Source organism: Microbacterium sp. AISO3, assembly GCF_002204305.1.
Taxonomy (GTDB): Bacteria; Actinomycetota; Actinomycetes; order Actinomycetales; family Microbacteriaceae; genus Microbacterium; species Microbacterium arborescens.
In genome coordinates this window covers 329695-442857 of sequence record NZ_NHRF01000002.1, presented here as the reverse complement: position 1 = coordinate 442857, position 113163 = coordinate 329695, and the positions used below count along the sequence as shown (strand labels likewise).

107 protein-coding genes, 2 tRNA genes, 1 pseudogene and 1 riboswitch (2 of these 111 cut by a window edge) are annotated in these 113163 nt (G+C 70.1%); of the genes and pseudogenes, 66 read left to right on the top strand and 44 right to left on the bottom strand.

Annotated elements, in window-relative coordinates; genetic code table 11:
• On the top strand, positions 1–404 hold the final stretch of the coding sequence (locus CBF90_RS04900) for an ABC transporter substrate-binding protein (protein ID WP_023950327.1). The gene continues 514 nt to the left of window position 1, outside the view; the window shows 404 of its 918 coding nt (coding positions 515–918); its start codon lies beyond the left edge, outside the window; its stop codon occupies positions 402–404.
• Between the two features lie 57 nt (positions 405–461).
• Here the strand turns inward: CBF90_RS04900 and CBF90_RS04895 are convergent, their stop codons facing one another.
• The gene (locus CBF90_RS04895) at positions 462–2285 is read right to left on the bottom strand and encodes an ABC-F family ATP-binding cassette domain-containing protein (RefSeq protein WP_088380028.1); all 1824 of its coding nucleotides are present in this window, start codon (positions 2283–2285) and stop codon (positions 462–464) included.
• 59 nt (positions 2286–2344) lie between these two features.
• On the bottom strand, positions 2345–2863 hold the full coding sequence (locus CBF90_RS04890) for a MarR family winged helix-turn-helix transcriptional regulator (protein ID WP_023950331.1): 519 nt from the start codon (positions 2861–2863) through the stop codon (positions 2345–2347).
• Between the two features lie 98 nt (positions 2864–2961).
• Between CBF90_RS04890 and CBF90_RS04885 the strand changes: the two genes are divergently transcribed.
• From CBF90_RS04885 to CBF90_RS04855, 7 genes are all read left to right on the top strand, one after another.
• Positions 2962–3033, top strand: a tRNA-Gln gene (locus CBF90_RS04885).
• A 1-nt stretch (position 3034) separates the two neighbouring features.
• Positions 3035–4507 carry a bifunctional UDP-N-acetylglucosamine diphosphorylase/glucosamine-1-phosphate N-acetyltransferase GlmU gene (gene glmU, locus CBF90_RS04880; RefSeq protein WP_023950333.1) on the top strand — a complete coding sequence of 491 codons (1473 nt, stop codon included), beginning with the start codon at positions 3035–3037 and terminating at the stop codon, positions 4505–4507.
• Positions 4482–5516: a ribose-phosphate diphosphokinase gene (locus CBF90_RS04875; protein WP_023950335.1), complete on the top strand. Its 1035-nt coding sequence runs from the start codon at positions 4482–4484 to the stop codon at positions 5514–5516. Before glmU ends, CBF90_RS04875 begins: the two co-directional genes overlap by 26 nt.
• A 127-nt stretch (positions 5517–5643) precedes the next feature.
• Positions 5644–8349 (top strand): HAD-IC family P-type ATPase, encoded by a 2706-nt coding sequence (locus CBF90_RS04870; RefSeq protein ID WP_088380027.1) that lies wholly within the window; start codon positions 5644–5646, stop codon positions 8347–8349.
• 88 nt (positions 8350–8437) lie between these two features.
• A complete protein-coding gene (locus tag CBF90_RS04865; RefSeq protein WP_088380026.1) occupies positions 8438–8932 on the top strand; it encodes an FMN-binding protein in 495 nt (164 codons plus the stop codon).
• Positions 8929–9801: an FAD:protein FMN transferase gene (locus tag CBF90_RS04860; protein WP_088380025.1), complete on the top strand. Its 873-nt coding sequence runs from the start codon at positions 8929–8931 to the stop codon at positions 9799–9801. Before CBF90_RS04865 ends, CBF90_RS04860 begins: the two co-directional genes overlap by 4 nt.
• Positions 9798–11345 carry an FAD-dependent oxidoreductase gene (locus CBF90_RS04855; protein ID WP_088380024.1) on the top strand — a complete coding sequence of 516 codons (1548 nt, stop codon included), beginning with the start codon at positions 9798–9800 and terminating at the stop codon, positions 11343–11345. The genes CBF90_RS04860 and CBF90_RS04855 overlap by 4 nt, the downstream gene beginning before the upstream one ends.
• A gap of 107 nt (positions 11346–11452) precedes the next feature.
• Here CBF90_RS04855 and CBF90_RS04850 read toward each other — a convergent pair whose 3' ends face one another.
• The 4 genes from CBF90_RS04850 to CBF90_RS04835 all read right to left on the bottom strand — a co-directional run bounded on the left by CBF90_RS04850 (position 11453) and on the right by CBF90_RS04835 (position 15728).
• A complete protein-coding gene (locus tag CBF90_RS04850) occupies positions 11453–12841 on the bottom strand; it encodes an HNH endonuclease signature motif containing protein (protein WP_088380023.1) in 1389 nt (462 codons plus the stop codon).
• 96 nt (positions 12842–12937) lie between these two features.
• Complete coding sequence (locus tag CBF90_RS04845; protein ID WP_088380022.1) at positions 12938–13357, bottom strand: hypothetical protein; 420 nt, start codon at positions 13355–13357, stop codon at positions 12938–12940.
• On the bottom strand, positions 13354–14916 hold the full coding sequence (locus CBF90_RS04840; RefSeq protein WP_088380067.1) for a cell wall metabolism sensor histidine kinase WalK: 1563 nt from the start codon (positions 14914–14916) through the stop codon (positions 13354–13356). The genes CBF90_RS04845 and CBF90_RS04840 overlap by 4 nt, the downstream gene beginning before the upstream one ends.
• Positions 14917–14996: 80 nt before the next feature.
• Positions 14997–15728: a response regulator transcription factor gene (locus CBF90_RS04835; RefSeq protein ID WP_023950351.1), complete on the bottom strand. Its 732-nt coding sequence runs from the start codon at positions 15726–15728 to the stop codon at positions 14997–14999.
• Positions 15729–15816: 88 nt separating this feature from the next.
• Here CBF90_RS04835 and CBF90_RS04830 point away from each other — a divergent pair, with 88 nt between their 5' ends.
• Positions 15817–16830: a magnesium and cobalt transport protein CorA gene (locus tag CBF90_RS04830; protein WP_088380066.1), complete on the top strand. Its 1014-nt coding sequence runs from the start codon at positions 15817–15819 to the stop codon at positions 16828–16830.
• A gap of 78 nt (positions 16831–16908) precedes the next feature.
• Here the strand turns inward: CBF90_RS04830 and gndA are convergent, their stop codons facing one another.
• Positions 16909–18501, bottom strand: a complete 1593-nt coding sequence (gene gndA, locus CBF90_RS04825; protein WP_064956472.1) for an NADP-dependent phosphogluconate dehydrogenase — start codon at positions 18499–18501, stop codon at positions 16909–16911.
• Between the two features lie 68 nt (positions 18502–18569).
• Entirely contained in the window at positions 18570–19232 is a 663-nt protein-coding gene (gene eda / locus CBF90_RS04820) for a bifunctional 4-hydroxy-2-oxoglutarate aldolase/2-dehydro-3-deoxy-phosphogluconate aldolase (protein ID WP_088380021.1), read from the bottom strand.
• Positions 19233–19328: 96 nt separating this feature from the next.
• Between eda and CBF90_RS04815 the strand changes: the two genes are divergently transcribed.
• Both CBF90_RS04815 and CBF90_RS04810 read left to right on the top strand, forming a co-directional pair.
• Positions 19329–20771: a gluconokinase gene (locus CBF90_RS04815; RefSeq protein WP_064956474.1), complete on the top strand. Its 1443-nt coding sequence runs from the start codon at positions 19329–19331 to the stop codon at positions 20769–20771.
• On the top strand, positions 20768–21736 hold the full coding sequence (locus tag CBF90_RS04810) for a phosphoglycerate dehydrogenase (RefSeq protein ID WP_088380020.1): 969 nt from the start codon (positions 20768–20770) through the stop codon (positions 21734–21736). The genes CBF90_RS04815 and CBF90_RS04810 overlap by 4 nt, the downstream gene beginning before the upstream one ends.
• Here the strand turns inward: CBF90_RS04810 and CBF90_RS04805 are convergent.
• Positions 21711–22406, bottom strand: a complete 696-nt coding sequence (locus tag CBF90_RS04805) for a FadR/GntR family transcriptional regulator (RefSeq protein WP_088380019.1) — start codon at positions 22404–22406, stop codon at positions 21711–21713. The genes CBF90_RS04810 and CBF90_RS04805 overlap by 26 nt on opposite strands.
• A gap of 163 nt (positions 22407–22569) precedes the next feature.
• Here CBF90_RS04805 and CBF90_RS04800 point away from each other — a divergent pair, with 163 nt between their 5' ends.
• Genes CBF90_RS04800 through CBF90_RS04790 form a run of 3 tightly spaced genes read left to right on the top strand, consistent with a single transcriptional unit; the run spans position 22570 to position 25782 of the window.
• The gene (locus CBF90_RS04800) at positions 22570–23958 is read left to right on the top strand and encodes a GntP family permease (RefSeq protein ID WP_088380018.1); all 1389 of its coding nucleotides are present in this window, start codon (positions 22570–22572) and stop codon (positions 23956–23958) included.
• Positions 23959–23985: 27 nt separating this feature from the next.
• Positions 23986–24753, top strand: a complete 768-nt coding sequence (locus CBF90_RS04795) for a glucose 1-dehydrogenase (protein WP_023950366.1) — start codon at positions 23986–23988, stop codon at positions 24751–24753.
• 15 nt (positions 24754–24768) lie between these two features.
• Positions 24769–25782 carry a zinc-binding dehydrogenase gene (locus CBF90_RS04790; protein ID WP_088380017.1) on the top strand — a complete coding sequence of 338 codons (1014 nt, stop codon included), beginning with the start codon at positions 24769–24771 and terminating at the stop codon, positions 25780–25782.
• A 91-nt stretch (positions 25783–25873) separates the two neighbouring features.
• On the opposite strand, the gene CBF90_RS18875 is transcribed toward CBF90_RS04790, so the two are convergent.
• Positions 25874–25996, bottom strand: coding sequence for a hypothetical protein (locus CBF90_RS18875; RefSeq protein WP_023950368.1), 123 nt, complete (start codon positions 25994–25996; stop codon positions 25874–25876).
• Between the two features lie 213 nt (positions 25997–26209).
• On the opposite strand from CBF90_RS18875, the gene CBF90_RS04785 reads away from it, so the two are divergent.
• The 3 genes from CBF90_RS04785 to mfd all read left to right on the top strand — a co-directional run bounded on the left by CBF90_RS04785 (position 26210) and on the right by mfd (position 31150).
• Positions 26210–26848 (top strand): 50S ribosomal protein L25/general stress protein Ctc, encoded by a 639-nt coding sequence (locus CBF90_RS04785; RefSeq protein ID WP_023950369.1) that lies wholly within the window; start codon positions 26210–26212, stop codon positions 26846–26848.
• Positions 26849–26913: 65 nt separating this feature from the next.
• Complete coding sequence (gene pth / locus CBF90_RS04780; protein ID WP_023950370.1) at positions 26914–27495, top strand: aminoacyl-tRNA hydrolase; 582 nt, start codon at positions 26914–26916, stop codon at positions 27493–27495.
• Positions 27496–27553: 58 nt separating this feature from the next.
• Positions 27554–31150 (top strand): transcription-repair coupling factor, encoded by a 3597-nt coding sequence (gene mfd, locus CBF90_RS04775; protein WP_172407786.1) that lies wholly within the window; start codon positions 27554–27556, stop codon positions 31148–31150.
• Between the two features lie 15 nt (positions 31151–31165).
• Here the strand turns inward: mfd and CBF90_RS04770 are convergent, their stop codons facing one another.
• The 3 genes from CBF90_RS04770 to CBF90_RS04760 form a co-directional block, all read right to left on the bottom strand.
• Entirely contained in the window at positions 31166–32557 is a 1392-nt protein-coding gene (locus CBF90_RS04770) for a basic amino acid/polyamine antiporter (protein ID WP_071919351.1), read from the bottom strand.
• Positions 32558–32678: 121 nt separating this feature from the next.
• Positions 32679–34034, bottom strand: a complete 1356-nt coding sequence (gene gdhA, locus CBF90_RS04765; protein WP_088380015.1) for an NADP-specific glutamate dehydrogenase — start codon at positions 34032–34034, stop codon at positions 32679–32681.
• A 128-nt stretch (positions 34035–34162) separates the two neighbouring features.
• Positions 34163–36835 carry a phosphoenolpyruvate carboxylase gene (locus CBF90_RS04760; protein WP_088380014.1) on the bottom strand — a complete coding sequence of 891 codons (2673 nt, stop codon included), beginning with the start codon at positions 36833–36835 and terminating at the stop codon, positions 34163–34165.
• A gap of 116 nt (positions 36836–36951) precedes the next feature.
• Between CBF90_RS04760 and CBF90_RS04755 the strand changes: the two genes are divergently transcribed.
• From CBF90_RS04755 to CBF90_RS04700, 12 genes and pseudogenes are all read left to right on the top strand, one after another.
• Positions 36952–37611: a MazG family protein gene (locus tag CBF90_RS04755; RefSeq protein WP_242435586.1), complete on the top strand. Its 660-nt coding sequence runs from the start codon at positions 36952–36954 to the stop codon at positions 37609–37611.
• A 31-nt stretch (positions 37612–37642) separates the two neighbouring features.
• Positions 37643–38899 (top strand): histidine--tRNA ligase, encoded by a 1257-nt coding sequence (gene hisS, locus CBF90_RS04750; protein WP_242435590.1) that lies wholly within the window; start codon positions 37643–37645, stop codon positions 38897–38899.
• Between the two features lie 62 nt (positions 38900–38961).
• Positions 38962–39213, top strand: a complete 252-nt coding sequence (locus tag CBF90_RS04745) for a hypothetical protein (protein WP_071918021.1) — start codon at positions 38962–38964, stop codon at positions 39211–39213.
• Positions 39210–39797, top strand: a complete 588-nt coding sequence (locus CBF90_RS04740) for a hypothetical protein (RefSeq protein WP_237049175.1) — start codon at positions 39210–39212, stop codon at positions 39795–39797. The genes CBF90_RS04745 and CBF90_RS04740 overlap by 4 nt, the downstream gene beginning before the upstream one ends.
• Positions 39798–39872: 75 nt before the next feature.
• Positions 39873–40616: pseudogene (locus CBF90_RS18755) on the top strand (SGNH/GDSL hydrolase family protein); the annotation flags it as partial.
• Positions 40617–40712: 96 nt separating this feature from the next.
• Positions 40713–41390 (top strand): O-methyltransferase, encoded by a 678-nt coding sequence (locus tag CBF90_RS04730; protein ID WP_084670435.1) that lies wholly within the window; start codon positions 40713–40715, stop codon positions 41388–41390.
• Positions 41391–41488: 98 nt separating this feature from the next.
• Positions 41489–42769: a phosphopyruvate hydratase gene (gene eno / locus CBF90_RS04725; protein ID WP_023950384.1), complete on the top strand. Its 1281-nt coding sequence runs from the start codon at positions 41489–41491 to the stop codon at positions 42767–42769.
• Positions 42770–42800: 31 nt separating this feature from the next.
• A complete protein-coding gene (locus tag CBF90_RS04720) occupies positions 42801–43271 on the top strand; it encodes a septum formation initiator family protein (RefSeq protein ID WP_237049176.1) in 471 nt (156 codons plus the stop codon).
• Positions 43272–43375: 104 nt separating this feature from the next.
• Complete coding sequence (locus tag CBF90_RS04715) at positions 43376–43846, top strand: DUF501 domain-containing protein (protein WP_081731800.1); 471 nt, start codon at positions 43376–43378, stop codon at positions 43844–43846.
• A complete protein-coding gene (locus tag CBF90_RS04710) occupies positions 43843–45108 on the top strand; it encodes a S8 family serine peptidase (protein ID WP_242435585.1) in 1266 nt (421 codons plus the stop codon). Before CBF90_RS04715 ends, CBF90_RS04710 begins: the two co-directional genes overlap by 4 nt.
• A gap of 43 nt (positions 45109–45151) precedes the next feature.
• Positions 45152–46588: an NAD(P)/FAD-dependent oxidoreductase gene (locus CBF90_RS04705; RefSeq protein ID WP_036304558.1), complete on the top strand. Its 1437-nt coding sequence runs from the start codon at positions 45152–45154 to the stop codon at positions 46586–46588.
• 252 nt (positions 46589–46840) lie between these two features.
• A tRNA-Leu gene (locus CBF90_RS04700) sits at positions 46841–46913 on the top strand.
• Here the strand turns inward: CBF90_RS04700 and CBF90_RS04695 are convergent.
• Entirely contained in the window at positions 46873–47781 is a 909-nt protein-coding gene (locus CBF90_RS04695) for an EamA family transporter (protein WP_197690560.1), read from the bottom strand. The two genes, CBF90_RS04700 and CBF90_RS04695, sit on opposite strands and share 41 nt — an antisense overlap.
• A gap of 41 nt (positions 47782–47822) precedes the next feature.
• Here CBF90_RS04695 and CBF90_RS04690 point away from each other — a divergent pair, with 41 nt between their 5' ends.
• The 4 genes from CBF90_RS04690 to ilvA all read left to right on the top strand — a co-directional run bounded on the left by CBF90_RS04690 (position 47823) and on the right by ilvA (position 51416).
• The gene (locus CBF90_RS04690; RefSeq protein WP_088380011.1) at positions 47823–48302 is read left to right on the top strand and encodes a MarR family winged helix-turn-helix transcriptional regulator; all 480 of its coding nucleotides are present in this window, start codon (positions 47823–47825) and stop codon (positions 48300–48302) included.
• 78 nt (positions 48303–48380) lie between these two features.
• On the top strand, positions 48381–48947 hold the full coding sequence (locus CBF90_RS04685; protein WP_023950398.1) for a LemA family protein: 567 nt from the start codon (positions 48381–48383) through the stop codon (positions 48945–48947).
• Positions 48948–49011: 64 nt separating this feature from the next.
• Complete coding sequence (locus CBF90_RS04680) at positions 49012–50193, top strand: AI-2E family transporter (protein ID WP_064956485.1); 1182 nt, start codon at positions 49012–49014, stop codon at positions 50191–50193.
• Positions 50190–51416 (top strand): threonine ammonia-lyase, encoded by a 1227-nt coding sequence (ilvA, locus tag CBF90_RS04675; protein WP_064956486.1) that lies wholly within the window; start codon positions 50190–50192, stop codon positions 51414–51416. Before CBF90_RS04680 ends, ilvA begins: the two co-directional genes overlap by 4 nt.
• A 25-nt stretch (positions 51417–51441) precedes the next feature.
• Here ilvA and greA read toward each other — a convergent pair whose 3' ends face one another.
• Both greA and CBF90_RS04665 read right to left on the bottom strand, forming a co-directional pair.
• Entirely contained in the window at positions 51442–51933 is a 492-nt protein-coding gene (greA, locus tag CBF90_RS04670; RefSeq protein WP_023950404.1) for a transcription elongation factor GreA, read from the bottom strand.
• An 84-nt stretch (positions 51934–52017) separates the two neighbouring features.
• Positions 52018–52413, bottom strand: a complete 396-nt coding sequence (locus CBF90_RS04665) for a DUF4307 domain-containing protein (protein ID WP_071918024.1) — start codon at positions 52411–52413, stop codon at positions 52018–52020.
• Positions 52414–52493: 80 nt separating this feature from the next.
• On the opposite strand from CBF90_RS04665, the gene CBF90_RS04660 reads away from it, so the two are divergent.
• The gene (locus tag CBF90_RS04660; RefSeq protein ID WP_023950407.1) at positions 52494–52739 is read left to right on the top strand and encodes a hypothetical protein; all 246 of its coding nucleotides are present in this window, start codon (positions 52494–52496) and stop codon (positions 52737–52739) included.
• A gap of 15 nt (positions 52740–52754) precedes the next feature.
• Here the strand turns inward: CBF90_RS04660 and CBF90_RS04655 are convergent, their stop codons facing one another.
• On the bottom strand, positions 52755–53447 hold the full coding sequence (locus CBF90_RS04655) for a hemolysin III family protein (RefSeq protein WP_023950408.1): 693 nt from the start codon (positions 53445–53447) through the stop codon (positions 52755–52757).
• Between the two features lie 96 nt (positions 53448–53543).
• Between CBF90_RS04655 and CBF90_RS04650 the strand changes: the two genes are divergently transcribed.
• The gene (locus CBF90_RS04650) at positions 53544–54320 is read left to right on the top strand and encodes an isoprenyl transferase (protein ID WP_023950409.1); all 777 of its coding nucleotides are present in this window, start codon (positions 53544–53546) and stop codon (positions 54318–54320) included.
• Positions 54321–54548: 228 nt separating this feature from the next.
• Entirely contained in the window at positions 54549–55868 is a 1320-nt protein-coding gene (locus tag CBF90_RS04645) for a PhoH family protein (RefSeq protein WP_052007714.1), read from the top strand.
• Between the two features lie 39 nt (positions 55869–55907).
• On the opposite strand, the gene CBF90_RS04640 is transcribed toward CBF90_RS04645, so the two are convergent.
• The 7 genes from CBF90_RS04640 to xseA are packed head-to-tail and all read right to left on the bottom strand — an operon-like array spanning position 55908 to position 61836.
• Entirely contained in the window at positions 55908–56561 is a 654-nt protein-coding gene (locus CBF90_RS04640) for a response regulator transcription factor (protein WP_088380010.1), read from the bottom strand.
• A complete protein-coding gene (locus tag CBF90_RS04635) occupies positions 56558–57532 on the bottom strand; it encodes a cell wall metabolism sensor histidine kinase WalK (RefSeq protein ID WP_023950412.1) in 975 nt (324 codons plus the stop codon). Before CBF90_RS04635 ends, CBF90_RS04640 begins: the two co-directional genes overlap by 4 nt.
• A gap of 10 nt (positions 57533–57542) precedes the next feature.
• Positions 57543–58937, bottom strand: coding sequence for an aspartate ammonia-lyase (locus CBF90_RS04630; protein ID WP_023950414.1), 1395 nt, complete (start codon positions 58935–58937; stop codon positions 57543–57545).
• Between the two features lie 29 nt (positions 58938–58966).
• Positions 58967–59644 carry a carbonic anhydrase gene (locus tag CBF90_RS04625; protein ID WP_036304560.1) on the bottom strand — a complete coding sequence of 226 codons (678 nt, stop codon included), beginning with the start codon at positions 59642–59644 and terminating at the stop codon, positions 58967–58969.
• Positions 59641–60282, bottom strand: coding sequence for a DUF4245 family protein (locus CBF90_RS04620; RefSeq protein ID WP_023950418.1), 642 nt, complete (start codon positions 60280–60282; stop codon positions 59641–59643). The genes CBF90_RS04625 and CBF90_RS04620 overlap by 4 nt, the downstream gene beginning before the upstream one ends.
• On the bottom strand, positions 60282–60515 hold the full coding sequence (locus CBF90_RS04615) for an exodeoxyribonuclease VII small subunit (RefSeq protein ID WP_023950420.1): 234 nt from the start codon (positions 60513–60515) through the stop codon (positions 60282–60284). The genes CBF90_RS04620 and CBF90_RS04615 overlap by 1 nt, the downstream gene beginning before the upstream one ends.
• Before the next feature lie 10 nt (positions 60516–60525).
• Positions 60526–61836 (bottom strand): exodeoxyribonuclease VII large subunit, encoded by a 1311-nt coding sequence (gene xseA / locus CBF90_RS04610; protein WP_088380009.1) that lies wholly within the window; start codon positions 61834–61836, stop codon positions 60526–60528.
• Positions 61837–61894: 58 nt separating this feature from the next.
• Between xseA and CBF90_RS04605 the strand changes: the two genes are divergently transcribed.
• Together CBF90_RS04605 and CBF90_RS04600 are read left to right on the top strand one after the other, a co-directional pair.
• Entirely contained in the window at positions 61895–62956 is a 1062-nt protein-coding gene (locus CBF90_RS04605; RefSeq protein ID WP_081731715.1) for a 4-hydroxy-3-methylbut-2-enyl diphosphate reductase, read from the top strand.
• Positions 62953–63534, top strand: a complete 582-nt coding sequence (locus CBF90_RS04600; protein ID WP_064956491.1) for a DUF6264 family protein — start codon at positions 62953–62955, stop codon at positions 63532–63534. The genes CBF90_RS04605 and CBF90_RS04600 overlap by 4 nt, the downstream gene beginning before the upstream one ends.
• 72 nt (positions 63535–63606) lie before the next feature.
• On the opposite strand, the gene fbaA is transcribed toward CBF90_RS04600, so the two are convergent.
• The gene (gene fbaA, locus CBF90_RS04595) at positions 63607–64635 is read right to left on the bottom strand and encodes a class II fructose-bisphosphate aldolase (protein ID WP_064956492.1); all 1029 of its coding nucleotides are present in this window, start codon (positions 64633–64635) and stop codon (positions 63607–63609) included.
• 211 nt (positions 64636–64846) lie between these two features.
• Between fbaA and glpX the strand changes: the two genes are divergently transcribed.
• Positions 64847–65836 carry a class II fructose-bisphosphatase gene (gene glpX, locus CBF90_RS04590; RefSeq protein WP_036304839.1) on the top strand — a complete coding sequence of 330 codons (990 nt, stop codon included), beginning with the start codon at positions 64847–64849 and terminating at the stop codon, positions 65834–65836.
• A gap of 131 nt (positions 65837–65967) precedes the next feature.
• A complete protein-coding gene (locus tag CBF90_RS04585; protein ID WP_023950432.1) occupies positions 65968–66150 on the top strand; it encodes a hypothetical protein in 183 nt (60 codons plus the stop codon).
• Positions 66151–66189: 39 nt separating this feature from the next.
• Here the strand turns inward: CBF90_RS04585 and rmuC are convergent, their stop codons facing one another.
• Entirely contained in the window at positions 66190–67437 is a 1248-nt protein-coding gene (rmuC, locus tag CBF90_RS04580) for a DNA recombination protein RmuC (RefSeq protein WP_064956494.1), read from the bottom strand.
• Between the two features lie 98 nt (positions 67438–67535).
• Here rmuC and CBF90_RS04575 point away from each other — a divergent pair, with 98 nt between their 5' ends.
• Entirely contained in the window at positions 67536–68198 is a 663-nt protein-coding gene (locus tag CBF90_RS04575) for a DUF6226 family protein (protein ID WP_088380008.1), read from the top strand.
• A 257-nt stretch (positions 68199–68455) separates the two neighbouring features.
• Here CBF90_RS04575 and CBF90_RS04570 read toward each other — a convergent pair whose 3' ends face one another.
• Both CBF90_RS04570 and CBF90_RS04565 read right to left on the bottom strand, forming a co-directional pair.
• Positions 68456–69895 carry an HNH endonuclease signature motif containing protein gene (locus tag CBF90_RS04570; protein ID WP_242435583.1) on the bottom strand — a complete coding sequence of 480 codons (1440 nt, stop codon included), beginning with the start codon at positions 69893–69895 and terminating at the stop codon, positions 68456–68458.
• Between the two features lie 73 nt (positions 69896–69968).
• The gene (locus tag CBF90_RS04565; protein ID WP_023950440.1) at positions 69969–70565 is read right to left on the bottom strand and encodes an exonuclease domain-containing protein; all 597 of its coding nucleotides are present in this window, start codon (positions 70563–70565) and stop codon (positions 69969–69971) included.
• Positions 70566–70674: 109 nt separating this feature from the next.
• Between CBF90_RS04565 and ychF the strand changes: the two genes are divergently transcribed.
• From ychF to CBF90_RS04555, 3 genes are all read left to right on the top strand, one after another.
• Positions 70675–71748 carry a redox-regulated ATPase YchF gene (gene ychF / locus CBF90_RS04560; protein WP_064956497.1) on the top strand — a complete coding sequence of 358 codons (1074 nt, stop codon included), beginning with the start codon at positions 70675–70677 and terminating at the stop codon, positions 71746–71748.
• Between the two features lie 63 nt (positions 71749–71811).
• Entirely contained in the window at positions 71812–72012 is a 201-nt protein-coding gene (locus CBF90_RS18175; protein ID WP_141097129.1) for a hypothetical protein, read from the top strand.
• Between the two features lie 126 nt (positions 72013–72138).
• Positions 72139–72678, top strand: a complete 540-nt coding sequence (locus tag CBF90_RS04555) for a Dps family protein (RefSeq protein ID WP_023950448.1) — start codon at positions 72139–72141, stop codon at positions 72676–72678.
• Between the two features lie 108 nt (positions 72679–72786).
• On the opposite strand, the gene CBF90_RS04550 is transcribed toward CBF90_RS04555, so the two are convergent.
• Together CBF90_RS04550 and CBF90_RS04545 are read right to left on the bottom strand one after the other, a co-directional pair.
• Positions 72787–73827: a zinc-dependent alcohol dehydrogenase family protein gene (locus CBF90_RS04550; RefSeq protein ID WP_088380006.1), complete on the bottom strand. Its 1041-nt coding sequence runs from the start codon at positions 73825–73827 to the stop codon at positions 72787–72789.
• A 66-nt stretch (positions 73828–73893) separates the two neighbouring features.
• Positions 73894–74253, bottom strand: coding sequence for a hypothetical protein (locus CBF90_RS04545; RefSeq protein WP_088380005.1), 360 nt, complete (start codon positions 74251–74253; stop codon positions 73894–73896).
• Between the two features lie 190 nt (positions 74254–74443).
• Between CBF90_RS04545 and CBF90_RS04540 the strand changes: the two genes are divergently transcribed.
• Positions 74444–74704: a hypothetical protein gene (locus CBF90_RS04540; RefSeq protein WP_064956499.1), complete on the top strand. Its 261-nt coding sequence runs from the start codon at positions 74444–74446 to the stop codon at positions 74702–74704.
• Between the two features lie 27 nt (positions 74705–74731).
• Here CBF90_RS04540 and CBF90_RS04535 read toward each other — a convergent pair whose 3' ends face one another.
• Both CBF90_RS04535 and CBF90_RS04530 read right to left on the bottom strand, forming a co-directional pair.
• A complete protein-coding gene (locus tag CBF90_RS04535) occupies positions 74732–75091 on the bottom strand; it encodes a hypothetical protein (RefSeq protein WP_242435582.1) in 360 nt (119 codons plus the stop codon).
• 4 nt (positions 75092–75095) lie between these two features.
• Positions 75096–75491, bottom strand: a complete 396-nt coding sequence (locus CBF90_RS04530) for a hypothetical protein (RefSeq protein ID WP_064956500.1) — start codon at positions 75489–75491, stop codon at positions 75096–75098.
• Positions 75492–75658: 167 nt separating this feature from the next.
• Between CBF90_RS04530 and CBF90_RS04525 the strand changes: the two genes are divergently transcribed.
• Positions 75659–76573, top strand: a complete 915-nt coding sequence (locus CBF90_RS04525) for an alcohol dehydrogenase catalytic domain-containing protein (RefSeq protein WP_088380004.1) — start codon at positions 75659–75661, stop codon at positions 76571–76573.
• A 47-nt stretch (positions 76574–76620) separates the two neighbouring features.
• On the opposite strand, the gene CBF90_RS04520 is transcribed toward CBF90_RS04525, so the two are convergent.
• A complete protein-coding gene (locus CBF90_RS04520) occupies positions 76621–77169 on the bottom strand; it encodes a type 1 glutamine amidotransferase domain-containing protein (RefSeq protein WP_088380003.1) in 549 nt (182 codons plus the stop codon).
• Positions 77170–77258: 89 nt separating this feature from the next.
• Between CBF90_RS04520 and CBF90_RS18870 the strand changes: the two genes are divergently transcribed.
• On the top strand, positions 77259–77384 hold the full coding sequence (locus CBF90_RS18870; protein ID WP_256977771.1) for a hypothetical protein: 126 nt from the start codon (positions 77259–77261) through the stop codon (positions 77382–77384).
• Between the two features lie 87 nt (positions 77385–77471).
• On the opposite strand, the gene CBF90_RS04515 is transcribed toward CBF90_RS18870, so the two are convergent.
• The 7 genes from CBF90_RS04515 to CBF90_RS04485 all read right to left on the bottom strand — a co-directional run bounded on the left by CBF90_RS04515 (position 77472) and on the right by CBF90_RS04485 (position 85655).
• On the bottom strand, positions 77472–78980 hold the full coding sequence (locus CBF90_RS04515; RefSeq protein ID WP_023950464.1) for a DHA2 family efflux MFS transporter permease subunit: 1509 nt from the start codon (positions 78978–78980) through the stop codon (positions 77472–77474).
• Positions 78981–79124: 144 nt separating this feature from the next.
• Positions 79125–80081 (bottom strand): glycosyltransferase family 2 protein, encoded by a 957-nt coding sequence (locus CBF90_RS04510; protein WP_088380002.1) that lies wholly within the window; start codon positions 80079–80081, stop codon positions 79125–79127.
• Entirely contained in the window at positions 80078–81208 is a 1131-nt protein-coding gene (locus tag CBF90_RS04505) for a cysteine desulfurase family protein (RefSeq protein ID WP_064956503.1), read from the bottom strand. The genes CBF90_RS04510 and CBF90_RS04505 overlap by 4 nt, the downstream gene beginning before the upstream one ends.
• Positions 81208–82065 (bottom strand): carboxylating nicotinate-nucleotide diphosphorylase, encoded by an 858-nt coding sequence (gene nadC / locus CBF90_RS04500; RefSeq protein WP_088380060.1) that lies wholly within the window; start codon positions 82063–82065, stop codon positions 81208–81210. Before nadC ends, CBF90_RS04505 begins: the two co-directional genes overlap by 1 nt.
• Complete coding sequence (gene nadB / locus CBF90_RS04495) at positions 82065–83639, bottom strand: L-aspartate oxidase (protein ID WP_277921428.1); 1575 nt, start codon at positions 83637–83639, stop codon at positions 82065–82067. The genes nadC and nadB overlap by 1 nt, the downstream gene beginning before the upstream one ends.
• Positions 83636–84949, bottom strand: a complete 1314-nt coding sequence (nadA, locus tag CBF90_RS04490) for a quinolinate synthase NadA (RefSeq protein WP_088380001.1) — start codon at positions 84947–84949, stop codon at positions 83636–83638. Before nadA ends, nadB begins: the two co-directional genes overlap by 4 nt.
• A 10-nt stretch (positions 84950–84959) precedes the next feature.
• Positions 84960–85655 (bottom strand): NUDIX domain-containing protein, encoded by a 696-nt coding sequence (locus tag CBF90_RS04485; protein ID WP_036304565.1) that lies wholly within the window; start codon positions 85653–85655, stop codon positions 84960–84962.
• Between the two features lie 109 nt (positions 85656–85764).
• Between CBF90_RS04485 and CBF90_RS04480 the strand changes: the two genes are divergently transcribed.
• The 4 genes from CBF90_RS04480 to gcvP all read left to right on the top strand — a co-directional run bounded on the left by CBF90_RS04480 (position 85765) and on the right by gcvP (position 91613).
• Complete coding sequence (locus CBF90_RS04480; protein ID WP_088380000.1) at positions 85765–86937, top strand: MarP family serine protease; 1173 nt, start codon at positions 85765–85767, stop codon at positions 86935–86937.
• A 78-nt stretch (positions 86938–87015) separates the two neighbouring features.
• Positions 87016–87107: riboswitch (glycine riboswitch) on the top strand.
• Between the two features lie 140 nt (positions 87108–87247).
• On the top strand, positions 87248–88360 hold the full coding sequence (gcvT, locus tag CBF90_RS04475; protein WP_088379999.1) for a glycine cleavage system aminomethyltransferase GcvT: 1113 nt from the start codon (positions 87248–87250) through the stop codon (positions 88358–88360).
• Positions 88357–88740: a glycine cleavage system protein GcvH gene (gene gcvH, locus CBF90_RS04470; protein WP_023950482.1), complete on the top strand. Its 384-nt coding sequence runs from the start codon at positions 88357–88359 to the stop codon at positions 88738–88740. The genes gcvT and gcvH overlap by 4 nt, the downstream gene beginning before the upstream one ends.
• Entirely contained in the window at positions 88737–91613 is a 2877-nt protein-coding gene (gene gcvP, locus CBF90_RS04465) for an aminomethyl-transferring glycine dehydrogenase (protein WP_088379998.1), read from the top strand. The genes gcvH and gcvP overlap by 4 nt, the downstream gene beginning before the upstream one ends.
• Before the next feature lie 98 nt (positions 91614–91711).
• Here gcvP and CBF90_RS04460 read toward each other — a convergent pair whose 3' ends face one another.
• Genes CBF90_RS04460 through CBF90_RS04445 form a run of 4 tightly spaced genes read right to left on the bottom strand, consistent with a single transcriptional unit; the run spans position 91712 to position 95579 of the window.
• On the bottom strand, positions 91712–92458 hold the full coding sequence (locus CBF90_RS04460) for a CPBP family intramembrane glutamic endopeptidase (protein WP_237049178.1): 747 nt from the start codon (positions 92456–92458) through the stop codon (positions 91712–91714).
• A 48-nt stretch (positions 92459–92506) separates the two neighbouring features.
• Positions 92507–93055 carry an Lrp/AsnC family transcriptional regulator gene (locus CBF90_RS04455; protein WP_023950488.1) on the bottom strand — a complete coding sequence of 183 codons (549 nt, stop codon included), beginning with the start codon at positions 93053–93055 and terminating at the stop codon, positions 92507–92509.
• Positions 93052–94416 carry a M20/M25/M40 family metallo-hydrolase gene (locus CBF90_RS04450; protein WP_088379997.1) on the bottom strand — a complete coding sequence of 455 codons (1365 nt, stop codon included), beginning with the start codon at positions 94414–94416 and terminating at the stop codon, positions 93052–93054. Before CBF90_RS04450 ends, CBF90_RS04455 begins: the two co-directional genes overlap by 4 nt.
• Positions 94417–94418: 2 nt before the next feature.
• Positions 94419–95579 (bottom strand): Xaa-Pro peptidase family protein, encoded by a 1161-nt coding sequence (locus CBF90_RS04445; protein ID WP_023950492.1) that lies wholly within the window; start codon positions 95577–95579, stop codon positions 94419–94421.
• A 374-nt stretch (positions 95580–95953) separates the two neighbouring features.
• Between CBF90_RS04445 and CBF90_RS04440 the strand changes: the two genes are divergently transcribed.
• The 15 genes from CBF90_RS04440 to dapC all read left to right on the top strand — a co-directional run.
• Positions 95954–97564 (top strand): ABC transporter substrate-binding protein, encoded by a 1611-nt coding sequence (locus CBF90_RS04440; RefSeq protein WP_023950494.1) that lies wholly within the window; start codon positions 95954–95956, stop codon positions 97562–97564.
• A gap of 117 nt (positions 97565–97681) precedes the next feature.
• Positions 97682–98611, top strand: coding sequence for an ABC transporter permease (locus tag CBF90_RS04435; protein WP_023950495.1), 930 nt, complete (start codon positions 97682–97684; stop codon positions 98609–98611).
• The gene (locus CBF90_RS04430) at positions 98601–99551 is read left to right on the top strand and encodes an ABC transporter permease (protein ID WP_023950496.1); all 951 of its coding nucleotides are present in this window, start codon (positions 98601–98603) and stop codon (positions 99549–99551) included. Before CBF90_RS04435 ends, CBF90_RS04430 begins: the two co-directional genes overlap by 11 nt.
• Positions 99548–101272, top strand: a complete 1725-nt coding sequence (locus CBF90_RS04425) for an ABC transporter ATP-binding protein (RefSeq protein ID WP_071918046.1) — start codon at positions 99548–99550, stop codon at positions 101270–101272. Before CBF90_RS04430 ends, CBF90_RS04425 begins: the two co-directional genes overlap by 4 nt.
• Positions 101273–101283: 11 nt before the next feature.
• On the top strand, positions 101284–101838 hold the full coding sequence (locus CBF90_RS04420) for a PH domain-containing protein (RefSeq protein ID WP_064956510.1): 555 nt from the start codon (positions 101284–101286) through the stop codon (positions 101836–101838).
• 260 nt (positions 101839–102098) lie between these two features.
• Positions 102099–103823: an ABC transporter substrate-binding protein gene (locus CBF90_RS04415; RefSeq protein WP_023950501.1), complete on the top strand. Its 1725-nt coding sequence runs from the start codon at positions 102099–102101 to the stop codon at positions 103821–103823.
• A 112-nt stretch (positions 103824–103935) separates the two neighbouring features.
• A complete protein-coding gene (locus CBF90_RS04410) occupies positions 103936–105456 on the top strand; it encodes an ABC transporter permease (protein WP_023950503.1) in 1521 nt (506 codons plus the stop codon).
• Positions 105453–106496 carry an ABC transporter permease gene (locus tag CBF90_RS04405; protein ID WP_064956512.1) on the top strand — a complete coding sequence of 348 codons (1044 nt, stop codon included), beginning with the start codon at positions 105453–105455 and terminating at the stop codon, positions 106494–106496. Before CBF90_RS04410 ends, CBF90_RS04405 begins: the two co-directional genes overlap by 4 nt.
• Positions 106493–108148 carry an ABC transporter ATP-binding protein gene (locus tag CBF90_RS04400; protein WP_023950505.1) on the top strand — a complete coding sequence of 552 codons (1656 nt, stop codon included), beginning with the start codon at positions 106493–106495 and terminating at the stop codon, positions 108146–108148. Before CBF90_RS04405 ends, CBF90_RS04400 begins: the two co-directional genes overlap by 4 nt.
• 109 nt (positions 108149–108257) lie before the next feature.
• Positions 108258–110171, top strand: a complete 1914-nt coding sequence (gene typA / locus CBF90_RS04395) for a translational GTPase TypA (protein ID WP_023950506.1) — start codon at positions 108258–108260, stop codon at positions 110169–110171.
• A gap of 106 nt (positions 110172–110277) precedes the next feature.
• On the top strand, positions 110278–111003 hold the full coding sequence (locus tag CBF90_RS04390) for an AzlC family ABC transporter permease (RefSeq protein WP_023950507.1): 726 nt from the start codon (positions 110278–110280) through the stop codon (positions 111001–111003).
• Positions 111000–111314, top strand: a complete 315-nt coding sequence (locus CBF90_RS04385; RefSeq protein WP_088379996.1) for an AzlD domain-containing protein — start codon at positions 111000–111002, stop codon at positions 111312–111314. The genes CBF90_RS04390 and CBF90_RS04385 overlap by 4 nt, the downstream gene beginning before the upstream one ends.
• Before the next feature lie 9 nt (positions 111315–111323).
• Entirely contained in the window at positions 111324–111725 is a 402-nt protein-coding gene (locus CBF90_RS04380) for a histidinol dehydrogenase (protein ID WP_088379995.1), read from the top strand.
• A gap of 9 nt (positions 111726–111734) precedes the next feature.
• Positions 111735–112061: a ferredoxin gene (gene fdxA, locus CBF90_RS04375; RefSeq protein ID WP_023950512.1), complete on the top strand. Its 327-nt coding sequence runs from the start codon at positions 111735–111737 to the stop codon at positions 112059–112061.
• A protein-coding gene (gene dapC, locus CBF90_RS04370; protein ID WP_088379994.1) for a succinyldiaminopimelate transaminase crosses the window boundary here: on the top strand, positions 112058–113163 show its 5' portion. The gene runs 1 nt beyond the window's last position; the window shows 1106 of its 1107 coding nt (coding positions 1–1106); its start codon is at positions 112058–112060; the stop codon is cut by the window's right edge — 2 of its three bases fall inside, at positions 113162–113163. The genes fdxA and dapC overlap by 4 nt, the downstream gene beginning before the upstream one ends.

Here is a 113163-nt window from a genome sequence, read left to right as displayed (position 1 = left end):
CGCTCACCCTCGGCGGTCCTGCCGAGCTCGAGCAGCGTCCCTACGGCCCGACGGGTCTCGCCGACACCTACGGCATCGAGGTCGGCTTCCAGGCCACCGGCGAGACGACGGTCGACGACCTCGTCGCAGGCACGGTCAACGTCGCGAACGTCTTCACGGCCGACCCGCGCATCCAGACCGACGACCTCGTCGTGCTCGAAGACCCCGAGGGCCTCTTCCTCGCCTCCAATGTCGTCCCGGTCGTGAACAAGGACCTCGCGGGCGAGGTCGAGGACACCATCAACGCCGTCAGTGCGAAGCTCACCCCCGAGGCCCTGGTCGCCCTGAACGTCCAGAGCACGGTCGACAAGCTCGAGCCGGCCGCGATCGCGAAGAAGTTCCTCGAGGACAACGGACTCGTCTGATCCCGCACGAAGCCCCCGGTGCGCATCGCGCCGGGGGCTTCGTCGTGCGGTGCGCAATCAGCCGTCGATGGCCTCGCCGAGCTCGAGCCAGCGCTCCTCGAGCGTGGCCGTCTCGGTGACGAGCTCGTCGCGTCGTCGCTGCAGCCCCATGATCCGCTCGAAGTCGTCGTGTGCATCGGCGAGCTGCGCATCGACGGCCGCGATCTCGCCCTGGATCTTCTCCAGTCGGCGATCGATGGCGGAGATCTCCTTCTCGGCGGCGCGGCGCTCGGCTCCGCTCAGCGTCGGAGCCGCCGGGCTCGTCGATCCTGTGCCCGAACCCGAGGAGGGGGCCGAGGTCGCAGCGTTCGCGCCGGTGCGCTCAGGCTGCTCGCGCCGCAGACGGAGGTACTCGTCGACGCCGCCGGGAAGGTGCCGCAGCCGTCCGCCGAGGATGGCGTACTGCTGGTCGGTCACGCGCTCGAGGAAGTACCGGTCGTGAGAGACGACGATGAGCGTGCCCGCCCACGAGTCGAGGAGGTCTTCGATCGCCGCGAGCATGTCGGTGTCGAGGTCGTTGGTCGGCTCGTCGAGGATCAGCACATTGGGCTGGTCGAGCAGGATGAGCAGCAGCTGCAGACGCCGCTTCTGTCCGCCCGAGAGGTCTCTGACGGGCGTCGACAGCTGCGCCGAGCTGAAGCCCATCCGCTCCAGCAGCTGCCCCGGCGTCAGCTCCTGCGCCTTCGACCCCGATCCGACCGTGTAGCTGGTGCGGAGGTTCGAGATGACGACGCGGACGGGCTCGTCGAGATGCTCGTCGAGCTCGCTCATGCGCTGCGAGAGGGTCGCCACCTTGACGGTCTTGCCGTGCTTGACGCGTCCCGCGGTCGGCTCGACGGTGCCGGAGATGAGCCCCAGGAGGGTCGATTTGCCGGCGCCGTTCACGCCGAGGATGCCGGTGCGCTCGCCCGGCGCGATGCGCCACTCGATCTTCTCGAGCACGACCCGGTCGCCGTAGCTGACACCGGCGTCGAGGACGTCGACGACATCCTTGCCCAGTCGCGACACCGCGAGCGACTGCAGCGCGACCCGATCGCGGATCTCGGGGACGTCGGCGATCAGCTCGTTCGCGGCGTCGATGCGGAACTTCGGCTTCGACGTGCGGGCGGGGGCGCCGCGGCGCAGCCAGGCCAGTTCCTTTCGGGCGAGGTTCTGCCGCCGGGCCTCGATGGCGGCTGCCTGCCGGTCGCGCTCGACCCGCTGCAGGATGTACGCCGCGTAGCCGCCCTCGAACGGTTCGACGATCCGGTCGTGGACCTCCCACGTCGCGGTGCAGATCTCGTCGAGGAACCAGCGGTCGTGCGTCACGACCAGGAGCGCACCGGAACCCGCCGACCACCGGCGCTTGAGGTGCTCTGCGAGCCACGAGATGCCCTCGACGTCGAGGTGATTCGTCGGCTCGTCCAGGAAGATGACGTCGTGATCGCCCGCGAGGAGCGCGGCGAGGGAGACCCGGCGACGCTGACCGCCCGAGAGACCACGGATCGGGCCCTCCCAGTCGAGATCGCCGAGAAGCCCCGCGATGACGTCGCGCACCCGGGCGTCGCCCGCCCACTCGTGATCGGCCAGGTCACCGACGACGGCGTCGCGCACCCGGAGGTCGTCGTCGAGGTCGTCGGCCTGCGCCAGGACCCCCACGCGGATGCCGCCGCGGACGGTCACCCGGCCGGAGTCGGGCTCGACGAGCCCCGCGAGCATGCGCAGAAGGCTCGACTTGCCGTCGCCGTTGCGGCCCACGATGCCGATGCGGTCGCCCTCGTCGACACCGAGGGAGACCCCGTCGAACACCACTTTGGTCGGATACTCGAGGCGAAGGCCCTCGGCTCCCAGAAGATGCGCCATATTGCTTCCAGGCTAGGCCACCGCTGCCGGGCGCACGCTGTCAGCGAGGCTCGGACACCTCAGGCGGACGGTGGCGGGGGAGTGCCGTCGAAGCCCAGCGACAGTTTGCGCAGGAGTGAGGCGAGGCGGTCGCGGTCGCTCTTCGACAGACCGGCCAGGAGCACCGCCTCCGCGTCGACGAGGCGCGTGATCGCGGCATCCACGCGGATGCGTCCGTCATCGGTCAGGGTGACCAGGACGCTGCGCCCGTCACCCGGGTCGGACTCGCGCCGCACGAGCCGGCGGGCGACGAGCCGGTCGATGCGATTGGTCATCGTGCCGCTCGAGACCAGGGTCTGCTGGAGGAGCTGCTTAGGGCTCAGCTGGTAGGGCTCGCCGGCGCGGCGGAGGGCCGACAGGACGTCCCATTCCCAGGGCTCGAGATCACTGCGGCGGAAGGCTTCGCGACGCGCGCGGTCGAGATGGCGCGACAGTCGATCGACGCGCGAGAGCACTTCGAGCGGCGAGAAGTCCAGGTCGGGACGCTGCAGCGACCACGCACCGACGATGCGGTCCACCTCGTCGGTCTCGTGTGCCATGGCCCCATTATCGCGAACCGGGCGCGCGACACAGGCGCCGCGGAGACGGGGCGCCGTGCGCTCTGGCAGACTTGTCGGGCTGCACCTCGGTGCGGCGGTCCGCCGTGGTGTAATGGCAGCACGACAGCCTTTGGAGCTGTGAGGTCTAGGTTCGAGTCCTGGCGGCGGAGCATGAGCGACACCCAACTCGATCCCCGTCTCGCCGTCGTGATCCTCGCCGCGGGCCAGGGGACGCGGATGAAGTCGTCCCTCCCGAAGGTGCTGCATCGCATCGGGGGCCGTCCGCTCGTCGGTCATGTGCTCGACACGGCCCGCGACCTCGCCCCCGCCCATGTGCTCGTCGTCGTCCGCCACGAGCGCGACCGCGTCGCGGAGGCCGTGCTCGGCGTCTCTCCCGAGGTCGTCGTCGTCGACCAGGACGAGATCCCCGGCACGGGACGGGCTGTCGAGGTCGCGCTCGACCAGCTCCCGGAGTTCGCGGGCGACGTGCTGGTGCTCAGCGCCGACGTGCCTCTCCTCGACGACGGCACGCTCCGCGACCTGCTGCGCACGCACCGCTCGACCGGCGCCGCGGCCACGATGCTGAGCGCACGGTTGTCCGACCCCACCGGCTACGGCCGCGTCATCCGCGATACCGCCGGCGGCGTCGACCGGATCGTCGAGCACAAGGACGCGACGGACGCCGAGCGAGCCGTCGACGAGGTCAACGCCGGGGTCTACGCGTTCCAGGCGGGGCCGCTGCGCGAACGTCTCGGCCGGATCAGCACGGCCAACGTCCAGGCCGAGAAGTACCTCACCGATGTCGTGGGGATGCTGCGCGCCGACGCCCTCGCCGTCGCCGCACAGCCGGTGGTCGACCCGACCCTCATCGTCGGCGTCAACGACCGCGTGCAGCTGGCCGAGGCCGGACGCCTCCTGAACGCGCGCACGGTGCGCCGCTGGCAGCTCGAAGGGGTCACCGTGCAGGACCCCGCCACGACGTGGATCGACGTCACGGCTACGCTCGCCCCCGATGTCACCGTCCTGCCGAACACGCACATCCTGCGGGCCACCGCGATCGCGGAGGGTGCCACGGTCGGCCCCGACACGACACTGACCGACTGCGAGGTCGGCGCGGGCGCCTCGGTCACCCGGAGCGACGCGACGCTCGCCGTCATCGGGGCGGGGGCGACCGTGGGGCCCTTCTCGTACATCCGGCCGGGCACGCAGCTGGGAGAGCGCGGCAAGATCGGCACGTTCGTCGAGACGAAGAATGCCGTCATCGGCGAGGGCAGCAAGGTTCCGCACCTGTCGTACGTCGGCGACGCCGAGATCGGTCGCGGCGTGAACCTGGGCGCGGGCGCGATCACCGCGAACTACGACGACCTGGCCAAGCACCGCACCGTCATCGGCGACGAGGTCCACGCCGGCTCGCACAACGTCTTCGTCGCGCCCGTTAAGATCGGTGAGGGCGCCAAGACCGGCGCCGGAGCGGTCATCCGCAAGGACGTGCCGGCCGGTGCTCTCGCGCTCAGCGTCGCCCCCCAGCGCAATGTCGCAGGGTGGGTCGAGAAGAACAGACCCGGTACTGCAGCCGCCGCAGCAGCGGCACGCGTGCGGTCTTCACAGGAAGCGGACGATGGCTCGCAAGAAGAACACGGTTGACCTCGACGTCTCGCGGGGTATCGCCCCGGGACTGGTCGCCAAGACCAAGAAGCGTCTCGTCGTGGCATCCGGTGGCTCGCACCCCGCGCTGTCGGCCGATGTAGCCACCCAGCTCGGCACGGAGCTCGTTCCCACCGAGCACCGCACGTTCGCGTCGGGCGAGATCCTCACCCGCTTCGAGGTGTCGATCCGCGGCTGTGACTTCTTCCTCGTCCAGTCGTTCGGTCCGCCGGTCAACGAATGGCTGATGGAGACGCTCATCATGCTGGATGCGGCGAAGCGCGCATCCGCGAAGCGCATCACCGTCGTCGCGCCCTACTACCCGTATTCGCGTCAGGACAAGAAGGGCCGCGGACGCGAGCCCATCAGCGCCCGCCTCGTCGCGGACCTGTTCAAGACCGCCGGCGCCGACCGCGTGATGAGCGTCGATCTGCACGCCGCGCAGATCCAGGGCTTCTTCGACGGCCCCGTCGACCACCTGTTCGCCAAGCCGGTCCTGCTCGAGCACTTCGAGCGCACGCTCAGCCCGGAAGACCGCGACAAGCTCACCGTCGTGTCACCCGACACCGGTCGCGTTCGCGTCGCGGACACGTGGTCCGACAGCCTCGGCGCCCCGCTGGCCATCATCCACAAGCGTCGCGACCCGAACGTCGCCAACCAGGTCACCGTCAACGAGATCGTCGGCGACGTGCGCGGACGTGTCTGCCTGCTGGTCGACGACATGATCGACACCGGCGGCACCATCGTCAAGGCCGCGCAGGCCCTGAAGAACAACGGCGCCGAGCGGGTCATCGTCGCGGCCACGCACGCGGTCTTCAGCCACCCGGCGGTCGAGCGACTCCAGGACGCCGCGATCGACGAGGTCGTCGTCACCGACACGATCCCGCTCGGTGAAGACAAGCGGTTCCCCGGCCTCACCATCCTCCCGATCGCCCCGCTTCTGGCGCGCGCGATCAAGGAGGTCTTCGAGGACGGATCGGTCACCAGCATGTTCGACGGCGCCGCCTGACTCGACCTGACCCCGGCAGGGTGACCCCGGCGCTGCATCGAGCGTCGGGCTCGGGACGGGGCCGCACCGGGATGTTCTCCGGCGGCCTCCGGTGTACCGCAAAGCCGCACGCCGTAGGATCGGCCCCATGGCTGCCCCTGTCTCCGAGGCGGATCTCGAGTCGCCTCGCTCGTACGCCCGTCCCGTCGACGAGGTCGCCGCGGCTCTCAGAACCAGCGCCGACGGCCTGAGCTCGGATGAAGCGGGGCGGCGCCTCGACGCGGTGGGGCCGAACGTCCTTCCCGAGGCCAAGCGCACGCCCGCGTGGCTGCGGTTCCTCTCGCACTTCAACGACACGCTGATCTACATCCTGCTGGCCGCCGCCGCGATCAAGGCGGTCATGGCGGACTGGCTCGACGTGTGGGTCATCCTCGCCGTCGCCATCATCAACGCGGTGATCGGGTATGCCCAGGAGGGGCGCGCCGAGAAGGCTCTCGCGGGCATCCGCGGCATGCTGTCGTCGGATGCGAGCGTGCGCCGAGACGGCTCGTGGCGGAGTGTGCCCGCCGCCGAGCTCGTGCCCGGCGATGTCGTGCGCCTGTCACCGGGCGACAAGGTTCCGGCCGACCTCCGGCTCGTCCAGGCGAGCCAGCTGCGCATCGACGAGGCGGCGCTGACCGGCGAGTCGGTACCGGCGTCGAAGCATACCGATCCGGTCGACGCGGATGCCGGCGTCGGCGACCGGGCGTCGATGGCGTTCTCCGGCACGATCGTGTCGGCGGGACAGGCCCGCGGAATCGTCACGGGCACGGGCGCTCGTACCGAGATCGGCAAGATCCAGGAGCTCGTCGGGGGCGCCGGAGCCCTGACGACGCCTCTCACGAAGCAGCTGGACGCGTTCGGGCGGGTCCTGACCCTCGTCATCCTCGGGATGGCGGCCGCCATGATGCTCATCGGCCGATTCGTGCACGGGATGCCGTTCGGCGAGCTCGTCTCGGCCACGATCGGTTTCGCGGTGGCGGCGATCCCGGAAGGGCTGCCGGCGCTCGTGACGATCACTCTGGCGATCGGTGTCCAGCAGATGGCCCGGCGTCGCGCCATCACGCGGAAGCTTCCCGCTGTCGAGACGCTGGGCTCGGTGACGACCGTCTGTTCCGACAAGACGGGCACGCTGACGAAGAACGAGATGACGGTGCGGCGGATCGTCACCCCGGTCGCGCGCTACGACGTCTCGGGGCTGGGCTACGAACCGGCGGGCGAGATCGAGCGGACCGATGGGGACGGGCGTTCCGGCGGTGATCTGTCGGCCGTCCTCGCCGTAGCGGACCTCTGCAACGACGCGAACGTCGTCTCGGATGACGACGGTTGGAAGCTCGTCGGTGAGCCGACCGAGGGTGCGCTGCGCGTCGTCGCGATGAAGGGCGGACACGACGGTGAGGCAGAAGGCGTCCGGCGCGTGGACGTGCTCCCGTTCGACTCGGAGAACAAGTTCATGGCGACCCTGAACGAGGGCGCCGACGGGTCGCGCGCTCTCCTCGTCAAGGGCGCGCCCGACCGGCTGCTCGACCGCTCGACGCGCCAGCGCGGGGCCGCGGGGCCGGAGGAACTCGACCGCGAGTTCTGGGATGCGGTCATCGCCGAGCTGAGCGCCGAGGGCCTGCGCGTGCTCGCCGCCGCGCGCAAGCCGTCGCGCCTCGACGAGGTCGGGATCGACGACGTCGACGAGCTGGAGTTCCTCGGCCTCTGGGGCATCCTCGACCCCCCGCGCCCCGAGGCCGTCGAGGCGATCGCCGACTGCCACCGGGCCGGCATCCGCGTGAAGATGATCACGGGCGACCATGCGGGAACGGCCGTCGCGATCAGCCGTGAGATGGGGCTGGTGTCGGATGACGAACCCCGCGTGCTCACCGGCGGCGAGCTCGAGTCGCTCAGCCAGGAGAAGCTGAAGGATGTCGTCCGCGACGTCGACGTCTACGCGCGGACGAGTCCCGAGCACAAGATCCGTATCGTCCGAGCGCTCCAGTCGCACGGCGAGGTGGTCGCGATGACCGGTGATGGCGTCAACGACGCCCCCGCGCTCACCCGCGCGAACGTGGGAGTCGCGATGGGGATCAAGGGCACCGAGGCGACGAAAGAAGCCGCCGAGATCGTGCTCGCTGACGACAACTTCGCCACCATCCGTTCCGCGATCCGCGAGGGGCGCCGGATCTACGACAACCTGCGCAAGTCGATCGTGTTCCTGCTGCCCACCAACGGGGCCCAGTCGCTCGTGATCCTCGTCGCCGTCGTCTTCGGGTTGGCGCTGCCGTTGTCTCCCGTGCAGGTGCTGTGGGTGAACATGGTCACGGCGGTGACGCTCTCGCTCGCCCTCGCGTACGAGCCGGCCGAGCCGGGGATCATGTCGCGACCGCCCCGGTCGAGCGGCGGGTCGATCATCTCGCTGCGCGAACTTCTGTTCGTCCTCATCGTGTCGGTGATGATCGGGGGAGCGACGCTCGCGGCGTTCGCGATCGTTCGAGCAACGGGCGCCGAGCTGGATGTCGCCCGGACGGTCTCGGTCTCCGTACTTGCGCTCGGCCAGCTGGCGTTCCTGTTGAACTGCCGGTTCTTGCGCCGTTCGAGCCTGACCCGGGATGTCCTGCGCGGCAACCGGGTGATCTGGTGGTCGGCTGCAGCCCTCGTCGGCTTGCAGCTCATCTACACGTACGTGCCGTTCATGAACGCGCTGTTCGAATCGCGGCCGCTCTCGGCGCAGGCCTGGCTGCTTCCGCTGGGGTTCGCCGTGGCGATCTTCTTCGCGGTCGAAGGGCTGAAAGCGCTGTGGCGCGCGCCGGAACTCGATGCAAACGCATAGGAACGACAGAGGGGAGCCATGGCGACGGGCCGCTAGCGTGAGATCAGCCCACCTCCCCCCGGAGGGGCACGACACAGGAGGACCCATCATGATCCGCGCCACTGCCGTACCCCGTTCGCTCCGCGTGACCGCCGCCGCGGCGTCCGTCGCCGGCCTCGCGCTCCTCGCCGGCTGCGCGGGTCAAGCCGAAGGCGAGCAGCCCGCATCAGGCACGGCGCCCTCCGCCGACGCGACGACCGGAACCGGTTCGAGCAGCTCGAGCGGTTCGTCGGGGACGACCGGCGGCACTTACACCGACGGCACGTACACGGCCGAAGGGACCTATCAGACCCCCGAGGGCCCCGAGACGATCACCGTGACGCTCACGGTCGAATCCGATGCCGTGACCGCGGTCGAGGTCACCGGTGAGCCGACCCGTCGCGAGAGCAAGCAGTACCAGTCGCAGTTCATCGGCGGCATCTCGGATGCCGTCGTCGGCAAGAGCCTCGACGACGTGAAGGTCGACCGCGTGGCGGGCTCGTCGCTCACGAGCGGTGGTTTCAACGCGGCGGTCGAGGAGATCCGCACCGACGCGGCAGCATGATCGTCGCGACTGCCGGCTTCGGGCGGTGGGAGTTCGGCGCCATCGGAACCGCGTGGTGCGTCGACAGCGAGGTGCCGCTGCGTGACGGCGATCGGTCAGCGGTGATGTCGCTCGTGGAGTCGTTCGACCGGGACTGGTCGAGATTCCGCACGGACTCGACCGTGAGCCGGCTGGCGTCGGGCGGATCGGTCGCGGCGCCTCCCGACGCCGCGGCCATGCTGGCGCTGTACGGCGACCTGGCCGACGCCACGGACGGCGCGGTGAACCCGCTCGTCGGTGACGCACTCGCCCGGCGCGGTTACGACGGCTCGTACTCCCTCCGCGATCGCGGGGCGATGGCCGCGCCGGACCTGTGGCGCGATGTCGTCGAGCTGGCGGACGATCGACTCACGCTTCATAGCCCGGCGACGATCGATGTGGGCGCGGTGGGCAAGGGTCGCCTCGTCGATCTCGTGATGTCGGAGTTGCGGCGGCGCACGGCCGGCTGGCTCGTCGTCGATGCGAGCGGCGACCTCGCGATCGACGGGGTGCAGCAGCGTGTCGCGCTCGAGCACCCGTATGACGGGTCCCGGGCCGTCGGAGTCTGGACGCTTGACGCCGGGGCGCTGTGCGCCTCCGCGACCAACCGTCGAGCGTGGGGCGATGGTCTGCATCACGTTCTCGACGCGCGCACGGGCGAACCGGTTCGGGAGTACGCGGCGACGTGGGCGGTCGCTTCGGACGCCATGACGGCGGATGCCGTCGCCACAGCCCTCTTCTTCGACGGCGGCCCTCGCTTCGCGGAGCGCAGTGAGGCCTCGTGGGTGCGGATGCGCACCGACGGTTCCGTCGAATGGTCACCCCACTGCGAAGCGGAGTTGTTCGTATGACATCCCTGACGGCCCTTCGAAACCGAGCCGTCGGCGCGCTCGGACGCGTGTCGATGTACCGATTCGTCCTCATGGCCCTCTCCCTGCTCGCGGTCATCGCCTTCGTGCTGACCGTCGCCGGTCAGATCGCGGGCGATCCGCTGGCTCTCCCGGTGTCGCTCGTCGTCCTGGCCGCCGCGATCATCGTGGTGGATGCTGTAGCGCAGCGGCTGCTCGGCCGAACGTGGCGCATCGAATCGGCGGTCATCACCGCGCTCATCCTGCTGTTCGTGTTGCGTCCGACGCTCGATCCGGCGGGGATCGCGGGGCTCGCGGTCGCCGGGGTGGTCGCCTCCGCATCGAAGTACCTGCTGGCCTGGCGTGGGCGACACATCTTCAATCCCGCCGCGGCCGGAGCAACGGTGCTCACTGTGCTCAGCATCCCGTTCCCCGACCTGGGCGCGTCGGCTTGGTGGGTGGGGTCGCCCGTTCTCGCGGTGCCCGTCATCCTTCTCGGCGGTCTTGTGCTCGTGCGCACGGAGAAGGTGCGGGTGGTCGCGGTCTTCCTGGTCGTCGCGGTCGCTGTCGCGCTCGTGCGGACGTTCGTGCAGTACGCCCAGGTCTCGCTCCCCGTCGATGCGACCGTCATCGGGCAGGTGCTGTGGTCGTCGCCGTTCCTCTTCCTCGGTGCGTTCATGCTGTCTGAGCCGCTGACCCTTCCGCCGCGTCGGAAGCAGCAGTACGCGGTCGCTGCGCTGGTGGGCGCGCTGGCGGGCTGGCCGATCCTCATCGGTGACGTCAGTCTCGGACAGGAGCGCGCGCTGCTCATCGGCAACCTGCTCGCGTTCTTCTTCGCCTACCGCGCCGCGGTGCGCCTGACGTTCGTCGAACGCACAGCGCTGACCCCCTCCGTGCGGGAGCTGACGTTCCGCGCTCATCGCGGCTTCCGATTCCGTCCCGGACAGTACCTCGAGCTCGAGGTGCCGCACCGTCGCCCCGATGCGCGGGGGACGCGGCGCGAATTCTCGATCGTTTCGGCGCCCGCGGAGCTGCCGGAGGTGCGGATCGCCATCCGCGAGGGGTCGCAGTCGAGCTACAAGAAGGCGCTCGCGCTGGTCGAGCCCGGTCGCGATCTTCCCGTCACCGGCGTGTGGGGCGATTTCGTGCTCCCCGCACGGACCGATGCCAAGGTGTTGCTCGTCGCGGCCGGTATCGGGGTGACGCCCTTCGTCTCGCAGTTGCGCGAGATGCGTCTGGCGGGGGAGCGGCGAGATGTGGTCATGGTCTATGTGGCGTCGGACGCCGAGGAACTGGCCTTCCGCGACGACATCATCGCTGCGGGCATCCCGGTGATGGTGGTGACGCGGGATGAGCCGCGGAATCTTCCCGACCACTGGACGTGGACCGGCGGGGCGCGGCTGACCGCGGCATCCCTCGCCACGCTCGTGCCGGATCTCAGCGAACGGCACGCCTTCATCTCCGGGCCGCCTCGACTCATCGCCGACCTCGCTCCCGCCCTCTCGAGGGCGCGATCGCTCACCACCGACGCGTTCGCCGGGTATTAGTCTGGCGGTCGGCCTGGATCGGACGTGCGGCTGGGCGCTCGTCGATTCCGTCAGCACGGTTCGGTTTCCGTCCCTCTTCGCGGCCCGCATCCAGATCGCTCGATTCCTCAGAACGGTGTCGGTTCATCGGGCGGAGGTGGCCCGCCGGCTCCGTCCACCGGTGGCGGGTTCGCGGTTTCGCTGGTGAAGCAGACTGCCGGTATGGGGACGTCTTCGCGGTAGACCCGCCCGAGGGGTGAGGTCCATTCGAGGACCCCGCCGCCGACCTGCCGGACTTCCCACGTGGTGAATTGCTTCACGGAGTGGTGTCGTTGGCAGAGGTGGGCGAGGTTGAAGATGTGGGTGTGCCCACCCAGGGCGTGATCGATGGTGTGGTCGATCTCGCAGCGAGTCGCGGCCCTGCGGCATCCCGGGAACCGGCAGTGCTGATCCCGGGCCATCAGCAGTTTCTTCATCGATGCGGTGGGCCGGTAGGTGTCGATCTCGACCGGCGTCCGGGTGACGGGGTCGATGAAGAGCCGGTCCCACTCGCTGACCTGCCTGGCGAGCTGTCGCGCCGTGTCGGAGTCGATCAGCCCGGCGCCCACAGCTTCGGCGGGGTTCTCGTCACGCCCCGTCAGCGTCTCGGCGGTGACAGCGACCTGCACCCGGGCTCGGATCGCGCCGAGTCCACCGGCCCGGTCGGTGCCGTAGAACGGATCCACCACGGGCGCGCCTCCGAGGACGAGGTCGCCGAGGATGTCGGCCCGCAGCTGGTCCATCGTCCGGGTATCAGCCGCCTCGTCTGCGCTCGCGGCATCCGGCCCAGCAGCCGCCCCAGCGCCCACCCCCGCGCCCGCGACCCGGGCGTCCTTCACGGACTGTCCCATCTGCATGAGCCGGTCGAGCATCCCTACTGCGATCACGGTCGGGACTGTCGCGGTGACATCCGACATCCCGTCCGCGCCGTGTGAGACCCGCACGCACCGTCCTGCCGTGGCGTCGCGGTGCCGGTCGGTGAACGTGCGCTCGTGCAGCCTCTCAGCCAGGGCCCGCAGGGCCGGTTTCACCCGGGTCGCGATGTCACGCTCGCACACCGCGATCGCGGCGATCTCGAACTCGCCCCGCACCTCGTCGGGCAGCCCGGTTCCCGCTTTCACGACCACGTCGACGTGGTCGCGGGTGATCCGCCGCCCCTCCCACGCCGCGAACACGGCCGGGTACTCGTCGACGATCGTCAGCGCATGATCGATGTCGGCCTGCAGGCGCCGGTCGGTCCGCCGGGCCAGGCCCGCCGCTTCGGCCGCGACCGACCGCAGCTCCATGTCCGACGCCAGCCCCCGCACACCATCACGGTGCGCCTCACGCAACGCCGACCGGCCCAGCTCGGCCAGAGCCCGCACCGACGCGACCTCCGCGTCATGCACCACCGCGAGCGCCTCGCCGTACGCCGCGATCGCGGGACCGTGCGGCGAGACCACGCCGCCGTCCGGACCACCACCGCCGTTCGCTGCCATGTTCCCATTGTGGCAGCAGGGGCAGACGATGTATTAGAACAAAGCTTCTGTACGCGGGACCGACCAAGCATCGCCCCCCGGGAGGAACAGACGACCTCAGCCGTTTGCCCGACCGCGTCGGGCGATCTCAGAACGCTGGTGTTCGACGGCGCGTGCGATGTCGTCCACCGCGCGCCACAGCGCCGTCAATACATCCGTCGGTGACGGGTGGGCATCCCCACGGAGACGGCGCTTGAGGAGACCCTTCGCTTCAGCGCGTTCGATGTCGGCGGGAAGCTCGAAGGCGAGAACGTCGAAGTCGCGCTCCGCGTATCCATCGACGGTCGCGCGCACTCTTCCCAGCTGCGCATCGTCGCTCTCGAGGTGCAGGTGAGTGCGAAGCACGGGGTCGTACGGTGTCGCACCGACGTAGGTGATGTCGCCCGTCGCCCCGTCGACCCAGACATAGATCCATGAGCCGGACGGCTGCACGCGCCCGTGGCGCACCGCGACGACCCGCGGCTGGCGGAGCGTCATGTTGTGTCCTCGGCTCCGCCCGCGTGCTCAGGCGCGATCGGGCCCGGCCCGGCACCCGCCCCGGCGCCCGGCCCGGCACCCGACCCCGTCCCGGCATCCGACTCCGCGTCGGTCTCCGCGATCGTACCCGCCGATCCGGGATCGGCCGGTCGCGCCGTCAGCCGCAGCTCGAACGTGGTCGATCCGGGTTCGCTCTGCACCGTGAGCGAGCCGCCGTGCGCCGCGACGATGGCGCGGGCGATCGAGAGGCCGAGGCCCGTGCCACCCGTCTGCCGCGCTCGCGAGCTGTCGCCTCGCGAGAAGCGCTCGAAGATCTCGTCGACGACGGCGGGGTCGATCCCCGGGCCGTCATCGTGCACCGACAGGATCGCCGTTCCGTCGGCGACGCGCACCGCGGTGGTGACGGTCGTCCCGGCGGGAGTATGGACGCGGGCATTGGCCAAGAGGTTCGCGACCACCTGCGTGATGCGGGTCGCGTCCGCCGCGACGACGACCGGTTCGTCGCCGACGTCCAGCCGCCACTCGTGGTCCTGTCCCGCTGCGCGCGCATCGGCCACGGCGTCGATGGCGAGTGCGGTCAGGTCGACGGTTCCGTAGACCAGCTCCTGCCCTTCGTCGAGACGTGCGAGGAGCAGCAGGTCTTCGACGAGGCTCGTCATGCGCAGCGACTGCGCCTGAATGCGCTCGAGAGCGGCGGTCGTGGTCTCCTCGACTCCGGGCACGCCCTGGCGCATCGCTCGGAGCGAGAGCTCCGAGTACCCGCGGATCGAGGCGAGCGGGGTGCGCAGCTCGTGGCTCGCGTCCGCGACGAACGACCGCATGCGCTCCTCGTTGCGCTGTCGTGCGACGAGGGACTCATCGACGTGGTCGAGCAGCGTGTTGAGGGCAGCGCCGACGCGGCCGATCTCGTCGTGGTCGTCGGTCTCCTCCGCGGGAACCCGCTCGGTGATCGAGACGGCGCCCTGCGACAGGGGGAGCGATGCCACCCGGGTCGCGGTGTCGGCGACGACGCGCAGCGGCCGCAGCGAACGCTGGATGACGACCGCGATCGCTGCGCTGAGCAGCAGCAGGCCCCCGATCGTGACGATCGCGATCGTCGTGACGACGGTCGCCACGCTCTTGTCGACCTGGGCGAGCGGAAGGGCACCCAGCCCCGTGATGTCGCCCGCTTCGAATGAAACGACGCGGAACGCGCCGAGATCACCGATCTCGATCGTGGCGGGAAGGGCGCTGAGGTCTGTCGAGGCCAGATCGTTCACCTCGGCGGCGGTGAGGCTGCGCACTCCCTCCTCGCCGTCGAAGGTCGCGCCGGTGACCGGACCGCGCGGATCCTGCACGAGAAGCGTGTAGCCGTAGGGGAGTCCCGGTGTGCCCGCGATCGTCTCTTCCGCCGACCGCGCTCGCACGACGTAGCCGCTGCTGTCGAACAGCTTGAGGCTGCGGGTGAGCGACTCGGTGTTCGTGTCGACGGTGGAGACCAGAACGGTCCCGATGGTGGTGGCGAGTCCGACCGCGCTCGCGATCAGCGTCAACGCGACGACGCTGACCACCGTCAGCATGAGCCGCGTCTGCAACGTCCAGCGCTTGCGGGGCTGCCTATCGGTGCGCCCGCGCGCGCCGGCGCCATGCGGGGAGGGCGTCACTGCGGAGCTTTGATCATGTAGCCCACACCCCGGACGGTGTGGATGAGCGGCTCGCGACCGGCGTCGATCTTCTTGCGCAGGTACGAGATGTACAGCTCGACGACCGAGGAGCGGCCGCCGAAGTCGTAGTTCCAGACGCGATCGAGGATCTGCGCCTTCGACACCACGCGCCGCTGGTTGCGCATGAGGTAGCGCAGGAGCTCGAACTCGGTGGCGGTGAGCTCGATGCTCGTCCCGGCGCGCTCGATCTCGTGCGAGTCCTCGTTGAGCGTCAGGTCGCCGACGCGCAGCACGGGGTCGGCGCCGCCGGCGGTCGCGGTTCCGGCGCGCCGCATGAGGCCCCGCAGCCGCGCGACGACCTCCTCGAGGCTGAAGGGCTTCGTGACGTAGTCGTCGCCGCCCGCCGTAAGCCCCGCGACGCGGTCGCCCACGGAATCCTTCGCGGTGAGGAACAGCACGGGAACATCGTCACCCGACTGGCGGAGGCGCTGCAGCACCGACATCCCGTCGAGGTCGGGCATCATGATGTCGAGCACCATCGCGTCGGGTTCGAACTCCCGCGCCATCGCGAGGGCCTCGAAACCGGATGCCGCCGAGCGGACCTCCCACCCTTCCATCTTGAGCGCCATCGAGAGCAGATCGGTGAGCATCTGCTCGTCGTCGACGACGAGGACGCGCAGCGGAGAGCCGTCGGGACGCTGCAGGGTGGCGGGTGCTGGGGTGGTCATGATGCCATTGTGAGGCGTTCTCTATGGAGAAGCTATGGGCGACGCTATGTCTGAGCTGTGAGCATCCGAGGTGGCATACGGTGACCTCATGACGAACGTTGAGACCGTGGTCTACGTCGACGGTGCGGTGGCGGGTGACGGTCTCCCGCCGGGAGAAGCGGCCGCGCTCGCACGAGAGCGGGGCGGGTTCGCGTGGATCGCGCTGATCGACGTCGACGCCGCGCAGATCGAGAGCCGCGCGGACGAACTCGGCCTGCCCCCGATCGCCGTCAAGGAAGCCCTCCGGCCGCACCAGCGGTCGATCTTCGAGCGCACCGGGGATCACGCGTTCGTGGTGCTGCAGCCCGCGCACTACGACGACGCGTCCGAGACGGTCCGGTGCGATGAGATCGACGTCTTCCTCGCACCTCACCTCATCGTGACCGTCACGCGGTCGGATCGCATCGACCTCAGCGAACTCCGCGGCCGTCTCGACGGCCACCGCGACCTGCTCCGCCGCGGCCCGGCATCCGTCATGTGGGTGCTCGCGGAACTCGTCACGACCGGGTACCGCGCGGTGCTCGACGGCGTCGAGAACGACATCGACGAGATCGAGGACCAGCTGTTCGGCGACGACCCCGGAGTGTCGCGGCGCATCTTCGACCTGCAGCGGGAGGTGATCGACCTCGCTCACGCCACGACGCCCCTGCCGGACGTCCTGACGCGGCTCGGGACGACCCTCACGGACGCCGCCGCGGGCGCTGAACCGGCCGGGTGGGACGATGTCCGGGGCCGTGCGCAGTACGTGGCCGAGCGCGTGCAGTCGATGCGCCACACGCTCGACGATGCGTTGACGATCCACGCGACGCTCGTCAATCAGCGGCTGGACGAGAAGATGGCCGACCTCACCGTCGTGCAGGTGCGCCAGAACGAACAGGTCAAGAAGATCTCGTCGTGGGCGGCGATCGGGTTCGCCCCGACGTTCGTCGCCAGCGTCTACGGCATGAACTTCAGATTCATGCCCGAGCTCGCACAGCCGTGGGGCTACCCGATGGCGCTCGGGCTGATGGTGCTCCTCAGCGCCGGCCTCTACGGGATCTTCAAGCGCAACGACTGGCTCTGACGTCCCCTCGTCGCGAACAGCGAAGGCCCCGCCGAGCGGAGATGCTCGGCGGGGCCTTCGTCGACCCAGGAGTCGGGGTCAGTGCGTGTCTTCGGCCTCGACCTCGGAGCGGTCGCCCGACCACAGCGTGTGGAAGGTGCCGTCCTTGTCGATGCGCTTGTAGGTGTGCGCACCGAAGAAGTCGCGCTGGCCCTGGATGAGGGCCGCGGGCAGGCGCTCCGCACGCAGGCCGTCGTAGTACGACAGCGACGAGCTGAAGGCGGGAGCGGGGATGCCGGCGCCGGCAGCGGCCTGCACGACGTGACGCCAGGCGTCCTGAGCGCGGCCGAGCGCCTCGACGAAGTACGGCGCGGTCAGGAGGACGGGCAGCTCGTCGCCCGTCGCGTACGCATCGGCGATGCGGTTGAGGAACTGCGCGCGGATGATGCAGCCACCGCGCCAGATCTTCGACACCGCACCGAGGTCGATGTTCCAGCCGTACTGCGCGGCACCGGCACGGATCTCGTCGAAGCCCTGCGAGTACGCGACGATCTTCGAGGCGTAGAGCGCGAGACGCACCTGCTCGATGAAGGCATCGGGGTCCTCGACGGTGAACGACGCGTCGTCGGGCCCGGGCAGCGAGCCCGAGACGTCGCGCTGCTCGCGGTGGCTCGAGAGCGAACGCGCGAACACGGCCTCCGCGATGCCCGAGACGGGAACACCGAGGTCGAGCGCCGTCTGCACGGTCCACGCACCGGTTCCCTTGGCGCCGGCCTGGTCGACGATCACGTCGACGAGCGGCTGGCCGGTGGCGGCATCCGTCTGGCGCAGCACCTCGGCGGTGATCTCGATCAGGTACGACTCGAGCTCGCCGCGGTTCCACTCGGCGAAGATGTCGGCGATCTCGGCGGGCGACTTGCCCGTGCCGCGGCGGATGAGGTCGTAGGCCTCGGCGATGAGCTGCATGTCGGCGTACTCGATGCCGTTGTGCACCATCTTCACGAAGTGGCCGGCGCCGTCGTGGCCGACGTGCGTCACGCATGGCTCGCCCTCGGCGACCGCAGCGATCGACTTCAGGATCGGGCCGAGCGTCACCCACGACTCGTCGGGGCCGCCGGGCATGAGGGACGGGCCCAGGAGGGCGCCCTCCTCGCCGCCGGAGACTCCCATGCCGACGAAGTTGAAGCCGGCCTCGCGGACAGCCTTCTCTCGGCGAATGGTGTCGGTGAACAGAGAGTTGCCGCCGTCGACGATGATGTCGCCCGGCTCGAACACCCGCATCAGCTCGTCGATGACGGCGTCGGTGGGGCGACCGGCCTTGACCATGATGATCGCGGTGCGCGGCTTCTGCAGGTTGGCCGCGAACTCCTCGTACGAGAAGGCGGGGATGAAGCCCGCCTCGGGGTGCGCCTCGATGAGCTCGTCGGTCTTCGACCGCGACCGGTTGAACACGGCGACGGTGTTGCCCTCGCGGCTGGCGAGGTTACGGGCGAGGTTCGAGCCCATGACGGCGAGTCCGACCACGCCGATGTTGGCGGCGCCGGAACCGGCCTCCGCGGGAGCAGCGCTCTCGTCGGGGGTCGGGCGGTCGACCTCCTCGGGACGCGGAGCGCCCTCGTGAGCAGTGGCCGCTTCGTGCGGCGCCTGATCCTGATCGGTCGAGGGTCCTGTCGGTGAGGGGGTCGACGCCATGCGTAGCTCCAGGTTCGCGTGCGGGTGGAATGGCAGGGACTGCGAGAGAGCCCGGCTCTCTCGCCACTTTATCCGTTCGGCAGACCGGCCGGAGCGGCTTGCGACGAGGCCGCGACGCGTGCGACGGCGTCGGATGTCGCCCGCACGATGGGCGCCGCGTCACGTGCCTCGACGGCGTCGCGCGGCAGCATCCACGAACCGCCGACGGCCATCACCCGGGGGTGGGCGAGGTAGGAGTCGAGGTTCGTGGCGTCGATGCCCCCGGTGGGCACGAAGCGCACGTCGCCGAAGGGGGCCGCGAGGGCGCGGAGGGCGGGGAGGCCGCCGGAGGTCTCGGCGGGGAAGAACTTCACGGTCGTGATGCCGGCGGCCAGCGCCGCCATGATCTCCGAGGCGCTGATGGCTCCGGGGGTGAGGGGAACCCCGCGCTCCGCGGCGCGATCGGCGACCGCCGGGTGGAAGCCTGGGGAGACGAGGAAGCGCGCTCCCGCGTCGACGGCGGTATCGACCTGCGCGGGCGACACGATCGTGCCGGCACCGACGAGGATGTCACCCCGTGCCGCGATCGCCGCGATCGCGTCGGGTGCTGCGGCGGTGCGGAAGGTGATCTCGGCCACCGCGAGCCCGCCTTCGGCGAGGGCATCGACGATGAAGGAACCCTCGGCGACGGAATCGGCCACGACGACCGGAACGAGTCGGTACCGGGCGATCTGATCGAGAACAGCGGCCATGATGTTTCTCCTCGGGGTGTTCATCTTCGACCGAATGATCATATCATTGGGTCTCGGCGACGCTGCTGCCCGCCGGACACCCGACGATGGGCCCTCATGAAGATCCTCGCTCTCGAAGCCAGCACCACCTCGGCGAAGACCATGCTCTTCGACACGGACACCGGCGCGGTCGCCGTCCGCAGCCGGAGGTTCGAAGTCGACGGACCCGATTCCGCGGTCCGGGACGCCGATGCGATCTACATCCAGCTCATGGCCCTCGGTCGCGAGGCCGCGGCCGGCCAGCGGATCGACCTCATCGTCCTGAGCGGCACGTGGCACGGCCTGACCCTCCGCTCCGACGACCTCTCGGCAGTGACCCCGGTGATGGAGTGGCCCTACACCGGGGCGCAGGATCTCAGCGCCGCGTTGCGCGCGGACGACGACTTCACGTGGTGGTTCTACGAACGCACCGGTTGCATGGTCAACGCCATCTACCCCGTGTTCAAGCTCCAGCACCTCCGCTCGCAGGGGCTCGACATCGACGGACTCCTCGCCCTCGACCAGGCGAGCCTCATCTTCGCCCGGATGACGGGTGAGGTCTGGACGAACGATTCCCTGGCCTCCGGCAGCGGGCTGCTCTCGGCCACCGATGCCACATGGGACCGCGAGGTCATCGACCGGTTCGACCTCGGCCGGGTGCGGCTGCCCGAGCTGCACGAGACGACGGCGACAGCGCCGCTGTCGGCCGAGGCGGCGGTGCTCCTGGGGCTCGCGGCGGGCACCCCGGTGCTGACACCCGGTCCGGACGGGGGTCTCAACCAGGTCGGCGACCTCGCGACCGAACCGGGGGAGATGACCTTCTCGATGGGGACGAGCGGCGCGCTCCGGGTCGCCTCGCGCCACCCGGCGTTCTCACCCACCCTCAGCACCTGGTCGTACCGCTCGCCCCTCGGAGCGCTCAGCGGCGCCGCCACCTCGGGATGCGGCAACTGCGTCGACTGGGCGCGCGATCGCCTCTTCGGCGCGTCGACGGACTACCTCGACATCGAGCCGTCGCTGTCGACCGACCGTGTCGACCTCCCGGTCTTCCTGCCTTTCCTGTTCGGCGAGCGGAGCCCCGGCTGGCAGGACCAGCGTCGCGGCGGCTTCGTCGATCTCGCGCCGGCGCACTCGCGTGTGGACATGTACCAGTCGGTGCTCGAGGGCATCGTCTATTCGCTCTACCACTGCTACAAGGAGCTCACGGCGCTCGGCGGCACTCCACGACGGATCATCCTCTCGGGCGGCGTCCTCTCCTCGCCGTTCTGGACGCAGCTGACCGCCGACGTCTTCGGGGTCGAGATGCAGGTCTCGGCGCAGCAGCACACCTCGATCGTCGGTGCGGTGCGGATGGGGATGCTCGCGAGCGGGCTCGACCTGCGGCATCCGGCCTTCGACGACGTGGAGGTGCGCACGATCGCACCCCGGACGGAGTACCGCGACCGCTACGACGAGGGCTTCGCCCGCTACCTCGACCAGTATCAGCGGACGGTGCCCGGGTCGCAGGGAGCGGCGCGATGAAGGTCCTCGTGACGCCGACCTCGCTGTGTCGTGATCCGCAGGGCGCGTCGCTCCGCAGGCTCCGCGACGCGGTCGGCGAGGTCGTCCTCAATCCCCACGGACGCCCGCTCACCGCGGCCGAGCTCGTCCCGCTCGTCGCTGACGTCGACGGCATCATCGCCGGCCTCGACGAATACGACGAGGCCGTCCTCGCCGCCGCGCCCCGGTTGCGCGTCCTCGCGCGGTACGGCGTGGGCGTGGACCGGGTGGACCTGGATGCCGCGGCGGCGCGGGGGGTCATCGTGACGCGAACCCCCGGTGCCAATGCGATCGCCGTCGCCGAGCTCGCGATCGGTCTCGTGCTCGCCGCGGCGCGGGGCATCCCCCGGCTCGACGAAGCGGTGCGAGCGGGGGAGTGGCCGCGCCTCGAGGGCAAGGAGCTCACGGGCGGCACCGCGGGGGTCGTCGGGTTCGGGGCGATCGGCCGCCTGGTCGCCGAGCGTGCGCGGGGTCTCGGGATGACGGCGATCGCCTACGACCCGATGCTGCCCGACGAGGCGTTCGCGCAGGCCGGGGTCGAGCGGGTCGAGATCGACGAGCTGTGCCGCCGCAGCGACGTCGTCAGCCTCCACGTCCCGCTGCTTCCCGAGACCCGTCATCTGCTCGACGAGCGCCGGCTGGGGCTGCTGCCGCCGGGAGCGATCGTCATCAACACCGCTCGCGGCGGCCTGCTCGACGAGGCCGCGGCGCGCCGTGCGCTCGACGAGGGGCGCCTTCATGGCGTCGCGGTCGATGTCTACGAGACCGAGCCGCCCTCCAGCTCGCCGCTCGTCGGGCATCCGGGCGTGGTGGCGACACCGCATGCGGGAGGCCACACCGGCGGCGCCGTGCAGCGGATGACGGATCAGTCGATCGATGCGCTCGTCACGGCGCTCCGCGGCGGCCGGCCCGACGGGCTGGTCACACCAGCGCCCGCACCTCGCTGAGCACGGCGTCGACGTAGCCGCGGGTGTGGCGCTCGGCTCCTTCGGCATCGCCGCGCGCGATCGCCGCGGCCGTCTGCACGTGGTTGTCCAGGGCCTCTTCGTAGGGGACCGCGGGCGTGAGACCCACATCGGAACGCCCCGCGATGACGGCGGCGATCGCGGCCTTGTTCGCGGCGAGCATGAGGTTGCCGCTCATGTCGAGGATGAGGTCGTGGAACTGGATATCGACCTCGAGGTACTCCGGCGAGGCGCCGCGCCCGCTGTGGCCGAGCTCTTCGAGGCGTGCCGCGAGCCGCAGCAGCTCGGACCGCTGGACGTCGGTGCCGCGCTGCGCGGCCAGGCGCGCCGCGATCGGCTCGACCGCCGAGCGCAGCTCGTTGACCACGACGATCTGATGATCGCGCCGGGGAGAGGCGAGCTGCCAGCCGATGAGGCGGGTGTCGAGCGCGCTCCACTCGCTCGTCGGCGTCACGGTCAGGCCGACCCGGCGGCGGGACGAGAGCATGCCCATGGCCTCGAGGACCCGGACCGCTTCGCGCACGACCGTCCGGGAAACGCCGAACTCGGCTTCGAGATCGGCGAGGGTGCACACCGATCCCGGTGCGAGCTCACCCGATGCGATACGCAGCCCGAGAGCGTCGAGCACGGATCCGTGGGATGCCTGCGCCATGACGCCTCCGAAAAATACGATCAGTGGTTGTAAAAGATACGATCATTGTGCGAGGATCGCTCTGCTCCGCTGCCGTGGCACGGGGCAGCTCGAATACTAACGCGGGACGATCCGCGGGGCTCGGCCCCCGGTCGTCCGCTTCCCGACATCAACGGAGATACCGATGGAAGACTGGACCCAGACCCTGGGTGCCGGACCGCTGCTGCTCATCGCAGTCGGCGCGATCGCCCTGATCCTGTTCCTGATCATCGTCTGCAAGGTGCACGCCTTCCTGACGCTGATCATCGTGTCGCTGCTCACCGCGTTCGTCGCGCAGGTGCCGGTCTCAGCGATCGCGAAGACCCTGACCGACGGCTTCGGCGGAACACTCGCCGGCGTCGCGCTCCTCGTCGCCCTCGGTGCGATGCTCGGCAGGCTCATCGAGCACTCCGGCGGCGCCAAGGCGCTCGCCGACAAGTTCGTCGAGGTCTTCGGCGAGAAGCGAGCGCCCTTCGCGCTCGGCATCGCCTCGCTCATCCTCGGCTTCCCGATGTTCTTCGACGCGGGCCTGGTGATGATGCTCCCGATCATCTTCGCGATCGCCCGCCGCGTCTCGAAGGCGAACGTCCTGCTCTTCGGCATCCCCGCCGCCGCGGCGTTCTCCGTCATGCACGTCTTCCTGCCGCCGCACCCCGGCCCCGTCACGGCGACCGAGGCGTACGGAGCCAACCTCGGTCTCGTCCTGCTCCTCGGCCTCGTCATCGTCTTCCCCGTCTGGTACGTCTCCGGTTACCTCTGGGGCAAGTTCATCGCCGCACGCATCCCGCTGCCGGTGCCCGTGCTCTTCGGAGAGAAGGACGACGACCAGCCGGCGAACCCGCCGCGTCCGCGCACCGTGATCCTCCTGCTGCTCCTGCCGATGCTCCTCATCTTCATGAACACGGGGCTCACGACCCTCGCCTCTGCCGGTGCCGTGTCGACGGACGACCTGTGGGTCCAGGTCCTGGTGCTCCTCGGCAACTCCTTCGTGGCGCTGCTCATCACCGTCCTGGTCGCGACGTTCGTCCTCGGCACGCGTCGGGGCGAGAACGGCACGGCACTCGAGAAGGTCGTCGACTCGGCCCTCGGCCCGGTGTCGTCCGTCATCCTCATCACCGGCGCCGGTGGCATGTTCGGTGGCGTGCTGCGCGCCTCGGGCATCGGTGACGCGCTCGCCGACACGCTGTCCGACCTCGGGCTCCCGGTCATCGTCGCGGCATACGTCATCGCGGTGATCATCCGTCTCGCGCAGGGCTCGGCCACCGTCGCCCTCGTGACCGCCGCAGGCCTCGCGGCTCCCGCAGTGGCCGCGGGCGACTTCAACCCGCTCCAGGTGGCCGCGATCGTCCTGGCCACCGCGGCCGGCTCCGTGTTCGCCGGACACGTCAACGATTCCGGCTTCTGGCTCGTGGGGCGCCTCATGGGCATGGACGTCAAGACGACGCTCAAGACCTGGACCGTGCAGCAGACGATCGAGTCGGTCCTGGCGTTCGTGCTCGTGCTCGGCGTCTTCGGCCTCGCGTCGCTGATCTGATCCGCCCTCTTGACGACAGGAGATCCGATGTCTTCTCTGTTCGATGTGACCGGCCGCGTCGCCCTCGTGACGGGCTCGTCGCGCGGGCTCGGGCGATCCCTCGCGCTCGCCCTCGCCCGGGAGGGCGCACGTGTCGTCGTCCACGGCCGTGATGCCGAGGCGGTCGAGCGCACGCGGCGGGAGGTCGCTGAAGCCGGTTCGCCGGAACCGGTGGCGGCGGTCTTCGACGTCACGGATGCCGCTGCCGTCGAGGCGGGGGTCGCGGCGATCATCGCCGAGGTCGGAGTGCCCGACATCCTCGTGAACAACGCGGGGATCCAGCGGCGCGCGCCGTTCACGGAGTTCCCCGTGGCCGACTGGGACGAGATCGTCGCGGCGAACCTCAACGGCGTCTTCTACGTCGCACGGTTCGTCGCCCCCGGCATGGTGGAGCGCGGATCGGGCAAGATCGTCAACATCGCCTCGGTGCAGTCGGCGCTCGCGCGCCAGACGATCGCGCCCTACTCCGCGACCAAGGGCGCTGTGGCGCAGCTGACGAAGGGGATGGCGGCCGACCTCGCCCGGCACAACGTGCAGGTCAACGCACTGTCGCCCGGGTACTTCGCGACGGAGATGAACCGGGCGCTCGTCGACGACGCCGACTTCAGCGCGTGGCTCGCGCAGCGCACGCCGGCGCAGCGGTGGGGCGACTTCAGCGAGCTCGACGGAGCCCTGCTCTTCCTCTGCTCGGACGCCTCGAGCTTCGTGTCGGGACAGAACATCTTCGTCGACGGCGGCATGACCGCCGTCGTCTGACCCGGAAGGACGGTCATGCGCGCAGCACACATCCACGGCAAGCAGCACATCGAGATCTCGGAGGTCGCCGAGCCCGAACCCCGTGACGGGGAGGTGCGGATCCGCGTCGACTACGTGGGCATCTGCGGGTCGGACCTGCACTACTACTACGAGGGCGCGAACGGGGCGTTCGTCGTGCGGGAGCCTCTCATCCCCGGGCACGAGCTGAGCGGCCGCATCGATCTCGACCCCACGGGGCAGTGGCAGCCCGGCACGCCGGTGACGCTTCACCCCGCCACCTTCGGGCGGAAGGTCGAGGCGATCGCCGACGACCCGCACCTCTGGCCCGGCGGAGCATATCTGGGCAGCGCCTCGACGACTCCGCACACCCAGGGCGCCCTCGCCGAGCTCATCGTCGCCGATCGGTCCATGGTGCGACCCCTCCCGCCGACGCTGCCGGTCCGTCGCGCCGTGCTGGCCGAGCCGCTCGCCGTCGCCCTGCACGGGCTGAGCAAAGCAGGCGACGTCGCGGGTGCACGGGTCCTCGTGACCGGTGCCGGGCCGATCGGACTGCTCGCAGTGGCAGCGGCGACCGCCGCCGGGGCGGCGGAGGTGCACGCCACCGACGTGCTGGCCGGACCCCTCGACCGTGCGAGCCGACTCGGCGCGACCCGAACGTTCGACGTCACTACGGAGCAGCCTCCCGCTGACGCCTATGACATCGTGCTGGAGTGCTCGGGTGTCGCGGTCTCGGTGTCTGCGGCGCTGCGCGCGGCGCGGCCGGCCGGGCGCGTCGTGCAGGTGGGAATGGTCCCGAACGAGCCGCGACCGATCAACCTGGCGCCCTTCATCTCCAAGGAAGTCGTCTACGTCGGCACCTTCCGTTTCAAGGACGAGATCGACGAGGCGGTCCGGCTCCTCGACGAGCGCCCCGAGATCGAGCAGGTCATCACCCACGTCGTCGACGCCGATGGCATCGTCGAGGCGTTCGCGACGGCCAAGGACTCGGAGGCCTCCGGCAAGGTCGTCGTCGCGGTCTGGCCCGCCTGAGCTCGACGCGAAAGCGCGAGGCGCGGCCCCTCACCGGGTGGCGCGCCTCGCGCTTCGTCGATCGGGGCGTCGCGTCGACGCCCGGGTCTGGTCAGCCCTTGCGGTAGCCCTGTCGTCCCATCGCGAACAGCGCGAGGCTGACCGAGACGATGGAGCCGAGCGTCATCGCACCGATGACCCACAAAAGCACGTGTGAGAACCAGCCGTAATCCATTTTTCCTCCGGGCGTAGACGACGTCTCAACCACCCTACCCAGCGCTGGTAGAGTGGGGGTGTACTTCGGCGAGGGATGCCGCGTGCCCGCTGTGCGGGAACCGGGATCCGTGATCGACGAGGGTGTGTGCAGGACGTTTCCTCTCCACGCGCTCGCGTTCGCGTCGAACCCGCATACCGCTGAGCCGGGCCTCGGGCCCACAAGGAGAAACGCATGTCCACGGAGACCGACACCAAGGTCGTTGCAGAGACGCGCACCAACTTCGGCAAGGGCTTCGCCCGCCGTCTGCGTGCCGCCGGTCAGATCCCCGCCGTCATCTACGGCCACGGCACCGACCCCGTCCACGTCGCCCTGCCGGGCCACCAGATGCTGCTGCTCGTCCGCCGCGCCAACGCCGTCATCGAGCTGTCGATCGACGGCAAGGAGCAGCTGGTGCTCGTCAAGGACGTCCAGCGCGACCCCGTGCGCCAGATCATCGAGCACATCGACCTCCTCGTCGTGAAGAAGGGCGAGAAGGTCCAGGTCGACGTTCCCGTCGTCGTCACCGGCGAGCCGTTCTCGGGCACCATCGCGACGCAGGACGCGTCGTCGATCACGCTCGAGGTCGAGGCGACCCACATCCCGACCAACGTCGAGGTCGACGTCGAGGGCCTCGAGGACGGCGCCCGCATCACGGCCGCCGACCTGACGCTGCCTCGCGGCGCCGCTCTGATCACCGACCCCGAGACGCTCGTCGTCGCCGTGTCGGTCCCCGCATCGACGCTGGCCGCCGCCGACGAGATCGAGGCCGCCGACGAGGCGACCGCCGCCGAGCAGGCCGACGAGGCCGAGGGCGACGAGAAGTCCGAGTAAGACTCATCCACGCGGAGCCCGTTCTCACCTCGTGAGGACGGGCTCCGTCGTTCGAAAGGCGCGCCATGGCGGACACCTGGCTCATCATCGGTCTCGGCAACCCCGGGCCGCGTTACGAGGCGACTCGGCACAACATCGGCCAGATGGTCATCGACGAACTTGCGAGCCGGCGCGGTGAGACCCTGCGATCGCACAAGGCCAACGCCTGGGCAGCCGAGTCGTGGCTGCGCCCCGGAGCCGCCAAGATGGTGCTCGCCAAGCCGAAGACGTTCATGAACGTCTCGGGTGGCCCGGCCGCCGCGCTGGCCTCCTTCTACGGCGTCGACCCCGGCCGCGTCATCGTGGTCCACGACGAGCTCGACATTCCCTTCGACACCATCAAGCTCAAGACGGGTGGCGGCCACGGTGGACACAACGGCGTCCGTGACATCGCCAAAGCCCTCGGCACTCCCGACTTCGCCCGCGTCCGTGTCGGGATCGGACGTCCCCCGGGCGCGCAGGATCCGGCGGACTGGGTCCTCGACCCGTTCTCGTCGGCCGAACGGAAGACCCTCGGCATCCTCGTGTCGGATGCCGCTGACGCGGTCGAGACGGTCGTGGGCGAGGGGCTCCTCGCCGCGCAGCAGCGCTTCCACGCGCCGCGCTGAGCCCGCCGCGCAGTCCGACCCGGGCGCCCGTGTCGGCGGCCGGCGGTAGGCTTCTGTGGTGACAGTTCCCGGGATCGTGCGCGCCCTTTCGCAGGCTGACTCCTTCCGGGAGGCGGTGACATCCGGAGCCGTCGGCAGTCTCGACTACTCGCTGGTCGACGGGCTCGACGCCCCCCTCCTCGCGGCTCTGCTCGAGCAGCGCCGCCGCGACGGTCGACCCGCTGTCGTGCTCGCCGTCGCTCCCACCGGTCGCCGCGCCGAGACCCTCGGTGCCGCGCTGCAGTGCCTCGTCCCCGAGGCCGAGATCGTGCACTTCCCCGCCTGGGAGACCCTGCCGCACGAGCGGCTGAGCCCGAGCCCCGAGACCGTCGGACGCCGTCTCGCCGTGCTTCGCCGTGCGGCCGCGCACGACGGCAGCGCACCGCTGGTCATCACGGCCTCCGTCCGCGCGGCCCTGCAGCCGCTCGCGGCCGGTCTGACCGACGCCGACCCGGTGTCGCTGTCGGTCGGAGCGCGGGGGAGCGACCTCGAACAGGTGGTCCGGCGCCTCGTCGAACTCGCCTATCACCGGGTCGACATGGTCTCCCGTCGCGGCGAGTTCGCAGTTCGCGGCGGCATCCTCGATGTCTTTCCGGCCGCGGCCGACCACCCGCTGCGCATCGACTTCTTCGGCGACGAGGTCGATCAGATCCGCGCGTTCTCCATCGCCGACCAGCGATCACTGCCCGGCGAGGTCGGCGAGGCCGTGCTCCTGCCGGCGCGTGAGCTGCTGCTGACGCCGGCCGTCCGCGAGCGCGCTGCGGCGATGGCCCCGACCTTCCCGAGTCTGACGGGCATGCTCGAGAAGATGTCGCAGGGCATCCCCGTCGAGGGGATGGAGTCGCTGCTGCCCGCGCTCGCAGAGGGCATCGTGCCGCTCGTCGACTATCTGCCCCGCGGCTCGGCGATCGCTCTCGTCGACCCCGAGCGCTCGCGCACGCGGGCGCGCACCCTCGGTGAGACCAACCGCGAATTCCTCGAAGCGGCCTGGAGCGCGGCGACCGCCGGGGCTGACAGCCCCGTCGATCTCGGCGCTGGCGACTTCCTGACCCTCCCCGCTTTGCGCGACGCGATGCGCGAGCGCTCCGGGGTGTGGTGGACCCTCAGCGCCTTCGACTCGGGAGCAGCGGATGCCGCCGGCGAGGGGCTGACCGAGACCGGCGACGACCTGCGTGTCGACGGCAGCGCGGTGCCCTCGTTCCAGGGCAACGTCGACGGTGCCACCGCCCACATCGGCGACCTGCTGGCGCGCGGCTGGCGCGTCGTCGTCTGCGCCTCGGGTCCCGGGCTCGTCGACCGGGCCCGCGACGTGATGGCCGAGCGCGGGATCGCCGCCCGCACGAGCGATGGCGTCGCCGAGCTCTCCGACGAGGCCGTCGCGGTCTGCGTCGTGGCATCGCTCGAGCGCGGTTTCGAGTCGGCCGAGGCGAAGCTCGCCGTCCTCACCGAGAGCGAGTTCTACGGCCGCACGATCGGCAGCGACGGCCGAGTGGTGAAGAAGCTCGCGACGCGGCGACGCAACGTCGTCGACCCGTTGCAGCTGAAGCCCGGCGACGTCGTCGTGCACTCGACCCACGGCATCGGCAAGTTCGTCGAGCTCGTTCAGCGCGAGGTGTCGAGTGGCGGCCGCAACGCGGTGAAGACGCAGCGCGAGTACCTCGTGCTCGAGTACGCGCCCGCCAAACGCGGCTATCCCGGTGACAAGCTCTTCGTGCCGACCGATCAGCTCGACCAGCTCTCGCGCTACGTCGGCGGCGAGGCGCCGGTGCTGTCGAAGATGGGCGGCAGCGACTGGGCGGCCGCGAAGGGCAAGGCGCGCAAGGCCGTCCGTGACATCGCCGTCGAGCTCGTCAAGCTGTACTCGGCCCGCATGGCGTCGAAGGGTCACGCGTTCGGGCCCGACACCCCGTGGCAGCGCGAGCTCGAAGAGGCGTTCCCCTTCGCGGAGACGCCCGACCAGCTGCAGACGATCGACGAGATCAAGGCCGACATGGAGAAGCCGATCCCGATGGATCGCCTGCTCTCGGGCGACGTCGGTTTCGGCAAGACCGAGGTCGCCGTCCGCGCCGCGTTCAAGGCGATTCAGGAGGGGAAGCAGGTCGCGATGCTGGTCCCGACCACGCTTCTCGCGAAGCAGCATCTCGAGACGTTCACCGAGCGCTTCGCCGGATTCCCGGTGAAGGTGCGCCCCCTGTCGCGGTTCCAGACCGCGAAGCAGGCCCGCGAGACGGTCGACGGGCTCGCCGACGGCACCGTCGACATGGTCATCGGCACCCACCGCATCCTGACCGAGAAGGTCGCCTTCAAGGATCTCGGGCTCCTCATCATCGACGAGGAGCAGCGTTTCGGCGTCGAACACAAGGACTCACTGAAGAAGCTGAAGACCGGCGTCGACATCCTCGCGATGAGCGCGACGCCGATCCCGCGCACGCTCGAGATGGCGGTGACCGGCATCCGCGAGATGTCGACCCTGGCGACCCCGCCCGAGGAGCGGCATCCGATCCTCACCTACGTCGGACCGCGCAGTGACAAGCAGATCGCGGCCGCCATCCGGCGCGAGCTGCTGCGCGAGGGCCAGGTGTTCTTCGTGCACAACCGGGTGCAGTCGATCCAGCGGGTCGCGGCGCAGCTCGGTGAGCTGGTGCCCGAGGCGCGCATCGCCGTCGCGCACGGCCAGATGGGGGAGCACCAGCTCGAGCAGGTCGTGGACGACTTCTGGGAGCGGCGTGCCGACGTCCTCGTCTCGACGACGATCGTCGAGACGGGGCTCGACATCTCCAACGCGAACACCATCATCATCGACCGTGCCGACAAGTACGGGCTGAGCCAGCTGCACCAGCTGCGCGGCCGGGTCGGGCGCGCGCGCGAGCGCGCGTACGCGTACTTCCTCTACGACGAGAACAAGCCCCTCAGCGAGACGGCCGCCGACCGCCTCGAGACGATCGCCGTCAACAACGACCTCGGCTCGGGCATGCAGGTCGCGCTGAAGGACCTCGAGCTGCGCGGCGCGGGCAATCTGCTGGGCGCCGAGCAGGCCGGCCACATCGCCGGGGTCGGGTTCGACCTCTATCTGCGGATGATCGGCGAGGCCGTCTCGACGTTCCGGGGCGAGGAGGTCGACGGGCCGGCCGAGCTGCGGCTCGAGCTGCCCGTGGCCGCGCGCATTCCCGAGGACTACATCGACAGCGAGCGCCTGCGCCTCGAGGCGTATCAGAAGCTCTCGGCGGCGGCAGCCGTCAGCGCCAAGGACGATGCGATCGACCTCGTGGTCGAAGAGCTCACCGACCGGTACGGGCGCCCGCCGGCCGAGGTGGAGGGTCTGCTCGCGGTCGCCCGGCTGCGCCGCCGCGCAGCCCAGGCCGGGCTGACGGACGTCGTTGCGATGGGACCGAATCTTCGGGTCGCGCCGGCCCGGCTGCCCGAGTCGATGCGCATCCGGCTGCAGAGGCTGTACCCCAAGGCCAAACTGCTCGCCGGCGGCGAAGCCCTCGTGGTCCCGCTGCCGACCGCCGGCGGTGCCGCGCTCGGCGATGCCGACCTCATCGCGTGGACGGGTCAGCTGCTCGACCAGCTCTTCCCGGTCGCCACGACGGCAGCGTCGCCCGCCGCATCCTGAGGTTTGCGCGGCGGGTCAGATGCTGATCTGGCCCGTTGCCAGCAGCACGACGGCGCTCACCGCGCCCAGGACGGCGGCGGCGAACACCAGCCACTCCACTCTCGTGAAGACACGCGCACCCGCCTTCCTGCGCGCCACGGCGAACAGCGCGGTCCCGGGCACGATGATCAACAGCGACAGCAGAAGGTAGTGCGCGCCCGCCGCGATCAGGAGGAAGAGGGTGTAACCGGTCGCGATGACGGCGACGATCAGGTCGCGTGACCGTGCGCGGTCGCCCGGGCCGTACGTCTCGCCGGTGAGAGTGAGCTTGAGGGCGTAACCGGCCGAGAGGACGAAGGGGATCAGCACGAGCGCGCTCGTCAGATCGAGCGCCACCGAGAAGGCGTTCTCGGCGAACAGGACGACGACCAGCAGCACCTGCACGAGCGTCGTCGACAGCATGAGCGCACCCACCGGGGTGTCCTGGGCGTTGGTGCGCGAGAGGAACCGCGGCAAGTCTCCGGACCGCGAGGCCTCGAGCAGCACCTCGGCGGCCATGAGCGTCCACGAGAGGTACGCGCCGAGCACCGCCACGATGAGCGAGACACCGATGAACACCGCACCGGCCGGGCCCACGATCGTCTCCAGGACTCCGCCCAGCGACGGCTCGGGGAGCGAGGCGATCTGTTCGCGTGGCAGCACGCCGAACGAGACGATGGTCACCGAGGCGAAGACCGCGAGCACGCTGAGGAAGCCGAGGAGTGTCGCGCGCCCCACGTCACGGCGCGAGCGGGCGTGACGAGAGTTGACGCTCGCCCCCTCGAGGCCGATGAAGACGAAGACGGTGACGAGCATCGTGGCGCGGATCTGGTCCCACAGCGGCGCTCCCGACGGGCCCGCCCAGTTGGCGGCGAACACCGCGGGATCGAAGACCGTCGCGCAGAGCACGACGAACACCACGATCGGGAGCGTCTTGGCGATGCTGACGACGCGGTTCACCGCGGCCGCGGAGCGGACGCCCCGCCGGATGAGGATGAAGAACAGCCAGAGCCCCGCCGACGACACGGCGACGGCAGCGACGGTGTCGCCGGCTCCGAGCGCCGGGAACACCGCGCCCAGGGTCGAAGTGATGAACACCCAGTAGAAGACGTTGCCCGCGCACGCGCTGGCCCAATATCCGAACGCGGAGAAGTATCCGAGGTACCTCCCGAAACCGGCGCGTGCGTAGCTGTAGACGCCCGCGTCGAGGTCCGGCCTGCGGTTGGCGAGCAGCTGGAACGCGAAGGCGAGGGCGAGCATCCCGCCTCCCGCGACCGCCCACGCGACGAGCGTCCCGGCGACACCGGTCTCGGCGGCGAAGCCGGCGGGAAGGGAGAAGACCCCCGCGCCCACCATCGAGCCGATGACGAACGTCGAGAGGGTGAGCATCGACACGGTCGCGGGTCGGGTTCCCGGACGCGTGACACCAGACTCCGTGGGGGAGGAGGGATCGGAAGGCACGGGGTGAAAGCCTAACCCGGCTCGCGCTCCACCCGGCTCCCGGCCGGCGTCAGATGACTCCCTGCGCGAGCATCGCGCGCGCGACGCGCTCGAAACCGGCCGCGTTCGCCCCGACGACGTAGTCGCCCGGACGTCCGTAGCGCTCGGAGGCGGCGAAGGCCGCGTCGTGGACGTTCTTCATGATCTCGCGCAGCTTGTTCTCGCTGTCGGCGAAGCCCCAGCGCTGGCGCGACGCGTTCTGGCTCATCTCGAGCGCGGAGGTCGCGACGCCACCCGCGTTCGCCGCCTTGCCGGGGCCGAACAGCACCCCGGCGGCGCGGAACGCGTCGACCGCCTCTGGAGTCGAGGGCATGTTGGCGCCTTCGACCACGACGCGTACGCCGCCGGCGACGAGAGCGCGCGCGTCGTCGCCGTCGAGCTCGTTCTGCGTCGCGGACGGAATGGCGACGTCGACCGCGGTGCGCCACGGACGGCCACCCTCGACGTACGTCGCGCCCGGCCGGTGATCCAGGTACGCCGAGATGCGGCGGCGGTCGATCTCCTTGACCTGTTTGAGTATGGCGAGGTCGATCCCGTCTTCGTCGACGATCGTGCCGGACGAGTCGGATGCCGTGACCGGCGTCGCACCGAGCTGGTACGCCTTCTCGATGGCGTATGTCGCCACGTTGCCCGAACCCGATACGGCGACGCGCTTGCCGTCGAGCGAGTCGCCCTCGACGGCGAGCATCTCCTGCGCGAAGAAGACCGCGCCGTAGCCCGTCGCCTCGGTGCGGACCTCGGCGCCGCCCCACTGCACACCCTTGCCGGTGAACATGCCCGACTCGTGACGGTTCGTGATCTTGCGGTACTGCCCGAAGAGGTAGCCGATCTCACGCGCGCCCACGCCGATGTCGCCGGCGGGAACGTCGGTGTGCTCACCGAGATGGCGGTACAGCTCGTTCATGAACGACTGGCAGAAGCGCATGATCTCGGCATCCGACCGGCCGTGCGGGTCGAAGTCGCTGCCGCCCTTGGCGCCGCCGATCCCCTGACCGGTGAGCGCGTTCTTGAAGATCTGCTCGAAGCCGAGGAACTTCACGATCGACAGGTTCACCGTCGGGTGGAACCGCAGTCCGCCCTTGTACGGGCCGAGCACCGAGGAGAACTGCACACGGTAGCCGCGGTTGACCCGGACGGTGCCGGCGTCGTCGAGCCACGGCACGCGGAACATGATCTGCCGCTCGGGCTCGACCAGCCGCTCGAGGATGCCGTCGCGCGCGAGCTCGGGCTGCGCCTCGACGACCGGTGCGATCGCCTCGAGCACCTCGTGGACGGCCTGTTGGAACTCGGGCTCGTGCGGATTGCGCTGCAGGACGGTGGCGAACACCGACTGGACGGATGAGGGCAGGGGAGCGTGTTCGGTCATGGTGGAGCTTTCTGGCCGAGCGGGCGGGACCCGATTCACGCTAGCGGGCGCAGCGGCGCCTGCCCGGCCATATGACGATCGGGACGATGACGAGCGTCGGTCGGTGACCGCGATCACCGACCGACGCGTCATCCGGTGTTCTGCAGACCCGCCGCTACGCCGTTGACGGTGAGCAGCAGCAGGCGCTGCCACTCGGGCGGGGTCGGTGCGTCATGTTCGGTGGAGCGGAGCACCCGCAGCGCGCGCAGCTGCAGCAGCGACAGGGCATCCACGTAGGGGCTGCGCATCTTCACCGCGCGCTGCAGCACGGGCTTGTTGGCGAGCAGACCGTCACCGCCGGCGATGCGCACGACCCAGTCGCGGGTGAGCAGCATCTCGTCGACGACGAGCTGCGCGAGGTCGTCGCGGTCGGCCAGCGCGAGGTGACGACGCGCCATGCGCGGGTCGGCCTTCGCGAGGCTCATCGCCACGTTGTCGATGACCGTCCGCAGGAGCGGCCACTGCTCGTACGCCTCGCGCAGCAGGGCTTCGTCGCCGACCGCCTCGAGCGCGGTCCCGAGGCCGAACCAGCCCGCGAGGTTGATGCGCGCCTGCGTCCAGGCGAAGACCCACGGGATCGCGCGGAGGTCTTCGAGCGACTCGACGGACAGCCCCCGGCGCGCCGGGCGCGAGCCCAGGGCGAGGAGTCCGATCTCCTCCATCGGCGTGACGGCGGCGAACCACGGGGCGAAGCCCGGTGCCTTCACGAGCGAGAAGAAGCGCTCGCGCGAGGCGGCATCCATCGTCGCCGCGACGTCGGCGTACCGCTCCGCGGCGCGGCTGTTGCGCTCTTCGATCGATGGCGCCGACGCCAGCAGGATCGCCGCGGCGACCTGGTCGATGTGGCGCAGGGCGATGTCGGGGTCGCCGTAGCGGGCGAAGATGACCTCGCCCTGCTCGGTGAGCTTGAACCGGCCGTCGACGGAGTGCGGGGGCTGCGCGAGGATCGCAGAGTTCGCGGGGCCGCCTCCGCGGCCGAGCGCGCCGCCGCGCCCGTGGAACAGGGTCAGTTCGATCTGCTGCTCCTGCGCCCAGGCCGCGATGCGTGCCTGGGCCTCATAGAGAGCGAGGTTGGCCGCGACGGGTCCGACGTCCTTCGACGAGTCGGAGTAGCCGAGCATGACCTCCAGCCGCCGGCCGGTCGCGTCCAGGCGGGCGGCGAACGCCGGGTGGTCGACGATCTCCGCGAGGATCCCGGGCGCCGCCTGCAGATCGGCGAAGGTCTCGAACAGGGGGATGACGTCGAGCACGGGGGGCGTGCCGTCGGGGCCGACGGCCTGGCGCGCGAGGGCGTGCACGTTCGCGAGGTCGTCCGCCGACTGCGTGAACGACACGATGTATCGGCCGGCCGCTCGCGGACCGAAGCGCTTCTGCACCTGCGAGATGGTGCGGAAGACCTCCAGCACCTCGACCGCGAGATCGCTCAGGTCGCCGCCGGCCTCGCACTCGGCGAGCACCTTGGCGTGGACGGCGGAGTGCTGGCGGACCTCGAGCTCGGCGAGGTGGAAGCCGAAGGTCTCGACGGCCCAGATCAGCTGTTGCAGCGCGCCGAACGCCTGACGCTTGGCCCCGGCCTCGTCGAGCGAGCTCTGCACGACGCGCAGGTCGGCGAGGAACTCCTCGGGGTCGCTGTAGGCGAGATCAGCGTTGCGCGCCCGGGTCGCGCGGATGCGCCGTGTGAGCAGCATCATGACGCGCTTGTGGTGCTCGCCGGGTGCACGCTTGACGGCGTCGGCCGCGCCTTCGTCGTCGGATGCCGCCAGGCGATCCCAGAGAGCCCGCAGTGCGCTGCTCGGCGGGGTGGTCTCTCCCGACATCGTCAGCCCGCGGCCGACGCGCTCGGTGCTGCGCTCGAGTCCGAGCAGGACGTGCTCGGCAGCGATGCCCGCCGCCTTCTTCGTGACCGACGCGGTGACGAAGGGGTTGCCGTCGCGGTCGCCTCCGACCCACGTGCCGAGGCGAACGAACGGCGCGACGACCGGGGGCCGGCTGCCGGCGACCTCGCCCTGCAGCGCGTCGTCGAGGCGGCGGTATACCAGGGGGATCGTCGTGTAGAGCGTGTCGTCGAACACCGCCATGACGGCCCGCACCTCGTCGGTCGGCGTCGGCTTCTCCGCGCGCAGCGGCGAAGTGCGCCACAGGGTGTCGATCTCCTCGAGCATGCGCCGATGTGCGCGGCGGTGCTCGGCGCCTCCGGCAGCAGAGTTCTCGAGCGTCTCGAGCAGGGTCACCAGTCGTCGAATGCTCTGCGACACCGCGCGCCGCCGCGCCTCGGTCGGGTGAGCGGTGAAGACGGGGTGGAAACGCAGCTCGCGCAGACGCCGAGCGGCTTCGTCCTCGCCGACCTCGCTCGAGAGCTGGGCGTAAGCGGCGGGGATCGAGTCGCTCGCGCTGTCCTGGTCGGAGACGCCGGCGCGCTCGCGCAGGAGCCGGACGCGCTGGTGCTCCTCAGCGAGGTTGACGAGGTGGAAGTAGACCGTGAACGCGCGCGCGACCTCGTCGGCGCGGTCGACGCTGAACGATTCGGCGATCGCGGCAGCCCGTTCGAACGCCTCCGGGGAGTCGTCGGTGTAGGCCTGGATGGTGGCGCCCCGCAGCCGTTCGACGTCGTCGAAGAGACCGGGGGAGCCGCTCTCTCGCAGCACCTGTCCCAGCATCGAACCGAGCATGCGCACGTCGGAGCGCATCGCCTCGGGAATCTCCTGCTCGGCCTCGTATCGGCCGACGAGATCGATCGCTTCGGTTCGGGTCAGCTCGCGCATGCCTCCCAAATTACTGGCACCCGCGGGGTCTGATTGACACGGTCGTCGTACACATGCCGCTCGGCCCCGCTGTGTTACGCCGGACTACCCTGGGACTCCCCGTCCGAAGGAGCCCGATGTCCGATCCGCTGCGCGCTGCCGCCGACACGATGCGCGCCGTCCGCGACCGATGCGTGTGGACGGCGCAGATCTCCCATCGCGACCTCGTCCCGTACCTGATCGAGGAGTCGGCGGAGGTCGTGGATGCCGTCGAGGCCGGTACCGCTGCGGATCTTCGCGAAGAGCTGGGCGACCTCCTCTGGCAGGTGCTGTTCCATGCCGAGATCGCGTCGCGCTCGGCATCCGACCCCTTCGACATCGACGACGTCGCCCGGGGCCTCACCGAGAAGATGGTGCGGCGGCATCCGCATGTCTTCGGCGACGAGACGGCGGAGACGCCGGAGCAGGTGCTCGTGCTGTGGAACGCGGCGAAGGCGGCCGAGAAGCGAACCCGCACGAGCGTGCTCGACGGCGTGTCCGTCCACATGCCGACGCTCGCTCTCGCGCAGAAGATGCTCGCCAAATCGGCTCCTGTCCTGTCGGCGGCGCTGCCGCTCCCCGCGGAGCCGCCCGCCGACGAGGCCGAGCTCGGCGAGGCGTTGCTCGGCCTCGTCGCGCACGCCCGCGCCCAGGGATGGGATGCCGAACGCGCGCTTCGCGAACGGCTGCGCATCCTCGACGCCGACATCCGCGCGGCCGAAGGCGCCGGTGACTCCGCCGCCGACCTGGAAGGATAGGACGGTGCCCACCGTGAACCCGCCGCGCGGCATGCGCGACTTCCTTCCCGCCGACAAAGCCCGCCGCGAGCGCGTTCTCGCCGTCGTCCGCGAGCGCTATCGCGCGCACGGCTTCGACGAGATCGAGACGCCGGTCATGGAGGAGTACGGACGTCTCCACGCCGGCATCGGCGGCGACAACGAGAAGCTCGCCTACAACGTCCTCGCGCGCGGACTCGACGCCGACGGCATCCGCGCCGCGGCCGACGACCCGGCCGCGCTGACGGACCTGGGGCTCCGCTACGACCTGACGGTGCCGCTCGCCCGCTTCTACGCCTCGCACCGTGCGGAGCTGCCGACGGTGTTCCGTGCGATCCAGATCGCGCCGGTGTGGCGCGCGGAGCGGCCGCAGAAGGGCCGTTACCGGCAGTTCGTGCAGTGCGACATCGACATCATCGGCGACGCGACCCCGCGGGCGGAGGCTGAGTTGATGGCGGCGAGCCTCGACGCGCTCGACGCGCTCGGACTAACCGGAGCCTCGGTCCGCGTCAACGACCGGCGCGTGCTCGACGAGATGCTCGCGACGTTCGGTTTCGCCGAGGCCGAGCGCCCGGGCGTGCTCATCACGATCGACAAGCTCGACAAGCTCGGCACCGACGGCGTCGTCGCCGAGCTGCGCGAGCGCGGCGCGACACCGGCCGCCGCTGATGCGTTCGAGGCGTTCCTTCGACGTCCGCAGGCGGATGCCGCGGGGTTCGACGCCGACGGCATCCGCTCGCGACTGCCCGAGGGCGTGGGCGACGACGTCATCGCCCACCTCGTCGGCATCGGTGAGGCCGTGCGCGCGGCGCGCGGCGGCTCGGCCGAGGTGCCGCTGGTCTTCGACCCGTTCCTCGTGCGCGGCATGGGCTACTACACCGGCACGATCTTCGAGCTCGCGCACCCGTCGGTGTCGTACTCGCTCGGCGGGGGCGGTCGCTACGACGGCATGATCGGCCGGTTCCTCGGCTCGGACGTGCCGGCCGTGGGCTTCTCGCTGGGATTCGAACGGCTCGTCGACCTGCTCGGCGCGTCCGCGGGCGATGATCGCACCGGCATCGTCCTCGTCCACGATCGTGACGTGCCGCTTCCCGAGCTCCTCGCCGCGAAGTCGCACCTGGTCGAGACCGGCTCCCGGGTGCGGCTCGAGCAGCGCCCGAAGAACCTCAAGGCGCTCCTGGAGCGCGCCGCCGCCGACGGCTACGCCTCGTTCGTCACGCTGCGCGCGGGGGAGGATGTCCGCTCGGCCGAGCCGCGCTCCATCGACTGACGATGATACTCCTCGTCAACGGGAGGTTGACGTTCTTCGATGTGTCAACCTAGTGTTGACGCATGGAAGAGCGCACCTCACGTCGGCAGATCATCCGGTTCCGATGGGCGGCGGCCGTGGCCGCCATCGCGGGATCCGTCCTCGCGATCCTGGCCATCGGGTTCGACTTCTCGGGCTTCTGGGGTGGCTTCGTGCTGGGCACAGGGGTCGGGTCGATCGTGCTCGCCGCCTACCTCTCGGGCCTCGTCACGGGGATGAGCCGCGCTCTGTCGGCTCCGACGTGGCTCCCCGCTCGCGAGACCGGGTCGGTGTGAGCCCTCACCGCGTCAGCGCTCCCGTCGGCGGTGCCAGCACCGCTCCAGCTGGCATCGACAGCATCGGCGACGACATCGGTCGCATCGTCCTCGATGCCGCAGGGGTGCAGGAGGCGGAGGGACTCGACGCCGAGGGGCACGTGCAGCTCATCGCCGCCAGCGCCGCGGCCGAGCGGGCGGCGCGCACACTTCTGCATCGGTCGGTCGTGGCGGCGCGCGCCGGCGGAGCCAGCTGGTCGCGCATCGGTGCGGAGCTCGGGATGTCGCGTCAGGCTGCGCAGCAACGCTTCGGAGCTGATCCGTCGGCGGGGGAGGAGTCGGCGGAGGAGCGATGGCTCGGACCCGTCACCGCGTTCGACGAGCTGCCCGAACTCGAGGCGGCGGGGCGGCAGGGGTGGCGGACCGTGGGAGCCGGGATGCTCGCGCACCGGATGCGACGCACCGACACCCAATGGGAGCATCGCCGCATCCTGTGGCGGGTGTCGCTGGATCGGGAGCGTCAGGACGGCTGGGAGGTCGGCTGCCGGGCGTTCCCCTGGATCTACCTGGTGCGGGATCTCGGCATCCCACCCGTCGCCGACTGACCCTCCGCGGGCCCGTTCGCGTGAGCGTCGGACGGTCTTCCGCGTTCGTTCACCCGGCGGTGTTGTGCTGGCGCCATGACCACACCTGCGGTGCGCATCGCCGCTGCCGTCGGCGGTGCCGTTCTCTCGGCCGGGGCCGTCGCGCTCACCTCGCGCGTCGTCCTCACCCGGCAGGCCGCGCTCGCGCGGGAGCGGATCGGCAAGCCCCTGGGCGAGCTCGCACTCGACGCGGACCGGCTGTGGCGCCGCTCCTACGCCGGCGAGCCGGTGCGTCTGGTGATGCTCGGCGATTCGCTCGCCGCGGGGCTCGGGGCGGAGCGTCGGAAGGACACCCTCGGCGGACGGCTCGCCCGGGGACTGGCGAAGCGGGCGCGCCGCCCCGTGCGGCTTCGCACGGGCGCCGTCGTGGGCGCGGAGTCGGCGACGCTGCCGGACCAGATCGCAGCGCTCGGCGACGATGCCGCCGCAGACGTCGCCGTCATCGTCGTCGGAGGCAACGATGTGACGCACCGGATCCCGCCCGGCGACGCCGCCCGCAGCCTCGCCGACGCGGTCGAGGCGCTCCGCTCCCGAGGATGCGCCGTCGTCGTCGGCACCTGCCCCGACCTCGGCGCCCTCCGTCCGGTTCCGCAGCCGCTGCGGAGCTTCGCATCGCGGGCGTCGCGGGCGCTCGCCGACGCGCAGGAGACGGCGGCGCGGGCAGCCGGTGCACGGGTCGTCTCACTCCGACGCGCCGTGGGGCCGGTGTTCGTCGACCGCCCGGACGAGATGTTCTCCCTGGACCGGTTCCACCCCAGCGCCCTCGGTTACCGGCGCACCGCCGACGCGCTGCTCCCGGCCGTGTTCGCGGCCCTCGACGACGCGACGGCGGCGCGGATGCTGGCGCGCGCGGACGTCGTGCGGTTGGCTGAGAGCATGACGACCGACCCCACTCCCGATAGCTGGAGACGCACCGACGCGTACCTGACGGCCACCCTCGTGACACCCGATCCGGATCTGGATGCCGCTCTTGCGGACCAGCGTGCGGCGGGACTCCCCGCGATCGAGGTCTCGCCGCTCAGCGCCAAGCTCCTGCAGCTGCTCATCCGGATCGGTGGCGTACGGCGGGTTCTCGAGATCGGCACGCTCGGCGGGTTCTCCACCATCGCGATGGCCCGCGCCCTGCCGGGGGACGGGCGGCTGCTGACGATCGAGGCGGAGCCGCGCAACGCCGAGGTCGCCCGCACCAGCATCGCGCGGGCCGGGGTCGACGACCGCGTCGAGGTGCGGGTCGGTCGAGGCGCCGACGTGCTCCCGGACGTCGACGAGGAGTTCGACCTGGTCTTCATCGACGCCGACAAGGAGTCCAACACGATCTACCTCGATCACGCGGCGCGATTGACCCGCCCCGGTGCGATCGTCGTCGTCGACAACGTCGTGCGCGCGGGACGTGTCAGCGATCCCGCGACGGAGGACGAGCAGGTGGCGGGCACCCGGCGAGGACTCGAGATGCTCGCCCGTGATCCGCGTTTCGACGCGACCGCGCTGCAGACCCTCGATCTCAAGGGCTGGGACGGCGTCGCGATCGCGCTGCGGGTCGACCCCGCGTCATAGTCCCGGCAGGCCCGGTGGCGGCGGCCCCGGTCATCACTAGACTCAGAGTGGACCGACGACGCTCCACGACTCACCCTCCACAAGCAAGGAGTACCCCTGTGGCACTGATCGAGGCTGTAGGCGCACGCGAGATTCTGGATTCGCGTGGCAACCCGACCGTTGAAGTGGAGGTGCTCCTCGACGACGGCATCGTCCAGCGTGCGGCCGTCCCCTCCGGCGCATCCACCGGCGCGTTCGAGGCGTACGAGCTCCGCGACGGCGACAAGAGCCGCTACGGCGGCAAGGGCGTGCTCAAGGCCGTCACGGCCGTCATCGACGAGCTCGGCCCCGCCATCGAGGGCGTCGACGCGAGCGAGCAGCGCATCATCGACGAGATCCTCATCGAGACCGACGGCACCGAGAACAAGTCGCGCACGGGCGCGAACGCCATCCTCGGCGTCTCGCTCGCCGTTGCGAAGGCCGCGGCCGACTCGGCAGACCTGCCGCTGTTCCGCTACCTCGGCGGACCGAACGCGCACGTCCTGCCCGTCCCGCTGTTCAACGTCATCAACGGTGGCGAGCACGCCGACAACGGCATCGACATGCAGGAGTTCTTCCTCGCGCCGATCGGCGCAGAGACCTTCAGCGAGTCGCTGCGCTGGGGCACCGAGGTCTACCACGTCCTCAAGGGCGAGCTGAAGGCCGCCGGCTACGCCACCGGCCTCGGCGACGAAGGCGGTTTCGCGCCCGACCTGCCCAGCAACCGCGAGGGCCTCGAGTTCCTCGTCAAGGCGATCGAGAAGGCCGGTTTCAAGCCCGGCTCCGAGATCGCCCTGGGTCTCGACGTTGCGGCGACGGAGTTCTTCAACGACGGCGTCTACCGCCTCGACAACAAGGACTGGAACGCCGAGCAGCTGACGGACTACTACGTGCAGCTCGTCAACGACTTCCCGATCGTCACGATCGAGGACGCCCTCGCCGAGGACGACTGGGACAACTGGACCGCCCTCACCGAGAAGCTCGGCGACAAGGTGCAGCTGGTCGGCGACGACCTGTTCGTCACCAACCCGGCGCGTCTGGCCGACGGCATCCGCCGCAAGGCCGCCAACTCGCTCCTGGTGAAGGTCAACCAGATCGGCACGCTGTCCGAGACGCTCGACGCGATCGCGGTCGCGCACCGCGCCGGCTACACCACGATGCTGTCGCACCGCTCGGGTGAGACCGAGGACACGACCATCGCCGACCTGTCGGTGGCGGTCAACGCCGGTCAGATCAAGAGCGGCGCGCCCGCGCGCTCGGAGCGTGTGGCGAAGTACAATCAGCTTCTGCGCATCGAGGAGGAGCTGGGTGACGCCGCGGAGTTCATCGGCCGCGCTGCGTTCCCGCGATTCCAGGGCTGATCAGCGCTGAAACGTGACGAGAGGGGGAGCCGTGGTCAAGACGACGGCTCCCTCTTCTCGTTCCCGGCGGCGTGTCGACGTCCGCGAGTGGATGGGCGGCATCCGGGTGTCGGGCTTCGCCTTCATCATGCTCGGGCTCGTCGTTCTCGCGGCCTGCGTGCTGGTCCCGTCGGTCAGCACGTACCTCGACCAGCGCGCGCAGATCGCCGCGCTGGAGGAATCGGTGCGCGTCGGTCAGGACGAGGTCGACGCTCTCTCCGCCGAGCGCGAGCAGTGGCGCGATCCGGCGTTCATCATGACGCAGGCGCGCGAGCGGCTCTATTACGTTCGTCCCGGCGAAGTCGTCTACCTCATCGACGACGATCTCCCGGCATCCGCGGTGCCCGATGATCCGGCGGCAGTCTCGAGCGACGTCGAACGTACCCGCACCGACTGGATGTCGCAGTTCGTGCGCTCGGTCGTGACCAGCGGATCCGCGCGTACGGCCGCCACCGCCCCGTGAGCACCGGTGCCGTGCCGCCCCAGGAGTCAGCCGGCGGCGGACGGTAGCCTGTCAGGGTGACTGCTCCCGCTCTGACGCCCGCGACCGACGCCGACCTCGAGGTCATGCGCGAGCAGCTGGGACGCCCGATGCGCGGCGTGGTGGGGATCGCGGCGCGGTGCGTGTGCGGCAATCCGACGGTCGTGTCGACCGAGCCGCGGCTGCCCGACGGCACGCCGTTCCCGACGTTCTACTACCTCACCCACCCCGGTGCCACCGCCGCGATGTCGGCGCTCGAGGCGACCCATGTCATGCGGGAGCTCTCCGACCTGCTGGCCGACGATTCCGACGTCGCCGCGGCCTATCAGCGCGCCCACGAGCAGTACCTCGCCGACCGCGCCGCGTACGGGGAGGTCGAAGAGATCGCTGGCATCTCGGCCGGGGGCATGCCGACGCGCGTCAAGTGCCTGCACGCCGTCGCCGCCCACGCCCTCGCGGCAGGGCCCGGGGTCAACCCCATCGGCGACCTCGCGCTCGAGCGATCCACCTGGTCGCCCGAGCGGTGCAGCTGCGCGAACCCCCGGGTGGCCGCGTGACCCGGCGCGTCGGGCGATTCCTGCGCGCGACGGTCGTCGGCGTGCTCGTCGTCACCGCGGCGACGGCGGGGGCGGTGGCGCCTCCGACCGACCCGGCGCGCCAGGCGGAGTATTGGCTCGACGACTACGGCATCCGCACGGCGTGGCAGACCACACGCGGTGCGGGTACGACGATCGCGGTCATCGATACCGGCATCGGACGTGGGCCGGCCGAATTCGAGGGGGCGGTCAGCGCGGGAGCGGACTTCTCGGGCTCGGGCAGCGCCGACGGCCGCACTCCGGTGGGAGGCGACGACCGCGACCACGGCAGCTGGGTCGCCTCGCTGGCGGCATCCCGCGGCACGGGTCCCGACGCCGGGATGATCGGGGTGGCACCCGAAGCGAAGCTGCTCTCGCTGTCGATCGGATTCGGCGGCGCCTCCGACATCCCGTTCGCCAGGCAGGTCGCCGACGCCATGACGTGGGCCGTCGACCAGGGCGCCGACGTCATCAACCTCTCCTTCACGACGAACCTGCTCGAATGGGACCCGTCGTGGGACACGGCATTCCAGTACGCGTACGACCACGACGTCGTGGTCGTCGTCGCCGCCGGCAACCGGGGGACCGGCACCGACCGCGTCGGGGCGCCGGCGACGATCCCGGGTGTTCTCACCGTCGGCGGTGTCGACCGCGGCGGAGTCGCGAGCCAGGAGGCGTCGACGCAGGGCATCACGATCGGCATCTCGGCGCCGAGCGAGGGCCTGCTCGGGGTGTCCGCCGACGGCCGGATCGTGGTGTGGGACGGAACCAGCGGGGCAGCCCCGATCGTCGCGGGCGTCGCGGCGCTGGTGCGCTCGGCGCACCCCGGGCTCGACTCGAACAACGTCATCAACCGCATCATCAAGACGGCCCGCGCGGTGCCCGGCGTCTCGGCGAAGCCCGACCCGCTCTACGGATACGGGCTGCTGGATGCCGCGGCCGCGGTGACCGCCGCCGTTCCGGCCGTGTCGGAGAACCCGATGGGCGATCTCGCGGAATGGGTGCGCATCTACCGCCGGGCGGAGCAGGCGCCCGCACCGCAGCCCACGACCTCGCCGATCGCGCTTCCGGAGCTCCCTGCCGCGGACCCTCCGTCTGAAGCCGGTTCGCCGCTGCTGCCGAGCATGAATACGCTGCTGTACGGGACCGTCCCGCTCGTGGGTGCGACCATGGCCGCTATACTGGTGGCGCTCGGCGTCACTGCTGCTGTCCGGCGCATCCGATCGGCCCGCGCGTCGCGCTAGCCGAGCCCCCGATCAAGGAGTTCTTCCGAACGTGTCCACATCTGTGCCCCAGATCCTCGTCGTCGGTGGCGGCTACGCCGGCTTCTACACTGCGTGGAAGCTCGAGAAGCACCTCCGTAAGGGTGAGGCCGAGGTCACCATCGTCGACCCGCTGCCGTACATGACCTACCAGCCGTTCCTCCCCGAGGTGGCCGCCGGTGAGATCGAGGGCCGCCACGTCGTCGTGGGTCTCCGCCGTCACCTCAAGCGGACGAACGTCGTCAACGCCAAGGTCACGAAGATCGACCACGCGAACAAGGTCGCCACGATCACGCCCGCTGAGGGCGAGCCGTGGGAGCACCGTTACGACCAGATCGTCGTGACCGCCGGCGCCGTCTCGCGCACCTTCCCGATCCCGGGCATCGCCGACAACGCGATCGGCCTGAAGACGGTCGAAGAGGCCATGGCGATCCGCGACCGCATCCTCACCAACTTCGACCGCGCGGCGAACCTGCCGGCCGGTCCCGAGCGTGACCGTCTGCTGACGGTCGTCGTCGTCGGCGGCGGCTTCGCGGGCATCGAGGTCTTCGCCGAGCTGCGTGCGATGGCGTCGTCGCTGCTGAAGAGCTACCCCCAGCTGCGCTTCGAGGACACGCACTTCCACCTCATCGAGGCCATGGGCCGCATCATGCCGGAGGTCTCGCTCGAGACGAGCCAGTGGGTGCTGAAGGACCTCGCGAAGAAGGGTGCCAACGTGCACCTCGACACGCAGGTTCAGGGCGCCGAGGGCGGCAATGTCGCCCTGTCGACCGGCGAGGTCATCCCGACCGACGTCATCATCTGGACCGCCGGTGTGATGGCTAACCCGACCGTCGTCCGCGGCAGCGACCTGCCTGTCGAGGAGCGCGGCCGCATCCGCACGCGCGCCGACCTCCGCGTGGGCACGCCCGAGGAGATCGTCGAGGGCGCCTGGGCCGCCGGCGACATCTCGGCCGTTCCCGACCTGAGCGGCGGCGGTGTCGGCGGGTACTGCGTTCCCAACGCGCAGCACGCGGTCCGTCAGGCGAAGCTGCTCGCGAAGAACCTCGTCGCGGTGCTCCGTGGTGAGACGCCGCGCGAGTACTTCCACAAGAACCTCGGTGCCGTCGCAGGTCTCGGCCTCGGCAACGGCGTGTTCCAGTCGGGCAAGATCGCGATCAAGGGCTTCTTCGCCTGGGTCGCGCACCGCGGCTACCACGGCCTCGCGATGCCCTCGTGGGAGCGCAAGTGGCGCGTCGTCGGCGACTGGTGGATGAACTTCTGGCTCGGTCGCGACAACGTGGCGCTCCAGGGCACGCTCACCCCGCGCGCCGCGTTCGAGGAGTTCGCCGCGCGTCCGCGCCCCGCGCAGCCGGCCGCGGAGAACCCGCAGCCGCCGATCGACCCCAAGAGCGTGGCGAAGGACGAGGGCGCCGCAGCGGTGGCCCCGGCCGAGAAGGACAACAAGGTCAACGCGAGCTGACACCCAGCTGCCATGAGGCCCCCGCACCGCACGGTGACGGGGGCCTCATCGTTTCTGCTCAGGGGCCGGCTGCGGGTTGGGTTGGCAGGTTGCGCCCCTTCGCGGGTTGTGAGTGGGCGTGTGCTGCCAGGTGAGGGGGTGGTGTGGGGCCGGCTGCGGGTTGGGTTGGCAGGTTGCGCCCCTTCGCGGGTTGTGAGTGGGCGCGAGCTTTCAGGCGAGGGGGGTGGCGCGGGGCCGGTAACGTGGGGGCGGGCCCCCGTAGCCCAATGGCAGAGGCAGGCGACTTAAAATCGCTTCAGTGTGGGTTCGAGTCCCACCGGGGGTACGGGCGTCGCTTTCGGGCGCGGCTGCGCCACAGCGGCGGTGACCGATGCGAGCACCGCCACCAAGCCGACGGCTTGCAGCGCGCTCAGGGTCTCTCCCGCGACGATCAGCCCGAGCAGCACGGCCACGACGGGGCTCAGCAGTCCGACGAAGGCGGGCAGGCGCGTCGGCAGCGATCGGACGCCCCGGAACCACAGCACGTAGGCGAGGGCGGTGCCGATGAGCGTGAGGTATGCGTAGGCGCCCAGCTCGCTCACCGAGGGGAGCGCGTCCGGGAGCGGCTCGACGAGAAACGTGAGCATCGCGAGCATGAGCCCGCCGGTCACCAGCTGCCACGCCGTCATCGCGAGGGGCGGCTGGCCGGAGCCCCAGCGCTTGGTCAGCACCGTCCCGACAGCCATCGAGACGGCCCCGCCCAGCGCCGCCGCGATGCCGACCGGGTCGAGGTCGGCGCCGCCCGGCGCCACGATGAGCCCGACGCCGACGACCCCGGCGGCGCCTGCGACGACCGTGACGACGGTGAGGCGCTCCGACAGCATCCGCCACCCGAGCACCGCCACGAGGAGCGGCTGGATGCCGCCGACGACGGCGGCGACACCTCCAGGAAGCCGGTCGGCGGCGACGAAGAGGCACCCGAAGAACGCGGTGAAGTTCAGGGTGCCGAGAACCCAGGAACGCCACCACCACGATCCGGTGGGCAGCCGCCGGGCGGCGAGGAGCAGGATCAGTCCCGCCGGCAGGGCGCGCACCGTCGCGATCAGCAGGGGATGCCCCGGCGGGAGGAACGTCGTCGTGGTGAGGTATGTGGTTCCCCAGACGACGGGGGCGATGGCGGTCAGGGCGACGAGAACGACACGATTGCTAAGCACTTAGCCACTATAGCGAAGCGCTTAGCGACTAGGATCGCGGGATGGACCATGTGGATCGGATCCTCGAACAATGGGCGCGCGAGAAGCCCGGCCTCGACGTGAGCCCGATGGCTGTCATCGGGCGACTCGGGCGGGCCGCCGCATCCGTCGACGCGCGGCTCGCCGCGACCTTCGCGAGCCACGGCATCGACGCCGCGACCTTCGACGTCCTCGCGACCTTGACCCGGCAGGGGGCGCCCTATGAGCTGACGCCGGCCGCACTCGCCGCGGATGCCATGATCACCTCCAGTGCTGTCGCACAGCGGCTGAACCGACTCGAGGGCCTCGGCTACGTCAGCCGCCATCCCGACCCCGCGGACGGCCGTGGCAAGATCGTCCGGCTGACCGCGCACGGTCGCGCCGTCGTCGAACGCGTGCTCCCGGACCATCTGGAGACCGAGCGTGCGGCGCTCGCGCCGCTCTCGGACGACGAGCAGGCGCAGCTCGCCGAGCTGCTCTCCCGACTCGCCCCCGGTGGGTAAGACCTGCGAGTTCCGCCGCGCGGCGGATTCGGCCCGAGGCGCGCTGGTTAGACTGGTCGCAGAGAGAGGGGACATGCAATGGAGTGGCTGATCCCGGTCATCGTCGTCGTCGCGCTGCTTGCCATCGTCGGCATCTATCTGTGGGCGACGTACAACTCGCTCGTGGCGCTGAACGTCCGTGTCGACGAGGCGTGGAGCGACATCACGGTGCAGTTGAAGCGCCGCGCCGACCTCCTCCCCAACCTCATCGACACGGTTCGTGGCTATGCCGCTCACGAGAAGGCGGTGTTCGAGAACGTCACCCGTGCGCGCGCGGAGATCCTGTCGGCGAGCGGACCCGCCGAGGCGGGCGTGGCGGAAGGCCACGTGCAGCAGGCTCTGAAGTCGCTCTTCGCGGTCGCGGAGGCGTACCCCCAGCTACAGGCCAGTCAGAACTTCCTCCAGCTGCAGCAGGCGCTCGTCGACACCGAAGACAAGATCCAGGCCTCTCGCCGCTTCTACAACGGCGGCGTGCGCGAGCTGAACACGAAGATCAAGGTGTTCCCCAACAACCTGTTCGCCCGCAGCCTCGGATTCACCGAGCGCGAGTTCTTCGAGGTAGAGAACGGGGCGGCGATCGCCGAGCCCCCGCGCGTCCAGTTCTGAGCACCCGCTCTGAGACGGCTCCGGGCGGTCGGGCGGGCGCGCCCCGGAGTCTTAGACTGACGGGATGAGCGACGACAAGGTCGGGCGGTCGTTCCTCGACGCCCTGCGCAACCGGACCGTTGCGACCGAGACGTCGACGAGCATTCCTCGCGGCCTGCGTCTGGCGACGGCGTACTCGTGGCGGCTGCTCGTGGTCGCGGCCGCCGCCGGCGTGGCCATCTGGATCATCATCCAGTTGAAGCTGCTCGTCATCCCGCTGCTCATCGCCATCCTCATCGCCGCCCTCCTGTGGCCCGGACTGCTCTGGATGCTCGAGCACCGTGTGCCGCGCTGGGCAGCGATCGTGCTGAGCGTGCTCGCGACGATCGCCGTGATCTCGGGTCTGCTCTGGCTCGCGATCTGGCAGATCAGCCGGCAGTGGGCGTCCGTGCAGGCGCGCACGGTCGAAGCGGTCGGTCAGCTCCGCCAGTACCTCATCGACGGACCGCTCCATCTCACCTCGACGGAGATCGACGGCCTGTTGAAGCAGGGCTGGGGCTTTCTCGAGCAGCAGGCCTCGCTCCTGTGGTCGGGCGCCCTCGCGATCGGATCCACCGTGGGTCATGTGGCCACCGGCGCGCTCTTGGTGCTGTTCATCCTGCTGTGCATCCTCGCTGACGGCGGTCGCATCTGGCGCTGGGTCGTCCGCCTCTTCCCGCGTCAGGCGCGGCCCGCGGTCGACGGCGCGGGTCGCACCGGATGGCGCACGGTCGTGACCTACGCCCGCACGCAGCTGCTCGTCGCGACGATCGACGCGACGGGCATCGGCCTGGGCGCGCTGTTCCTCGGCGTGCCGCTGGCCGCTCCCATCGCGGTGCTGGTGTTCCTCGGAGCGTTCATCCCGTTCGTCGGCGCCGTTGTCACGGGAGCTCTCGCCGTCTTCCTCGCGCTCGTCTACAACGGCCCCTGGATCGCCCTGTGGATGCTCGTGATCGTGCTCGGTGTGCAGCAGCTCGAGGGGCACATCCTGCAGCCGTTGCTGATGGGGTCGGCTGTGAAGGTCCATCCGCTCGCCGTCGTCATCGTCGTCGCCGGCGGAGCGATGATCGCGGGCATCCCGGGCGCGCTGTTCGCCGTGCCGCTGGCCGCATTCGTCAACGTCGTCGTGCTCTACATTTCGCGACGATCGTGGGAGACCGGGGTCGCGCCGCGACCCGATGAGATGATCTGGAGCACTGTGCCCCGAGACCGGAGGAAGAACGCATGACCGGACCCACTCCGGCCGATCTCGACGCCGCGGCAGCCGTGCTCGACGGCGTCGTCACCCGCACGCCGATGGAGTACTCCGAGCACCTCTCGGATCTCCTGGGCGTGCCCGTGCACCTGAAGCTCGAGAACCTGCAGCGCACCGGGTCGTTCAAGATCCGCGGCGCGACCTACCGCCTCTCCCGGCTGACCGCGGAGGAGCGCGCTCGCGGTGTGGTCGCGGCCTCGGCCGGCAACCACGCGCAGGGCGTCGCGCTCGCAGCGCAGAAGCTCGGCATCCCGGCGACGATCTTCATGCCGCTCGGGGTTCCCGTTCCCAAGCTTCTCGCTACTCGCGGCTATGGCGCGGACGTCGTGCTCGAGGGAGCGACGGTCGAGACGCCGCTCCGCCTGGCGGCGGAGTTCGCGGAGCGGACGGGTGCGGTGCTCATCCATCCGTTCGACCACCCCGACGTCATCACGGGACAGGGGACGCTCGGGCTCGAGCTCGTCGACCAGGTGCCCGACATCGAGACGCTTCTGGTTCCCATCGGGGGAGGCGGGCTCATCGCCGGTGTCGCGGCCGCCGTGAAGGGCCGCGCGGCGGCCGAGGGGCGACGGGTGCGCGTGATCGGCGTTCAGGCCGAGAACGCCGCCGCCTATCCCTCGTCGCTGGCGGCGGGGATGCCGCTGGCGGTCGAGACGACGCCGACCATCGCCGACGGCATCGCGGTCGCGCGTCCCGGTGACGAGACGTTCGCGGTGATCCGCGAGCTCGTCGACGAGGTCGTGACCGTCTCGGACGACGACATCGCCCGCGCGCTCCTGGTGCTCCTCGAGCGTGCGAAGCAGGTCGTCGAGCCGGCGGGCGCCGTCGGCGTCGCCGCGATCCTCGCGGGCAAGGTCACGTCGTCGGGACCGACGGTCGCGGTCCTCTCCGGCGGGAACATCGACCCCCTGCTGCTGCAGCGGGTGGTGTCACACGGACTCGCGGCATCCGGACGCTACATGACGCTGCAGATCCCGCTGCCCGACCGTCCCGGCCAGCTCGCACGCGTCTCGGAGCTGTTGTCGGTCGCGGGGGCGAACGTGATCGAGGTGCTGCACACCCGCCACGGGCAGGGGCTGCAGATCAGCGAGGTCATCCTCCAGCTCAGCGTCGAGACGCGGGGCGAGGAGCATCGCGCTCAGGTCATCTCGATCCTCGAGGATGCCGGCTTCGCGCCGAAGGTCGTCGCCGATTGACGAACGACGGCGCGAAGCCGAGAGGTCACTGACCCGAGTAGGTCTCGACCTTGACGATCTCGACGGAGATCTCGCGTCCGTTGGGCGCGGTGTAGGAGGTCTTGTCGCCCTCCTTGAGGCCGAGGATCGCCTCGCCGAGCGGTGAGGCCTCGCTGTAGACGTCGAGCTCGGAGCCGGCGGCGATCTCGCGGCTGCCGAGCAGGAAGACCTCCTCGCCGCCCGCGACGAGCGCGGTGACGACGGTCCCCGACAGCACCGTGCCGTCGGACTCGGGGGCCTCGCCGACGGTGGCGTCCTTGAGCAGCTGCTGGAGCGTGCGGATGCGCGCCTCCTGCTTGCCCTGCTCGTCCTTGGCGGCGTGGTAGCCGCCGTTCTCCTTCAGGTCGCCTTCCTCGCGAGCTGCCTCGATGCGCTTGGCGATCTCTTCGCGGCCCGTCGTCGAGAGGTGTTCGAGCTCCGCGACGAGACGGTCGTAGGCGTCCTGCGTGAGGAAGGTGACGGGAGCGTCGTTCGACATGTGATCTCCTTGGACTGGCGCGGCGCACAGCCGCCTATGGCGAACGCCCCGGCATCCGACCGGGGCGCACAAGAAATGCCTAGACTACGGGATCCAGCAGGAGGTCACCAAACCATTCGTCGCGAGGGCGACGGTGGGGATGGTCTCGGTGAAAGCTCGCGAGACGCCGTCCGCCGCGGGGTATTCCACGACGCGCCAGCCGACCACGCCGTGCTCGGTGTCCTGCGCCTCGAGCGCACAGGCGAGCGGCTTGTCGCGCGCGCCGCTGACTTGGAACGAGACGACGACGGAATGCTCGTCGATCACCTCGAACCCGGTGGCGTCGGTGTCGACGGAGGTGATGGCCCCGCTGACCGTCGTCCACGCCACGAGTCCGAGGATGCCCGCGCCGAGGACGCCCGCGACGGCGATCAGGATGCGGCGGGAACGCTTCTCGCGCGTCCGACCGTAGCGCTGGTCGAGCTTGAGCTGCGTCGTCATGGTGGCGGTCTCCGAGGGGGTTCTGACGGGATTAGGCTGGTGTTTCCAGGCTAAGCGCTTCTCGCGCAGATCGAGGAACCATGAACTCCCTCCTGTGGCTCACATCGGCGGCGACTCCGATCCCCGAGATCACGGTCGACCCCACGTCGGTCACCCCCGGTCCGTGGGGCTTCGGAGCGATCGTGATCCTGACGATCGCGGTGGTGCTCCTGCTGCTCGACATGCTGCGACGGGTCCGGCGCGGCCGGTACCGCGCCGAGGTGCGCGAGCAGCTCGACGAGGAGGATGCCGCCGCTCGCGGCGAGCAGGACGCCGACACCCGCTGACCCCGGGCGCCGGCCTCAACCCGCGTGGTATGCGGGCTGGAGCGCGATGAGCAGGCACGCCGTCCAGTGGCAGAGGAACGCCAGGACCGTGCACACGTGGAAGATCTCGTGGAATCCGAAGTGTCCCGGCCAGGGGTTCGGCTTCTTCAGCGCGTAGACCACGGCGCCGCCGCTGTAGAGCAGACCACCGACGATCACGAGGATCATCATGGCGGCGTTGGCCTGGAACAGCGGCACGATGTACATCACGGCGGCCCAGCCCAGTGCGAGGTACAGCGCGACGTAGAGCCAGCGCGGCGCGTGTATCCAGAACACGCGGAAGAATATCCCCGCGATCGCGCCTCCCCACACCAGTGAAAGCAGCAGCACGGTCTGCTCGGTGGGAAGCGCCAGCACCGCCAACGGCGTGTAGGTTCCGGCGATCAGAAGCAGGATGTTCGCGTGGTCGATCCGCTTGAGGATCGCCTTGGTGCGCGGTTTCCAGTCGAAGCGGTGATAGAGCGCCGAGTTGCCGAACAGAAGCAGCGAGGTGGTCATGAACACGGCGCTCGCCCACTTGGCCGGCGCGCCCTGTGCGAGGACGATCAGAACGATGCCGGCGGCGATCGCCACGGGGAAGGTTCCGGCGTGGATCCAGCCCCGCCACGACGGGCGCAGCTCGATCTGAGCGCTCGCAGCAGCGGCGTCCAACAGGGGGAGCTGGGGCATCTCGACGCCCTCATCGGGTGCGGGTCGGGTCACATTACGAGAGTACGCGCCGCCATATGCCAGCGTTCACATGAGGGCGGGGAGTAACGTAGGGGAGTGGCTGCGAACCGCGGACGAGGACCCCTCTATCGCCTGTATGCGTCCCGGCTGCGCCGGCACCTGACGCCGGAGACCGTTCCGCATCACGTCGCCATGATGATCGACGGCAATCGCCGGTGGGCGCGCCAGGCGGGCTACCCGACTCCTGCGGAGGGGCACCGCGCCGGGGCGGCGAAGATGTACGAGTTCCTGCGGTGGTGCGACGAGCTCGGCATCCGCGTCGTGTCGCTCTACCTGCTCTCCCACGACAACCTCGCCAAGCGCGACTCGCGTGAACTCGCCGACCTGCTCGAGATCATCGCGGAGCTGGCCGAGACGCTCTCGAGCGAGCCGGGCTGGCGCGTGCAGCACGTGGGCCGTGCGGCGCAGCTGCCCGAGGACCTCGCCCGCGTTCTCGCCAAGGCCGAGGACCGCACCCGGGACAACACCGGTCTGCACGTCAACCTGGCGGTGGGATACGGCGGGCGGGGCGAGATCGTCGACGCCGTGCGCAGCATCATCACGAGCCACCACGAGCGGGGCGGATCGATGGAGGAGCTCGCGGAGAGTCTGACGCCCGAGCAGATCGGCGAGCACCTCTACACCGGTGGGCAGGCCGACCCCGATCTCGTCATCCGCACATCGGGTGAACAACGCCTGAGCGACTTCCTGCTGTGGCAGTCGGCCCACAGCGAGTTCTACTTCGTCGAGGCGCTCGGTCCGGACCTTCGCGAAGTGGACTTCCTGCGCGCAATCCGCGACTTCGCGACGCGCGACCGCCGCTTCGGCGGCTGACGCGCCTGGTCCGCAACGCAGAGTTCACCGTCGCGAAATGTTCGCGGGCGTGTCGCGCTGGTGGCGCGCAGGTCGGCCGCCGTACTGTCGTCGCAACGGGCACGGCGCCCGTTCGAGTCGGCCTTCTCACGACTCGTGACCCCTGGTCGACTCGTGTGAATCGGGTGAGACACCCGAGGCGGGGAGTGGGTTGTGGCCGCACGAGCAACAGAGCAGCAGCGTCGCGTCATCCACGGCGGAGGTGAGGAGCTCGACCAGGAGCTGCGCACCTACGTGCTGGACACGTCGGTCCTGCTGAGCGATCCGCGAGCGTTGTTCCGCTTCGCCGAGCATTCGGTGGTCGTCCCCGTCGTGGTCGTCACCGAACTCGAGGGAAAGCGGCACGATCCCGAGATCGGGTACTTCGCGCGCCAGGCGCTGCGTCACCTCGACGACCTGCGGGTCGAGCACGGCCGTCTCGACTTCCCGGTGCCGGTCGGTGAAGGCGGCACATTGCGCGTCGAGCTGACGAACACCGACCCCTCTGTGCTTCCGGCGGGGATGCGGCTGGGCGACAGCGACACCCGCATCCTCGCCGTCGCCATGCACCTCGCTCAGGAGGGTCAGCCCGTCACGGTGGTGTCGAAGGACCTGCCCATGCGCGTCAAGGCGGCCTCGCTCGGCATCAGCGCCGAGGAGTATCTCGCCGAGCAGGCCGTGGACTCCGGATGGACCGGGATCGCCGGCATCGATCTCTCCGGTGACGAGATGAGCGACCTCTACGAGAGCGAGGTCGCCACGAGCGACGAGGTGCGCGGGGTGCCCGTGAACACCGGACTCGTGATCCACTCCGAGCGCGGCTCCGCGCTCGGGCGGGTGACGGGCCCGGGCTCGTTCCGCCTCGTACGGGGCGACCGCGACGTCTTCGGGCTGCACGGACGTTCGGCCGAGCAGCGGATCGCGATAGACCTCCTGCTCGACCCCGAGGTCGGCATCGTCTCGCTCGGCGGCCGAGCCGGGACCGGCAAGTCAGCCCTCGCGCTGTGCGCGGCCCTGGAATCGGTGCTCGAGCGGCAGCAGCAGCGCAAGATCATCGTGTTCCGCCCCCTCTTCGCCGTCGGCGGGCAGGAGCTCGGGTATCTTCCCGGCGACGCCCAGGAGAAGATGAATCCCTGGGGCCAGGCCATCTTCGACACGCTCGGGTCGGTCGTCTCCGCGAACGTCGTCGAGGAGATCATCGCGCGCGGGCTGCTCGAGGTGCTGCCGCTCACCCACATCCGGGGCCGCTCGCTCCACGACGCGTTCGTCATCGTCGACGAGGCCCAGTCGCTCGAGCGCAACGTGCTGCTGACGGTGCTGAGCCGCATCGGTCAGAACTCGCGTGTCGTGCTCACCCACGATGTCGGGCAGCGCGACAACCTGCGGGTGGGACGCCACGACGGCATCGCCTCGGTCATCGAGACGCTCAAGGGACACGACCTGTTCGGGCACGTGACGCTCATGCGGTCGGAGCGTTCGGCGATCGCTGCGCTCGTGACCGATCTTCTCGAGGCGGGGGAACTCAGCTAGTCCCGGATGGGGCCGGCCTCGGGAAGACCGGGGCCGGCCTCACTCCCAGCGGTAGCCCTCGCCGCGCACCGTCACGATGCGCGATGCGCCGACCTTGCCGCGCAGATAGCGAACGTACACGTCGACGACGTTGGAGCCCGGGTCGAAGTCGAGCTCCCAGACGCGGCTGAGCAGCGTCTCGCGGCTGAGGACCTCCCCGGCATGGCGGAGGAACTGCTCCGCGAGGGCGAACTCGCGCGCCGACAGGTCGATGTCCCGACCATCGACCGTCGCGCGGCGGGTCAGCATGTCGAGACTGACCCCGTCGCGGGTGATGACGGTGGCCGGGCCCGCGCTCTCGCGCAGTCGCGAACGCACACGAGCGAGGAGCTCGGCGACCACGAACGGCTTCGGCACGTAGTCGCTCGCACCGGCATCCAGCCCCTCGACCGTGTCGTTCGTGCCGCTGCGCGCGGTCAGCATGATGACGGGTACCGCCGAGCCCGACGCCCGGATGCGGCGCAGCACGTCGAAGCCATCGATGCCGGGGAGCCCCACGTCGAGGATGATCAGGTCGACCTGCTCCGCCTCGAACAGCTCGAGCGCCGTCTCGCCGTCCTCGGCGACGAGGGATTCGAGCCCGTCGGTGCGCAGCGCGCGCTCGAGGAGGGCGATGATGTGGGGCTCGTCGTCGACGAGCAGGATGCGGGTCATCCGATCTCCTTGCGCTGCAGGACGACTTCTCCCGCCCTCACCGGCGCCGGAAGACGCAGGCTCGAACGGAGCGGAATCGTGATGGTGAAGGTCGCGCCGCCGCCGGCGGTGTCGGTGACGGCGCAGGATCCGCCGTGGCCCTTGGCGATCGCGTCGACGATCGCGAGGCCGAGCCCCGAGCCGCCCGCCGATCGGCGACGGCCGCCGCGGTCGAACCGGCGGAAGATGCGGTGGCGAGCCGCCGGCGGGATGCCCGGGCCGTGGTCGCGCACCCAGAGGTGGAAGGCTCCGGCGTAGACGCCGCTGCCGAGCTCGATGGCCGTGCCGGCCGGGGTGTGCTTCGCGGCGTTGTCGGCAAGCTGAAGCCACGCCTGCAGCAGGCGGTCGGCGTCGCCGTGGATGATGCCGCGCTGCGTGGCCTCCACCGCCCATTCGTGGCCGGGGATGACGGTGACGAGGTCGACCACCCGCTGAGTGAGGCCCTCGATGTCGACCTCGTCCATGGCGAAACGCTCTCCCTCGACCGAGGCGAGCAGGTCGATGTCGCCGATGAGGCGCGTCATCCGGTCGAGCTCGCCGATCGCGATCTCGCGCACGGTGTCGACATCCGCGGGGTCGGTCGCGTCGACGAGCTCGAGGTGCCCCCGCACGATGGCGATCGGCGTCTTGAGCTCGTGGCGCACGTCGTCGAGCAGCCGTCGCTGCGACTCGACCGCCGCATCGAAGGCGTCCTGCGCCGCCGCCTCGCGCGGCGGGGTGGCCAGGAGAGGCCAGCCCACGAGCCACAACGTGACGAGGGTGCCGACGCCGACGGCGGCGAACACGAGGACCGCTGCCCAGGGGAGCTCTGCTCCGAGCAGGAGGAAGACCAGCAGCGAACCGATCGCGGCGACGACGAAGCCGGCGCACACGATCACCAGGACGATCCCCAGGATGCGTGCGCGCCGGGCCTCCGACCGCGACGGGTTCACCCTCCGATTATCAACCAGGGTGCGTCATCGACAGCAGGTCGAGCTTCTCGTCGAGCTGCGCCTCGGTCAGCTCGCCCCGCTCGACGTAGCCCAGGTCGAGCACGGCCTCGCGAACCGTGATGCCCTTGGCGACGGAGTGCTTGGCGATCTTCGCGGCAGCCTCGTATCCGATGAGCTTGTTCAGCGGGGTGACGATCGACGGCGACATGCCGGCGAACGCGGCGGCACGCTCGACGTTCGCCTCCAGGCCGGCCACCGTCTTGTCGGCCAGTACGCGCACGGCGTTCGAGAGAAGGCGGATCGACTCGAGCAGCGCGGTGCCCATCACCGGGATGGCGACGTTCAGCTCGAACGAGCCGGATGCTCCGGCCCACGCGACCGTGGCGTCGTTTCCGATCACCCGGGCGGAGACCATCAGCACAGCCTCGGGCACGACGGGGTTGACCTTGCCGGGCATGATCGACGACCCGGGCTGCAGGTCGGGGATGTGGAGCTCGCCGAGGCCGGTGTTCGGGCCCGAGCCCATCCAGCGGATGTCGTTGTTGATCTTCGTCAGCGACACGGCGATGGTGCGCAGTGCGCCGGACGCCTCGACGAGGCCGTCTCGGTTGGCCTGGGCCTCGAAGTGGTCCTTCGCCTCGGTGATCGGCAGTTCGGTCTCGGCCGCCAGCAGCTCGATGACCTTCTGCGGGAAGCCGAGGGGCGTGTTGATGCCCGTCCCGACGGCGGTGCCGCCGAGGGGGACCTCGCCGACGCGCGGCAGCACGGCCTGGACGCGCTCGATGCCGAGCCGCATCTGGCGCGCGTAGCCGCCGAACTCCTGACCGAGGGTCACCGGCGTGGCATCCATGAGGTGGGTGCGACCGGACTTCACGACGTCCTTCCACTCCTCGGCCTTCGTCTCGAAGGCGACCGCGAGGTGGTCGAGGGAGGGGATGAGGTCGTCGATGAGCGCCTGGGTCACGGCGATGTGCACCGAGGTGGGGAAGACGTCGTTGGAGGACTGCGACGCGTTGACGTGGTCGTTCGGGTGCACCGTGCTGCCGAGCGCGCGGGTCGCGAGGGTGGCCAGCACTTCGTTCATGTTCATGTTCGACGAGGTGCCGGAACCGGTCTGGTACGTGTCGACGGGGAAGTGCGCGTCGTAGCGGCCCGTGACGACCTCATCCGCTGCTCCGGCGATCGCGTCCGCGATGGCGGGGTCGAGCGTGCCGAGCTCCTTGTTGGCGAGCGCCGCGGCCTTCTTGATCCGTGCGAGAGCGGCGATCTGGCTCGACTCGAGCCCCGAGCCCGAGATCGGGAAGTTCTCGACCGCGCGCTGGGTCTGCGCGGCGTAGAGGGCGTCCTTCGGGACGCGGACCTCTCCCATGGTGTCGTGCTCGATGCGGTACTCGATGTCGGTCACGTCGTTGTTCCTCTCTCGGTGTGATGTCGTCAGGATGCGGCGTCGTCGTGGACGTCGCCGAGGATGATGGAGGCTTCGGCGGCGCCCTCGCCGAGGCGGTAGTTCGCTCCGATGATCGCCAGTCGCCCCTCGGCGACGGCCGTGCTGATGAGCTCGGACGCGTGGAGGAGCTGGCCGACGGTGTCGCGCAGGTGCTCGCGACCCACGACCTCGGGGTCGACGGTCTCGGGCGTCACGCCGGCGTCGGCTCCGGCTCGCAGGACGCGGCGCACGGCGGGCACGATGGGGGAGATCTGACGCCAGATGAGCGGCGGCAACGGGGGAGCGTCGATGCCGGTGCTGTCGATCGCGGCACGCACCGCGCCGCAGGCGTCGTGGGCGAGGACGACGATCAGCGGCACGTTCAACACCGCGACGGCGTACTCGAGGCTGCCGACGACGGAGTCGGAGATGACCTGGCCGGCGTTGCGGATCACGAAGAGGTCGCCGAGGCCCTCGTCGAAGATGATCTCGGCCGCGAGGCGCGAGTCGGAGCAGCCGAAGAGCGCGGCGCGCGGAGTCTGCGAGCCGGCGATCTCGTGGCGTCGCTCGACGTCCTGCCGGGGGTGACGCGGGGCGCCCTCGACGAATCGGATGTTGCCCGCGCGCATCTCGTCCCAGGCCTCCTGGGGCGTGGGGGATGCCGGAGCGGCCGCGGTCGACGTCATGGTGTCTCCTCCTGCAGTTCGACGATCTGGGTCGCGAGGCCGCGCGCAGCGGTGCGGACGGTCTCGGCGTCGATGGCCCCGCCGCCGTAGACGAGGATGGTGTCGGCTCCCGCCTGCGTCGTCAGGGCGTAGGAGATATTCCCGGCGCGCGCAGGGTCGGGGATCTCGAAGACCTCCCACGACACACCGTCGATGGTCTCGGTCGAGGTCGTGCGCGCGCCGCTGATCTGCCGCGATGCCCAGCCGGCGTCGGCGTCGAACGCCTGCTGCACGTTGACGTACCCGCTGGCGGGCGCGTAGACGATCTCCCAGGTCTGGACGTCGTCGCCGGCGAGCTCCGCCTTGTTCACGCGCCACGACTCGGGGACCTCGGGAGCCACGAGCTCGCGGCCGATGCCCGAGCCGACGTCGGCCGCGACCGCAGCGACGTCGATGCCGGGCTGCTCGGGGACCGAGCCGCGCGGCACCGCGAAGACGATCACCGCCACGACGGCGACCGTGACGATGAGCGCCGCGAGCAGGTTCCGGACGTTCTGGCTCGAGCGGTAGACCTGTGACGACGCGGCCTTCCGCGCCGCTGTCTCGTCGGGTGTCTCGGGCCGCCCCAGCTCGGCGACGACGCGAGGCCCCTTGGCCATCACGCGTCGTCCGCGCGCGTGGCGCGCGCTTCGTCGAGCCGGCGTTTGGCGCCGAGCAGCCATTCCTCGCACCGAGCTGCGAGCTGCTCGCCGCGCGTCCACAGGGCGAGCGACTGCTCGAGGGTCGGCGCCCCCTGTTCGAGCTCGGCCACGACGCGGACCAGCTCGTCGCGCGCCTGTTCGAAGCTGAGGGTCTCGACGTCGGCGGAGAGCCCTTCGGCCGGCGGAGTCATGTCAGCCATTCTAGGACGGGTCCGCCGGTGAGCCCGCCGCCTCCGCTGGCGCGGCCCCATCGTCGACGACGCCCTCGGACCGCGCCGCGAAAGCGCCGCGACCGACGGTGACGGTGACGTGCACGCCCGCCGGGGCCTGCGCCGCGTCGCGGATGATGACTCCCTCGTCGAGATGGGCGATCGCGTAGCCGCGGTCGAGGGTCGCTCCCGGGGAGAGCGCGCGCAGAGTCGCGCGGAGACGGGACACCTCGTGTCCCGCGGCGTCCATGCGGCGCGTCACGACGTCGCGACCGCGCGCCGTGAGGACGTGGAGTTCGTGCGCACGGGTCGTCATGAGCGATTCCGGATTGCGCAGCACCGGCCGCGATCGCAGCTGCTCGAGCTGCGCGAGATCGTGCGAGACGCGCTGGGTCAGTCGCGTGCGGGCGCGGCTGCGCAGCTGCTCGACGAGCGCGCGCTGCTCCGCGACGTCGGGCACGACCCGCTTGGCGGCGTCCGTCGGCGTCGAGGCGCGAAGATCGGCGACGTCGTCGAGGAGCGGATGGTCGTTCTCGTGTCCGATCGCCGAGACCACGGGGGTGGTCGCCGCGGCCACGGCGCGCAGCAGCCGCTCGTCGCTGAAGCCGAGGAGCGTCTGCGGGTCGCCGCCGCCGCGCGCGATGACGATCACGTCGACTTCGGGGTCGGCGTCGAGGGTGCGCAGCGCCGCGATGGTCTCGGGCACGCACCGGTCGCCCTGCACCGCCGCGTGGACGGTGCGGAAGGAGACATGGGGCCAGCGCAGCTCGGCGTTGCGGTGCACGTCGCGCTCGGCGTCGCTGCGCTCACCCGTGATCAGTCCGATCGTGTGAGGGAGGAACGGCAGGGTCCTTTTGCGCGAAGGGTCGAACAGCCCTTCCGACCGCAGCTTCGCGCGCAGACGCTCGAGCTGGACGAGCTGATCGCCGAGGCCGGTCGGGCGCATGGCCGACACGGTGAAGGAGAAGTCGCCGGACTTCACGAAGTAGTCGCTCTTGACGCACGCGACGACGCGATCGCCGACCTGGGGGCTCGCGCCGAGCCGCTGCAGCGTGCTCGACCAGAGGCGGAACGACAGCGCGGCATCCGCCTCGGCATCCTTCAAACGGCCGAAGACATGACCGCCGCGGAGGTTCCACGACGTGATCTCGCCCTCGACCCACACGGCGTTCCATCGCTGCACGAAGTCGCGGATGGTCTCGTTGAGCCGCGAGATCGAGGTCGGCGTCTGCGGTGAGGAGTCGCGGGGGTGGACGGCATCCGGCGGCGGCGTCTGATCGGGCGCGGTCTCGAACGACGGCATGGGGCTCCTCACGGCCGGTTCCGAGCGGCCGACAGGATGCGCCTCGTAGAATCGAGGAGTGAGCACTCCCGCCGTCCGGCTGCCCGTTCCCCGCGTGCCGGGGCGTCACGGCCGTCTCCAGGATATCCCTGTGGGCGCCGCCAAGCGGGTGCTCCTCGCGGCCCCGCGCGGCTACTGCGCCGGGGTGGACCGTGCCGTCGTCGCCGTCGAGAAGGCGCTCGAGCGCTTCGGCGCTCCCGTCTACGTGCGCAAGCAGATCGTGCACAACATCCATGTTGTGCGCGAGCTCGAGGAGCGGGGAGCGGTCTTCGTCGACGAGGTCGACGCCGTGCCGGAGGGGGCCCACGTCGTCTTCAGTGCTCACGGCGTGTCGCCCGCCGTCGTCTCGGCGGCCTCCGAGCGGAGCCTCCAGGCGATCGACGCGACGTGCCCGCTGGTGACCAAGGTGCATCGTGAGGCCGTGCGGTTCGCGCGCGACGACCGCGAGATCCTGCTGATCGGCCATGAGGGGCATGAGGAGGTCGAAGGGACCGCGGGCGAGGCGCCCGAGCACATCACGATCGTGACGTCGCCCGAGCACGCCGACACCGTCGAGGTGCGCGATCCGTCGCGGGTCGTGTGGCTGTCGCAGACGACGCTGTCGGTCGACGAGACGATGGAGACCGTTCGGCGCCTGCGCGTCCGGTTCCCCGAGCTGCAGGATCCGCCGTCGGACGACATCTGCTACGCGACCCAGAACCGGCAGGTTGCGATCAAGAAGATCGCGGCCGAGACCGACCTCGTGATCGTCGTGGGGTCGGCGAACTCCTCCAACAGTGTGCGGCTCGTGGAGGTCGCGCTCGAATACGGCGCTCGTGCCGCGTACCGCGTCGACTACGCCGACGAGATCCGCCAGGAGTGGCTCGACGGCGTCCGCACGGTCGGGGTCACGAGCGGCGCGTCGGTGCCCGAGGTGCTCGTGCAGCAGGTGCTCGCGAGCCTCGCGGACGCCGGGTACGCCGACGTCGACGAGGTCCGGACCGCGGAGGAAGACCTGATGTTCTCACTGCCGAAGGAACTGCGGACGGATGCAGCCGGCACGCAGGACGCCCGCGCACGCGGCGGACGGGGCCGGTCGTGAGCGAGCAGGAACGTCCGCGACCGCAGTACGGCGAGTACGCCACCCCCGAGGAGCAGCGCGCCCGCATCGCGGCACTGGGCGGAGAAGCACCGCACCCCGATGTGGTCGAGACGGCGCAGGTGCCGGCCCGCTCAGCGGCATCCCGCCCGCACGAGTCCGCGCGACAGCAGCTTCCCTCGCCGCGGCCGACCACGTCGGCGGCGCGCCCCACGCGGCTCGCCGACCGCATCATCACGGTGGCCCTGCTCGCTTACGGCCTGGTGACGGTGCTCGGCGCCATCCCGCAGCTGGTCGACTTCACGGGCTTCGCGCAGACGTGGATGGATATGGCGGGCATCGAGGGGACGCTCGCCGACCCCGCGGGCGGGCGAGCCTGGGGCATCGCGGCCGCTGTCGTCTACGGAGCCGGGTGGCTGCTGACGGCGGCGCTGTCGTGGTGGTCGCTGTCGCTGCGCCGGCTGTCATGGTGGATCCCGCTCGTCGGCGCGATCGTCACCTTCGTCATCGTGAGCCTGCTGCTGGCGGCTCCGCTGCTGTCGGACCCGGGCGTGATCGACGGGTTCTCGACCGGACGCTGACGCACGCCCCAGAACGACGGAACGGCGCCCCGCGGACGAATCCGCGGGGCGCCGTTGCGTGTGGTGGAGCCGTCAGCTCTGGGACTGGCCGAAGGAACCGAGCTGCTTGGTGGCCTCGACGACGCGAGCGGCCATCGCCGACTCGGCCTTCTTGCCCCAGGCGCGTGGGTCGTAGGCCTTCTTGTTGCCGACCTCGCCGTCGACCTTCAGGACGCCGTCGTAGTTCTGGAACATGAACCCGGCGACCGAGCGCGTGAAGGCGTACTGGGTGTCGGTGTCGATGTTCATCTTCACGACACCGTTCGCGACGGCGAGGGCGATCTCCTCGTCGGTCGAGCCGCTGCCGCCGTGGAAGACGAGGTCGAGCGGCTTCTCGCCCGTGCCGAACTTCGAGGCGATGCCGGCCTGGATCTCGCCGAGCAGCTCGGGCTTGAGCTTGACGTTGCCCGGCTTGTAGACGCCGTGGACGTTGCCGAACGTGAGGGCGGCGATCCAGCGCCCCTGGTCACCGAGGCCGAGGGCCTCGACGACCTGGGAGACGTCACCGGTCGTCGTGTAGAGGGCGTCGTTCGAGCCCTCGTGCTGCACGCCGTCCTCCTCGCCGCCGACGACGCCGATCTCGACCTCGAGGATCGCGCGGATCGCCTTGATGCGGGGCAGGAGCTCCTTGGCGATCTCGATGTTCTCGGCGAGCGGCACGGCCGAGCCGTCCCACATGTGCGACTGGAAGATCGGCTGGCCGCCGTCGGCGACGGCTTCCTCGGATGCCGCGATGAGCGGCAGCAGGAAGTCGTCCAGGGCCGGCTTCGGGCAGTGGTCGGTGTGGAGCGCGACCGTGATGGGGTAGTTCTTGGCGACTTCGTGCGCGAACTTCGCGAAGGCGAGCGCGCCGGTGGCGCGGCCCTTGACGGTGTGTCCGGCGAAGTAGTCGGCGCCACCGGTCGTGACCTGGATGATGCCGTCGGAGCCGGCCTCGGTCAGACCCTGGAGGACGGCGTTGATGGACTGCGAGCTGGCAGCGTTGATGGCGGGGTAGGCGAAACCACCGGCCTTCGCGCGATCCAGCATCTCTGCGTACTGTTCGGGGGTGGCGATGGGCATGAAAGCTCCTCAGATCGGCGGTGTTACCGAGCCCACTTTATCGAAGGCGGCTGTCGCCGTCCGCGGCGCGGCCGGAGAAACGATGCGCCGTGTTTGCGGAGCGCGCGCCAGACGGCTCGGCCTACCGATCTGTTAAGAATCCCGATTCCTTCGTCGCGGCACGGATGAAAACGAGCCGTCGTCACGCAGTGGCCGACCTATGCTGTGCCCCATGGTGAGTTTGACCGCCGACATGAGTCCGCTGCATCCCGATCGAAACCTCGCGCTCGAGCTCGTGCGCGCGACCGAGGCAGCGGCGATCCGTTCGGTGCCGTTCATCGGCCGCGGGCAGAAGGAGCTCGCCGATGGGGCGGCGGTCGATGCGATGCGCGCGTTCCTCACCACCGTGAACTTCGACGGCGTGATCGTCATAGGTGAGGGCGAGAAGGATGCCGCTCCCATGCTGTTCAACGGCGAGAAGGTCGGCACGGGTCGCGGACCGCAGGCCGACATCGCCGTCGACCCGATCGACGGGACCACTCTCACCGCGGAGGGACGGAACAACGCGCTCTCCGTCATCGCGGTGGCTGACCGGGGCGCGATGCTCGATGCCTCGTCGGTGTTCTACATGGACAAGCTCGTCACCGGCCCGGCGGGTGTCGGCGTCGTCGACATCCGGCTGCCGATCGCCGAGAACATCCGGCGACTCGCGAAGGCTCTCGGAAAGCCGGTCGATGAGCTGGTGGTCTCGGTCCTCAATCGCCCGCGTCACGCCCAGCTGATCCAGGAGATCCGAGATGCCGGCGCGGGTACGCGACTCATGAGCGATGGTGACGTCGCGGGCGGGATCAACGCGGCGCGGCACAACGCGCGCACCGACATGTGCGTGGGCATCGGGGGCAGCCCGGAGGGCATCGTCACGGCATGCGCGATCAAGGCCCTCGGCGGCCACATCCAGGGGCGGCTCTGGGCCCGCGACGACGACGAGAAGCAGCGTGGCATCGACGCGGGGCTCAGCCTCGACGGCCATGTGTATGAAGCGGACGACCTGGTGCGGGGCAAGAACACGATCTTCGTCGCGACGGGCGTGACCAACGGTGAGCTCGTCGGGGGTGTTCGGCGGGAGGGCGATTACGTCTACACCGAGAGCGTCGTGCTGCGCGGCGCTTCGGGGACGCTGCGTCGGATCACCTCGGAGCACCTCACCTCGAAGTGGCTCTGACACGGGGCGGGTAACTATCACGACACGACTGCGTGTCAACCACTGATGCTCCCAGCGAGGCTCTGTCACAATGGGCAGCGGTATCAACGGCGATGACCACCCTCATGTCAGCACCCGGGAGAACCATGTCGATGACAGCAAACAACCCGCCGACCGGTCAGGTCGCGGTGACGATCGACCCCGCGCGACGTCCGGACGTTCTGCTGCGCCGGCGCCACCCGGAGGGGCACCAGATGAGCGCCTGGTGGATGATCGGCGCCTTCGTCGCGGTCTCCGTCGCCGTCGTCGGCCTCGTCAACATGTTCCCGGCCTGACCCGCGAGCCCCCGCTCTTTCACACCCTCTACGGCGGCGTCACAGCCGCTCACGAAGCTCCCCGACGTCCGCGCTGAGCAGCTCGGGGGCTGTCGTCATCCTCGTCGATGCCTCGATCGGACTCGGCGCACTCGTCGCCTCGAGCCGTGTCTCGTCGATTCCCGGGAACTTCCGCGCCGTCACGAGCACCCTGCTCTCGAGCGTGCCCACGAACTTGTTGTAGGACTCGACCGTTCGCTCGATTGCTCGCCGCAGGTCGTTCGCGTGTGACGCGAGGCCGCCGAGCCGCTGGTACAGCTCGTTGCCGAGGTCGAACAGGCGCCGGGCCTCGTCGGAGACATCCTGCTGAGTCCACGTGTACGCCACCGTCTTGAGCACAGCCCACAGGTTCACCGGCGAGGCGAGGGCGACGCGCCGGCTGAACGCGTAGTCGAGCAGCGCCGGGTCTTCGTCGAGAGCCGCGGCGAGGAGCGATTCGCTGGGGATGAAGCAGACCACGAACTCGGGACTCGAGCTGAGACCCTGCCAGTAGGCCTTCTTCGCGAGCGCATCGACGTGGGCGCGGACCGCCTTGACGTGCGCCGTCAGCAGCGTCTTGCGACGCCGGGCCTCCTCACCCTGGGCGGTGACGGGGATCGCGCTCGCCTCGAGGTAGGAGTCGAGCGGCACCTTCGCATCGACCGCGAGCGCCTTGTCGCCGGGGAGGCGCACGACCAGGTCGGGGCGTCCGGCTCCGCTGTCGGAGGAGATGCTGGACTGCAGTTCGAAGTCGACGTAGCGCGTGAGCCCGGCGGACTCGACGATGCGTCGGAGCTGCGTCTCGCCCCAGACCCCGCGTGCGGCGCTCGACCGCAGGGCGCCGGCGAGCGATTCCGTCGTCGATCGGAGCGCCTCGTCGGTCTCGCGCCCGAGCCGCAGCTGCTCTGCGACCGAGCCGAACTGCTCGCTGCGTTCGCGCTCAAGCAGCTCGACCTTCGCCTGCATCGCCTGCAGCGACTCCTGGACCGGGGCGAGCGCACGCAGCACGGCCTGCTCGCGGCGTTCGCGTTCGTCGCGAGCGGCCTGATCGAGCCGAGCCTGCGTGCCGAGCTCGCGCTGCAGCTCGCGCTGTCGTTCCAGTTGCTCGGCGTGGGCGTCGCGCTCGGCCTCCGCGACCGCAGCGCGCGCTTCGAGCCGAGCGCGGTCGGCTGCTCCGTCGCGTGAGGCGCGAGCGGAGCCAGCGAACCAGCCGGCCGCGGCGGCGATCGCGGCGACGACGATGAGGATGAAGACGAGAGCGGCGTCCATGTGTCCAGGATGCCGGGTGCCTCCGACATCGCCCGGAGGCGGGTTGCGCGGCGCGGCGCGCGCGGGCCGGAAGCGCCCCGGTGAGCGAGGATGTCGGTATGAACGGCTACGTGCGCCCGACCGTCGACGCGCCGGTGTTCCGCGATGCCGACGGCGCGGTCATCGAGTACGGCAGACGCTGGCCGGGATCGCCTCCAGAAGAGACCTATTCGGTCGACACGCATCCGGAGCGCTTCGCGCCGCTGCACGCTGTCGCCGACGCTCTCATCTCGTACCTCCGCGAGACCTTCGAGGTCGACGTCGAGGAGGGTATTGACGTTGCCTCGGATCTGAACAGACCGAGCTCCTTCGCTGTGCTTCGCGCGGTGCGCCTGCGTCCCGCCGACCCGCGGTGCGCATCGGTGACTTTCGTGTTCGATGCGTATCCGGGACTCTCGGTGCACTCGGGACTGCTGTATGACGCTCACTACCCGCATTGCGGGTGCGACGCATGCGACGAGGATTGGCGGTCTATCGCAGACGAACTCGAGGAGCAGGTCTTCGCGGTCGTGACGGGGAACTTCCGCGAGGCCATCGTGCCCGGTGCCGAGCTTCCGGTGGAGCACGCGTTCAGATTCCCCGAGGGCGGCCGATCCGGCCAGTCGCGCGGGGAGGACTTTCCGGTGGAGCGGCTCTCGCGCGCCTCGGAGGTGCTCCGCGCGGTTGCGGACGGGTGGGCACCGTGGCCGCGCGCGCAGGCGTCGCGGGGTGATGGCGCATAGTCCCGCACCCCGCAGCCCGCGCGCGGCGCTGACACGGAGCCACCAATCGGCCGCGCTGAGCCGGCGACCAGCGCCGACCGAACGCTGGATTCATCAGAACCGTGGCAGCCGGGGTCGGGTCGGTCTGCGCGCGCTGAATCGGGGACCGGTACCGGCGAAGCGGCGAGCCGGGTACGCGAGTACACGAGTAAGCGCAGGCTGAACCCGCGGCCGTGCACGCCGAACCCACGACCAGCGCCAATCGAACGGCGAACTCGTCAGAACGGTGGGAGCCCCGGTCCGGGTGGGTCTGTGGTCGTGAAGGCGACGAGGGGCGGTGGTGCGTCTTCCCGGTAGATCCGTCCGATGGGTGAGGTCCAGACGAGCCGCCCGCCCGGAAGCTGTCGGACTCGCCAGCGGGTGTGGTGTTTGACGTCGTGGTGTCTCTTGCAAAGGTTGGCGAGGTTGCACACGTGCGTCGCACCGCCGTCGGAGGCAGCGATTGTGTGGTCGAGCTCGCAGCGGATCGCCGGTTGCCGGCATCCGGGGAATCGGCAGTGCCGGTCGCGGGCCCGCAGCAGTCGCACCATGGCGGCGGTCGGCCGGTAGCTGTCGCACTCGAGGACGGTTCCGGTGACCGGGTGGGTGAGCAACCGGTCCCAGGAGGTCGCGTTTCCGGCGAGTTCGCGTGCAGTGTTCGCGTCGATGGGGGAGCGGCCCGCGAGGTCGGCCGGCCCGTCGTCTTGTCCCATGAGCGTGAGCGCGGATACGGCGACCTGCACGTGCGCGCGGATGGCTCCGAGGGTTCCGTCGCCGTCGCCGGTCGCGGTGGGGTCGAGGGCGGGTGTGCCGGCGAGGAGGAGGTCGCTGAGCACGTCGGCGCGGACCTGGTCGATCGTTCGGGCATCGTCGATGAACGACGACCCGTCGCGGGTGGTCGTGTTGGCGTCGGGCGTGCCACCGTCGGCGTCGGCTCGCGCGTCGGCTCGAGCGTCGAGCGCGTCGGCTCGAGCGCCAGCCGCGCTGGCGTCAACGCCCGCCGCGTCGGCCTGCTGCCGCACGTTGATGATCTCCCGTGCCTGCCGGGTCAGCCGATCGACGATGCCATCCGCGATCACGGTCGGCAGGGTCGCGATGAGATCGGACATCCCATCCGAGGTGGCCTGCACTCGCACGCACCGCCCCGCGACGGCCTCCTCGTGCCGCTCGGTGAACGTCCGCGGGTGCATCCGTTCCGCGATCATCCGCAACGCGTCCCGCACCCGGTTCGGGGTCTCGCCCTCGCACCGCTCGATCGCGACGCGTTCGAACTCTGCCCGCTCCTCCGCGGGTACCAGGCACCCGACCTCCTGGATGACCCGCACGTGCCCCCGGACTATGCGTCCGGCTTCCCAGGCCCCCATCGTCACCGGGTAGTTCTCCTCCAGATCTCGTGCCTCATCGATCCGCCGCTGCAGGGTTCGGTCGGTCGCCACGAACACCCCAGCCAGCTCGGCGGCGATCCCGCGAAGCGCCATCTCTCGCGCCTTGATCTTTTCCGATGCGCCGGTGGCCTGCTTCTCGGCCAGCGCACCAGCCGCCGCGAGCACCCGAACCTCACGAATCTGCACCGCCCGCGCGGCATCCGAAACCCCCTCGGCATCCGCGACCAGCTGAGCGAGGACGTCGACGTCACCGTCGCTGCCCATCCCGCTGACGACTCCGCGATTCGAATGCATGTTCGAATCATGTCACGGGCCTCCGACATCGCGCCGGAACCTTCCACAGGCCCGCGAACGACCAGCGACTCCGTCAGGCCGGGCTGAGCAGCGAAGCCCCGATCGGCTCGTGCTCGGGCACGCGCACCCCCAGAAGCATCGCGAGTTCGACGAGATCGTGCGCGCCGGCCCGACGAGCCGCGTCGATGGTGATGTGTGCGCACGCGAGTGCGTCCGCCAGGGCGTCGTGGTGCGCGAAGTCGAGGAACCCGACAGCAGCGGCCACGAGCGGCAGCCGGTAGGAATCGAGCTGGTACGTCTTTCGTGCCAGCTGCACGCTGCACACCGAGCGGATCGCGGGGAGTGCGGCATCCGTCGCCTCGCAGGCTCGACGCAGCACCGCCATGTCGAAACCCGCGTTGTGGGCGACGAGCACGTCGTCACCGATGAAGTCGAGAAGGCGGGGGAGCTGCGCGACCCAACCGGGGGCATGCTCCACCGCGTCGGCGGTGATCCCGTGGATGGACACGTTGATGTCGAAGAAGCGGTCGTGGCCGGAGGGCGGCCGGATCAGCCAGCCGTCGGATGCGACGACCTCGCCGTCGCGGACGCGGACGAGTCCGACCGAGCACGCGGATGCACTGGAGGAGTTCGCCGTCTCGAAGTCGATCGCGGTGAAGTCCAGTGCCACGGCACAAGCGTCACCCGCGTTCGGAGCGCGGGAAGGGAGGCGCGCCGCCGAGCCGGGCGATCCGGATCGGTCGGAGGCGATGCCGGCGGGCCACGTAGACTGGATGCCCGTGGCTCTCACCATCGGAATCGTAGGACTGCCCAACGTCGGCAAGTCGACCCTCTTCAACGCCCTGACCAAGAATCAGGTTCTCGCGGCTAACTACCCGTTCGCGACGATCGAGCCGAACGTCGGCGTGGTGAACCTCCCCGACCCGCGCCTGAAGGTGCTGGCCGAGATCTTCCACTCCGAGCGCATCCTTCCCGCCGCGGTGTCGTTCGTCGACATCGCCGGCATCGTGCGCGGTGCGTCGGAGGGTGAGGGGCTGGGCAACCAGTTCCTCGCGAACATCCGCGAGGCCGACGCGATCGCGCAGGTCGTCCGCGGCTTCGCCGACGACGACGTCGTGCACGTCGAGGGTGCCGTGAACCCGCAGAACGACATGGAGACGATCAACGCCGAGCTGCAGCTCGCCGATCTCCAGACCCTCGAGAAGGCGATCACCCGCTACGAGAAGGAGGTTCGCGGCAAGAAGCTCGACCCCTCCGTGCTCGAGGCCGCAAAGGCTGCGCAGGACGCCCTGCAGCGTGGCGAGTTGCTCTCGGGATCGAGCATCGACCTCGCGCCCATCAAGGAGCTCGGTCTGCTGACGGCCAAGCCCTTCATCTTCGTCTTCAACGTCGACGAGGCCGTTCTCACCGATGACGCGCGCAAGGCGGAACTCGCCGCTCTCGTCGCGCCCGCGCAGGCGGTGTTCCTCGACGCGAAGATCGAGTCGGAGCTCATCGACCTCGACCCCGAGGAAGCCGCCGAGCTGCTCGCGTCGACCGGTCAGGACGAGTCGGGCCTCGACCAGCTCGCGCGCATCGGGTTCGACACGCTGGGCCTGCAGACCTACCTCACCGCGGGCCCGAAGGAAGCGCGCGCCTGGACGATCGGCAAGGGCTGGAAGGCCCCGCAGGCCGCCGGCGTGATCCACACCGACTTCGAGAAGGGCTTCATCAAGGCCGAGGTCATCTCGTTCGAGGACCTCGTCGCGACCGGCTCGGTCGCCGAGGCTCGCGCGAAGGGCAAGGCGCGCCTGGAGGGCAAGGACTACGTCATGCAGGACGGCGACGTCGTGGAGTTCCGCTTCAACGTTTAGGCCGTACTCCCGGATCGGAAAACATCTGTAGCGGTTCGACCTAGGGGCTGAGAGCATCGGCCCATGAACCGATGGCCGCGCCGACCACTCGTCATGCTGATCGTCGCCCTCGCGCTGTGGGGCGTTTCGATGCCTTTCGCGTTCGTTGCGGACGGAGGCTGGCGAATCGCGGGGTTCATCGTCTTCGTGTCGAGCATGATCTCGAGCTTCGTCTTGATCGTGCGACAGCAGATGCGGCAGAGCGAGGCCGATTCCGACACCTGACGGACGACAACGCGGTGCAGACCAACCCCACCCCGTTACCAGCCCCCGCACGTTCCATCAACCGGTGGGCACCGCGCTGCGACCCTGCCTAGCGTGGATGTCATCTCGACTCGAGGAGGCAACACTATGGCCACGAACACCACCACCACGCGTAACAAGCGCCGCGCCGCCGGCGCCGGTCTGACGAACGAGCAGAACGCCGAGAGCGGCTTCCGCGCTTCGCAGAAGCTCAGCGAGAACACCCAGAAGGTGCTCGTCGACCTCATCGAGCTGTCGCTTCAGGGCAAGCAGGCGCACTGGAACGTCGTCGGACGCAACTTCCGCGACACCCACCTGCAGCTCGACGAGATCATCGATGCCGCGCGCGAGTTCGCCGACACGGTCGCCGAGCGCATGCGTGCGCTCCACGCCCTGCCGGACGGCCGCAGCGACACTGTCGCCGAGACGACGACGCTGCCGGAGTTCCCGCAGGGCGAGATCGACACCGCCGAGGTCATCGACCTCATCACCGAGCGCCTGGAGGCGACGATCGGAACCTGCCGCGACGTGCACGACGAGGTCGACGAGGAAGACCCCACGACCGCCGACATCCTGCACTCGATCCTCGAGCGCCTCGAGCAGCTCGCCTGGATGGTCAGCGCCGAGAACCGCAAGCCGCAGGGCTGACAGAGCCCCAGGGTCGGCCAAGCGCCGAGCCGCGGCCGGGGAGACCCGCCCCGAAGACCCCGCCCCATGACCACCGCGTCCGGGCGGGGTCTTCGCGTCTCCCGCAGTTCAGACCAGCCGCGGGTCGATCATCGTCATGCCCGCGGCGGGCGCACTGTCCATTTCGGGCAGCAATCGGGCACCTTCCTCCAGCCCGACCACCCGCTGCACGAGGTCCTGCGGGCGCAGGCTGCCGTCGCCGATCAGCGCCATCATCCCGGGGTAGTCCACCGCCGCCATGCCGTGACTCCCGAGCAGGTCGAGTTCCCACGCGATGACGCGGGCCAGGGGAGCGGCGCTACGACCGGATGCCGAGGGCAGCAGCCCGATCTGCACGTGACGCCCTCGGCGACGAAGGCTCAGAATCGCATCGGATGCGGTCTGCTCGCTGCCCACCGCATCGACCGAGACGTGGCTGCCCCCGCCCGTCAGCTCGTGGACGATCGCCGGCACGTCGCGCCCGTCGGCGGCGACGACGTGCTCCGCCCCGACCTCGGAGGCGGTCTGCAAAGCGGCGTCCGAGCGGTCGACCGCGATGACGCGCGCGCCCAAAGCCCGCGCGATCATCACCGCGCTGAGACCGACGCCGCCTGCGCCGACGATGGTGATCCACTCGCCGCCGCTCAGGGCTGCGCGGGCGATCAACGCGCGGTAGGCCGTAGCGAAGCGGCATCCGAGCGCCGCCGCAGCTTCGAACGAGACGCCGTCGGGGATGCCGACGAGGTTGACGTCGGCGGCCGGCACGATAACCCGCTCGGCGAACGAGCCGGCGTAGGTGAAACCGGGCTGCTGCTGGTGGGGGCAGACCTGAGCATCGCCGCGGGAGCACCACTCGCATCGACCGCAGCCGATGACGAACGGCGTCGTGACGCGATCACCCACCAGCCAGCCCTCGACGTCGGAACCGACCTCGGAGATGACGCCCGAGAACTCGTGTCCCGGGGTATGCGGCAGGGCGATGTCGTCATGACCTGCCCAGGCGTGCCAGTCGCTTCGACAAAGCCCGGTGGCGCGCACCGACACCACCACGCCATCGGCGGGGACGTTCGGATCGGCCACCTCGCGAACCGTCACCGGCCCGCGGATGCTGTCCATGACCATCGCTCGCACGATCGGCCACGCTACGCCATCGAGCGCGCCCGCGCCGCACGGTCGGCGGCAGTGTGACGCGAAAGGTCAGGCGTCGCGGAATCCCTCGAGGTCGGGGTCCCACTGGGCGGGAGGCTCGTCGTCGACGGCGTAGAGGTGGGCGCCCTCCGCCCGCCGGGGGTAGCTCTCGTGCGCGCGCAGATCGTCCGCGCCCTCGGAGAAGTCCGGTTCATCGGCGTCCCACTCGACGGGGGCGGACAGCACGTCGTTGCCGACGCCGATCACGAGTTCGGCCTCATCGACGCGGCCGCTCGGCTCGAGCACGATCGGAATCCGCACGGCCTCCGCACGGCCGTAATTGGCCACGGCGGCGGTGAGCTCGACCAGTGCCTCCGCAACGTCATCCGTCGTGATCACCGTGTCGCCCGCGTACGTGATTCGTCTCATGGCAACACTGTGTCGGGTAACCGCATCCGGCACCTCGCACTTGCGCGGACGGTGATCATCGGATACTGCCCGAGTCGGCCGGGATCATCGCACGATGCTCTCGGCTGGTCAACGCGCCTGACGCGATCTGCGGCGCTGCCTACCGTGGTCGGGAGCGTCGAGTCGACGCGCCGACAGCGAGGGAGACGTGATGAGCCAGCAGGACCCGGCGACCGACCAGGAACCGCTCTCCGAGCCGGAGGCCGTCCGCAAAGACATGCGCTACAGCCCGGCGAGCGACACCGAGACCCGCGAGAAGCAGGACGAGGCGCCGACCAGCCCCGATGAGGACGTCGACGACGACCTCGTGCGGGCTCGTCCCGGCACGGGTGGTCCTGACGACGTCGGGGACGTCGACGTGCCGGCCGAGGACCTCAACCTGCCCTGGCGAGACGACGAGGCGAGCGCCTGAGGGCTCACCGCTCCGCCGCGCGGGCGGTCAGTTCCACCCGACGGTATTGAACCACTGCGCCCGCGCCTCGCCCTCGGCGGCATCCGTCGTTCCGCGGAAGGCATCGTGACGTTCCAGACGACCGTCGGTCAGCTCGACGAATCCGGTGCACACGGGGCACATGCCGCGCCCGAAGGGAAACCCGTCGGGCAACGAGGGTGCCGCCTCCGCGGGCTCGCCGCTGCCGGCGCACAGTGGCGGATCTGCTTGAGCGTCCGACCACATCTGCGACGTGCCCAGGCGATTGTGCAGGCCGGCGTGTCCCCGCGGACGCGTGCAGAGCGCCGACCCGCGGCGGGACCGGCACCACAGTGCGGTCGGGTAGTCCGCGGCGGCCGGCGCGTTCACCCGATCAGATCCGGATGCCGCAGATGCCGCACTCGCCCGCGGCGGACACCTCGACGAAGCAGTCCGGGCACATCGCCCGCACGACATCCGAGGGAGCCGGCGCCTTCGGGGCGCGCGGAGCGGCCGTGCGGGGAGCGGCTCGCCGGGCCGGCGCGGTGCGCGCGGCGACGGCGGGCTGCTTGCGTTCGGGCACGTGGGCTTCGCAGTAGAACCGGACGAAGCCGCCGTGGTTGGTCGGGTGACGGTGCTTGACCGCCCACAGGTGGTCGCGGTCGTGCGCGCCGGCATCAGCGGGACACGCGGCGCATCGCGCGGGATCACCCGGCATGACGTCGGCGACGCGGTAGGGCGTCTCGTAGGTGAGGCGATCGCGCCAGTCGGCCGAGTCGACGATTCTCATGGTGGTCCTCTCCGGCACTCGCGCGCCGGATTCCAGCGTACCCGCGGCCCCGGGGAGGCGGTCCGCCCACCATCCGGTGAACATTCGCGGAACGGGGTGCGCCGCCGCGTCCGCCAGACGGTGGCCTTTGCGACAGTGAGGGGGTCACCACCGGCGAGAGGGCGCGAATGGAACTGGCGACCCGAGCACCGATGGACGTCCTGCTGCGTCCTGCTGCGCTGGCCCGCGCCTGGATGGGGCCTGGGCGCGATCCTGAGACGATCGCCGTCCCCGGCGTGGTGCTGGGACCGGGAGATGTGCTGGTGCGCATCGACCTCGTCACGATCACCGAGGACGACCTCGCCATCACCGACGGTGACGAGCAGTGCCCGGTTCCCACGGTTCTCGGTCGTGAGTTCGTCGGCAGGATCGCCGCGCTCGGCGGCACCGTCGCGGCGGTGGATGGCATTCCACTCGAGCTCGGGGAGCGCGTCGTGAGCGCCGTGGGCCCGCACGAGCGCATCGGCGCGCACCGCGAGCTCGTGGGCGGCTTCGCGACCCATGTGCATCTCGTCGAGGGCACGCCGATCGCCCGCGTGGGCGAAGCGCTCCCGGCCTGCATCCTGGCGCCCGTTCCCGGCGCGGGCGCGCGGGCGGCCGCGATCATGCGACGTCTGGAAGAGGCCGCCGATCCGGAGGATCTCCTCGTGACGGTCGCGGGCACGGGCGCCGATCCACTCGTGCTCGCGGCGATGATCGCCGCGAGCGGTGGCCGGCCACGGGTGGCTTCAGCCGATCCTCGGGTCCGGGCCCGGGCCGAGCGCTTCGGGGCCGCGCTGGCGCCCGAGCACATCCTCGAAACGGACCTGAGCGCACGCTTCATGGCCGCAAGCCCCGACCCCCGGGAGCTCGTCGTGCGGGGCGGGGCGCCCACGCCGGCCGATCTCGTGGCGGCGGTCGCGTTCATGCGTGCTCCGGGCACCCGGCGCTACCCGTTCGCCGACCTCGTGTCGGCGCCGCTTCCCTTCGCCCGGCTCGACGAGGCGATCGACCTCGCCCGCGCGGGCCGTCACCTCCGTGTGGCGATCGCCCCCGGAGCATGAGCTCGCGAGGGCGATCGGATGCGGCGTCGGCGGTCGGGACGGATGGCTCAGGCGGTCTGCCCGGAGTGCTCGCCCTCTTCGATCTCTTCGACGACCTTCGCGTTGAAGGCGGGCAGGTCGTCGGGCGTCCGGCTCGAGACGAGGCCCTGGTCGACCACGACCTCCTCGTCGACCCAGGTCGCGCCGGCGTTGACGAGATCGGTGCGCAGACTCGGGAAACTCGTCAGCGTGCGTCCCGAGAGGACGTCGGCCTCGGCGAGGATCCATGCCGCGTGGCAGATGGCGGCGACGGGCTTGTGCTGCTCGAAGAACGCGCGCGTGAAGTCGACGGCGTTCGCGTCGAGTCGGAGGTTGTCGGCGTTGACGACGCCGCCGGGGAGGACGAGCGCGTCGTATTCATCGGCCTCGGCGTCGGACGTGACCACGTCGACCTTCTGGGAGTGACCGTTCTTGCCGGTGATCTCGCCAGATTCCGGAGCGACGAGGACGACGGTGGCGCCGGCGTCGGAGACGGCCTGCCACGGCGAGGTCAGCTCGCTGTCCTCGAAGCCGTCGGTTGCCAGGAATGCGATCTTCTTGCCATCGAGAGTGCTCATGGATCCGACGGTACGCTCGGCCGGGGGACGCTGCGACGCGCTTGACAGCCTCAGCGACGCATGGTCCCCTGCGGGGTTACGATGGCGATATGTCCACCGCATCCACGCCTCAGCCTCAGACCCTGCAGCCGGTTCCCGATGAGAAGAACCTGCTGATCACCGCCAACGACGACGCAGGCTCGTGCTGCGGCGGGGGATGCTGCTCGACCTCCTGAACGTCGCTTCGAGGCGATGACGAAGCCGCCGGTGCGTGATGCACCCGGCGGCTTCGTCGTTCGCGTTCGGCGACGCCGGACGGCGGCTCAGTGCGGGGCGGGTGCGCCCTCGGGGCTGTCGGCCGGCTTGCGGATGAGAAGGGCTCCGATGATCAGCGGCGACGCGATGATCGCGGCCACGAGGAAGGCGGCACGTGCGCCCTCGGCGCCCGCGGCCGTCGTCCCGGGTTCGAGCGCTCCCGCCTCCGCGGCGGACATGACGGTGATGAGCAGTGCGATGCCCGCGGCTCCTGCGACCTGCTGCACCGTGGAGACGATCGCACTGCCGTACGAGTAGAACCGGGGCTGCAGCGAACCGAGGGATGCGGTGAAGAGCGGGGTGAACGACATCGCCAGGCCCAGCGAGAGTGTGGTCTGCAGCGCCAGCAGCAGCCACACCGACGTGTTCTCGGTGAGGGTCGTGAAGCTCCACAGGATGCCGGTCACGATGACGGCGCCGGGGATGAGGAGCACGCGCGTGCCCCAGCGGTCGTAGACGCGCCCGATGAACGGGCCGGCGATGCCCATCGCGAGCGATCCCGGGAGGACGAGGAGCCCGGACTCGAGCGCGGAGAGCCCGAGCACGTTCTGCATGTACAGCGGCAGCAGCGTGATGGCGCCGAAGAAGGCCATCGACATGACGGCCAGCTGAGCGACCGACAGCGAGAAGTTCGTGGAACGGAACACGCGCAGGTCGAGCAGCGCGTCATCGCTGCGCTGGAGGGCGATCTGCCGCCAGACGAAGGCGCCGAGGGCTATCACGCCGACCGACAGAGCGATGATGAGCGGCAGGTTCGACGCCGGGACCGCGGCCTCGGCATCGCCGCCGCCGTGTCCCGCGGCGCCGATCTGGCTGAGCCCGAACACGAGCCCGCCGAAGCCGAAGGCCGACAGAACGACGGAGAGGACGTCGAGGGGCGCGCGTCGGGTCTCGCCGAGGTTGTGGATCCAGCGGACCCCGATCGCGAGGGAGACGAGCGCGATGGGAAGGACGACGCCGAAGATCCACCGCCAGCTGAGGGTATCGAGGAGGAATCCGGAGAGGGTGGGCCCGATCGCCGGGGCGAGCGACATGACGATGCTCACCCGTCCCATCATCCGGCCGCGGGCGTGCGGCGGTACGACGGTCATCAGCGTCGTCATGAGCAGGGGCATCATGATCGCCGTGCCCGAGGCCTGCACCACGCGCGCGACCAGCAGGAATCCGAAGCCGGGAGCGAGCACGGCGATGAGCGTTCCCGTCGAGAACAGGGTCATCGCCGCGGTGAAGACGGCGCGGGTGGTCAGTCGTTGCAGCAGGAAGCCGGTGATCGGGATGACGACGGCCATCGTCAGCATGAACGCGGTCGTGAGCCATTGCGCCGCCACGGCCGTGATCCGGAAGTCGGCGATGAGATGGGGGATCGCGACGCCCATCGTCGTCTCGTTGAGGATCGCGACGAAGGCTGCGACGAGCAGGAGCCAGATGACCCGGTTCGCCTCGGCCGAGACGACGGTCGGCGCACCCGGGTGCGCGGTGGGCGTGGATGCTGTGGTGGACGACGGCGCGACGGCCATGGGCAACTCCTCGGTCGGAAGATCGGTCGTCACCCGAGGGCGGACTCCGCAGGGCCAACGCCCCGACGGGTCGATTATTCCCGGGGGTGCGGACACGGCGCCAGCGTTCGCCCCGGGGCGATCAGCGCGGACGCGCATGATGGATCACCAGAGACGGGCGATGTCCCAGAGGTCCGTCGTCGCCGGGTCGCTCGGGCGGTGGCCCGGCGCCCGCTCGCGGAAGTCACGGACCAGCTCGCCCACCCGGCGGCGGTACTCGGGATCGGGGTGGGTCGCGGCGATGCGCACGAGCGGCGGGACGTCCATGTCGAGCACGAGGCGCACGCGGGCCGCGGCGGCGTCGCGGGCATCGGCGGAGTCGAGGACGGCGAGGCCCGATCGCAGCGCCTCGAGATAGTCGGTCAGCACCGGCAGTTGCGCGCGGTGCTGGGTGATCGACGATCCGTCGGCGCGTTCGCGCCAGTGCACGACGACGTCGGGGATCACGTCGAAGGCGCGGGCGCGCGTGTACATCTGCTGCGCCACCAGCTGGTCCTCGTACAGCCGGTTCTCGGGGAAGCGCAGGCGGTGACGACGCCAGAACTCGATGCGGCTCGCTTTGGACCACGCGACGATGTTGCCCGAGGCCTCCGGATGGTCCGCGAGGGTGACCCCCATGCGTGCCGGCTGCGTGGATGCCGCGACCCAGGGCTGCACGGGGCCCGGTACGTAGCCCTCGTCGGTCGGTCGCAGCCGGACGTACGCGCCGGCGACGAAGTCGGAGCCCGATGCGTCGAGCGTGCTGACCCACCGCTGGAGCGCCGAGGCGGTCAGGACGTCGTCGGCGTCGAGGAAGGCGACAAACGGAGTGTCGACGAGATCGAGCCCGGCGTTCCTCGCGGCCCCCAGGCCGACGGGACGGTCGTGTGCACGCACACGGAACCGCTCGTCGGATGCCGCCGCCGCGGCGAAGATGTCGCCGGTCGCGTCGCGCGAACCGTCGTCGATCAGGATCGCGGTCCACTCGACGAGGGTCTGGGCTCGAAGCGACTCCAGGGCCTCCTCGGCATAGGGGGCGACGTCGCGGCCGGGGACGATGACGGTGACGACGGGCGGGCTCACGACCCCGATCGTACTGCCGAGACGGCGTCGGCCACGGCTCCGGCGAGCGCCGACGCATCGGGCGGCGCTGTGCGATCGAAGCTGAATCTGACCGCGGTGCGGGCGTCGTCGGGGTGCATGCCCATCGCGGTCAGGACGTGCGAGGGCTCGTCGCTGCCCGCGGCGCAGGCCGACCCGCTGCTCGTGACGATCCCGCGCCGTTCCAGCTCGAGGAGCACGGCCTCGCCCGAGGTCGCGGCGAACGTGAAGGAGGCGAGGCCGGGAAGCCTCCGATCCGGGTCGCCGGTGACGCGCGCGCCGGAGACGGTGTCGAGCACGCGAGCCGTGAACGCGTCGCGCGCGGCGGTGGCACGCGCAACGGCGTCGTGGCGCTCGCGCTCGGCGAGTTCGAGCGCGACGGCGAGCCCGACCGCCCCCGCGACGTTCTGCGTGCCGGAGCGCCGGCCGCGCTCCTGACCTCCGCCGTGCAGCACGGGTTCGAGCGGAAGCCGGCCGCGCACGCCGAGGACACCGATGCCCTGGGGTGCGCCGATCTTGTGCCCCGCGATGGAGAGGGCCGAGGCGCCGGTGCCGGAGAGCGGCAGCCAGCCGGCGGCCTGGACGGCATCCACGTGCAGCGGCACCGACGGGAGGGCTCGTGCGATCTCGGCGACATCCTGGACGGTGCCGACCTCGTTGTTGGCATAGCCGACGCTCACGACGGCGGTGTCGTCGCGCACGGCCCGCGCGACGGCATCCGGGGTCACGCGCCCTGCGGCGTCGACGGGAAGGACGTCGACCTCGTATCCGTGGATCCGCTCGAGATGACGGCAGACGGCGAGCACCGAGTCGTGCTCCACCGCGGTCGTGACGATGTGGCCGGGGGTGCGGCCTCGGGCCCCGAGCGCGATGCCGGCGATCGCGAGGTTGTTCGCCTCCGTGCCGCCGGAGGTGAAGACGATGTCACCCGCGCGCATGCCGAGCACTGTCGCGGTGCGGCGGCGGGCGTCCTCGAGCGCTCCAGCTACGTCCTCGCCGACCGTGTGGACGCTCGAGGGATTGCCGAATCGTCCCGTGAGGAACGGGGCCATCGCCTCGAGCACTTCACGGCGCACCGGACCGCCCGCGGCGTGATCGAGGTACAGCATCAGTGCGCGTCGACGATGAGATCGAGGCCGAGGTCGAGGGCGGGTGCGGAATGCGTGAGCGCTCCGACCGAGATGATGTCGACACCGGTCTCGGCGATCGCGTGCACGCTCTCGAGGGAGACCCCGCCCGACGCCTCGACGCTCGCGCGACCGCCGACGAGCGCGACACCGCGGCGCAGGTCATCGAGCGAGAAGTTGTCGAGCATGATCGTGTCGACGCCCGCCGCGAGCACGGGCTCGATCTGGTCGACCCGATCGACCTCCACCTCGACGTGGGTGGTGTGGGGAAGTCGAGCCATCGCCCGCTGCAGCGCTTCGGTCAGTCCGGTGCCGTCGGCGGTGATGACGCCGAGGTGGTTGTCCTTGAGCATGACGGCATCCGAGAGGGAGAACCGGTGGTTGTGGCCGCCGCCGTCCCGGACGGCCTGCCGCTCGAGCGCGCGGAGCCCCGGAGTGGTCTTGCGCGTGTCGGTGATCCGCGCCCGGGTGCCCGCGACCGCGTCGACATAGCGGCGTGTGAGCGTGGCGATCCCGGACATCCGCTGGGCGAGGTTCAGGCCCACCCGTTCGGCGGTCAGCACCGCGCGAGCCGGCCCGCGCACCGTCGCCAGCGTGTCGCCGGGGCGGATGCGCGCACCGTCGGGAACGTCGATGACGACCTCGCACCCCGGGTCGGTGAGTGCGAAGGCGGCCGCGAACACCGACACACCGCTGAGGACGCCGTCGACGCGGGAGACGAGCGCGGCTGTCGCGCGTGCGGAGGCGGGGATGAACGAGCTGCTGGTGAGATCGCCCCAGGGGGCGTCCTCGTCGAGGGCGGGGCCGACGACGGAGGCGATCTGACGGGCGGTGAGCATCATGCGACCTTCTCGGGCAGGACGGCGGACGTGAGGGCGGTGTCGACGAACGGGGCGGCAGATGCGTCGTCGCGACGGTGGTGGGCGCCGAGCGACCGAGGCCGTCCGAGAGCGGCCGCGGTGAGCGCGCGGGCCACCAGCAGCAGGTTGGCGTCCTCGTGCTCGCGGCGCGAGCGGGGTGGCGCTGCGGCTTGCGTCCACGCGTCGAGAGCGCCGAGCGCGAGGCCGAGTCCGGCGGCATCGCGCTGCAGGCCGACGTGCTCCCACATCAGCGTCTGCAGTGCCTCGCGGCTGAACGGTTCGCTCGTCGGGGTCCGCCGGGGGACCGCCGACGCGGCCGCCGGCGTTCGAGTCGACTGCGCACCGCCCGGCCAGACGGGAGCCGTCCGTCGCGCGGCACCGGTGATCGCGTCGGCCGCGCGCGTGCCGAACACGACGGCCTCGAGCAGCGAGTTCGACGCCAGCCGATTGGCTCCGTGCACGCCGGTGCGCGCGACCTCGCCGACCGCGAACAGGCCGTCGAGGTCGGTCCGGCCGTCGAGATCCGTCGCGACGCCGCCCATCAGGTAATGCGCGGCCGGAGTGACGGGAACCGGATGCCGCGCCCAGTCCCACCCGCGCGCTCGTACGGCCGCATCGATCGTCGGGAAGCGGGCCGCCAGGAAGGCCGCCGTCGCCGACGGCGTCTCGCGGAGCCTGGTGGCATCGAGCAGCACCGGCCGCCCCTCCTGACGGGCCATCGCGCTCGCGATCGCGCGCGCCACGACGTCTCGTGGAGCGAGCTCCGCGTCGGGATGCGCCTCGACGCAGAAGCGGTGCCCGCGCTCGTCGACGAGGACGGCGCCCTCGCCGCGCACGGCTTCGGACACCAGCGTCCCGTCCGTCAGTGCGGTGGGGTGGAACTGCACGAACTCCAGGTCCGCGACGGTCGCTCCGGCGCGTAGGGCGAGGGCGACCCCGTCGGCCGTCGCGACGGCTGGATTGGTCGTATGCGCGTACAGCTGGCCCGCCCCGCCGGTGGCGAGGACCACCGCATCCGCCGTCAGCGTGTCGGTGCGTTCACCCGAGAGGACACGCACCCCGCGCACCGCCCCGTCCTCGACCACGAGGTCGGTGACGAACGAATCGGTGCGGATGTCGACGGGTGCTGCGTTCAGCGCCCGGTTCAGCGCCCGCTGGATCGCGTCGCCGGTTGCGTCGCCGCCGGCGTGCAGGATGCGCGGAACCCGGTGGGCTCCCTCGAGTCCGAGGCGCAGCGCTCCGCTGTCGTCGCGATCGAACGCGACCCCGATCGCCTCGAGCGCCCCGACGGCGTCCGGACCCGCGGACGCGAGCACGCGCACGGCGTCGCGCTCGCCGAGGCCCGCCCCGGCGCGCAGAGTGTCGTCGACGTGGGCGAGCACGGAGTCGCCCACGGCGGTCACCGCGGCGATGCCGCCTTGCGCGTAGGCGGTGCTTCCCTCGCCGAGGGACCCCTTCGTGACCAGTACGACCTCGCAGCCGGTGCCGGCCGCTCGCAGGGCGCACATCCCGCCGGCGAGGCCCGAGCCCACGACGACGACCCGGCGGGTCACGGCCGAGCCGCCAGCATCCGTTCGAGCGCGGCGCGCGCGGGAACCGCGACGTCGTCGGAGACCTGGATGCGGTTGGGCGTCCGCCCCGCGCGCAGCTCGTCGAGGACCCACGCGAGGTAGCCGGGATGGATCCGGTACATCGTCGAGCACGGGCACACCACGGGGTCGAGGCAGAAGATGCGGTGCTGCGGGTACTGCGCGGCGAGCCGCTGGACCAGGTTGATCTCGGTGCCGACCGCGAAGACCGAGGGCTCGGTCGCGCCGTCGATCGCGCGGCGGATGTACTCCGTCGAGCCCGCCTCGTCTGCGGCGTCCACGACCGGCATCGGGCACTCGGGGTGGACGATGACGCGGACGCCGGGGTGTTCGGCGCGGGCGCGCTCGATCTGATCGACGGTGAAGCGGCGGTGGACCGAGCAGAACCCGTGCCAGAGGATGACCCGTGCGTCTCGCACGGACGCTTCGTCGTTGCCTCCGAGCGGCCGCCGAGGGTTCCACATCGGCATCCGGTCGAGGGCGACCCCCATCGCCTTCGCCGTGTTGCGGCCCAGGTGCTGGTCGGGGAAGAAGAGGACGCGCCGCCCCCGGGCGAATGCCCACTCGAGCACCGCGCGCGCGTTCGATGAGGTGCACACGATGCCGCCGTTGCGGCCGACGAAGCCCTTGATGGCCGCGGACGAGTTCATGTACGTGACCGGGATCACCGGAAGCAGTCCCTCGGCATCGGGCTCGTCGAGGGCGCCGTAGATCTCCGCGAGCTGCTCCCAGCACTCCTCGACCTCGTCGATCGAGGCCATGTCGGCCATCGAGCACCCCGCGGCGAGGTTCGGCAGGATGACGGCCTGCTCGCGCTGCGACAGGAGATCGGCGGTCTCCGCCATGAAATGCACCCCGCAGAAGACGATGGCCTCCGCTTCGGGGTGAGCCTTCGCGGCCTCCGCGAGCTGGAACGAGTCGCCCACGTAGTCGGCATGCCGAACCACCTCCTCCCGCTGGTAGAAGTGCCCCAGCACGACGACGCGGTCGCCGAGGGCGGCCTTCGCGTCGGCGATCCGGTCGTGCAGCTCGGCCTCGTCGGCAGTCCGGTAGTACTCGGGGAGCTCGCCCTGGCGCGGCGCTCCCGCCGGGATGACGTCGCCCATCGACGATCCCGGGCCGTACCCGGGCCGCGTGTCGAAGCTCCAGGGTCCCGCGGCGAGATCGGTGGTGCACGTCTGGGCGGTCGACGCCCCGGCGACGATCGCCTGGATGCCGTGGTCGACACTCGGGTCGATGGGTCGCGGCGACAGTGTGAGCGGAGATGTGGTCATGCGCGTTCCTTCATCGGGGGAGCGGGCCGCGGTCGGCGAGCTCGACATCGTGGTTGTAGCGGTACAGGCGGGCGGGCCGGTGGCTGCCGGTGCGGAACTCGCGTGTCGGGATGAGGGTGCCCGACCCCTCGACCTGACGGCGGAAGTTGGCCGGGTCGAGACGCTTACCGCCGATGGCCTCGTAGACCTCGCGAAGCTCGGCGAGGGTGAACAGATCGGGGAGCAGCCCGTGCGCGATACGGCTGTAACCCACCTTGTTGCGCAGCCGCCACAGCGCGTACTCGATGATGCTGCGGTGGTCGAACGCCAGCTCCGGCAGGTCGGCCGTGTCGAACCAGGCGACGTTCTCGTCCTCGGGAAGCGGTGTCGACGCGACGTCTTCGCGCACGAGCGCCCAATAGACGATCGACACGACCCGCGAGGGGGAGCGTCCGACGTCGCCGAAGACGTAGAGCTGCTCGAGATAACTCGGGGTCAGCGCCGTCGTCTCGGCGAGGGTCCGGGATGCCGCGGCCTCGAGGTTCTCCGACACGTCGAGCCATCCGCCGGGAAGAGCCCACTGCCCGGCGTGGGGGTCGCGCGTGCGGCGAACGAGGGGGAGGACGACGGACGGGAGATCCTCGCCACCGTGTCGGAGGCTGAAGATGACCGTCGACACGGCGACTCGGATGTCGTCGTGGGCGGCCTCGCCGTTACTTCGTGTCATTGTGACCCTAACTGTACGCAACGATCTTATAGTCATGGCGACACGAACGGCAAACCGGGGGACTCACAGCGGGAGCACGTACGCTGTCAGCCGTTCCCGAGGAGGTCCTGTGCTGCTGGTCGACGTCATCGTCGTGATCCTCCTCGTCGGCTTCTTCGCCATCGGCGTCACGCGAGGCCTCGTCGCGATCGCGGGATCGCTCGCCGGGCTCGTGATCGGCTCGCTCCTCGCCGTCTGGGCCGTTCCCCTCATCGCGCCCGGTGTCGCCGACTGGGAGTACCGATCGCTCGTGCTCGCGGTGTGCGCCATCGCGATCATCGTCCTGTGCACCGCGCTCGGCACGGCGATCGGGGCCGCCCTGCGCCGCGGGGTCGACCGGGCCAAGCTTCGTGTCCTCGACCGCATCCTCGGGGCCGGTGGTGCGACGATCGCGGGCGGTCTCGTCCTCCTGCTCGGCGCCGGCGCGGTCACGGCGAGCGGCATGCCGCTCGTCGCCACAGCCGTGGCCTCGTCGCGCGTGCTCTCCTTCATCGACGGCCTCACCCCCGACCCGGTCGACACCGCGCTCGCCGAGGTGCGCGGGTTCGTCATCGACGAGGGGATCCCGCGCATCGGCGAGCTGCTGCGCCCCGAGGTGGAGCCGACCGCCCCCGCGGTCGCGCTCGACGACCCCGAGCTGCAGCGTGCCGCGGCATCCGTCGCCCGCATCAGCGGCACCGCCTACGCCTGCGGCGTGTCGATGACCGGTTCGGGCTTCGTCGCCGCCGACGACCTCATCGTGACCAACGCGCACGTCGTGGCGGGCGTCGACACGCCCGTCGTCGAGCTCCCCGGCCGCGACGCGCGCGAGGGGCGCATCGTCTACTTCGACCCGGTAGACGATCTCGCCGTCATCGCCGTGTCCGATCTGGGGGCGACACCGCTGCCGGTCGTCCCGCCGGTCGCGGCCGGCGCAGCCGTCGCCGTCCAGGGCTATCCGCTCGGTGGCCCGTTCACGAGCGGTGCCGCCTTCGTTCTGTCGGTCGGCTCGGCGCCGGTCCCCGACATCTACGACCAGTCGAGCACGCCCCGCGAGATCTACGCGCTCGATGCCGATGTCAGGCCCGGCAACTCAGGCGGGCCGCTGCTGACCGACGCCGGTGACGTGGCCGGAGTCGTGTTCGCGCGCGGTGCGGATGACGAGCGACGCGGATACGCGATGACGACGACGGAGTTGCTGCCCGTGCTCGCGGGCGTCTCGGCGGATGCTCCCGCCGTGCGCGCCGGGAGCTGCACCCGCTGACCGGCGGGCGGTGCTCACCGCCTGCGCGTTCTCGCGAGCGGTGACGCTATGCTGATCGCGCAACTGAAGACAGGCCGCATGACGCACGCGGGAGAGCCCCGGAGCAATCCGGGCACCGAAGGAGCAAGCCTCCCCGCCAATCTCTCAGGTCCGCGTACCGCGCGCGTCCGGCCGCTCTGGAAAGCGATCCTCTCGGGGATCCGCCGACGGTGAAAGCCGGGTTCGCCCGGTGAAACTCTCAGGCCCAAGACAGAGGGGGAGTTCCGGATGCCGCAGCCGTGGCAGCCGCCCGCCCGCAACGGGAGAACTCATGTCAGATCCCCGCTCCACCGTCCTGCACCATCGTCACGCTGCCCTCGGCGCGTCGTTCACCGACTTCGGCGGCTGGCTCATGCCCGTCCGCTACACGTCCGACCTGGCCGAGCACCACGCCGTGCGCACCGCCGCCGGACTGTTCGACATCTCGCACATGGCCGAGTTCGAGGTGACCGGGTCGGTCGCCGGCGAATGCCTCGACGCGGCACTCGCCGGGGCGATCTCGACGATGCGCGTCGGGAAGGCGAAGTACTCGCTCGTCCTCGCCGACGACGGCGGCATCATCGACGACGTCATCGTCTACCGCCTCGGCGGCGAGCGCTTCCTGATCATCGCGAACGCCGGCAACCGCGCGGCGGTGTGGGCCGCGCTGCAGGAGCGGGCCGAAGGCTGGGATGCCGAGGTCCGCGATCTCACCGACGACTACGCCCTCCTCGCCGTCCAGGGCCCCGCCGCGCTGGCCGTGCTCGAGGCCACCCCGGGTCTCACGACGCCCGGACTCGCACTCGCGGACACGCGCTACTACGCGTGGACGGCGGGCGAGTTCGCAGGCGAGCCCCTGCTCCTGGCGCGCACCGGGTACACCGGCGAAGACGGGTTCGAGCTGATGATTCCGGCCGGTGCGGCCGAAGCCCTCTGGGACGCCCTGCTCGCGGCCGGGGCGCCGCTCGGGCTCGCCCCCGCGGGACTCGCCTCGCGCGACACGCTTCGGCTCGAGGCCGGGATGCCGCTCTACGGACACGAGCTGTCGCTCGACGTCGCTCCCGCACAGGCGGGCCTCGGCCGCGTGGTCGCCGCCGACAAGGGTGCCTTCGTGGGGCGCGAGGGCCTGGCCGCCCGCGCGTCGACGTCGGCGCCCGTGCTCGTCGGTCTCGTCTCGGAGGGCCGCCGCGCCGGCCGTGCGGGCTACGCCGTCCTCGGCCCCGACGGCGAGCGCGTCGGCGAGGTCACGAGCGGCGCCCTGAGCCCGACCCTCGGGCATCCCATCGCCATGGCTTACGTCGCACCCGAACACACCGCACCGGGTACCGAGCTCGGTCTCGATGTCCGCGGCACCCGCATTCCCGCCACCGTCACCACGCTGCCGTTCTACCGGAGGAAGAAATGACCGATCTCGACGCCCTGAAGTACACCGCCGAGCACGAGTGGGTCGCCCTCTCGGGCACCACCGCGACCGTCGGCATCACCGATTACGCCGCGGAGAAGCTCGGTGACGTCGTGTTCGTCGATCTCCCGGCCGTCGGCACGGCCGTGACCGCCGACACCGTCTGCGGCGAGATCGAGTCGACGAAATCCGTCGGCGAGCTCTACGCCCCGCTCAGCGGAACAGTCGTCGACATCAACGAGGCCGTCGTCGACGATCCCTCGCTCGTCAACGCCGGACCGTTCGGCGACGGCTGGCTCGTTCGCATCGAGATCGAGCCAGCCGATGCCGACGCGCTGCTCGACCGCGCCGCGTACGTCGAGCTCACCGGCGGAGAGCGATGACCTCCGCTTTCGCCGCCCGTCATATCGGCACCGACGGCGCCGCCCAGCAGCGGATGCTCGACGCGCTCGGCTATCCCGACGTCGACGCGCTGCTCGCGCGAGCCGTACCGGCAGCCATTCAGGTGGGTGCGATCTCCGACAGCGTCATCCCGGCGGCGGTGCCCGAGCACGAGGCACTCGCGGAGCTGCGGGCGATGGCGTCGCGCAACCGTCCGGCGCGGTCCATGATCGGCCTCGGGTACTACGACACCTTCACGCCCGCCGTCATCCAGCGCAACGTCCTCGAGAACCCTTCCTGGTACACCGCATATACGCCGTACCAGCCGGAGATCTCGCAGGGCCGTCTGGAGGCGCTCATCAACTTCCAGACGATGGTCACCGACCTGACCGGGCTCGCGACGGCGAACGCGTCGATGCTCGATGAGGCCACGGCCGTCGTCGAGGGCATGCTCGTGGCTCGTCGGGCGTCGAAGTCGCGGAGCAACGTGTTCCTCGTCGACGCCGATGCGCTGCCGCAGACGAAGGCGCTGCTCGGACATCGCGCCGAGGCGCTCGGGATCGAACTGCGCGAGATCGACTTCGCCGACGCCGCCCCGCGCCCGTCCGACGAGCCGGTGTTCGGGGCGTTCGTGCAGTACCCCGGCGCGTCCGGCCGGGTGTGGGACCCCAGCACGGTCATCGGCGAGGTGCAGGCCGCCGGCGGTCTCGTCGTCGTCGCCGCGGATCTGCTCGCGCTGACCCTGCTGCGATCACCCGGTTCGCTCGGTGCGGATGTGGCCGTCGGCACGACGCAGCGTTTCGGCGTACCGATGGGCTTCGGCGGCCCGCACGCCGGGTACATGGCGGTGCGCTCCGGTCTCGAGCGGCAGCTGCCCGGGCGCCTCGTGGGCGTCTCGGTCGACGCCGCGGGCGACCCGGCGTACCGGCTGTCGCTCCAGACTCGCGAGCAGCACATCCGGCGCGAGAAGGCCACGTCGAACATCTGCACCGCGCAGGTGCTGCTCGCCGTGATGGCATCGATGTACGCCGTCTACCACGGGCCGGACGGGCTGCGGGGCATCGCTCAGGCGGCGGCCGGCCACGCGGCGCTGCTCGCCGAGTGGCTGACGGAGGCCGGCGCAGAGGTCGCGCACCGGTACTTCTTCGACACCCTGACCGTCCGGGTCCCGGGTCGGGCCGGCGCGGTCGTCGCGGCCGCGCGCGAGCTCGGCTACCAGCTGTGGCTCCGCGACGGCGACACGGTCGGCGTCTCGGTCGACGAGACGACGACCACGACCGACCTGCACCGGATCGCGCAGGCGTTCGGTGGGCCCGACCAACGCGCGTTCGCCTTCGTCGCCGGCCGGGCGTGGCCGGAGCGGCACGCCCTGCCGGGGCTGCTGCGCGAGGACGAGTACCTCACGCATCCGGTCTTCAACAGCCACCACTCCGAGACGGCGATGATGCGCTACCTCAAGCGCCTCGCCGATCGCGACTACGCGCTCGACCGCGGCATGATCCCGCTCGGGTCGTGCACGATGAAGCTCAATGCCGCGACCGAGATGGCCGCGGTGACCTGGCCGGAGTTCGCACGGGTGCATCCGTTCGCGCCCGCCGACGACGTGCGCGGGTACCTCGACCTCGTCGAGCAGCTCGAGGCCTGGCTCGCCGAGGTCACGGGCTACGACACCGTGTCGCTGCAGCCCAACGCCGGCTCGCAGGGCGAGCTCGCCGGGCTCCTCGCGATCCGCGGCTACCACCGGTCACGCGGCGACGACGACCGCACCGTCTGCCTCATCCCGTCGTCGGCGCACGGCACGAATGCGGCATCCGCCGTGCTCGCCGGGATGCGCGTCGTCGTGGTGGCCTGCGACGAGGCCGGCAACGTCGATCTCGACGACCTGCGCGCGAAGATCGCGCAGCATGCGGAGACCCTGTCGGCCCTCATGATCACCTACCCGTCCACCCACGGCGTCTACGAGCACGAGGTGCTCGCCATCACCGAGGCGGTGCACGCGGCGGGCGGGCAGGTCTACGTCGACGGTGCGAACCTCAATGCGCTGCTCGGCTACGCCCGCTTCGGCGACCTCGGCGGCGACGTCTCGCACCTCAACCTGCACAAGACGTTCGCCATCCCGCACGGCGGCGGCGGACCGGGTGTCGGTCCCGTGGCGGCCAAGGCGCACCTCGCGGCATTCCTGCCGTCGCATCCGTTCGCGCAGCGCGCGGAGCACGCCGGCGGCTTCGTGTTCGAGGGTGGTCCGGTGTCGGCGGCGCCCTACGGTTCGGCGTCCATCCTCCCGATCTCCTGGGCGTACGTGCGCATGCTGGGCGCGCGCGGCCTGCGCGATGCGACCGGCGCGGCTGTCCTCGCGGCGAACTACGTCGCGGTGCGGCTCCGCGAGCACTACCCGGTGCTCTACGCGGGCGAAGGAGGTCTCGTCGCGCACGAGTGCATCCTGGATCTCCGTCCGCTGCGCGAGCGCACCGGCATCACCGTGGACGACGTCGCGAAGCGACTGATCGACTACGGCTTCCACGCGCCGACGATGTCGTTCCCGGTGGCGGGAACACTCATGGTCGAACCGACGGAGTCGGAGGATCTCGCCGAGATCGACCGTTTCATCGAGGCGATGGTCGCGATCCGCGCCGAGGCCGACCGGGTGGCTGCAGGGGAGTGGCCCGCCGACGACAATCCGCTGGTGAGCGCTCCGCACACGGCTGAGGCGGTCGTGGCGTCGGAGTGGGCGCATGCCTACTCGCGCGAAGAGGCGGTGTATCCCGTGCGGTCCCTCGTCCGCGGAAAGTACTGGCCGCCCGTGCGCCGGATCGACCAGGCCTACGGCGACCGCAACCTCGTGTGCGCCTGCCCGCCGCCGGAGGCCTTCGCATGAACGGCCGTCCGCTTCGCGAGAGCGCACCGTCCCGTCGAGCACTCATCGTCTAACGTGTGTGCTCGACGGCGGGGTACGTTCTCGATGCCACCAGAGGGTCAGAAGAGTCCGGGCCACCACGCCGCGGCGAGCGGATAGCCGATGAACGCGATGAGGTCGATCACGACGTGCGCGATGACGAGCGGCATCACTCGGCCCCAGCGGTGATAGACCCATCCGAAGACCACGCCCATAGCGATGTTCCCGAAGATCGGACCGACGCCCTGGTACGCGTGATAGGCGCCGCGAAGCGCCGCCGTGGACAGAATGATCGTCCAGGTGCTCCAGCCGAGCCGGCGCAGCCGGTCGAACAGGTAGCCGATGAAGATGACCTCTTCGGTGAGGCCGGCCCGCAGCGCCGCGAGGGCGAGGAGCAGGATGGCCGTCCACCCGCCGTCGAGCGGCGCGGCCCCCACCTGGACGGTGATCCCCAGTGCCCGTCCGAGTGCGTACAGCCCGAGGCCCGGAACACCGATGATGACGACGAGCAGGATGCCGGTGCCGGCATCCTTTCCGAACAGCCGGAAGTCGAGGCCGATCCGGCGCAGCGCCGAGCGGCCCGGCTCCCAGAGGAAGTAGATCGCCAACGCGACGGGCGCGAGGTTGAAGAGGTTCGAGAAGACCTGCGACACCACCTGCCACGGGTCGACGGTCGCTGCACCGGGATTGAGCGAGGTCGACTGGTCACCGAGGCTCACCGGGCTGGTCACCGCCTCGAGGAACGACAGCACCGAGAAGAACGCCGACCGGCCGACCGAGAGCGCCAGAACGAGGGCGATCTCCCACCACAGCCGGGTCCGTGACACGTGCGTCATTCTTCCTCCCGGGTCGATGTTAAGCCGGGGGACGGCGGCTCATGGGCGGCGGCGTTTGCGCGCGGGGGTCTCGGTCGCCAGGACGTGCTGCAGCGGCTCGGGATCGGCGAGGCGGCCGATGGCGAGCATGGTCTCGACGCGGTCGATGCCCGGGATCGGCCAGACCTGCTCGACGAGCAGGCGCTGCAGATCGGCATGGTCGCGAACACGGAACCGCGCCATCAGGTCGTAACCAGCGGCGAGGACGATGACCTCCGTCATGGCGTCGATCGCCTTCAGCGCGGTCAGCACCGCCGCGGCGTCGGCGTTCCCGGTCAGCCGTAACGGCATCACGACGAGCATCGGATATCCCAGCGCCGCCCAGTCGAGCTCGATCGTGTGCCGGCGGATGACGTGCCCGCGTTCCATCCGCGCGATGCGCTCTGCGACAGCCGGAGCCGACATCCCGACGTCCGCCGCGATGCTGCGCATCGACGCACGGGCGTCCTCGTGCAGGCGATGCAGGATCCGCCGATCGACGTCGTCGATCTCGAGGACCTCGCGCTCGGGTTCGAGCAGCGAGCGCAGGTGCGCTGGATCGGTCGTCATGCCCCTCCCCGGGGTGTGTCGGCGAAGCCGCTGCGTTCGAGCTCTCGGAGGACGTCGAGGGTGAACTGGACGTGGTCGAGGAAGTCTTCGACGTAGCCGTGCTCATCGTAGCCGTGCATGTTCCCGGCCGGTCGCAGGGTACCGGTGGGGGAGATGATGGGGGCTCCGAGGTACTCGAGGAACAGGGCGCCGGGACCCGCTCCCGTCATCACGTCGTAGACGACCGCGTCGGCGCCGAAGGCATGCCCGGCGGCGCGCACGACGGCCTCGCCGAAGGCGGACTCGACCGGAGAGTACGCGGGCGCGAGGGCGCGGATGACGGATACCGAGATGTCCGGATGCCGTGCGGCGAGGTGGGCGCGGACGGCATCCACCACGCGCTCCGGCTGCATCCCGGGGACGAGCCCGAAGCGCACGCGTGCGGACGCCGACGCCGGAATGCTCTGCCGCACGCCCTCGTCGAGGTCGAACCCGGAGAGACTCACCGACGGCTCGAAGACGAACCGCGTCGAGAGCTCCGCGTCCGTCCCCGGCAGATAGGGCGACACGCCGTCACGCGCGATCGAGGGTCCGGGCAGGGTGATGTCCGCCGTGCGGCGACGTGCGCGCTCGTCGGGGACGAGAGCCTCATCCCGCACACCGGCGACGGCGATCCGGCCGTCGTCGGTGCGCATCGACGAGATCGCCCCCATCAGCTCGAGCGGTGCGGAGCGCAGGATCGAGGAGTACGACGGATGCTGCGCCGCGGCGAGGATGTCGAGCGACAGCTCGATCTCGAGCGAGCCCCGGCATCCGAACCCGACGGCGGGGCGCCCGTCTTCCTCGCGGAGGTAGCTCTCCCACAGGCACGCGTCGGCCCGCAGCTCGGCCGCGTGCGCGGCGAGGACCGCGTCCAGGCCCGGGCTGCCGATCTCCTCGCACGGGTCCGCGAGGTAGATGACGCCGAACGGAGTCCGCCCGTCGTGGTCCTCGATCCAGAGGCGAAGCGAGGCGAGACGGCCCGCCACGTCGGCCTTGTCGTCGCACGCGCCGCGCGCGTACATCGCACCGTCCCGGATCTCGGCGGCGTACGGCGGCGAGGTCCAGCGCGACGGATCGCCCTCGGGCTGAACGTCGTAGTGGTTGTACAGCAGCAGCGACGCATCGCTCGCTCCGGCTCGGAAACCGACCACGACGGGACCATAACCGGGGATGTCGTAGCGCACGACGCGGTCCATCAGCGGCGCGAGGCGCTCCTCGATCCAGTCGGCGGCCGCTGCGATCGCGTCGAGGCGACCGGCGACTGTCGGGAACCGGCACAGTTCCCGCCAGCTCGCGACGATCTCGTCGGCGCGGTCGTCGATCCGGGCGTCGCGCGCCATCCTCACTTGCCCCGGGGCAGCGAGACGGGCACGAGGTCGTAGGGGTAGTCCGAGATGAGCTCGTAGCCGTCCTCGGTCACCAGCACGATGTCCTCGAGGCGAACGCCTCCGAAGCCCTGGCGGTAGCAGCCCGGCTCGATGGCGATGACGTCACCGGCCACGAGGACGGCATCGTTCTGGTTGAGGCTCGGCGGTTCGTGCACCTCGAGCCCCACGCCGTGTCCGAGCGAGTGGAAGTACCCCTCGTCGAGCACCTCGCCCGGCTTCTTCGTCAGCTGGGTCGGCTGGCCGGCGGCCTCGATGGGCTCGCACGAGATGCGGTGCAGCTCCGCCACCGGCAGTCCCGGACGGATCGCCGCGAGCGTCGCGTCGAACGACTTCTTGACGATGTCGTAGTAGAAGGCGAGCTCGTCGTCGATGTCGCCCTTGACGAAGGTCCGGGTCATGTCCGAATTACCGCCCGAGGCGATGTCGCGCGGGCAGATGTCGACCGTGACCGGCTCACCTTCGAAGATCTGACCCGATCCGGCGTGGTGCCCGATGCACGTCTGGGCGCCATGGGCGACGATCATGCCCGCGTCTTCGCAGCCGTTGCGGAGGAAGACCGACCGGATGCGGTCCTTGAGGTCCTCGCAGGTCAGGGGTGCGCCGTCGAGCAGAAGACCGCCGTCGGCGTCGACGGTGGCGCGGTGCATGGCATCGGCGACGAGCGAGACGCCCGCCTCAGCGGCGACTTGCGCGCGGCGGATGCCGGCGAGCTCGTGCGGAGTCTTCACGCGACGGCGCTGCACGAACAGGTCGCGGTCCACGCGGACCTCCACCCCGTTGGCGCGCAGGTGGTCGGCCACCTCGAGGGGGAAGGTGGGCGGCACTGCGGCGTGTGTCACGCCGAGCTTGCGGCAGGCGGCGACGAGAGTGGAGAGCTCCGCGAGGTCGGGGTCCTGGCCGGCGGCGCGGAAGTCGTCGAAGCCGAGCTCGTCGAGGGGGAACACGGTCATACCCGGCACATCGCGCATGCGCGCCGCCTCGAGCGACTTGATGGCCACGTGCGGCGCGCCGTCGACCTCGATGTAGAGGAACGGGTCGTGCACGTCGTGGGGGATGACGTGGCGCATGTCGGCGGCCAGCGTGCTCGCGTAGATGAGGATGGCGTCGTCCACCACAGCGGCTCTCCTTCGGTCGTGGGCTCCGGTGGGATCCGGAACGACTCGACCTTACATCAGCGAGGTGATCACGCCCGCGGACCTTCCTATCGAAAGCGTGGGTGGGCTCTCGTGGGTGAAGTGGAAGGTGTGCGCGGATGGTTGCGATCGGATGCCCGGCATCCCGGTTGACGCACCGCGCAGAGGCCGAGGCTCACCCGGTGCACGATGACAACCCCACGGGCGCGATTGTTGCCGACATGTAACGGTTTGGGCCTGGATGCGGTCACAGGGCGGGAGCGCGCTTATCGTCGGGGGTATATCCCGTGCTCCGGACACCGGTGTGTCCTTGCCGCCGTCGACCGTGAGCGCGTACCCGTCACCCAGGAGGAAACATGTCGAGACGACGTTGGGGAGTCGGCGCTATCGCGCTGGTGTCCGCCGTCACGCTCACGCTGGCCGGTTGCTCGGCCGGCGGCGACAGCAACACGGGCGGGGGCTCCAACGCCTCCGCGATCATCACCACGAACGGCACCGAGCCGCAGAACCCGCTGCTGACCTTCGGCACCACCGAGACCGGCGGCGGCCGCATCCTCACCTCGATCTACGCGGGCCTGGTCAGCTACAAGGCTGACGGCACGATCGAGAACGAGGTCGCTTCCTCGATCGAGAGCGATGACAACGTCGTCTGGACGATCACCGTCGCCGACGGATGGAAGTTCACCAACGGTGAAGAGATCACCGCTCAGACGTTCGTCGACACCTGGACCGCCGGTGCTCAGGATGAGAACGGCGCGTACTGGTTCTACACGATCGAGGGCGCGTCCGACGACGGCAGCACCGCACCCACCGGCCTCGCGGTCGTCGACGACATGACCTTCACGGTCACGCTCAAGGCTCCCGACGCGGACTTCCCGCTGCGCCTCGGCTACACGGCTTACATGCCGCTGCCGTCCGTCGCCTTCGAGGACCTCGAGGCGTTCGGCGAGAACCCCGTCGGCAACGGCCCGTACATGCTCGACGGCGAGGGCGCATGGCGCCACAACGAGGGCATCGACCTCGTTCCGAACCCCGACTACAAGGGTGTGCGCGAGGTCGAGAACGACGGTCTGAACATCGTCTTCTACACCTCTCTCGAGTCGGCCTACGCCGACGCGCAGGGCGGCAACCTCGACGTGCTCGACACCGTGCCCGACACTGCGTTCGCGACCTACGAGACGGACTTCCCGGAGCGTTCGGTCAATCAGCCCGCTGCGATCTACCAGGGCTTCAACATCCCCTTCTACCTGCCGAACTTCGGCAACGACGAAGAGGGTCAGCTGCGTCGTGCGGCGATCTCGATGGCGATCAACCGCGAGGAGATCACCGACACCATCTTCCAGGGCACCCGCACGCCGGCCACCGACTTCACGTCGCCGGTCGTCGAGGGCTGGAGCGACGACCTGCCCGGGTCCGAGGTCCTCGAGTACAACCCGGAAGAGGCGAAGGCGAAGTGGGCCGAGGCCGAGGCGATCAGCCCGTACGCCGGACCGTTCACCATCACGTACAACTCCGACGGCGGCCACCAGGCCTGGGTGGATGCTGTCGCGAACAGCATCGCCAACACGCTCGGCATCGAGGCGGTCGGTTCGCCGCAGCCGACCTTCGCCGCGGCGCTCGACCTGCGCACGAGCGGCACCCTCACCGGTGCCACCCGCGCCGGATGGCAGGCGGACTACCCGTCGCAGGGTAACTTCCTGTCGGCGCAGTACAGCACCGGCGCCAGCTCGAACTACGAGGGCTACACCAACCCCGAGTTCGACCAGCTGCTGACGCAGGCCGCATCGGCTCCGTCCATCGAGGACGCGGCCGGCCTGTACGAGCAGGCACAGGAGATCCTGATGCGCGATCTGCCCAGCGTTCCGCTGTGGTACCAGAACGCCGTCGGTGTCTGGGGCGAGGGCGTCGACAACGTCGTGTTCGGCTGGGACTCGGTGCCGCTCTACAACCAGGTCACCAAGGGCTGAGTTCGGCTCCAGGCGATCATCGAGTACGGTGTCCGGGGCGCGTTCGCGTCCCGGACACCGTGCTGACCGGGGCCCTCTCGCCCTCACTACCCGAACCCATTTAGGAACTATTCGTCGATGCTCTGGTTCATCGGTCGACGGCTGCTTCAGCTGATCCCCGTCTTCTTCGGGGCGACCCTTCTCATCTACGCCCTCGTCTTCCTCTTGCCGGGAGACCCGATCGCCGCCCTGTACGGCGAGCGTCAGCCGTCTCCCGCCGTCATCGAGGCGGTGAGGGCGCAGTACAACCTCGACAAGCCGTTCATCGTGCAGTACTTCCTGTACATCGGGGCGCTGCTGCAGGGTGACTGGGGCACGACGTTCTCGGGCCGGCCCGTCATCGACGTCATGGCTCAGGCGTTCCCGATCACGCTGCGGCTGGCGGTCCTCGCCCTCGCGATCGAAGCGTTCTTCGGCATCGTCGTCGGTCTCATCGCCGGCCTGCGCAAGGGCAAGCTCTTCGACGCCACCGCCCTGGTCGTCAGCCTGCTCCTCATCTCCGTGCCGACCTTCGTCATCGGCTTCGTCCTGCAGTACATCCTCGGCATCCAGCTCGGGTGGTTCAGAACCACGGTCAGTGCGGGTGCGCCCTGGAACGAGCTCCTCCTGCCGGCGATCGTGCTCGCGACGGTGTCGTTCGCGTACATCGTCCGCCTCACCCGTTCCTCCGTCGCGGAGAACCTCTCAGCCGACTTCGTACGCACGGCGACGGCCAAGGGCCTGAGCCGCCGTCGGGTCGTCACGGTGCACGTCCTGCGCAACTCCCTCGTCCCGGTGGTGACCTATCTGGGCGTGGATCTCGGATCGCTGATGGTCGGCGCGATCGTGACCGAGAGCATCTTCAATATCAACGGCGTCGGCGGCACGATCTATCGCGCCATCACGATCGGTGAGGGACCCACGGTCGTGTCCTTCGTCGCCATCATGGTCATCATCATCATGCTGGCGAACCTGCTCGTCGATCTCCTGTACGCCTGGCTCGACCCGAGGATCCGCTATGCCAAGTAATCTCCGCCGGAATCAGGAACACTTCGTCGCTCCCGAGGAGGAGACGCCGCTCCAGGCCATCGACGCCGTCTCGACCGATGACAAGCCGCGCACGGTCTGGAGCGACGCGTGGCAGTCGATGCGCCGTCGGCCCATGTTCTGGGTCTCCGCCGTGCTCATCGTGCTCATCCTCGTCGTCGCGATGTTCCCCGGGCTCTTCTCGCCCGTGTCGCCGACCGCGAACTGTCAGCTGGCCGACAGCAACGCCGGACCGCGTGCCGGACACATCTTCGGATTCACGCGCCAGGGCTGCGATGTCTACGCCCGCGTGATCTACGGCACGCAGTCGTCGGTCATGGTCGGCTTCATCGCGACGCTCATGGTGACGATCTTCGGCTCGATCGTCGGCGCCCTCGCCGGCTATTACGGCGGCATCCTCGACGCGATCCTGTCGCGCGTGGCGGACATCTTCTTCGCCATCCCGACCGTGCTCGGCGCCATCGTCTTCATGTCGGTCGTGCCCGACCGGACGCCGCTCGTCGTCGCCCTCGTGATCGCCGTCTTCGCGTGGCCGCAGATCGCTCGCATCATGCGCGGCGCGGTCCTGACGGCGAAGCAGGCCGACTACGTCGTGGCGTCCATCGCGCTCGGCGTCTCGCGCTGGCGCGTGCTGCTGCGCCATGTGCTGCCGAACGCGATCGCGCCCGTCATCGCCGTGGCCACGGTGTCGCTCGGAACGTTCATCGTCGCCGAGGCGACCCTGTCGTTCCTCGGCATCGGTCTGCCCGGCACGGTGATGAGCTGGGGCAACGACATCAATTCCGCGCGCCAGTCGCTCACCACGAGCCCCATGGTGCTGATCTACCCCGCCGCCGCCCTGTCGGTGACGGTCCTGTCCTTCCTCATGCTGGGTGACGTCGTGCGCGATGCCCTCGACCCGAAGGAGCGTGCGCGCCGATGAGCGACACCACGTCCTCGGATGCCACGCCGCTGCTGGACATCCGCAACCTCCACGTCGGGTTCCAGACGAAGGCCGGACTCGTCCCGGCCGTCCGTGGCGTCGACCTGACGATCTATCCGCGCCAGTCGGTCGCGATCGTCGGTGAGTCCGGCTCCGGTAAGTCCACGACGGCGCAGGCGATCATCCGTCTGCTGCCGGGCACCGGGCGCATCACCGACGGCCAGATCATGTTCGAGGGCCGCGACCTCGCGGCACTGTCGAACCGCGAGCTGCAGGCCGTGCGCGGAGCGCAGATCGGCTATGTCCCGCAGGATCCCATGTCGAACCTCAACCCGGTCCTGACCGTCGGGTTCCAGGTGCGCGAGGCCGTCCGCTCGAACCGCAGCGCGACCGGTCGCGCCGCGGTCCGCGATCGTGCCGTCGAGGTCCTCACCGAGGCGGGGCTGCCCGACGCCGCCGACCGGATGCGGCAGTACCCGCACCAGTTCTCCGGCGGTATGCGTCAGCGTGCCCTCATCGGAATCGGTCTGTCCGCGCGCCCGAAGCTCCTGATCGCCGATGAGCCGACGTCGGCCCTGGACGTCACCGTGCAGCGCCAGATCCTCGACCACCTGGGCACGCTCACCACCGACTTCGGCACCTCGGTGCTGTTCATCACCCACGACCTCGGTCTGGCAGCCGAGCGGGCCGAGCACCTGGTCGTGATGTACCGCGGTCGCGTGGTCGAGTCGGGTCCGTCGCAGGAGATCCTCGCCGATCCCAAGCACCCCTATACGAAGCGACTCGTGTCCGCGGCCCCGAGCCTCGCCTCACGTCGCATCCAGGCGGTGCGCCACCACGAGGACGTCGACGTCTTCGGTGCGGGGGAGCAGTTCCTCGCCCGCGCCGAGGAGCGCGAGGCCGAGGCGGAGGCGGTCGCTGCGCGCAGCGATTTCATCGACATCCGCAATGCGCGACGTGTTTACAAGGTGCGCACCGGCGGCCTCTCGTCCAAGCAGATCGTCGCGGTCGACGACGTCAGCATCCAGGTGGCGAAGGGAACGACGACCGCGATCGTCGGAGAGTCGGGGTCGGGTAAGTCCACGCTCGCCAAGCTCTTCCTGCAGCTGGAGCAGCTGACGTCGGGCGAGATCCACTTCGACGGCAAGAAGCTCGGCGGGCTCAGCCGCGCCGAGGAGCTCGCTTTCCGCCGCCGGGTCCAGCCGGTCTTCCAGGACCCCTACGGCACCCTCGACCCGCAATACAGTGTCGGCGACACGATCGCCGAGCCCATGCGGGTGCACAAGTTCGGCACCCAGAAGGAGCGGTCGGCGCGGGTACGTGAGCTGCTCGACCAGGTGTCGCTTCCGGCAGCGGCGAAGGATCGCTATCCGAGCGAGCTCTCGGGCGGTCAGCGTCAGCGCGTCGCGATCGCGCGCGCCCTCGCGCTCAAGCCCGACGTGCTCGTCCTCGACGAGGCGGTCTCGGCCCTCGATGTGCTGGTGCAGGGGCAGATCCTGAATCTGCTGACGGAGCTGCAGACGGAGCTCGACCTGACCTATCTGTTCATCACCCATGACCTCGCGGTGGTGCGTCTCGTGGCCGATAACGTCTCGGTCATGCGACGGGGGCGCCTGGTCGAATCGGCGACGACCGACGAGGTCTTCGACCGCTCGACCGAGGAATACACGCGCGAACTGCTCGCGGCCATCCCCGGCGCCGGATTCCAGTTCGGCGTCTGAGCCTCCGCAGTATGCGCAAGACCTACCGGCCGGCGTCGGCGACCATCGCGGTCGCCGGCGCCGGCCTGCTCGGCGTCTTCCTCCTCGGTGACGCGTTCGTCCGGGGCGGCGTCGTGCAGGGACTGCTGCTGGCCCCCTGGGTCCTCCTGGCGGTGTGGATCATCTACACGCTGCTCTACGCGCCGTTCATCGCGACCGACGAGAGCGCGATCGTCATAGCGAATCCGCTCAGGGTCACGCGTGTGCCCTGGCCGTCGGTCGTCGATATCCGATTGCGCTGGCAGGTCACCGTCGACACCGTCGATGGCCGCTCCATCTCCGCCTTCGGCGGTCCGTCACCCAGCAGGCCGTCCCGTGTCGGCCGTGGTGCGTGGTCCAGCGTCCGCGAAGAAGCGGAGCGGATGCCGACCGCCGTCCGCGAGCTCGAGGAGATCCGCTCGGCGTGGGAGGAGCACGCGCCCGAATCGCCGGACGACGCGATCACCGCCACGTGGAACCGCACGGTCCTGATGCCGCTCGCCGTCATCGTGCTGTGGGCGGCTGTCGCCGTCGCTTTCGGCGGCTGAACCCGGACCCGCGCTGCATCATCTCCCGGTGTGCGGGTTCCGGACTGCCTATGTGCTCAGCCGGCCTGCGGCGCGGTGAGCAAGGCGTACGCCGATCGCGGCATGCGTAGGACACATTTTGCTAACGAACTCGTTTCGCGCAACACGTTGGAAACGAACGCACGCAAGGGTAGTTCTCATCTGAGCTCGGCGACCCGGTCACCGAGCGGGGAACGGAAAGGTCTTCCGTCGCCCGGATCATCAAGAGAACAGGAGTGGGAATGCGTTTCACGCGTATCTCCATGGCGGCCGCGAGCGCCGCAGCCCTGGCGCTCGTCGTCGCCGGCTGCGCGCCGGCGGACGGTGGGGACCAGGAGGCGACCTCGGCGAGTCAGTCGATCGCCGTTTCGGTCGGTCCGAACGACTTCATCAGCTACAACGGCTTCACGCCCGAGACGTACTCGACGTACAACTCGGCGATCGTGGACCGGCTCCTCGCGGGCTTCAGCTACTTCGACGAGGTCGGCGCCATCCAGCCGAACACCGATCTGGGCTCGTACGAGCTGATCTCGGAAGACCCGATGGTCGTCGAGTACACCATCGCCGACGACGCGAAGTGGTCTGACGGCACGCCCATCACGGTCGCCGACGCCGTTCTCGCCTGGGGCGTCCAGAACCCCAACCTCGCCGGTGCCGAGGGCCCCCTGTTCAACTCGGTCTCGCAGGACCTCGGTGACACCGTCCCCGCCGGCCCGCAGGGCGACGCCGACGGCAAGTCGTTCACGGTCGAGTTCGCGGCGCCGGACCCCGACTGGCAGATCCAGACCTGGATGCTCAGCCCGGCGCACGTCGTCGCCGAGCAGGGCGGCCTGTCGACCGAGGAGCTCGTCGAGGCCATCCGTGGCGGCGACGCCGCCGCCCTCGCCGACGCGGCCGAGTTCTGGAACACCGGATGGAACACCGCCCCCGGCACGCTGCCGGACGAGGCGCTCATCCCCAGCTCCGGCCCGTACGTCCTCTCGTCGTGGGAGGCCGGCCAGTCGGTGACCCTGAAGCGCAACGAGAACTACTACGGCGAGCCGGCGGCCAACGACGAGCTCGTCATCCGCTTCGTCGCGCAGGACGCCATGGTCCAGGCGCTGCAGAACGGTGACCTCGACGTCATCGCCCCGCAGCCCTCGGTCGACACCGTCTCGCAGATCGAGGAGCTCGGCGACGCCGCTCAGCTGCTGACCGGCCAGACGCTCACCTGGGAGCACCTCGACTTCAACTTCAAGGGCAACGCGTCGCTCGCGAACAGCCTCGAGCTGCGTCAGGCGTTCGCGATGTGCGTGCCGCGCCAGCAGATCGTCGACAACCTCATCAAGCCGGTCAGCTCGGATGCCGAGGTCATGAACGCTCGCGAGGTCTTCCCGTTCCAGGAGAACTACGACGAGGTCGTCTCGGCCGCGTACGACGGCCGCTACGACGAGCCCAACCTCGAAGAGGCCAAGGCTCTCGTCGACGCTGCGGGCGCTGCCGGCACCGTCGTCCGCATCGGCTACTCGGCGCCGAACCCGCGTCGTGCCGACGAGGTCGCCCTCATCAAGTCGTCGTGCGACCAGGTCGGGTTCGACATCCAGGATGTCGGCAACGCCGACTTCTTCCAGCCCGGTGGCACCCAGGAGCGCGGCGACTACGACGTGGCCCTGTTCGCCTGGGCAGGCTCCGGCCAGATCACGTCGGGCCAGAACATCTACGCCACCGACAAGCCGCAGAACTACGGCGGCTACTCGAGCCCGGTCGTCGACCAGGCCTGGGAGACGCTCGTGACGAGCCTCGACGAGTCGGTCCACCTCGAGCAGACGAAGATCATCGAGAAGCAGCTGTGGGACGACCTGTTCGGCATCCCGCTGTTCGCCCACCCCGGTGTCGACGCTGCTGCCGCCGACATCGAGAACGCTCAGCACTCGGTGGGCCAGAGCGGCATCATGTGGAACGCCGAGAAGTGGTCGCGCGCAGAATAAACGTATTCTGTCTCTGACACGACCAGAGTGTGGGCCGTCGCTGCGGTGACGGCCCACACTCCCGTGAGGGGCACACGTGTGCCCCGCGTACGACCAAGGGACCTCGACTTCCGTGCTGAAATTCATCATCCGCCGTCTGGCGGCAGCGGTGGGCATCATGCTCGCCGCATCCCTCTTGATGTACGTCCTGACGATCAACTCCGGCGACCCGCTCGCCGACCTGCGAGAGAGCAACGCGGACAACCGCGAGCAGTTGATCGCTCGGCGTATCGAATACATGAACCTCGACCAGCCCTGGTTCCAGCGCTACCTCACCTGGCTCCTGGGTGCGAGCAAGTGCTTCATCGGGCAGTGCGACCTCGGACTCACCCGACAGGGCGTCGAGGTCTCCACGCTCGTGGGACAGGCAGCGGCCTCGACGCTGAGGCTCGTCCTGCTCGCCACGATCCTGGCGCTGATCATCGGTGTCGCGATCGGCATCATCACCGCCATCCGGCAGTACTCGGGCCTGGACTACGCCGTGACGTTCCTCACCTTCCTCTTCTTCTCGCTGCCCGTCTTCTGGGCTGCGGTGCTCTTCAAGGAGTACCTCGCGATCGGGTACAACGACTGGATCCGCGATCCGGAGCTGACGCCGACACAGATCATCCTGATCGCCGTCGTCATCGGGTTCGTCGTGCAGGTGCTCGGCGGCGGCTCGCTGAAGCGGCGGGCGATCACCTTCGCCGTCACCGCCGCGGTCCTGGGGGCAGCGCTGCCCCTCATGCTGGCGACCAACGCGTTCCGCGAGCCGCGCCTCACCATCATCGGCGTGGCCGTGCTCACTGTCCTGCTCGCACTCAGCGCGACGGTGGCGTCGGTGGGGCTGCACAACAGGCGGGTGCTCGTCATCGGTCTGGCCAGCGCGGGACTCGTCGTCGTCATGCACCTGGCGCTGACGAACGTGTTCATCTACTACATGAACTGGGGCATCCTCGCCGGCGGTGCGCTGCTGGCGATGATCGTGCCGTTCCTCATCGGGCGGTTCTTCGGCGGGCGTTTCCGGGGGCCGGCTACGGTCGTCGCATTCGTCACGATCTTCGGCGGTGCCCTCCTGACGGTCGTGGACTCGCTCTTCCGCGTGTGGCCGTCGTTCCTGCAGCGCAAGCCGCGCCCCATCTCGACGATCGGCGCGCAGACGCCGAACTTCGATGGGACGTTCTGGCAGACCTTCCTCGACATCGGCACGCAGATGCTGCTGCCGACGCTGCTGCTGACCGTCATCTCGTTGGCGTCGTACAGCCGCTACACGCGGACATCGATGCTCGAGGTGGGCAACCAGGACTTCATCCGCACGGCGCGGGCGAAGGGCGTTCCCGAGCGGCTGGTCATCTTCCGCCACGCGTTCCGCAACGCCCTCATCCCGATCGCGACCATCGCGGCGTTCGACTTCGCCGGACTCATCGGCGGTGCCGTGGTCACGGAGCAGGTCTTCGGATGGAAGGGCATGGGCGACCTGTTCGCGACAGGGCTGCGCGAAGTCGACCCGAATCCCGTGATGGCCTTCTTCCTCGTGACCGGCCTCGCCGCGATCGTCTTCAACATGCTGGCGGACATCTTCTACGCCGTCATCGACCCGAGGATCCGAGTATGACGAACCCGAACGACAACGTGCCGACCACGACGTCGGTCCTCTCGGTCGCGGAGGCCGAGGACGCTGCGCTCGCGAAGAGCACCGCCGCACCCCGCTCACAGGCCCGCATCGTGTGGGGGCGCTTCCTGCGGCACCGCGCGGCAACGATCTCCGCGGTGATCCTGATCTTCCTGACGCTCTTGAGCTTCACCTCGGTGGGCTTCTTCGGCATCCCGGGATGGTGGCCCCACGACTACCGCGCCGCGGGAGACGTCGTCAACGGGGGCGCCCCGACGCTGAGCCTGATTCCCGAGTGGCTCGGCGGCGACGGCATCCGGATCGGCGAGCATCCGTTCGGCCAGGAGAACACCGGCAAAGACTTCTTCGCGCTGACGATGATGGGTACGCAGCGATCGATCCTGCTCGGTCTCGTACTCGGCATCTCGTCCACCGTCATCGGAAGCGTCATCGGCGCGGTCGCGGGCTACTACCGCGGCTGGGTCGACTCGGTCCTGATGCGCATCACCGATCTGTTCATCGTGATCCCGCTGCTCGCCCTCGCGGCCGTCGTGGGTCAGATCGCGGGGAACATCGGCAAGAACCCGATCGTGCTGGCGTTCATGCTCTCGTTGCTGACGTGGACGGGACTCGCCCGCCTCGTGCGCGGCGAGGTGCTGTCGCTGCGCGAGCGCGACTTCGTCCTCGCAGCTCGTGCCTCGGGTGCCGGGGGAGCACGCATCATCTTCCGCCACCTCATGCCGAACGTCGTGGGCGTCATCGCGGTCAACGCGACGTTCGCCATTGCGGGCGCCATCCTGCTCGAGAGCTCGCTGTCGTACCTCGGATTCGGCGTCGTCCCCCCGGAGACCTCGTTGGGCCTCCTGATCAGTCAGTACCAGGGCAGCTTCACCAGCAGACCGTGGCTGTTCTGGTGGCCGGGCATGATGATCCTCGCGATCGCCCTGTCCATCAACTTCCTGGGCGACGGCATCCGCGACGCGTACGACCCGCGCCAGTCGCGCAGCGTGCGTCGCGAGATCAAGAGGAGGAACCGCGCATGAGCGTCACCGCCACGCGTACCGCACTGAAATTCACCGACCTTTCGGTCACGTTCCTCACCGGCTCAGGCGATGTCGACGCTGTCAAGGGCATCTCGCTCGAGGTGCGCCCCGGCGAAGTCGTGGCTGTGGTCGGCGAGTCGGGTTCCGGCAAGTCCGTGACCTCGCTGGCCGCGATGGGTCTTCTGGCCGAGAACGCCATCACCCGGGGATCCATCACGGTCGGCGAGACCGAGGTGATCGGGCTTCCGAACGAGCGGATGCGCAAGCTCCGCGCCAGCGAGATCGCGATGATCTTCCAGGAGCCGATGACGGCGCTGAACCCGGTGCTGACGATCGAGCGTCAGCTCACCGAGATCTTCGAGCTCCACGACGTCGCGTACGGCGAGGACGCGCGTGACCGGTCCATCGGCCTGTTGCGTGACGTGGGCATCCCCGAGCCGGAGCGACGCATCAAGCAGTACCCGCACCAGTTCTCGGGAGGCCAGCGTCAGCGCATCGTCATCGCGATGGCGATCGCTCTCGATCCGAAGGTCATCATCGCGGACGAGCCGACCACCGCTCTCGACGTCACGGTCCAGGCCGAGATCCTCGATCTGCTGCGGCGTCTGAAGGACCACCGCGATGCGGGCATCCTGCTGATCACGCACAACATGGGCGTCGTCGCCGACATCGCCGACCGCGTCGCGGTGATGTACCGCGGTGACCTGGTCGAGGTCGGCGACGTGGAGGACGTCCTCACCCGGCCCCAGCATCCCTACACGAAGAAGCTCCTCGCCGCCGTTCCCCGCCTCGACCCCGAGCTCACCACTCGAGCCGCGGGCGGCGCCACGCGCGACGTGGTGCTGGAGGCGAAGGGACTCGTCCTCGAGTACGCCGGGCGCGGCAAGACCTTCCGCGCTGTCGAGGACGTCTCGTTCGACCTCGCCGCCGGCGAAGTCCTCGGTATCGTCGGCGAGTCCGGCTCGGGCAAGTCGACGATCGCGCGCGCCGTGCTCGGGCTGATGCCGGTCGCGGACGGGACGCTGAGTCTCGGCGGACGGGACCTCGCGAAGCTGCGCGGGCGCAAGGCGAAGAACGTCCGGCGCGACATCGGCGTCGTCTTCCAGGACCCTGCGGCATCCCTCGACCCGCGGTTCCCGATCGGCGACTGCATCATCGAGCCGATGGCCATTCACCGTGTCGGCACCAAGGCGGAGCGGCTCGATCGGGCCCGCGAGCTGCTCGACGCCGTGCGGCTGCCGCGCGACGTGCTCGAGCGGTACCCGCACGAGCTGTCGGGTGGTCAGCGTCAGCGCGTCTCGATCGCGCGGGCGCTCACGCTGCGGCCGAAGCTCTTCGTCGCCGACGAGCCGACGTCGGCGCTCGACGTGTCGGTCCAGGCCGCCGTGCTCGACATGCTGAAGGAGCTGCAGGAGACGTACTCGTTCGCCTGCATCCTCGTCAGTCATGACCTCGCCGTCGTCGACCAGCTGTCGGACCAGATCCTCGTGCTCAAGTCGGGGCGAACGGTCGAGCAGGGGTCGACGTCGCGCGTCCTGCTGCAGCCCCGCGAGGCCTACACCCGGGAACTGCTGGCCGCGTCCCCGGTCCCGGATCCGATCGAGCAGCGCCGCCGCCGCGAGGAACGCCGGGCCGCGCTCGACGCATCCTGAGGCTCGGATTCCGACCTCCTCGCAGGCGCCCCGCGAACTCGCAGGGCGCCTGCGTTAAACTGTCCCGTCGGCATCCCGACGTTTTCCCTTCATCCTGAGGACCCCCTTCATGGCGCATGCCCTTCGTCCTGACCTCCGCAACGTCGCGATCGTCGCGCACGTCGACCACGGCAAGACGACGCTCGTCGATGCCATGCTCCGCCAGACCGGCTCGTTCGGCGACCACGCGCACGTCGAGGAACGTGCCATGGACTCGAACGATCTCGAGCGCGAGAAGGGCATCACGATCCTCGCCAAGAACACGGCGATCACCTACAACGGCGTCCACACCGACGTGCCGGTGACGATCAACGTCATCGACACCCCGGGTCACGCCGACTTCGGCGGAGAGGTCGAGCGCGGCCTGTCTATGGTCGACGGCGTTGTGCTGCTCGTCGACGCGTCGGAGGGTCCGCTGCCGCAGACCCGCTTCGTGCTGCGCAAGGCGCTCGAGGCCAAGCTCCCCGTCATCCTGCTCGTCAACAAGACCGACCGCCCCGACGCGCGCATCGCGGAGGTCGAGGAGGAGGCTCACGACCTGCTGCTGGGGCTCGCCGGCGACCTCGTCGACGATGTGCCCGACCTCGACGTCGACGCGCTGCTCGACGTGCCCGTCGTGTACGCCTCGGGCCGCGCGGGCGCGGCGTCGCGCAACCGTCCCGACAACGGCGAGCTCCCCGACAACGAGGACCTCGAGCCGCTCTTCGAGGCGATCCTCGAACACGTTCCGGCGCCGTCCTATGACGACGAGGCGCCGCTGCAGGCCTGGGTGACCAACCTCGACTCGAGTCCCTTCCTCGGCCGCCTCGCGCTGCTGCGCGTCTTCAACGGCACGCTGAAGAAGGGCCAGACGGTCGCGTGGGTGCGCCACGACGGTTCCCACTCGAACGCGCGTATCACCGAGCTCCTCAAGACGAAGGCGCTGGATCGTTTCCCGGCCGAGTCGGCGGGCCCCGGCGACATCGTCGCGATCGCGGGTATCGAAGACATCACGATCGGTGAGACGATCGCCGACCCCGAGGATGTCCGTCCTCTCCCGGCGATCACCGTTGACGACCCCGCGATCTCGATGACGATCGGCACCAACACGTCGCCGCTGATGGGCAAGGTGAAGGGCCACAAGCTCACCGCGCGCATGGTCAAGGACCGTCTCGACCGCGAGCTCATCGGCAACGTCTCGCTCAAGGTCGTCGACATCGGGCGCCCCGACGCTTGGGAGGTGCAGGGCCGCGGCGAGCTCGCCCTCGCGATCCTCGTCGAGAACATGCGGCGCGAGGGCTTCGAGCTCACCGTCGGCAAGCCTCAGGTCGTGACGCGTCGCGACGAGAACGGCAAGCTGACCGAGCCGTTCGAGCACCTGACGATCGACGCCCCCGAGGAGCACCTCGGCGCGATCACGCAGCTGATGGCGGCTCGCAAGGGTCGCATGGACACCATGACCAACCACGGCACCGGCTGGGTGCGCATGGAGTTCGTCGTCCCGTCGCGCGGGCTCATCGGCTTCCGCAGCGAGTTCCTGACGATCACGCGCGGTACCGGTATCGCCAACGCGATCTCGCACGGCTACGACGAGTGGGCGGGAGCGATCTCGACGCGTCAGAACGGCTCGATCGTCGCCGACCGCTCCGGCGTCGTCACCCCCTTCGCGATGATCGCCCTGCAGGAGCGCATGAGCTTCTTCGTCCAGCCCACCGAAGAGGTCTACGAGGGCATGGTCATCGGTGAGAACTCGCGCGCCGACGACATGGACGTCAACATCACGAAGGAGAAGAAGCTGACGAACATGCGTTCGTCGACCTCGGACTCCTTCGAGTCGATGACGCCCCCGCGTGTGCTGACGCTGGAGGAGTCGCTCGAGTTCGCGCGCGACGACGAGTGCGTGGAGGTCACCCCCGAGAAGGTGCGCATCCGCAAGGTCGTGCTCGATGCGACCGAGCGCGGCCGTGCCGCCTCGCGCGCGAAGCGTCAGGACGCCAACGCCTGACCTCCCTCGCGGAACCCGCCCACGACCCCGGAGCGCCGATCTCGGCATCCGGGGTCGTGGCGTTCGTGTCGGTCTCCGCCTCGGCGCATCGATAGCATCGGGGGTGATGGAGCAGGATGCCGCGACGCGGCGCGCGTGGCGCGATGGAATCGGCGTATCGGTCGCGACGAGCGCCTATGGCGTGTCGTTCGGTGCGCTCGGAGTCGCCGCGGGCCTCGACGTCTGGCAGACCTGCGTCCTCAGCCTTCTGATGTTCACGGGGGGATCGCAGTTCGCGTTCGTCGGGGTCATCGCGACGGGCGGCTGGGGCGCGTTGCCCGCGGCCATAGCGTCCGCGGCGCTGCTCGGCGTGCGGAACGTCGCGTACGGGCTGCGGATGGCCCCGGTCGTCGGCGGGAGCATCGCGCGGCGTCTGACCGCGTTCCCGTTCACGATCGACGAATCGACGGCCGTCGCCCTCGCGCAGTCGAGCGCTCGGGCACGCCGCATCGGCTTCTGGGTGACCGGAATCGGCATCTACGTCGGGTGGAACCTCTTCACCCTCCTCGGTGCGCTGCTCGGCGACGTCCTCGGCGATCCTCGCGCCTACGGGCTCGACGCGGCCGCAGCGGCGGCGTTCCTCGCGCTGCTGTGGCCGAGGCTGCGCCGGGTCGAGGCGGTGGCCGTGGGGGTCGCCGCAGGCGTGGTGGCCGGCGTGGCGACGCCGCTCACGATGCCCGGGATTCCGGTGCTCATCGCCGGCGCCGTGGCGATCGTGGTCGCCGCGGCACTGCCCGGTCGACGGCCGCCGCGGGTCGACGACGAGGCCGTGACGGCGGGGGAGAAGCCATGACCCCGTGGACCGGCATCCTCGTCGCGTCGATCATCTGCGTGGCGCTCAAGGCGCTCGGCTACCTCCTGCCCCCGCGCTGGTTCGACGGGGAGCGAGCACAGCGCATCATCGACCAGTTGACGATCGCCCTGCTGTCCGCCCTCGTCGTCGTCCAGACCCTCGGGGCGGGAGCTGCGATCGTCGTGGACGCGCGCGTACCCGCCGTCGCGGCGGCCGCCGTCCTGCTCGCGCTGCGCGCGCCGTTCCTCGTCGTGGTCGCGGTGGCCGCCCTGGTGGCGGCGGCGCTTCGGGCCTGGGGCTGGGCAACCTAGACTGGCCCGGTGAATCAGACCTGGTCCCGCGCGGCGGGGTGGCTTGTCGCGGCGATCGCGGGCGGCGTCTACGGTGTCGCCGGGACCATCACCCAGGCGTACGTGTGGGGCGCGCTTCCCGTCGGGCTGATCGTCGCGATATCCGGCATCACGGCCCTCGTCGCGGGGCTGCGGCTGCTCACGAGCGACCGTTGGACGGCGCTTGCCTGCGGGCTCGGAGCCCTCGTGGCGACGGTCGTCTTCTCGGGACGAGGACCCGGCGGCTCGGTCGTGGTACCGGCTCCGCCGGACGGCCAGCTGAGCACGGGCCTGATCTGGACGTTCGCTGTGCCGCTCATGGTGGCCATCGTCGTGGGCTGGCCCTCATTCGCGGGCGTGCGCGCGGCGGCCGCCCCCGATCGCACGAACTAGACTCGTCGTGTGACTTATGTGATCGCCCTCCCGTGCGTGGACGTGAAGGACCGCGCCTGCATCGACGAATGCCCCGTGGACTGCATCTACGAGGGCGAGCGCTCGCTCTACATCCACCCGGATGAATGCGTCGACTGCGGCGCATGCGAGCCGGTGTGCCCGGTCGAGGCGATCTACTACGAAGACGACCTGCCGGACGAGTGGCAGGACTACTACACCGCGAACGTCGAGTTCTTCGACGACCTCGGCTCGCCGGGTGGTGCCGCGAAGGTCGGCGTCATCGCGAAAGATCACCCCCTCGTGGCCGCGCTGCCGCCGCAGGGGGAGGGGCATTGAGCGTCAACGACCTCGCCGATTACCCCTGGGACGCCGTCGCGCCCTACGCCGAGAAGGCTCGCCGCCACCCGGACGGCATCGTCGACCTGTCCATCGGGTCGCCGGTCGACCCGACACCTGAGATCGTCGCCCGCGCACTGCGCGAAGCGACCGACGCGCACGCTTACCCGCAGACCGTCGGCACCCCCGCGCTCCGGGAGGCGATCGTGCGGTGGTACGAGCGCCGCCGGGGTGTGACGGGTCTGGCGCCCGAGAACGTGCTGCCGACGATCGGGTCGAAGGAGCTCGTCGCTCTCCTGCCGCTGCTCCTCGGCCTCGGTGCGGGGGATGTCGTCGTGCATCCGCGTGCCGCCTACCCGACCTACGAGGTCGGAGCGCGTCTCGTCGGAGCGACGCCGGTAGCGGCGGACGACCCCGCCGACTTCCCGGTGGGCACGCGGCTGGTGTGGGTCAACTCACCGGGCAACCCCGACGGTCGCGTTCTCGACGTCGCGGCGCTCCGGCAGATGGTGGCCCGCGCCCACGAACTCGGTGCCGTCGTCGTCTCGGACGAGTGCTACGCCGAGCTCGGGTGGGACGGATCCTGGGCGCACGAGGCCGTCCCCAGCATCCTCGACCCGCGCGTCACCGGCGGCGACGTCACGGGCCTGCTCTCGGTCTACTCGCTCAGCAAGCAGTCGAACCTGGCGGGCTACCGCGCCGCGTTCCTCGCCGGAGACGCGACGATCGTCGCGAGGCTGCTGACGGCGCGCAAGCACCTGGGCCTCATGCTGCCGCTGCCCGTGCAGCACGCCATGGCCGCCGCGCTCGGCGACGACGACCACGTCGCGCGACAGAAGGACCTGTACCGTCGCCGTCGCGATGTCCTGCGGCCCGCGCTCGAGCGGGCGGGCTTCCGCATCGATCACAGCGAGGCCGGCCTCTATCTGTGGGCGACGGCCGGTGAGGATGCCTGGCAGACGCTCGACCGGCTGGCCGAGCTCGGCATCCTGGCCGGTCCGGGCCACTTCTACGGAGCACATTTCCCGCAGCATGTGCGTTTTTCCCTCACGGCGTCGCAGGAGCGGATCGAAGCCGCTGCAGCGCGCCTCGCGGGTTCGTA

Coding starts and splice junctions, on each gene's coding strand:
- CBF90_RS04895 (WP_088380028.1), bottom strand. CDS start 2,285: ATGGCGCATCTTCTGGGAGCCGAGGGCCTTCGCCTCGAGTATCCGACC.
- CBF90_RS04890 (WP_023950331.1), bottom strand. CDS start 2,863: ATGGCACACGAGACCGACGAGGTGGACCGCATCGTCGGTGCGTGGTCG.
- glmU (WP_023950333.1), top strand. CDS start 3,035: ATGAGCGACACCCAACTCGATCCCCGTCTCGCCGTCGTGATCCTCGCC.
- CBF90_RS04875 (WP_023950335.1), top strand. CDS start 4,482: ATGGCTCGCAAGAAGAACACGGTTGACCTCGACGTCTCGCGGGGTATC.
- CBF90_RS04870 (WP_088380027.1), top strand. CDS start 5,644: ATGGCTGCCCCTGTCTCCGAGGCGGATCTCGAGTCGCCTCGCTCGTAC.
- CBF90_RS04865 (WP_088380026.1), top strand. CDS start 8,438: ATGATCCGCGCCACTGCCGTACCCCGTTCGCTCCGCGTGACCGCCGCC.
- CBF90_RS04860 (WP_088380025.1), top strand. CDS start 8,929: ATGATCGTCGCGACTGCCGGCTTCGGGCGGTGGGAGTTCGGCGCCATC.
- CBF90_RS04855 (WP_088380024.1), top strand. CDS start 9,798: ATGACATCCCTGACGGCCCTTCGAAACCGAGCCGTCGGCGCGCTCGGA.
- CBF90_RS04850 (WP_088380023.1), bottom strand. CDS start 12,841: ATGGCAGCGAACGGCGGTGGTGGTCCGGACGGCGGCGTGGTCTCGCCG.
- CBF90_RS04845 (WP_088380022.1), bottom strand. CDS start 13,357: ATGACGCTCCGCCAGCCGCGGGTCGTCGCGGTGCGCCACGGGCGCGTG.
- CBF90_RS04840 (WP_088380067.1), bottom strand. CDS start 14,916: ATGCTGACGGTGGTCAGCGTCGTCGCGTTGACGCTGATCGCGAGCGCG.
- CBF90_RS04835 (WP_023950351.1), bottom strand. CDS start 15,728: ATGACCACCCCAGCACCCGCCACCCTGCAGCGTCCCGACGGCTCTCCG.
- CBF90_RS04830 (WP_088380066.1), top strand. CDS start 15,817: ATGACGAACGTTGAGACCGTGGTCTACGTCGACGGTGCGGTGGCGGGT.
- gndA (WP_064956472.1), bottom strand. CDS start 18,501: ATGGCGTCGACCCCCTCACCGACAGGACCCTCGACCGATCAGGATCAG.
- eda (WP_088380021.1), bottom strand. CDS start 19,232: ATGGCCGCTGTTCTCGATCAGATCGCCCGGTACCGACTCGTTCCGGTC.
- CBF90_RS04815 (WP_064956474.1), top strand. CDS start 19,329: ATGAAGATCCTCGCTCTCGAAGCCAGCACCACCTCGGCGAAGACCATG.
- CBF90_RS04810 (WP_088380020.1), top strand. CDS start 20,768: ATGAAGGTCCTCGTGACGCCGACCTCGCTGTGTCGTGATCCGCAGGGC.
- CBF90_RS04805 (WP_088380019.1), bottom strand. CDS start 22,406: ATGGCGCAGGCATCCCACGGATCCGTGCTCGACGCTCTCGGGCTGCGT.
- CBF90_RS04800 (WP_088380018.1), top strand. CDS start 22,570: ATGGAAGACTGGACCCAGACCCTGGGTGCCGGACCGCTGCTGCTCATC.
- CBF90_RS04795 (WP_023950366.1), top strand. CDS start 23,986: ATGTCTTCTCTGTTCGATGTGACCGGCCGCGTCGCCCTCGTGACGGGC.
- CBF90_RS04790 (WP_088380017.1), top strand. CDS start 24,769: ATGCGCGCAGCACACATCCACGGCAAGCAGCACATCGAGATCTCGGAG.
- CBF90_RS18875 (WP_023950368.1), bottom strand. CDS start 25,996: ATGGATTACGGCTGGTTCTCACACGTGCTTTTGTGGGTCATCGGTGCG.
- CBF90_RS04785 (WP_023950369.1), top strand. CDS start 26,210: ATGTCCACGGAGACCGACACCAAGGTCGTTGCAGAGACGCGCACCAAC.
- pth (WP_023950370.1), top strand. CDS start 26,914: ATGGCGGACACCTGGCTCATCATCGGTCTCGGCAACCCCGGGCCGCGT.
- CBF90_RS04770 (WP_071919351.1), bottom strand. CDS start 32,557: ATGCTCACCCTCTCGACGTTCGTCATCGGCTCGATGGTGGGCGCGGGG.
- gdhA (WP_088380015.1), bottom strand. CDS start 34,034: ATGACCGAACACGCTCCCCTGCCCTCATCCGTCCAGTCGGTGTTCGCC.
- CBF90_RS04760 (WP_088380014.1), bottom strand. CDS start 36,835: ATGCGCGAGCTGACCCGAACCGAAGCGATCGATCTCGTCGGCCGATAC.
- CBF90_RS04755 (WP_242435586.1), top strand. CDS start 36,952: ATGTCCGATCCGCTGCGCGCTGCCGCCGACACGATGCGCGCCGTCCGC.
- hisS (WP_242435590.1), top strand. CDS start 37,643: ATGCGCGACTTCCTTCCCGCCGACAAAGCCCGCCGCGAGCGCGTTCTC.
- CBF90_RS04745 (WP_071918021.1), top strand. CDS start 38,962: ATGGAAGAGCGCACCTCACGTCGGCAGATCATCCGGTTCCGATGGGCG.
- CBF90_RS04730 (WP_084670435.1), top strand. CDS start 40,713: ATGACGACCGACCCCACTCCCGATAGCTGGAGACGCACCGACGCGTAC.
- CBF90_RS04715 (WP_081731800.1), top strand. CDS start 43,376: ATGCGCGAGCAGCTGGGACGCCCGATGCGCGGCGTGGTGGGGATCGCG.
- CBF90_RS04690 (WP_088380011.1), top strand. CDS start 47,823: ATGGACCATGTGGATCGGATCCTCGAACAATGGGCGCGCGAGAAGCCC.
- CBF90_RS04685 (WP_023950398.1), top strand. CDS start 48,381: ATGGAGTGGCTGATCCCGGTCATCGTCGTCGTCGCGCTGCTTGCCATC.
- CBF90_RS04680 (WP_064956485.1), top strand. CDS start 49,012: ATGAGCGACGACAAGGTCGGGCGGTCGTTCCTCGACGCCCTGCGCAAC.
- ilvA (WP_064956486.1), top strand. CDS start 50,190: ATGACCGGACCCACTCCGGCCGATCTCGACGCCGCGGCAGCCGTGCTC.
- greA (WP_023950404.1), bottom strand. CDS start 51,933: ATGTCGAACGACGCTCCCGTCACCTTCCTCACGCAGGACGCCTACGAC.
- CBF90_RS04665 (WP_071918024.1), bottom strand. CDS start 52,413: ATGACGACGCAGCTCAAGCTCGACCAGCGCTACGGTCGGACGCGCGAG.
- CBF90_RS04660 (WP_023950407.1), top strand. CDS start 52,494: ATGAACTCCCTCCTGTGGCTCACATCGGCGGCGACTCCGATCCCCGAG.
- CBF90_RS04655 (WP_023950408.1), bottom strand. CDS start 53,447: ATGCCCCAGCTCCCCCTGTTGGACGCCGCTGCTGCGAGCGCTCAGATC.
- CBF90_RS04640 (WP_088380010.1), bottom strand. CDS start 56,561: ATGACCCGCATCCTGCTCGTCGACGACGAGCCCCACATCATCGCCCTC.
- CBF90_RS04625 (WP_036304560.1), bottom strand. CDS start 59,644: ATGACGTCGACCGCGGCCGCTCCGGCATCCCCCACGCCCCAGGAGGCC.
- CBF90_RS04620 (WP_023950418.1), bottom strand. CDS start 60,282: ATGGCCAAGGGGCCTCGCGTCGTCGCCGAGCTGGGGCGGCCCGAGACA.
- CBF90_RS04615 (WP_023950420.1), bottom strand. CDS start 60,515: ATGACTCCGCCGGCCGAAGGGCTCTCCGCCGACGTCGAGACCCTCAGC.
- xseA (WP_088380009.1), bottom strand. CDS start 61,836: ATGCCGTCGTTCGAGACCGCGCCCGATCAGACGCCGCCGCCGGATGCC.
- fbaA (WP_064956492.1), bottom strand. CDS start 64,635: ATGCCCATCGCCACCCCCGAACAGTACGCAGAGATGCTGGATCGCGCG.
- glpX (WP_036304839.1), top strand. CDS start 64,847: ATGGTGAGTTTGACCGCCGACATGAGTCCGCTGCATCCCGATCGAAAC.
- CBF90_RS04585 (WP_023950432.1), top strand. CDS start 65,968: ATGACAGCAAACAACCCGCCGACCGGTCAGGTCGCGGTGACGATCGAC.
- rmuC (WP_064956494.1), bottom strand. CDS start 67,437: ATGGACGCCGCTCTCGTCTTCATCCTCATCGTCGTCGCCGCGATCGCC.
- CBF90_RS04575 (WP_088380008.1), top strand. CDS start 67,536: ATGAACGGCTACGTGCGCCCGACCGTCGACGCGCCGGTGTTCCGCGAT.
- CBF90_RS04570 (WP_242435583.1), bottom strand. CDS start 69,895: ATGCATTCGAATCGCGGAGTCGTCAGCGGGATGGGCAGCGACGGTGAC.
- CBF90_RS18175 (WP_141097129.1), top strand. CDS start 71,812: ATGAACCGATGGCCGCGCCGACCACTCGTCATGCTGATCGTCGCCCTC.
- CBF90_RS04555 (WP_023950448.1), top strand. CDS start 72,139: ATGGCCACGAACACCACCACCACGCGTAACAAGCGCCGCGCCGCCGGC.
- CBF90_RS04545 (WP_088380005.1), bottom strand. CDS start 74,253: ATGAGACGAATCACGTACGCGGGCGACACGGTGATCACGACGGATGAC.
- CBF90_RS04540 (WP_064956499.1), top strand. CDS start 74,444: ATGAGCCAGCAGGACCCGGCGACCGACCAGGAACCGCTCTCCGAGCCG.
- CBF90_RS04530 (WP_064956500.1), bottom strand. CDS start 75,491: ATGAGAATCGTCGACTCGGCCGACTGGCGCGATCGCCTCACCTACGAG.
- CBF90_RS04525 (WP_088380004.1), top strand. CDS start 75,659: ATGGAACTGGCGACCCGAGCACCGATGGACGTCCTGCTGCGTCCTGCT.
- CBF90_RS04520 (WP_088380003.1), bottom strand. CDS start 77,169: ATGAGCACTCTCGATGGCAAGAAGATCGCATTCCTGGCAACCGACGGC.
- CBF90_RS18870 (WP_256977771.1), top strand. CDS start 77,259: ATGTCCACCGCATCCACGCCTCAGCCTCAGACCCTGCAGCCGGTTCCC.
- CBF90_RS04515 (WP_023950464.1), bottom strand. CDS start 78,980: ATGGCCGTCGCGCCGTCGTCCACCACAGCATCCACGCCCACCGCGCAC.
- CBF90_RS04505 (WP_064956503.1), bottom strand. CDS start 81,208: ATGCTGTACCTCGATCACGCCGCGGGCGGTCCGGTGCGCCGTGAAGTG.
- nadC (WP_088380060.1), bottom strand. CDS start 82,065: ATGCTCACCGCCCGTCAGATCGCCTCCGTCGTCGGCCCCGCCCTCGAC.
- nadA (WP_088380001.1), bottom strand. CDS start 84,949: ATGACCACATCTCCGCTCACACTGTCGCCGCGACCCATCGACCCGAGT.
- CBF90_RS04485 (WP_036304565.1), bottom strand. CDS start 85,655: ATGACACGAAGTAACGGCGAGGCCGCCCACGACGACATCCGAGTCGCC.
- gcvT (WP_088379999.1), top strand. CDS start 87,248: ATGTCAGATCCCCGCTCCACCGTCCTGCACCATCGTCACGCTGCCCTC.
- gcvH (WP_023950482.1), top strand. CDS start 88,357: ATGACCGATCTCGACGCCCTGAAGTACACCGCCGAGCACGAGTGGGTC.
- gcvP (WP_088379998.1), top strand. CDS start 88,737: ATGACCTCCGCTTTCGCCGCCCGTCATATCGGCACCGACGGCGCCGCC.
- CBF90_RS04455 (WP_023950488.1), bottom strand. CDS start 93,055: ATGACGACCGATCCAGCGCACCTGCGCTCGCTGCTCGAACCCGAGCGC.
- CBF90_RS04450 (WP_088379997.1), bottom strand. CDS start 94,416: ATGGCGCGCGACGCCCGGATCGACGACCGCGCCGACGAGATCGTCGCG.
- CBF90_RS04440 (WP_023950494.1), top strand. CDS start 95,954: ATGTCGAGACGACGTTGGGGAGTCGGCGCTATCGCGCTGGTGTCCGCC.
- CBF90_RS04435 (WP_023950495.1), top strand. CDS start 97,682: ATGCTCTGGTTCATCGGTCGACGGCTGCTTCAGCTGATCCCCGTCTTC.
- CBF90_RS04430 (WP_023950496.1), top strand. CDS start 98,601: ATGCCAAGTAATCTCCGCCGGAATCAGGAACACTTCGTCGCTCCCGAG.
- CBF90_RS04425 (WP_071918046.1), top strand. CDS start 99,548: ATGAGCGACACCACGTCCTCGGATGCCACGCCGCTGCTGGACATCCGC.
- CBF90_RS04420 (WP_064956510.1), top strand. CDS start 101,284: ATGCGCAAGACCTACCGGCCGGCGTCGGCGACCATCGCGGTCGCCGGC.
- CBF90_RS04415 (WP_023950501.1), top strand. CDS start 102,099: ATGCGTTTCACGCGTATCTCCATGGCGGCCGCGAGCGCCGCAGCCCTG.
- CBF90_RS04405 (WP_064956512.1), top strand. CDS start 105,453: ATGACGAACCCGAACGACAACGTGCCGACCACGACGTCGGTCCTCTCG.
- CBF90_RS04400 (WP_023950505.1), top strand. CDS start 106,493: ATGAGCGTCACCGCCACGCGTACCGCACTGAAATTCACCGACCTTTCG.
- typA (WP_023950506.1), top strand. CDS start 108,258: ATGGCGCATGCCCTTCGTCCTGACCTCCGCAACGTCGCGATCGTCGCG.
- CBF90_RS04390 (WP_023950507.1), top strand. CDS start 110,278: ATGGAGCAGGATGCCGCGACGCGGCGCGCGTGGCGCGATGGAATCGGC.
- CBF90_RS04385 (WP_088379996.1), top strand. CDS start 111,000: ATGACCCCGTGGACCGGCATCCTCGTCGCGTCGATCATCTGCGTGGCG.